The organism is Neobacillus niacini (genome assembly GCF_030817695.1).
Lineage (GTDB): Bacteria > Bacillota > Bacilli > Bacillales > Cytobacillaceae > Neobacillus > Neobacillus niacini_F.
In genome coordinates this window covers 646,886-762,228 of record NZ_JAUSZQ010000003.1, presented here as the reverse complement: position 1 = coordinate 762,228, position 115,343 = coordinate 646,886, and the positions used below count along the sequence as shown (strand labels likewise).

Sequence of the window (115,343 nt, the reverse complement as noted above, 5' to 3'; positions counted from 1 at the left end):
AATCCATCAAGCTTTTCTTTGACAAAACGAGCTTCTTGGACGCAAAGCGGGAAGAGACATTGATGCATTTCTCCAACCAGGTGACAAAAGTAATTGGGCTGGTATTATTTATAATTTATGTACTTAGCCATTTCTTCAACCTGACAAGATTCTTCACTGGTTCGGTAGTGGTGGCAAGTGCCTTGGCATTAATTCTTCAGCATATCATTCGTGATTACATAATGGGGCTAACCTACTTGTTTGAGCGCCAGATCCATCACGGAGATTTTGTCATCATCAATGGGAACCGTCAGGGAAAAATTGAAGAAATCAGTATGCGCTACCTAAAAATCCGCCAGTATGACGGATATCTCTATACGGTCTCCTATAGCAGCATTAAGGAACTACAAAACGGGAACCGGGGAATGCGCCGGGTTATTGAAAGCCTTGTCCTCAACTATAAGCAAAATCCAGACGATGCCTTCAGGGTAATGGAGGAAGTGGCACGGACATGCAACGAGAAATACGGTGAATACCTGTTGAAGGATGAGAACGGAGTTCCCTTAGAGAGTTTCAAATTCAACCATATCACCGAACTGAACGTGGATTTTAGTGGTCACCGGTATTCAATATCGGGTCTTGTGAAGGAAGAGGACTTCGTGGAAGCGGGCAAAAAGGTTCGCTATGAACTGGCAATGGCTGCCTACAAAAACGACTTGATGATGGCAGAGAGCCTAAGCACAATCCGATAACATTAAAAAATGGTCTGTCCAAAAAGTCGGTTATACGACTTTTTGGACAGACCCTTTGTTGCTCTTTTCTATGCTTGTAGCGGAGCGCTTTCTTTATGCTGTTCTAACTGCTGGACTTGAAATAACTTATAATAATGGCCCTGTTTTACCATTAACTCATCATGTTTGCCTACTTCGACAATTTTGCCATGTTCGATTAAGACAATTCGATCAGCATGGGTGATGGTGGATAAACGGTGGGCTACCACAAAGGTCGTCCGGTCCTTCGCCAGCTTATCAAGGGCTTCTTGAATCAAGTGTTCACTTTCTAAATCAAGAGCAGAAGTTGCTTCATCTAATATCAGAATCGGCGGATTTCTTAAAAACACACGGGCGATGGCCACTCTTTGCTTTTGACCACCTGAAAGCTTTACTCCCCTTTCACCGACCTTTGTATCATATCCATTTGCCAGATTCACGATAAAATCGTGTGCATTGGCCGCTTTCGCAGCTTGATAGACTTCTTCATCTGTTGCCCCGGGTTTCCCCAATAATATATTGTTCTTAACAGAGTCACTAAATAAGATATTGTCCTGAAAAACGACCCCTATTTTGTCTCGCAAGGATTGGACCTGGAAGTGGCGGATATCCACTCCGTCTAAAAGTATTTTCCCTTCCGTAATATCATAGAAACGAGGAATCAGGCTGACAAGCGTCGACTTGCCACCTCCACTCATCCCAACAAGGGCAATCGTCTCACCTTTTTTTACATCAAGATTGATGTTTTTCAAAATCATTTCCTCAGATTCATTGTAAGTAAATTGGACATGATCAAATGTAATATCCCCCTTCACATCCTTGCACTCAACGGCATTAGGAGCGTCAACAATATCATATTTTTCATCAAGGAATTCAAATACCCGGTCCATAGAGGCAAATGACTGCGTGAGAGTTGTAGAAGAATTCACAAGTCTTCTTAACGGATTGTACAATTTATCAATATAAGCAAAAAACGCCATCATCGTTCCTAGCGATAAATCTCCTTGGATAACAAGGTAGGCTGAGTAGCCGATAACAAGCAAAGGCGCGATATCGGTAATCGTGTTAACAGCTGCAAACGCCTTTGCATTCCAGCTGGTGTGCTCTAACGCTTTATCTAAGAAGTTTTTATTTTGTTTATCAAACTGTGTCTGCTCAAACTCTTCGATTGCAAAGCTCTTTATCACGGGCATTCCTTGTACACGTTCATGGAGGTAGCTTTGGACCTCAGCAAGTGCCTGTGAACGAGACTTCGTGAGTTTTCGTAAATTACCAAAAAAGAATTTTATTGAGATCGCATAAAGTGGAAATAACAAAATGGAGACCAACGTTAGACTAATATTCATATAAAACATTATAATAATTGCGATAACAATTGTCGCAATGTCGAGCCACAGATTCATTAAACCGGTGATGACAAATGTTTTTGTCTGCTCAACATCATTAATAACGCGTGATATGACTTCTCCTGACCGAGTATTAGCATAATACTTAAAGCTGAGCTTCTGGATATGTGTATACATTCGGTCACGGATATCGTATAAAATTTTACTTGATGTCCATTGTGCAAAATATTGGCGATAATATTCGATCGGCGGCCTTAAGAATACAAAAACAACAATCATTACCCCCATGATCAGAAGTAATCTTTCTATTTTCTCATCGTTGGCTAAACCACCTTTGCCAATAATATCATCCACTACATACTTAATAAGCATGGGAATGATTAACGGGATAGCAAATTTTACAACCCCGATAATAATGGTCCCAATAATTTGAAGGCGATATGGCTTAACAAATTCGAGATACCTGCGAACACTGCTCAAAGATTGGCCCCCCTTCCTGAATCACCTTGATAAGAACAGGGAAAGATGATGAAGGCAGCTACTATATTGTGTAGGTGCCTTCATCATCTTTCCATGGCGTTGAAGCATTTTCCATTAACGTCTGTAAGTTAAGTAACGCTCATACCAGATATCAATAAAATCAGGCGCAAATGGTCCTTTACGCTGCCGAATCCAATGAATGAGCTTCTCAACATTTCTTTTTAGTATTTGGTCAATCACTTCGGGATATTTCATTTCACGACGGTGGCGTTCATATTCATCTTCATCTAACAAATTAAACGTCATATCAGGGAACACCTTAATATCAAGGTCATAATCAATATATTTAACTGCTTCGCCATCAAAAATAAATGGTGAGCTGAGATTACAATAGTAGTAAATACCATCTTCACGAATCATTCCAATAATATTAAACCAGTATTGTGAATGGAAATAACAAATCGCTGGTTCCCTAGTAATCCATGTTCTTCCATCTGATTCCGTTACAATTGTGCGATCATTCCCGCCAATTACTAAATTTTGGGATCCCTTTAAAACGGTCGTTTCTTCCCAGACGCGATGGATGTGCCCATTGTGTTTATAGCTATGTATTTGTATTGGTTCTCCTTCGATGGGTACGCCCATGATTCTCCCCTTCTTCCTTCCTAAACGCTTTGTAACCTATATTCACGCACCTAAAAGACAAATGGTAACAAATCATTTACTATTTCTTATTATTATAACGGTTGCATAAAGAATTTAAAACAAAAGAGCCATTGATTTCAATGACTCTTTGAAAAAAAGTGCATATTTTTCAACCATTTCTTCATTTTTGACCTAAATGGAAGGTTCCAAGTCAGTTTGACGATACGATTGAATCACTTCTTCTGTTTGTTTTTCAAAAATTTCCTGAATTTCTTTTAGCTCTTTTTTCATTTGATTGATATCAAATTGGACACTTTCTAACTCGGTTTCGTTTTGTATAGCCAGTAGTTGTTGTTCGATTTCTTGACAACGTTCAAGTTCTCCCTGAAGGTATAGTAATTTTTCCATTGTCATCATCTGCTCAGATACTAAACGGTTAAAATGATCCATTTACCACACCGCCTTATTTTTTCTATCTACTATGTATTCTTTAACAATCAGTTTTATCCTTTGACTACTTATGTAGACTCAACAGAACTTTTGTCGAATAACGAAAAGCGGAAGCGCCTTGTTCATGGGCGACAGGCATAAGACGAGCCGGCTAGAAGGTTGCTCTTTAACCTTCTTGACGGATTGGCTTATGACCCCGAGCCCCTAGGCGCTGTAGCTAGACAATATTATTTAACACAGAAAGAAGACGCTCTATCGAATGAGAGCGCCTTCTGCTTACGAATTTATTAGCTTTGACCAAATTGACCAGAATTGCCTTGGCCTTTGTTAGCTTGAGATTGCTGGTTTTGTCTTCTAACCTCAGCAGCATCTGTTTGGCTAGCGAATTCAGTTCCGAATTGACCAGCAGAACCAGTAGCCCCAGCAGAACCTTGACCGCTTTGAGATTGCTGATTTTGTCTTCTTACTTCTGCAGCATCTGTTTGGCTAGCGAATTCAGTGCCAAATTGACCAGCTGAACCTTGACCTTGAGATTGTGCATTTTGTTGTCTAACTTCTTGGATGTTAGTCCCAGCAGAAGTTTTGTTTGGTTGTTGATTGAAGTTGTTTGCCATTTTAATCACCTCCACAAAAATTAAGATACCCAGGAGGTGATGAGACTATCCAAAAAAATTTTAAAAAAAATTATCATTACACTAATAACGAAATGCCGCCATCAACAATAAGTGTTTGCCCCCGAATCATACTTGATTCTTCTGATAAAAGAAACATAACGCAATTGACCATATCATCGATTTCAACCATTCGTCCCGCTGGTGTTTTCTCCCTTGCTTCTTGGAGAAGCTCTTCACGATTGGGGAAATGAGTTAATGCCTCTGTATCGACAGCCCCACCAGAGACGGCATTAACCACGATATTTTTCGGAGCTAATTCTACTGCTAAATATCTTGTTAAGGCCTCTAAGGCTGCTTTAGATACCCCTACTACCGTGTAATTTTCTAAATAACGAATTGATCCTAAAGAACTTATGCTGACAATCTTCCCGCCGCCATTTTTCTCCATTAGTTTAGCTGCTTCTTGAGCACAAAATAATAATGCTTTGCTGTTAATATTTAGGGTCCAATCCCAGTGATTTTCTTCTAGTTCCATTATAGGTCGTTGAACTCCTGAGGCAGCGTTATTAACAAAAATATCCAGCCTGCCAAATTCCTCCTCGATTTGTTGGAACATTGCCTTTATTTTGCTTACATCACCGACATTTGCTTTTACCACTAATACTTTTCTACCTATCGCTTCAATTTCTTCTGCTACTTTAAGTGCTGATGTTTTACTTCTAGCATAATTGATGACGATGTCATATCCTGCTTGAGCCAGCCTTAAGGCTGTGGCTTTTCCTATTCCTCGGCTGCTTCCTGTTATGAGTGCTACTTTTTGTGTCATTTACTCTAATTCCCTTCCAAAACAAGTTATTATCATTTTAGCGTTTTAATGTATAGATGACAATTGATTACAAAACCTAAGGCTATTAAAATGAGAAAGGAAGAAGATTATGTATGTAGGACGGGATATGACAGAACTTTCTATGGTCTCTAAAGCCGAATGGAGGGACAGCGAACTAGCCTTCTTTCACCACTCATTGCAGCAAATAGCACCCTACTTAAATAGTGAAGGTGTAACCATTCACCGTGAAATCATTGAAGAAATTGAAAATCGCGGCGGGATCAAGCGTCAAGAAGCTGATTATACACATGGAACCAAAGTTAGTTATGATTAATGTAAAAAGAACGCCACACAAGGTAACGTGTTCCGTTAACTATCGCAAACATTAAAAATGTAATGCAAAATGACCTTCAAATTGAAAGGTAATTTGAAGGTCTATTTTTGTTGATATAAAGGGATTTCTATCATTACTTGGGAGAAAATTTGGTTTGAAATGTGGTTTAGTTTAGCTCTGTTATAACTGAATGTTGATCTATCGCTGTATATGAAAAATAAACGGAAAACTTCCGGCTAAATTGGAAAATACCCATATTTCCTTAAAAATAAGGGGAGTTTTTCCGATTATCTTAACCAAATCTTTGGATTTTGTCTTATTTAAAGCAGTTAATCGGAATATCTCCGCTTATATCCGTTCTTAAGCTTCCCTTATATACATTAACAGGAAATTCTCCGCCTATTTATTCTTATACCCCACACAAAAATCTAATACCGAGAGGGCGGTAATGCGTTTTTATAGTGCAAAAAGGGTTCATTTTGGTTCGCATTTTCCTGTGAAAATTGACGTTTTGTGATAGGAAACGGACCCTTTTACTCACTTTTCTAACTATATTCTTTATACAGCTTAAGCATTTTATGAAAAGAAACTGGAAAAGCATGCTCTTCTATTTCATCTAAGGTGATAAATTTCCATTCATCATTCTCCAAAAATTCCGCGTCTATTGTGCCTATATATAAACGGATATTCCAGACTAAGTGGGAAAAAATATGTTCTATTTGACCAATATTTTTTTCTAATTTAATATTCATATCAAATGATTCTCTAAATAGGCCGGAAATTTGGGCACGTTCCATTACAAATGGCTGATGAAGTTCAACATTTGGAAATTCCCATAAATTTGCTAGCAGCCCATTTTCAGGACGTTTATGAATTAATATTTTCCCACTTTCATCCTTAACAATAATTGCAGCAAGGTCAACACTTCTTTGTGAGTTCTTTTTCGTTTTAATGGGAAGTTTTGTCTCGACTCCCTCATGAAACGCTTGGCAATGATCTCTTACTGGACAGAGCAAACAAGAAGGGGATGTGGGGGTACAGATTAATGCACCAAGTTCCATTAATGCCTGATTAAATGCAGAGGGTTCATCATGGGAGATCACCTGCCTAACCGCGTTTTCGAAAACCTTCCTAGTTGATGGCTTTGCGATATCCTCCCAAATCAATAGGATTCTTGATAAAACCCTCATCACGTTACCATCTACCGCCGGTTCAGGTACACCATAGGCAATACTTAAGATTGCTCCTGCTGTATAAGGACCAACCCCCTTAAGGGTTGAAATCTCTTTTGGTGTATCTGGTACTTGACCACCGTAGTTAGCGTTCACTTCTTTGACAGCAGAATGTAAATTTCTTACCCGCGAATAATAACCTAGTCCTTCCCACGCTTTTAGAACTTTCTCTTCATTTGCGTTGGCCAGATCTTCTATTGTTGGAAACCATTCGATAAATCGATTAAAATAAGGAATAACCGTATCAACTCTAGTTTGCTGCAACATGATTTCTGAGACCCATACTTTATACGGGTCCTGATCTTTTCTCCATGGCAGGTCGCGTTGTTCGGCTTTAAACCATGAAATTAAATCTTCCTGAAATTTTTTTATTGAGATTTTTTCTATATTTTTCAACTCATTTACCATTAGTAAAGTTCCTCCAGCCTGTTAAACAAAACGAAATAAGGGAATATAATAATAAGCATTTTTTAACGATAAGCCAAATTGTGTGTTTTGACAACAACTTATTAAAGGAGGATTTTTCCTTTTGGATACTGGAACTCATGTTGTTATGGGAATTGCCCTTGGCGGTCTTGCGACTCTTGATCCGGTGGTTGCCAGTAATTCAGCAACTGCTACAAGTGTTTTAATTGCTACTATCGCTGGATCACAAATACCGGATATTGATACCGTGTTAAAGTTGAGAAATAATGCGATTTATATTCGTAATCATCGTGGTGTCACTCACTCGATACCGGCTGTACTCTTATGGCCCCTTATACTTTTAGCGGTGATTTATCCATTCTTTCCAACAGCTAATCTTCTTCACCTATGGGGGTGGACATTTGCAGCGGTTTTCATCCATGTTTTTGTAGATATTTTTAATGCTTATGGGACACAAGCCCTTCGCCCTTTTACATCTAAATGGGTGGCGCTGGGAGTAATCAATACCTTTGATCCCATCATCTTTGGAATTCACGTGGCAGCCATCGTTATTTGGGTTATTGGCGCAGACCCTGGTTATACCTTTTTAGGAATGTTCATCGTTTTAATTGGGTATTATTTACTTCGTTTTTATGCCCAAGCGAAAGTACGGGAAGCCGTAAGAAAAATAATTCCGGATGCGACAGATATTATCACTTCACCAACCATGAAGTTTAACTTCTGGAGAATAGCCGCTATGAATGAAGAGGAGTTCTTTGTGGGAAGGGCAATGGGGACAAATATTGTGATATATGATCGTTTCAAGCGCGTACCGGTTCCCAAAACCCCAGTGCTTGAAGCAGCAAAAAAAGATAGTAATCTTGCTGCCTTTCTATCCTTTTCCCCTGTGTACCGCTGGGAATTAGATGAGTACGATGACCATTATGAAGTTCGATTTATTGATTTAAGGTACCGAAGCAATGGGCATTATCCCTTCGTTGCGGTGGTTCAGTTAGATTTAGAGTTAAACCCAATAAGTTCTTACACCGGCTGGGTGTTCAGCGAAAAGAAATTACGGAAAAAGCTTAGTATTATTCCAAATTAAATCGAAAAGCGGAAGTACCTTGACAAGGAGCCGCAACTAGACACGCTTATGACCCCGGGCACCTAGGCTGCTTGTGAAGACAATAGAAAAGGCGAGTGACTTTGGGTCGCTCGCCTTTTTAATTCATTGTATTTTTGTCTTCGATGAGGAAATCTTTGTATTTTGGGTTTTTGGCCACAAAATCATGGAGTCTCCCGCCATAATTTTCAATCCATTGTCTAACGATTCTTTCCGTCATTTCGCTGCCAAGATAATCTCTTCCTGCTTTTGCTGCGGTGGTTTCGAAATCCTCCCACATTAACTCAACCCATGTTCTTGCTTGATTATAGGAAAGCAATTCGTTTTTTTCTAACAAAAGTTTTGTTAATCTTTCATGATAATCGTTCATACATTCACCTCATTACCAATTTCTTATAACATAACCTACTCCTAAAATTCCAATACTATTAACACGTGATAAGCACTGTTGTGATGACACTTTGCTATTCACGGTTTCTCATTCCCTTTAACTGGAGGTACAGCATGAGAAATAAAGAAACCAATTTCCCTAATCAGAACAACAACAAGCTCGAGGGAGAGCCAAGAGCAAAAGCAGAATATGCTTCTAGAAGAGCCGATGGCACAATCAATACACACCCACAGGAGCGGATGCGTGCTTCTGGTCAGCGTGAAAAAGATACACCTGAGTTTTTGTAGGGCTTAAAACAGCGAGCAAACCAGAGACTTGTTTTCTGGTTTGTTTTATTTATTTGAGTTCTTTTAACATTGAGATAGGTAAAGCTTCTTCTTTTCCATCACCTTTTAGACGGTACCCCCAAGCAAATACACCATTAAGATAGTCTATTTTAAAATATTCCCCTGGGTCACCCTCAAGTTCATAAATTTCTCCTGGCTTGAAATTGGCTGGATCTAATAGATACGCTCGTGCCATAACTGCCTTTCTTTCGAGCACTGCATATTCACTCACCATACCCATTTGCTCTGCTTTTCTCGCTTTCTCTAACAGCTGGGCGATTTCCTGCTTTAATTCTTGCTCCGTCATGGCGCTGTATCGTCTTTCCTGATGCATTTTCCCCACTCCCATTTTCGTTTTTTCTTTTATTTTAGTATAGTTAGTTTTATGAAATTAATAAAGGAGAGATTACAATGAAAACCATCATTGTAACCGGTGCAGGTTCAGGATTAGGGAAGGAATTATCCTTACTATATTCGCAGCAAGGCTATCATGTCCTATTGACTGGAAGATCTGCGGATAAACTTTCTGCTGTAAAAACCGAAATAGAACAAGTAGGCGGTATGTCGAATTACGTTGTGCTTGATGTTCAACAGGAATCTGATATTTTAAAAAAAGTGGAAGAACTAAGTAAAGACCATAATATCTTTGGTTTAATCAATAATGCTGGTGTCGGACATTTTGGTCCTTTTGTTAGAATAGCACAACAAGAAATTAGCGAGATGCTTCATACGAACGTTTTTGGTACCATTTTAATGACAAAAGCTGTATTACCATTACTCCAAGCACAGGGTGAAGGTCTGCTGATGAATATTATTTCAACTGCAGGACTAAGAGGAAAGGTCAATGAAGCGGTTTATGCGGCAAGTAAATTTGCTGTTAGAGGCTTTACTGAGAGTCTGCAAAAGGAATATGAAAATAGCCCAATTAAAGTTAAAGCTGTTTATATGGGTGGGATGGATACTCCTTTTTGGGAAGGAAGCGATCACATAGCAGATTCTTCACACTTTCGTTCAGCTAAAGAGGTAGCCGAAATGATTCTCGAGCAAATTGATCAGAATGAGATTATCATCGAAAGTAAAAAATCATGACCAACAGCGTCATGATTTTTCGATTTCTCTTAAATATTCTTCAATTAATTCCATTGAAAAGCCCTTTCGAAATAAGGCTTGTTTCATTTTTTGTTCGTATTCAAAACCACTATATTTACTATACTTCCGGAGAGCTTTTTCGCCCTGATACCTAATCGCTGCCATTTCCTCATCTTGTGCTTTATCCATATCTGCTTCATTTAGTGCTAAATGAATAACTTCAAAGGGATAACCCTTTCTTAACAGCAATTGTTCCGCTTTTTGCTTAACAATTCGCTCGGATTCCTTTTTACTTTTTTTTATTAATTTTTCAGATACCTTAATGGCTTTTTCAACTTGTTCCTCTTTAGAGTACTGTGCAATAGCCTGTTTAATAAGAACCTCGGTAATTCCTCTCTCTTTTAACTCCATAGTGATTAAGTCTTGGCCTTTATCTGTCGTATTCATTTGAGTCCGTACAAAGGAGAAGGCATATTCCTCATCATTAATGTATTTTTGAGAAGCCAATTTATATAGAACTTCATTAATGATAGGTTCCTCTACTTCCTTTTGTGTAAGATAATCCTTTATTTCCTTTTCTGACCTCATTCTTCTAGCTAAATAATTAACAGCTAGATTATAGGCCTTTCGAATATCGTCTTGATACTGTATTTCTTGGATGGAAAGTTCATCAATCTCCAACCCTTTTTTTAAATGAAACCTTACAAGTACATCACTATCGACACTAAAGGCATATTCTTCGCCCTTACCATAATCCATAAAAATATTAAAGCGATCTTTATTTTTCTGCTGTGTGGTGATTTTCGTAATAACAGCCATATCCGTCACCTCACCCTTACTTTACCATATTTTTTTAACATTTGAGTATCATTCCATTCTGATAAGGTAAAAATGGAGAATGTGCTTAATTTTTTCCATAAGCTTTTTAACGATTAACAAAAATGTTGAAAGGAATGAGCAAATATGGCAGGAAAAAAGAAAAAGGATATGGGCAGAGGGAAATACAGCCTAACTAGTACCCAAGAGGTACTGTATCAGCGTGACTTTAAATTAGCAGATCGTGCCGGCGGTTTTAACGACAGTAAGACAAAACTTTAATATTTTCCATTAATGGACCCCTTTCAAATGGTAAAGCTAATAGAGGGAACTTCTTACGTTCCTTATTGCTAACATGAAAGGGGTTTTTCTAATGGGTCGTGCGCAGGGACATAAAACTCGTGATAAAAACAAAGCATCACTTCCACAGGTTCCTAAAAACATGAAATCAGATGGTTATGATGTGGAATATTCCGCTGAATTTGCTGATCATGCAGACCTTGAAGCAATGGCACGAGCAAATGCAGCCAACCAGCGCGTAAAGCGCAGAAAAAACAAATAACCCTTTTAAAAAATGGGCAGCATTTTTTGCTGCAAAAAAAAGAAGCAGGTTCTTTCCTGCTTCTTTAAAAAATTTATAAGGGGGAAAAATTGATTAAATCATCGTGCCCTATAGAGAGATTTATGCCATTATTAGGCAATAGGACCCGGTAAAACTGATACTAGGTGATTGTGAATGGATCACTATCTCCTTTACAACTACAATATACTCCCCTTAAATTGCAATAACAATGGTTTTCACAGCTTTTTAACATATTAATGGTATAAATATGAATAGTATGTGAACTTTATAAGTTGTTTATATTAAAAATCAACTAAAGCGGTAACAATGAAACGGTTTCTTTCGTTTTTAAGTGTGCAACCATATCGAGCCATTCCTGCGGTTTATTGGAAAGAATGGAGTAATAAGTGGTTAGAAATTCAGCAACCAGGGACGCAGAAATAGAGTTCAGCTCATCGTTCATCGGCATAAAGCAAAAATCGAGTCCTTTTACAGCTTCTCCATTATTTTCCCATGAAGGATGTACATAGTCTAAATCGATTCGTTTATAACCTAAATGTGAAAGAACCTCACGCCGTACATAAGGGTCCATTACCTTCACACCGCCAAACTCGTGACCTACCCGATATGGATCATAAATTTCGGCAAACATACCGAAAAGCTCTTTACCATTATCACCAGCTAGCTTTTGTAAATCCTTTAAGCGGTTCTGTGCTAAGAACCGCCCTAGGCTGAGGCCAGGCATACTAATGATCGTGAAATCTGTCATGGCAATATTCCAATCCGGATAATAACGATACTCGGTTGCTCCTACAACCTCCTCGCCGTTAACAGCAACGAATACGCGAATACCGGGATCCTCTAAAGGCTCTTTCCATAAGTCATACTCTAAGACCTCTTCCGGCGGGAAAATTTCTCCCATTAAATCATGAAGCTTTTTAAAGTTTGGATCTTCAATCGTAGTAATTCGTTTATATTCCATTATTAACACTCTCCCTATGTTTAATTAAATGGATTTTTCCATTCCATTAGTGCTGCATAATTACACGATTCTTCATCTTCAAGGTAATTTTCTACAATACCAATCGGTTTCCGGCCGCAGCGAAGCAAAAAGGTAATAACCGGGTCCTTTAAATCCCCTGTTAGTAATTTATTTACATACTCATCTGGTGTTATGGTGTCAGCGACTTTATGAAACCCGGGCATCCTGCCGCCGCCAAGCAATCGGACCAGCTTTTTCTGGATCACAACATGGTACATGGCTTGCATCATCAATTTTCCTAGACCTAGTTTTCGGAACTTTGGGCGTACACTAATATCTACGATATAGAGTGTATCACCGCTTGGATTATGATTTTTAATGTATCCATGATCCGTAATTTCTTCCCATGTATGCTGCATATGTTTGGGATTAAACTGAACACAAAGGCCTGTAAGAGACCCAGCTAATACTCCATCTACTTCAATACATATGGCACCCTCTTGGAATCTCATCACATGGTTCGATAATTGTTCTTTATTCCACCATAAATCTGAAGGAAATGGCGGTGGAAAACATTCTGACTGTATTTGTATAAGTTCGTCAAAATCATCTTGAGTGTAATTGCGAATAGTCACAGGAACTGGCTTATCTTGGTCAAATACATAGAATTCACTATGATACACTGCAATTCCACCCTTCCACTATTTTTCCCAATCCGGATATAAATCCGTTCTCCGGTCACGCCACGTAGTTACGGACCCTCGTTCTCTAACTTCGTATAATAACTCCAAATCTAGGTCAGCTGTCACAATCATATCGTTGTTCACTTCCCCTTCCACGAGAATACCTTTTGGCGGGAACGGAATATCATTTGGTGTAATAATAACGGCCTGACCGAAATTAGCACGCATAAAATCAACGGTTGGCAGTGCACCGACAGTTCCGGTTAAAACGACATATACCTGATTTTCAATAGCACGAGCATGACTTGTATAACGTACACGATGGAAGCCGTGGCGGTCATCAGTACAAGATGGACAAAAAATCACGTCGGCCCCTTTAGCTTTTGCGATGCGGACGATTTCAGGGAACTCAATGTCATAACAGGTAAGCAGGGCAATTTTCCCTTTGTCTGTTTCAAAGATTTGAAAGCTGTCACCTTTCTCCATGTTCCATTCGTTTACTTCCGTAGGGGTAATATGAAGCTTTGCCTGCTCGCCTATCCTTCCATCTGGGTAAAATAAATGAGCTGTATTAAAAAGCTTGCTGCCTTTTTCAATAACATGTGTACCTGCAATAATGTGCATATTGGTTTGCTTGGCAAAATTCGAGAACAATTCTCGGTATTGTTCAGTGAAACGTGGTAAGTCATTGATTGTCATACGCTGTCCCTGCCCATTTCCAATCGATAGCAGCTGCGTAGTGAAGAATTCAGGGAATAGGACAAACTCTGCTCCAAATTCCTCCGCCGTTTTTATATAATGCTCGCATTGTGCCGCAAATTCTTCAAAGGAATGAATCGTATGTAAGTGATATTGTACAACTGAGACACGTAATTTCATCGTTCTTCCTCCTCTATAAAACTCATATGAGGAAATTATCCAATATTTTGGATAATAAAACAAATAAAAAACCACCATTCGGTGGTTTTCGTTTATTTACCTAGTTTTCCTTCGCCAAGCTCGATTTGTTTGATCACCTGTTCAGGCGATGTACCACCGAAGCTATTACGAACGGCTACTACATGCTCTGGAGATAATACCTTATAAATATCCTCTTCAAATAAGGAACTGAACTCTTGATATTCTTCAAAGCTTAAATCAAGTAAGAACTTTTGGTTTTGAATCGCATATAAAACAATTTTCCCGATAACTTCATGTGCCTCTCTAAATGGCAGACCTTTTCTTACCAAATAGTCCGCAATATCAGTAGCATTAGAAAAATCATTATTAATCGCTTTTCTCATAATATCTTTATTTACCGTCATTGTTTCAATCATTGGCGCTAATAGCATTAGGGAGCCTTCCAATGTTTCAACGGTATCGAACATTCCCTCTTTGTCTTCTTGTAAATCCTTATTGTAAGCTAATGGTAATCCCTTCAGGACTGTTAGTAAACCAATCAAATTACCAAATGTACGGCCAGTCTTTCCTCTTAGCAGTTCAGGAACGTCTGGGTTCTTCTTTTGCGGCATAATGCTGGACCCTGTACAAAAAGAATCATCGAGTTCAACAAATTGAAACTCTTGGCTTGACCAAATCACAAGCTCTTCAGATAGTCTTGAAATATGAGTCATGATGATTGAACCAATTGAGAGGAATTCTAGGATAAAATCCCGGTCGCTGACTGCATCCATGCTGTTCGGATAAACCGTTTCGAAGCCCAGTATTTCTGCAACTCGTTCACGATTAATTGGAAAAGTGGTCCCTGCTAAGGCACCAGAACCAAGCGGCAGCCAGTTAACGCGCTTTAAGCTATCAATCAGTCTCTCTTTATCACGTTCAAACATCCAGAAGTACGCCATCAAATGATGAGCAAATGAGACCGGCTGAGCACGCTGAAGATGTGTATAGCCTGGAATTAACGTGTTAACATTCTCTTTTGCCTGAACAAGAAGTGAACCTTGAACATCCTCAAGTAGTTTAATTAATTCCGTGGTCTTTGTTCGTAAGTATAGATGCATATCTGTTGCTACTTGATCATTTCGACTACGGCCAGTATGAAGCTTGCCGCCAACAGGACCGATTTTTTCAATTAATAATTTTTCAATATTCATATGAATATCTTCATCTTCCACTAAAAACTCAACTTCGTTATTGTCAACCATCTTTTTGATTTCAAGCAGGCCTGCTTTTATTTTTTCCGCATCCTCAAGCGGAATAATGCCGCATTCACCTAGCATTTGGACATGTGCCATACTGCCCGCAATATCCTCTTTGGCAAGCTTTTGGTCAAAGGAAATGGAAGCTGTAAATTCTTCCACTAACTTATTGGTTTCTTTCGTAAAACGTCCGCCCCATAATTTGGACATTGTTTGCCCCTCCTCAAAACTAACAAGTTTGCCCTCGAAAAGGTTTCGAGGGCACCTGGATTATTATTTCATTATCTTTTCTTTATTATTTACTTCAGCATTTACCTTTGTAGGCAGTCCCCAAATTTTGATGAATCCAACAGCCGCATTATGGTCGAAAGCGTCCCCTTTTGAATAAGTTGCCAATTCTTCATTATAAAGACTGTTTGGCGACTTACGACCTACAACTGTATGGTTTCCTTTGTGGAGTTTCACTCGAATCGTACCTGTAACTACCTTTTGCGTTTCATCAATAAAGGCATCAAGAGCTGGCTTAATTGGTGAGTACCAAAGTCCTTCGTAGATGATTTTTGCCATTTGCTGTTCTACTTGGGTTTTGAATTGTGTTACTTCACGTGTTAGAGTTAAAAATTCTAATTCTTTGTGAGCGTTAATTAATATTAATGCAGCTGGATTTTCGTAAACTTCTCTGGATTTGATTCCAACAAGACGATTTTCGATATGATCAATACGGCCAACGCCATGCTTGCCGCCAAGTTCATTCAAAGTTTCGATTAATTGCACCAATGGCACCTTCTCACCATTCAATGCAACAGGAACACCTTGCTCGAATTCAATTTCGATATATTCAGCTTTGTCTGGTGTTAATTCAATTGGTGCAGTCCAATCAAAAGCAGCTTCAGGCGCCTCTGCCCATGGATCTTCTAGGACACCAGCTTCACAAGCACGTCCCCAAATATTTGCGTCAATCGAGAATGGATTTTCTAAATCTACTGGAATTGGAATACCGTGTTCCGCAGCATACTCAATTTCCTCATCACGCGTCATGCCCCATTCACGAACAGGTGCAACAACCTTTAAACTTGGGTTTAATGCTTGAATGGAAACCTCGAAACGAACCTGGTCATTTCCTTTTCCTGTACAGCCATGAGCAACTGCTGTTGCTCCTTCTTTTTCAGCCACTTCTACCAATAATTTCGAAATTAATGGTCGTGAAAGTGCCGATGATAGTGGATATTTTCCTTCATATAAACAATTCGCCTTTAAAGCTGGCAAAATATATTCTTTTGCTAACAGTTCTTTCGCATCAATCATATAGGCTTTAATCGCACCTACGTTCAATGCCTTTTGTTTAATTGCTTCTAGATCTTTACCTTCACCAACATCTAGACCTAGTGCAATGACATCATATCCGTATTTCTCTTGAATCCATTTCACTGAAACGGATGTATCTAAACCACCTGAATAAGCTAAAACGATCTTTTCCTTCGCCATTATATATATCTCCTCGCATGTATGTGAATTAATATTCAATCAATAGAATTATTATACAACATAATTCAAAAAAATCTACTACTTTAGTAAATTTTTTAAAATTGCTTTTTGAGCATGGAGGCGATTCTCCGCTTCATCAAACACCACAGAGTGTGGCCCATCAATAATCTCAGCCGTTACCTCTTCTCCTCGATGTGCCGGTAAACAGTGCAAAAAGATATAATCTTCTTTAGCATGCTGACAAATTTCTGCATTTACTTGATATGCCGCAAGATCCTTCAATCTTTTTTCTGTTTCTGCTTCCAGACCCATACTGGTCCAAACATCTGTTACGACAATATCGGCATTATTTATAGCTTCTATCGGATCATGTGTAATGGTAATTTTGCTTCCAGTTAATTTTGCTGATTCAATCGCTTTTTCTGTAATCTTCCCATTTGGTAAATATCCTGGCGGACTAGCAATGCTGATATGCATTCCAACCTTTGCCGCTCCCTCCATTAATGAATGAGTGACATTATTGTTGCCATCCCCTAAATAACACATTTTTAATCCTGCCAATTTTCCTTTGTGCTCTTGAATGGTTAATAAGTCTGCCATTACTTGTGCTGGATGATGTAAATCTGTTAGAGCATTAATAACAGGTACTGTTGCATGTTCCGACAGTTCTTCAACCGTGCTATGTGCGAATGTCCTGATCATTATGCAATCAATATAACGTGATAAAACTTTAGCTGTATCTGAAACACTTTCACCCCTGCCAAGCTGCATATCTCTTGGACTTAGGAAAATCGCATGGCCTCCTAATTGGAGCATCCCGACCTCAAAGGAAACTCTAGTACGAGTAGAAGCTTTCTCAAAAATCATCCCTAGAACCTTTCCGCTCAAATAAGGATGTGGTTTTCCTTGTTTTTGAAGGCTTTTCAGTTCCTTTGCTTCCTCTAAAAGGTAAAGAATCTCATCTGTATGAAAATCGGACAAGGATAAGAAATCCTTGCCTTTTAATTGTGGCTGCTGTGACACACCCTTCGCGTTCCAGTTAATCACATTTGACATGTTCCACACCGCTCTCTTTGATATTGTAATATTCCGTTACTGTACGTACCTCTGATTGAGTAATAGTTTGAGCCTGAAGGCTGACCATTGCTTCCACTGTATCTAAATGAGTAAATACTGGTACATTGTAGCGGGTCGCTTGTTCACGAATGTAAAAACCAAACTTAATTTTATTTCTACCTTGGTTCGGTATATTGATGACGGCTTGAATCGTATTGTTTTTGAATAGTTCATTTACATCTTCGTTATCCTTAATAACCTTTTCAATTATAAGGCCATTTTCTTGTAGGAATTTTGCTGTCCCTTCCGTTGCAGTTAGCTTATAATTTTCATTTACAAACTGCTGAAGAATCGGAAGGCTGGCTTGTTTTTCCCGATCGGATATCGAGCAGAACAAATAGTTTTCTGTTTCATCGCTTGATGTAGGGAAAGCCTTTTCGAGCGCTTCATGGAAGGTTGCTCCTAAACCTAAAACTTCACCTGTTGATTTCATTTCCGGTCCTAAAACGTGGTCGACTCCCTTTAATTTGCTTCTTGAAAATACAGGTGTCTTAACTGAATAATAATTTGGTTCTGCTAATAAACCAGTTTCATTAGATAGAGAATCTAAGGAGACCCCTAATTGAACCATTACTGCCCACTCAATCATTGGAACGCCTGTAACCTTGCTCATAATTGGAACTGTACGTGAAGAACGTGGATTTACTTCTAGAACAAGGACTTGACCCTGATAAATAACAAATTGGATATTCATTATGCCGACAATTGGTGCCGATGTAGCGATCTTTTCAGCATACTGAATTAATGTTTCCTTTATCTCTTTCGCTAATGAGATTGGTGGGAATACACTAATACTGTCCCCAGAATGTACTCCAGCTCTTTCGATATGTTCAAAAATTCCTGGAACAATGACATTCTTTCCATCACTAATAACATCGACTTCACATTCTAGTCCTGGCACAAAACGATCGACTAATAATGGCCACATTTTCTCCTGCGAGCTATTTTCCTCAAGCTGTAGGATGTAATAGTTCAGTTCTTCCTCCGAAAAAATAGTAAACATCGATTGTCCGCCAATTACATAGGATGGACGAACTAACACGGGATAGCCTAGTTTTGCTGCTGCTTGAAACAATTCATCTTTATGATTTACGGTCTTGCCTACAATATGTGGAATCTTCAAATCTTCTAGCAGCTGATAAAATTCTTCCCGATCCTCAAAGCGGTCGACGTTTTCAACGGTTGTCCCTAGGATCTTTACTCCCTCTTCTTTTAAATCATGTGCTAAATTAATCGCTGTTTGACCACCAAACTGAATTAACACACCTTCGATATTCTCTTTTTCAATCACAGTAAGAACATCTTCTGCCGTTAACGGTTCAAAATAAAGGCTGTCAGCTACTGAGTAATCAGTACTAACTGTCTCAGGATTATTGTTGATGACGACTGCCTCATAGCCCATCTTCTTAATCGCCTTTGCTGCATGTACAGAGCAGTAATCAAATTCGATTCCTTGACCAATACGGATTGGTCCTGAACCAAGAACAAGAATCTTCTTACTGTTTGTAACTTCTACCTCATCCGCTCCAAGCCATGTCGAATAGTAATAAGGGGTAACGGCATCAAATTCTGCAGAACAGGTATCAACCATCTTGTAGCCAGGTTTCCAGTTAAGTTCTTTCCATTTACTTCTTATTTGCTTTTCCTCAATGCTATATATTTGTGAAAGGAGCTTATCGGAAATGTTATGACGCTTTGCTGTTTTTAACAGGGAAAGTGGTACATCATTCCATCCATAAGAAGCTAATTCGACTTCTAAGTCAACGATCGAGCTGATCTTGTATAAAAACCATGAATCAATTTCCGTCAATTCCTTAATTTTTTCAAAAGAAATGCCTCTTCTAAATGCTTCTGCGATCATAAATAGTCTTTGGTCATTTGGTCTTTGAAGTTTTTCAAATAAGACTCCAGTGTCTACACTTTTGTTTGATTCCAGACAAAGTCCAAATATATTTAATTCCATTGAACGGATTGCTTTATTTAGTGCCCCTTCAAAGGTTCGGTCAATTGCCATTACTTCACCAGTTGCTTTCATTTGTGTACCTAATGTACGGTCCGCTTCTGGGAATTTATCAAATGGAAAGCGTGGAAGTTTTACAACAATATAATCAATCGCAGGCTCAAAGGACGCAAAGGTGTTACCTGTTATTGGGTTCACAATCTCATCGAGATGATACCCAACCGCACATTTAGCCGCCATCCTTGCAATCGGATAACCTGTTGCCTTTGACGCTAAAGCGGAAGAACGGCTTACCCTTGGATTTACTTCAATAATGCAGTACTGATTTGAAACAGGGTTAAGTGCAAACTGGATGTTACAGCCGCCAATAATCTCTAATTCTCGTATTACTTTTAATGAAGAATTTCGAAGCATTTGATATTGCACATCTGTTAATGTTTGTGATGGAGCAACAACAATGGAATCACCTGTATGAACCCCAACAGGGTCCATATTTTCCATATTACAAACAATGATACATGTGTCATTGGCGTCTCTTATCACTTCATATTCAATTTCCTTCCAGCCTTTAATACTTCTTTCAACTAGGACCTGATGAATCGGGCTTGCTGCTAATCCCTTCTTTAGAACATTTTCAAGTTCTTCCCCATTATGGGCAAAGCCGCCGCCGTGTCCACCTAGTGTATATGCCGGTCGGATGATAACTGGAAAACCTATTTCATTGACGAACGATACTCCCTCCTCGTACGTATGAATAATTGCTGATTCTGGGATTGGCTCGTCAATTTGTATCATTAAACTGCGGAACCGATCACGGTCCTCGCCATTTTTTATCGATTCTACAGAGGTTCCTAACAACTCTACATTGTATTTTTGTAGAATACCTTTTTCATAGAGTTCTACCGTTAGATTCAAACCAGTTTGACCACCTAAAGTTCCAATAATTCCATCAGGCTTTTCTTTTTGGATAATTTTTTCTATGGTTTCAACATTTAATGGTTCGATATATACTTTATCGGCAACTGTTTCGTCCGTCATAATCGTTGCTGGGTTACTATTGATTAATACTACCTGTATTCCCTCTTCTTTAAGAGCGATACAGGCTTGTGTTCCTGCATAATCAAATTCAGCTGCCTGCCCGATTACAATGGGACCTGATCCAATTACTAATACTTTTTTTAGGTTTTTATTTAATGGCATAACGTTTATCTCCCACGGAATTTATCTGGTATACAAAATTTTCAAGGATGTATTCGGTGTCACTAGGTCCTGGATGTGCTTCCGGGTGAAATTGCACGGTTTGGATCGGAAAGCGTCGATGCTTTAACCCTTCAATGGATTTATCATTAACATTTCGGTACGTGATTTGGAATACCTGAGTGTCAATACTTTCATCGACCACCACATATCCATGATTTTGAGCAGTAATTTTCACTTTACCTGTTGCTAGTTCTTTAACAGGATGATTGCCTCCGCGGTGTCCGTAAGCGAGTTTTTCTGTTTTTGCTCCATAAGCAAGGGCAATTAATTGATGACCCAGGCAGATACCTAGAGTTGGATAATGTTCTGTAATCTTTTTGATTTCTGGAAACCATTGTTTCAGTGCCATTGGATCTCCAGGCCCGTTACTTAATAACACTCCGTCTGGATTTAAAGATTTAATTTTTTCAAAAGAGGTATTAAAAGGGACGATTGTAACCGAACACTTTTCATCCAGTAACGCATTGAGTATTGATTTCTTATATCCAAAATCAATCAGGACAACGTGAGGTCCTTCATTATTAAAATATTGAATGTTTTTCGTTGAGACTTTCTCTACCCAAAGTGGAGTAGATTTGTTTTCAACAAAAGTTTCAGTTTTAGACTTACTTAGATATCCTTTTACCGTTCCACGGCTTCGAATCGTTTTAACCAGTAATCTTGTATCCACTCCAGCAATTCCAGGAACGCCGGCCTGTATTAATTTTTCCGAAAACTTATTTATAGATTGGTAATGACTTGGTGTTTCACATAAATCACCAATCACCACTCCTGCTAAGGAAGGGGAAATGCATTCATCGTCCATCGCATTGATTCCATAGTTTCCGATAATGGGATAACAGAACGTGATAAGCTGCCCAGCATAGGAAGGATCTGTAATGATCTCCTGATAGCCAGTCATACTTGTATTAAAAACAACTTCTCCGATTGAGTCCTTGTTCGCACCTATTAGTATTCCTTCAAAAACCTCTCCAGTTTCCAAAGTAAGATATCCCTTTTCCAAAATCCTCACTCGCCTTTCTCTATACTTTGGAAAGTCTTTTCCAATGCTTTGGTGAATTGGTTGATTTCTTCTTTAGTTACCGTTAATGGCGGAAGCAGCCTAACAACATTTGGCCCCGCTGTTAAAATCAACAGTTGATTTTCGATTGCTTTTTGAACAATTTGAGGAGCCTTATCTCCGACAACCATCCCTTTTAAGAGACCTTTTCCTCTAATATCCTCTATAAAAGTATACTTTTCTTTAAACTTCGTTAACTGTTCATCAAAGTACACTGAAATTTCATTAACATGATTTAGTAAATTACTTTCAATGATATGAGATATCGTTGCAACCCCTGCTGCAGTTGCTAATGGATTGCCGCCAAACGTACTTCCATGTGTACCAGGCTCGAATGCTTTTGCTGCCTTTTCTTTAGCAATGATTGCACCTATTGGGAACCCAGAGCCAAGACCTTTTGCGATACTAATAACATCCGGTTCTATACCGTATTGTTCATATGCGAACAGTGTGCCGGTCCTGCCGATTCCTGTTTGAATTTCATCAACCATTAAAAGGATGTCTTTCTCATCGCAGATTTCTGCGATTTTCTTGACCCATTCGTGATTAGCTGGAATGACTCCACCTTCGCCCTGGACGAGTTCCAATAAAATGGCTGCTGGCTGGAGTGTTTTTAACTGCTCTAGTGCTTCAATATCATTAAATGGCAGATAACTAAAGCCTTTGACAAGCGGTGCAAATCCATTCTGGATTTTTTCCTGTCCTGTTGCCGATAACGTCGCTAACGTTCTTCCATGAAAAGATTGTTGAAAGGTAATGACTCCAAATGAATCTGTTCCTTTTACCTTATGTGCATATCTTCTTGCCATCTTAATCGCTGCCTCATTTGCTTCCGCCCCACTGTTGCAAAAGAAAACTTGGTCGCCACAGCTATTTGCTGTGAGAAGTGCAGCCAGTTCCTGCTGATTAGGAATATTATAAAGGTTTGAACAGTGCCAAAGATTTTGAAGCTGCTCCTCAAGTTTTTCTTTCACCACATCCGGTACATGCCCTAAATTACAAGTGGCAATGCCTGAAGTAAAATCTAAATATTTTTCCCCTTGATCATCCCATACATAGCTTCCTTTCCCCTTTACCAACGTAATGGGAAAGCGGCTATAGGTTGCCATTACCGGCGAAATTGGGGTTACAGAAGTGTTGGTGGTCATTAGGCAATCTCCTCGTCTAAAACAATTTTTGTTCCAATATTTTTGCCGTTCACGTATTCTACTAAGCTATTTTTTTCAAATCCATCGATAATACCGACCATCGGTATTTTATGAACTAATCCATCAATGGCTGCTTTGACCTTTGGAATCATCCCGCCATAAATGGTTTTATTTTCAATCAGTTCTTCTACTTCGGCTTTTGTAACCATATCTAGTTTGAACTTTTCACCATTTTTTTCCACTAAAATTCCCGGTATATCACTGATAAAGCAAAGGTTTGCTTCCAGCGCCTTGGCGACCGCACTGGCGGCAACATCTCCATTAATATTGTAGCGCTGTCCATTTTCGCCAATCCCGATTGGTGAAACGACAGGTATATGTCCTTGTTTTACAATACTTTCGATGACCGTGGTATTCACTTCAACCACTTCGCCTACAAAACCTAAACTTTCATCTGTAGTCGGAACAGCTTTTAACAAGCATCCATCCACTCCACTAACACCAAATGAACTGCCGCCTGCCTCAATGATGTTCCGTACTACTTGTTTATTCACCGTTCCGCTTAGCACCATTTCTACAATATCTAATACCTCGTGATTGGTTACTCTTAAACCATTTACAAAGGAGGTTTCTACATGTAAGTTATTTAACAATTTATTGATAAGCGGACCTCCGCCATGGACAATAATCGGCGTCCAATCTCCGTTTTGATGGAGGGAAATCACATCTTCATAGAATGTCTTTGGCAGATTTTCTAACACACTTCCGCCACACTTAATGACTATATAATTCATTTTTTTCCCCTCACTTAGGTGCGGTAGGATGCGTTGATTTTTACATAATCATAAGTTAAATCGCAGCCCCAAGCCGTTGCATTATCATCACCTTGATTTAATTCAACAAGAATACTAACGGTTTCCAGTTGTAGGTACTCTTTTACCTCTTCTTCAACAAATGGACAAGGTAAGCCATTTTCAAATACTTTGTAAGGACCAATAGCTACTTTCAATTTATTAGGTTCAACAGGAATTCCTGAATAACCTATTGCTGTAACGATTCTTCCCCAGTTCGGGTCAGTACCATAGATGGCTGTTTTTACAAGATTTGAAGATATAATCGACTTCCCAACTGCTCTTGCAGCTTCATGGCTGTAAGCGCCGTTTACTTGAACTTCAACAAGCTTTGTTGCCCCTTCGCCATCTCTGGCAATCTTCTTCGCAAGCTCTTCACTTACTAGCTTTAAACCTGCTTTGAATAGATCCCAATCTGGGTGGTCTTTGGTTAGCTGGTCATTACCTGCTAATCCGTTTGCCATGACTAAAACCATATCATTCGTACTTGTATCGCCATCAACTGTGATCATATTGAAGGTTTGATTCGTTATATCTTTTAAGGCTGCGTGTAAATCCTCATGGGCAATATTAGCGTCTGTTGTGATAAATCCAAGCATGGTTGCCATGTTCGGATGAATCATCCCAGATCCTTTTGCTGCACCGCCAATGCTGACTGTCTTTCCATCTATTTTTATTTGAACAGCAACCTGCTTAATGCAAGTATCCGTTGTTAATATCGCTTGTTTGAAATTTTGCTCATCTTTAAATTCTGGATTAAGGATTTGTTTAATCCCCGTTGTTACTTTATCCATTGGCAGAAGTTCTCCGATAACACCAGTGGATGTAACAGCAACCAGGTGCTCCTCGATACCTAATTCGTTTGCAAATCCTTTTTGCATTTGAAATGCATCTAGTATTCCCTGTTCCCCTGTGCAAGCATTGGCATTTCCAGAGTTGACGATTACCGCCTGGATTTTATTTTCTTTCGCAATGCTCTCTTGAGTAACTAAAAGGGGGGCTGCTTGAAAAATATTCGTTGTATATACGCCAGCAGTTGTGGCTGGAACTTCCGATACAATATATCCAAGGTCAAGTCGCTTTCTTTTTATCCCGCAATGCATGCCGCCTGCCGTGAATCCCTGCGGTAAAGTAACACTTCCTTCTTTTAGTACAACGATTTCTTTATTTGACACTACTGGCAACAAATTAATTCCCCCTCTATTATAGGTAACCCATTAAATATTATGGATACATTGGTATGCTATTAAGCCCCGTCCTGACATCCCAATCGTTCATTATGTTTGCATTTTGAATGGCCTGCCCTGCGGCACCTTTAACCAAATTATCGATTACTGAAATGATTGTAAGTCGATTCGTTCGTGGATCAACATGTAAGCCAATATCGCAGTAGTTGCTGCCACTTACCTCTTTTGTAGAAGGATATGTCCCTGTTGGCCGTACCCTTACAAAAGGATGATTTTCATAAAATTTCTTGTATAGATCGTGAATTGTATTAGTTGAAATTTTTTCAGTTACGTTCACGTATGCAGTAATCATGATTCCCCGCGACATCGGTACTAAATGCGTTGTAAACGTGACGGTGATTGGATTACCTGTTTCATCCGTTAGAACTTGTTCTATCTCCGGAATATGTTGATGGGCACCAAGTTTATAGGCTTTGAGATTTTCATTTATTTCAGCATAATGGGATGTTAATGAAAGTCCCCTGCCAGCACCAGAAACCCCTGATTTGGCGTCAATAATAATAGATTGTGAATCAGCTAGATTTGCCTTCAAAATTGGCAGCAAACCGAGGCTAGTTGCAGTTGGATAGCAGCCTGGATTAGCAATTAGTGCTGCACCTTTAATTTCTTCTGCATAAATCTCACTTAATCCATAAACTGCCTGACTTAAATATTTTTCCTCAGGTGCTGAATGTTTATACCATGTTTCATATTCAGTTTGCGACCTAAGCCGGAAATCTCCTGAAAGATCGATTACTTTTATTCCATTATCCACAAGTACTGGGGCCAGTTTACTGCTGACGCCAGATGGTGTGGCTAAAAATACAATGTCATTTTCTTTTGCTAATCTATCCGCATTAAAGCTTTCAAGTGGTTGATTAATAATTTCAGTTAGGTGTGGGTAGGATTCGCTAAAGCCGTTACCCGCTTGAGAGTTGGAAACAACCGAACCAATCTCTAAATATGGATGATTGTTCATAAGCCTGATTAACTCAATTGCTCCATATCCCGTTCCACCAATTATCGCAGCTCTCATTTTTCCAACTCCTACGTCTTATATAATGAATCATTATACATACTAAGTAATATTTATTCAACAAAAAAATCGCCTAATTTTCAGTTTTTATCGATTTTTTTTAGTGTAATTTTTGAAAACGTTTTCATTTATTGGTGTATAATCATACGATTTTTATGCATTTTCTATGCATATCATATATTATACAAATTAGGTACCTATTACAGAAACCGGCCAATTTATTATTAGCCGGTTTCTTGTTTAGTATAGATTTGATAGTTATTTCTTCCTTTTTCCTTTGCACTATATAAGGCTCGGTCTGCATTTTTAAATAGTGTTTTTTCATCTAAATCATAATGGTTATATAAAGAAATTCCAATATATTACTGTTAAAATAAAAAAAGCTCACCCAAAATAATTAATGGGTGAGCCTTAATCATTAGTTTTTTTGACCTGTGTAGATATGAATTGCGTCCCTTAGGAACACTGCAGTCCCTGGTTGTTCTTTATCATAATAAGCTGTAAATCTTTCGTCGTCTACATACATTTGTGCTAGACCTGCATGAGCTTCCTTGCTGTAATCCTTCCAATAATAAGTGAGCCATTGCTTGTGAAGATGTGCTGCTTTTTGTGCTAATTCACCTGCAGGGTCTCCTGTTTTAAATGCTTCAGCTAGTGTAGTATGGATTTGTTCCGCTAATGCTGTTACCTCTTGATATTGCTCCTCTGTCATGTTCATTACTTTTGCATTGGAAGCCTCAACACTTTCCTTGCCATATTTATCACGAATCTCTTTTCCGTATTTTTTCTCGTTATCTTCAATCATCTTCTTCTTAAAACCTTCAAATTTCTCTTTATTTGACATGGTGATTCTCCCTTCCGTAAGTGCTATCGTTTTATTGACATTGGCAATTAATATATCTAGCTGCTCTCTTTTTTCGAGGAGTTTTTCACGATGCTCCCGCAGTGCTTTAGCCCCATCGAAGGAAGGCGCCGTTACAATCCCCTTAATGCTGTCTAAACCGACTCCTAACTCTCTGTAGAATAGGATTTGCTGAAGTGTGTTTACTTCCTCCTGTCCATAGATCCGATATCCTGATGAATTAATTCTTGCCGGCTTAAGAATTCCAATTTCATCATAATATCTGAGTGTTCGAGTGCTGACACCTGCGAGACTAGCTAGTTTTTGTATTGTATATTCCATGTGATCATCTCCTCATAAACAACGATACACCTTTACGCAACGTTAAGGTCAATAACTAGTTTTCCTATTTTATAAAAAATAAGAGGCATTCCTCTAATGTGTTTCAACACCTGAGGAATGCCTGCATATCATTTATCTATTTCTGTTAAATCAGCTTCAACCGGGCTTTTTTTAATTATTTGAACCAGCCTTTTTCTTTGGATTGTTTGATGGCTTCGATACGGTTTTTGACGTCTAGTTTGTCTAGGATAGTTGAAATGTAGTTGCGGACGGTTCCTGTTTTGATGCTGAGTTGTTCTGCGATTTCTTGTGTGTTTTTGCCGTCTGCGACCAGTTCTAATACTTCTTTTTCACGGTCGGTTAGTGGATTTTCTTCGGAGTATACATCATCCATCAGTTCTGGAGCGTATATGCGTTTTCCTTCCATAACGCGCCGGATGGAGCTGGCCAGCTCTTCACTGGGACTGTCTTTCAATAAATAGCCTCGAACTCCAGCTTTTAAGGCACGTTGAAAATACCCTGTCCGGGCAAAGGTTGTTAAGATTATGACTTTACAATCTAACCCTTTTATTTCTTCTGCCGCTTCAAGTCCGGTTTTACCTGGCATTTCAATATCCATAATGCAAATATCCGGCTCGTGCTTTCGTACCAAAGCTACTGCTTCATCCCCATTTGAAGCCTTGCCAACCACTTCCATATCCTCTTCTAAATTAAGAAGTGACCCGAAGGCGCCCAACAGCATTTGCTGGTCTTCTGCTATTACAATTTTAATCATTTTTACGCCTCCTCCTTGTCAGACGGTTTTACGTCATTAGGCACTCTGATTATTAAAGTTGTGCCCTCTTTTGTTTGAAGCTCTAAGCTGCCATTAATAAATTCAAGGCGTTCTTTCATTCCTAAAAGACCGCTTCCCCTCGTGTCTTTGTCTCCATCGCTTTTAAATACACCATTATCATGGATGGTCATCACCAATTCCTTCCATGATTGTTCAATGGAAATGGAGCAAGAGCTGGCACCACTATGTTTGACTACATTATTTACAGCCTCTTTCATACACATGCTCAATATGTTCTCCGTTAATAACGGAACATTTTTTATTGAAAAATCTTGGTTTCCCTCATAGTTAATTTCGGCTGCCTTCAGAATTTGTTTCACACGTACAATCTCATCCTTTAATCGGATTCCCCTCATGGATGACACCATTTTTCTTACTTCGCTTAACGCCGTTCTTGCAGTTTGCTGGACATCCTTTAACTCATTACGTGCCTGATCCGGATCTTTTGTAATTAATCTCCTCGCTAAATCACTTTTTAAACCAATGAGCGATAGCTTTTGCCCTAATGTATCGTGAAGGTCACGGGCTATTCTCTGGCGCTCCTCGAGCTTAACTAGTTCTGAAATTCGCTTATTGGCGTCTTCTAATTTCTCTTCAAGCTGCCCCATTTCTTTTTTATTATGAATATTAAAAGGCAGCAAAATAACACTTATCCAAATGATAATGACAAAAGGCAATTGCTTAAGAAAAAGTTCATCCATCTGCACAATACTGAAATTAATAGAGGCGGATGTACTTATCAAATGAATAAAATATAAGGTTAGAAACGTGACACGGTCTTTAATATTACCGATAAAATAGGAGAGAAAGAAAGCAAAATACACATAGCTGAAAAGACTCGTAGATGTAATTGAAATGCCTATTAAGATGAAGGTCCAAAGATAAACCGGCCATCCTTTAGCAAAGAATGCAATCCGATAGAAGATGAAAAAGAGTATAGTTAGGATAATTCCAACAATAATTTTAATAGGTGAGGCTGTTTGAAAAATAAAATAAAATGGTAATATGCAAAGAATGGTCCATATATATGGTGATATACCGCTATTTTTCTGGAATGTCATATACCTTTTGATCATGAAGGAACCTCATTTTCCACTTTTAATAATAATTTACCTCAATTTTACCACAATTCCCCTCTATCTTCATTTACTACTATTTATTCCGCCATTACCCCCAAATAGAACAGTAAAAAACGACAAGCCCCTAAAAAGGGCTTGCCGAAATTAAGCTTTCTCAGGTCGAAGTATCTCTTTCTGTTTTTTTAATAGGACCTTAACCTCTTTAAAACCAACAAACTTTTTGCCTTTCTCATCCCATAGTCGGAATTTGAGTGAGCTTAAGCTGGTTGCTAACGTGATCGTTGGCACATTTTGCAACGGCAGTGTGTTATTATGTGCCTCTTCCAGCTTATAGTTAGGAACTCTCGGGCTTAAATGGTGGACATGATGGTAGCCAATATTCCCCGTCAGCCATTGTAAAACTTTTGGAAGCTTATAAAAGGAACTGCCTTCAACCGCTGCTTTTACGTATTCCCAATGCTGGTCTTCCTCAAAATAGGAATCCTCGAAAGTATGCTGTACATAAAACAACCAGATTCCCAAAGAACCTGAAATTAGGAAGATTGGAGCTTGGACTAATAGGAATGGCTCCCATCCAATTGTCAAACAAAGTAACGCTGTCAAAGCAGCAATTCCTGCATTGGTTATATAGGTATTCATACGTTCATTGAACCGGGCACCTTTTCGATTAAAGCGATTTTTAAGCAGGAAGACGTAAATCGGACCGAGTCCAAACATAACGAGTGGATTCCGATATAAACGGTATTTTAATCTTTCCCACGGTGAAGCAACTAAGTATTCATCCACTGTCAGCACCCAAATATCTCCCGTTCCCCTTTTATCCAAGTTGCTGCTAGTTGCATGGTGAACAGAATGATCGTGCTGCCATTGATGATAGGGAAATACCGTCAATATACCGGTTATCGTGCCAAGAATCATATTTGCCTTTCGATTTTTAAAAAAGGAGTGATGGCAGCAATCATGAAAAATAATGAATGTTCTCACCAAAAAACCCGCTGCAAGGACAGCTATCCCCAAAGTTAATATGTATGAAATGGTAAGACTTTGATAAGCAAGAATCCACAGTAAAAAGAAAGGTACCAGGGTATTGATCATCTGCCAAATGCTTGCCGGTAGGTTTGATTGTTCATAAGGTGCCACTTGCTTTCGTAAATTCTTTTGGTTATGTTCCATCATCACTTTATTCCCTTCTTTCATTTTTTATCAAAAGTATAGCCCTAGTAAAACAACTTTTTGTAGATATAGCTGTCATATGCAAAACATGATAAATGTCATATTCCCCCTATTACGCAAGAGAGGAGAAGCTCATCTCCTCGAGCCTCTCCTCCCCTTTTGGGCAATTTTATTTTCTGCTTTCATCGAGAATATTAACCCTAATTTTTAAAATTTCACTATTTCATTCATGGTTTGTCCCAACTTTTGCATACCGTCCTTTTACCAGATTGTTTTACTCAATCTGGTTATTTTTTTATGTTAAAATGATGAAAAATGGGAAAGGGGGAAATGATTATTTTTATTAAAGAAAAGGTGAAAAGTCTTCCCTCGACCCCTGGGGTCTATTTAATGAAAGATTCTCGCGGCTCTATTATTTATGTCGGCAAGGCAAAAAATTTAAAAAGACGTGTTCGGTCCTATTTCCAACAATCAAAAGCACATCCGCAAAAGATTATTAAACTGGTCAGCAATATTCGAGATTTTGATATTCTGCTTACCGATACCGAATTTGAAGCATTTATGCTGGAATGTAAATTAATTCGCGAGATAAAACCTCTATTTAATAAAATGATGAAAAGCCCCCAATCCTACTCCTACATTGCGATTGATAAGGCCACGAAGTACCCTGACATTGTGATTACAAATCATCGGGATGAACAGGACGGGAAACTTTATTTTGGTCCCTTTCCTAGCAAAGCTAGAGTCGAATCTGCGATATTGGGCATGAAGGAGGCCTATAAAATACTTTGCAGCAATCCTAAGCGGCAGAATTCGCTGTGCTTTAACCATTCTATTGGGTTATGCATCGGGATGTGCGGCGGTGGAACGGCTTTACAGGAATACTATGCCATAATCGAAGATATCATTGCTTTACTAAATGGTGAGAACAAATTAATCCTTGATCGTATAAAAAAGGAAATGGCTGAAGCCGCAGCCGATTTCGACTTTGAGGCTGCTGCTAGATATAGAGGTAGGATTGATGCCATTCAGTTTCTGCTTCGAAAAGAAAAGGTCATCGAGTTTACGGAGGAAAATAAAAATCTGGTTGTCATAGAAAATTTAAGCAAGGATTCCTTCAAGCTCTTTCTCATAAAACGAAACGAAATTCTTTTCAGTAAAATCATTACTCTTGGTAGTGCAGAGGCTAATCAGCTCAGCAACCTCATCATCACAACTTTTAACAATACTGCTTTTCCTAAGGTAAGCCATGTAAAAAAAGATGAATTTGATGAAGCTCAAATTATTTATAACTATTTAAAAAGCAGCCATTGCCGCTATAAGAAGATTCCCGATAAATGGATACACAACCACTTAGATAAGGACATTGAAAATGCAGTAACAAAATTAATTTATAAAAAACAAAAGATCACAAATTAGCCCTCGATTGTCTCCATTAGACACGAGGGCCATTTAATATGCCAAACGATAAATTAAAAATCGCTCATTGGCATTATTTTCATATAAATCAGGAAGTTGAATTTCTTTTATTAATTCAAATAAGGTGTGGTTTTCTAAATAGTAGATATAATCCTCAGATGGATAATATAAAATCACATCTACTTCGCGTTTGAATTCTTCTACCGAAACCAAAATATTATTAATGATTTTCCAAAAAATCGGTATCGTAAATGGGTTAAAAAAGTAAAAACGATTATCAAGAGAACTAATTTCATATTTTTCTGCTAAACAGCATTGAAATTGAATCTCACCTTTATTTTTAGCTTTTATTAAATAATTCGCTTTGTTCTCCAGCGCTTCTTCGTATAGCTTTTCGTTCATCTCAACTCCTGTAACAGATGAATGAAATAGGTAATGAATAAAGAAGTTGAGTCTTCCTTTTCCACAGCCAAAATCAACGATATGATCGCGGCTGGTTAATTCATATTCTGCGAATAATTTTTCAAGTGCCGGGTAAGGAGTTGGCTCGTAGCGGTGATAGTGAAAGGACTTGTTAAATCCCCTTTGAGTTCCTTCCGTCTCGATATTCAGCAATTCATCGTAATTCGTTTCTTTCATTTACTTCTCCTGCCTGCCCTCTCATTTATATGCGGTAGGGTCGATAAAAAAGTTATAGCCTAAATAGACTACCATCCCAATTGCTGTTGTTAAAAATCCCCAGCCAAGTGTTACTTGCTCGATGACTAGATAGTTATTACATAATTGCACAGGTGACCAAATATATAGCCATCCTAAGCCTATAAAAAGAACCGTAAAACTAGTAATAATGGAATTTTTTCCGAAAGGATTTAGTTTTCTCCAACTGTCTCTTAAAGAAAGTCCAGCTAAAAATGGTAAACTGATAAATTTAAATCCTTCTACAAGGTGAGAAGTTAATGCTTCATCCATTGTCCGCGGTAACATCCAGTATACCATGATAACAACAAATAACGTAATTCCTGGAACCCCATTGCTGTTCCACTTTTCAAAAAATCCTGGAAAACGTTTTTGGAAAAAACGAGCCATTAACATTCCTGCAATAACCAGCATCGGCATTTGCATATGCATATGAATAACCATAACTGATTCCATAAAATTTGCGACTGGAGGAGCAACTAGGAAAATCCATAATAGCAAACCATAAAATGATTGATTCACAGCTTACTGCTCCCCTCTTTCTAGAATGTTACTAACCTTTTGAGCAGCTTCGTTGATTTTTTTATAGTCCATTACATCAATCAAACTGCCTTTTTTATTCACTAAATAAAAGGCAGAATTATGAGCAAAATTTCCGTTATCATCGCGAATTACAATGACACCAAATGCCTTTAACAATGAATCTAACTCAGTCTGATTAGGGATTCTAGCCATCCGCCAGGTTTCACCATCACTATTAAAATAGTCTTTGTACTTGTTTAATACAGCCGGTGTATCTCTTTGGGGATCGAAGCTTATGCTTAAAAAGACAATTTCTTCTCCTTTCACGCCACGCGGGAGTTTATCGTAAACTTGCTTCATGTTATATTCCAATTCAGGGCAAACGGTGGTGCAGGATGTATAGAGAAATGTAATAAATACATATTTATCTTCAAATTCAGAGATTGAATATTTTCGTCCCATGCTGTCCTCAAGGGTAACATCAGGGAATTTAGGTTGATTATCTTTAAGCTGCTGCACTCTGGCAGTTTCGGCAGTAAAGGCAGTGAAGCCATCGGTTCCGAAGTAAAACAATCCAAGGCCAAAAATTATAACAAGAAAAAATGAGATTTTCGTATACCTATTATGATTGATCATCATGATCACTTCCAAATTTTTATTAGAATAAAGAGATAGCCCAATATCTTGGAGCTATCTCTTTTTTACATATTACCAAGTCTTAAAAGGTGGTGATCCTGGCGGTGCGTTTACGATAAATTCTGTTAACGGAATTACATATGCCATTGCTACTACGATAAGCATGACTACAATCCAAATGCCCCAGCGTTCTGTGATATATGGAGTTTTTGTTGCGTTATCTTCTTCTTCAGCAATTGGGAATTCTATTTCCCCTTTTGGTGCAAAGAACATCATATTGAATACGGCATACACTTGAAGAATAACCCCAATGATTAACAGTGTTCCCCCTACTGCTAAACACATTAAGTATGGGTCCCAGCCCAAAGCTGTGGCATGGTCGCCATAAGTTGTATAAGAAGTTCTTCTTGGTGAACCTAGAAGCCCAACGTAGTGCATAGCACCTGCCATAAAAATCATACCGACTGTCCAAATCCATGTTTGGATAATACCTAATCGGTTAATTTGCGGCGTTAATACGCGGTTTGAAATAAAAGGAACTAACCAGTAACTGATTCCAAAGAATGTCATAACCACTGACATACCTAATGTTAAGTGGAAATGCCCAACAATCCACATTGTATTATGAACAACTTGGTCTAATTGGTTTGTACTTTGTGCAATACCACCAGCTCCAGCTGGAATAAAGGCAACCATGGCAATAAACGGTGCTAGGAACCTGACATCGCCCCAAGGCATTTTTTTCCACCAGCCGATTAACCCTTTACCTCCTTTTCTTCTAGCCGTGCGCTCAAATACTGCAAATAGTGCAAATGCTGTCATTAAAGATGGGAATCCTATTGCTAAACTCATAAATACGTGCATGAATTTAACTATTTCATTTATACCTGGGTCAATGATTTGGTGATGGAAACCACCAGTGATGTTCATGATGACTAAAGCGATAATAACTACACGTGTTAGTAAATCACTCCAGCGCTTTCCGCCGATCACTTTTGGTACCACTACGTACCATGCAGAAACTGCTGTTAAATACCAGATGTTAACCAAAGTGTGTCCAAAAGCCCAGAATAGTGTACGAGCGACCATAACATTGATCGTGTCGACCCAGCCAAATACCCATGGAATAATCATAAATAATACTTCAACTGCTACGAACATTAGAGCGAAAAATAATAGAACGAAAACACCAGTTGCAAAGTAAGAAAGGATCGGAACGTGTTGCCCTTTATGACTTTTTCTCCAAGTCGCTACTTGGATAAATGCTCCAATACAGCATAACCAAACACCTACTACGATTAATGCTAAACCAATATAAAATACAGGGTGTGCAGCCATCGGCGGATAAAAGGTGTACATAACCGAAGCTTCATTCATTAAGATTGGAATAACGGCTAATACAAATCCTACAAGCTTTACGAAGAATCCAGTCCAAGCGAGCTTTCTTACTTTTGGAAGAAGCCCCCCTAAATTATGAGAAAGTGCTGCATAAAAGTATCCAATGGTGAAGAATGCTGTTAACACGAGGATTAGCAATAATCCATGCGCAGTCAATACTTGATAATAATTAAACCAAGTAGGTAACTCTAACAATCCTGCTCGATTTAATCCTTGTAATAATCCTAAAAATCCACCAACTAATAATGCGATAAATGCTACAGCTATATATGATTTCGATATTTTTGCATCCTCTGGGTAATATCCCAGCATCTTGTCTGTTTTATCTTTAAAACCTACTTTTATATCTGCTTCCATTTTCATCTGCTATCCCCCCTTATTTAACCGTAATCGTTGTACTCATTAATTGGTGACCGGCACCGCAATATTCATTACAGATAACTAGATAACTGCCCGGCTTATCAAATGTTTGGGTGATTTTTTGAATATGCCCTGGCATTACCATTGCATTTATATTTGTTCCAGCCACTTCAAATCCGTGAACAACATCCTTTGAAGTCATAATAAACGTAACTTTTGCCCCAGCAGGTATTTCAATGTTATTAGGAGTAAAACCAAAGGCTTGTAAGGTCATAACGACTTTATATTCATTTTCACCAATTTTTTTAACACCTGGGTTATCAAATGGTGCAGTTTCATCAACCTTCTGTGGATCAATGGTTTCCATATTACTTGGTGGTCCCATTTCTAGTGCAAAAGCTTGGTAACCTGTGATTAACATGAATCCCATGATGATACCAAAACTTATCGTAAGCCATATTTTTTCATCGAGATGCATTTTCATCTCTCTTTTCCCCCTTTATATTCTGGCCATATAAAGACCGTATAGAATGATATACGTAGCAACAATCACGACTCCCACAACTGTTACAGAAATCCATGTTCCTTTTAGCGGTGCTTCGTGTTCCTCTTTTTTACCTTTATGAGTTACCTTTGCAGCTGCCATCGAAAAATCAACCCCCTTAATTTGTTCTTACCTTTATAATAATTGCGACTGATTCTCAATGTAGTGAACTGAATCACGGGCGCAGTTATTTTTATAAAAAAAAACTGTCCCTTAAGTTGCACTTGTATGCAACTCAAGGGACAGTTCATTTTTTGATTCCTAAACGGTAACAATAACCATTAGCAAAAAAAGAATCGTTATATAATTTACGGAATATAAAAAAACCACGTGTGCCCACTTTAAATCGTCCTTAGTGAAAAATCCGCCGATACTTACAGCTAACCAGCCTAAATTAAATAGAGTGGCAAGTACAATAAAGGCTGTACCTAGAGAGGTTAAGAAAAATGGTAAAGGCAGCAAACAGGCTACATAGACGACTATTTGCACTTTGGTTACAGCAAACCCGCGTACCACTGGAAGCATCGCTACACCCGCAGCGCTATATTCTTTACATTTCTTCATCGCAATGGCAAAAGTATGCGGCATTTGAAAAACAAATAGGATTAGAAACAAGATAATCGGGACGATATTGGCGCTAGATTCAATGGCTGCCCAGCCTATTAACGGAGTTACAGCACCGGATACACTCCCTATTAACGTATTAAACGTATATCTCCGTTTTGACCACATGGTATATAAAAAAACATACGTAAACCAACCGACGAATCCATAAATGGCGGCTTCAATGGTCGTAAAAAGTAAAAGGGTGAAACCGAGTATGGTAAAAACAATCCCCAATATTAACACAATATTTAATGGAATATTCCCTGTTACGGTGGGGCGATTTTTTGTTCTCTCCATTATCGTATCTATATCTACATCATACCAATTATTTAGGATAAGTGCTCCGCCCATGACCAATGTACTGCCGATTATTGTCAGCAAGAATAATTCCCAGTAATTCACAAAAGCTTTATTAGAAAAATGAAGCGCTAACCAGAACCCTGAAAAGACGGGCAGGACATTAGCTGCCAAAACACCTGCCTTTAAGAGTGCTTTTAAATCTTTGATTAATATAGTAGCACTTAATAAAGGTGTTTTCCTATTGTTAATAGAAGGTATTTCGTTTTTATTCATTTACTATACCTCCCCGCACAAATTCCATCACCTTATTAAAGCACACTTTGATAACCTTTTACATGATTTGAATCACTTTTAAGGTTTACAATTACCATCCACGACCTGCACCGCCGCCGCCTGAAGAACCTCCTCCCCCTCCTCTAGGGCCTCCTCCTCCTCCTCTTCCCATGGAGATAATAGAAAGCAGAAGATAAGTGAGTGTTCCTCCAAAAAACTTAAAATCTAGAAACACAACAGCAACGATAATAATGATTAATAACCAGGCGGGAAATCCTCCCCCTTCATTAGCTGGTGATTTTTGAGCTTGCCCTTCAGGGGTAGACTGCCCTCCGTCTTTCCCATATTCCGCTAATACTTCATTCGCAAGGACCTTATACGTTTCAATTATGGCTTTGTTTGGCTGACCATTTTGAAGATAGGGAATGGCATTTTGATCAAGAATCCGTCCTGCTTTTCCGTCAGGTATCCTTCCTTCCAACCCATAGCCCACTTCGATTCTAATTAAACGATCGGTTACGGCAATAACCAGGAGAACTCCATTGTCTTGGGTTTCATTTCCTATCCCATATTTCCTAAAGGCTTCGTTCGCAAATTCCTCCATTGTGTGCTCACCAATGGTGTCCACCGTCAAGACAGAAATTTGTGCGGTTGTTTGATCTTCTATCGTTCTTCCTAACCTTCTTATTTCTGCTATTTCAGCCTCAGTTAGTACCTTAGCAAAATCTTGTACATAAATATCGCCAATCGGAGCCGGCATTTTTATATTCTCAGCAGATGCTCCACTTTGAAGCAAGAAGAAAAGTAATAAAAGAAGGCTGAAGAACGTTTTCGGTTTCATTCCCCATTTCCTCCAAAGTCAACCTTTGGAGCTCCTGCTGCTTTTGGATCGGCGTTGAAATACTCTTTTTCATCGAAACCTGTTATTCCCGCAATAATGGCACCTGGAAATTGCTTAACCCTTTTGTTATAAACTGCCACCTGATCATTGTAATCTTTCCTAGCAACTGAAATTCGATTTTCAGTTCCAGACAGTTCATCCATTAATTGGGTAAATTGCTGATCTGCTTTTAAATTTGGATAATTTTCAACGACGACTAGTAATCGACTTAATGCACCACTTAACTCAGCGTTAGCTGTAGCTTCTTCCTCTACCGTTTTTGCTCCTGCTAATCTTGCACGAGCATCCGAAATGGATGCAATCACTTCTTTTTCGTGTGAAGCATATCCTTTCACGGTATTTACTAGGTTCGGTATTAAATCCAGTCTCCGTTGCAGTTGATTTTCAATTTGTGCATAGGATTGGTCCACATTTTCTTGAAGGGAAACAAAGTTGTTGTAGCTCGACATCAACATAACACCGACTAAAACAAACGCCGCTATAATAATTCCAATTACTACTAAACCTTTTTTCATGTTGAACACACTCCTTTCTACTATTAATTCTCACTTTATTTTCATAATTTGAAAAGCTGTGAGGATTAATTAGCAGTCCGCACAGCTTTCTGTTGCTATTCTCTACTCTGATTTAATTCATCGATTAGTTGTTTCGTTCTTTTGGCATTTCCTTCTGCAAAGTTTTCAAGGCGTTCCTTTAGTTCGTCGTCATCGTGAATCCGTTCAGCCGTAATCAAATAAGTCCGCATTAGATCCTCTTCGATTTCAATGGAATTCTCAAGGATTTCCTCGATGTTCTTTTTCTCGTCTTCATTTTTTCCTTTAAAAATATTTGCAGTCAATGGATACTGCCTCCTTCAGGGTTAGGTAACTAGGCAATAATAATATTCCCGTTTACCATCATCTTGAAACGAAAAGTTTTATTGCATTCTCCCTGCTTGTCTTCTCTCCACTACTTCCTCACTAATCATATTGTACATAAAAAAAGGAATAGACCGTCTAATATCGAATTAATCGGATAGAATGGATTTTGTACATAGCCATTTAGGAGGAGTGAAGAATAATGCCAGTAAATGTTTATCTTATATTTAATGGCAACACCCGTGAAGCAGTAGAATTTTATGCGAAAGTATTTAAAACTGAAGCACCGCAAATTATGACCTTTGGTGATCAACCGCAGCATCCTGATTACCCTATGCCAGAGGAAGCAAAAAATTTAGTCATGCATTCTCGACTGAACATCGATGGAAGTACTGTTATGTTCTCTGACAATTTCCCTGGATCACCATTTATCGAAGGTAACAACGTAACTTTGGCATTGGTAAGTAAAAATTTGGATGATATCCAATCTTGGTATGATCAATTAAAAGACGGCGGAAGAGTTACAATGGAACTTCAAGAAACCTTCTGGGCTAAACTCTATGGCCAAGTAACAGATAAATTCGGAATCCACTGGCAGATTAGCCACGACAGTGGAGAATATGGAAATTAATTTACACACAAAAAGGATACAGCCTGTAAGGACTGTATCCTTTTTGCGTTTAAGTTTAGACCATGAGAACCCAATTATTTCAAGTTTCTGCTTAAGAATGCTTTTGTCCGTTCGTTCTGAGGATTTGCAAATAATTCTGAAGGGTGCCCCGTTTCAATAATTTCGCCGTTATCCATGAAAATAACCCGGTTTGCCACTTCCCTGGCAAAGCCCATTTCGTGTGTAACAACGATCATCGTCATCTGCTCTTTTGCTAATGCCTTTATGACCTCAAGAACCTCTCCCGTCAATTCAGGATCTAATGCTGAAGTAGGTTCATCAAATAATAGAATTTCAGGATTCATCATCAAAGCTCTAGCAATCGCGACCCTTTGTTTTTGACCGCCCGATAGATTTGCTGGGAATACATTTGCGTGATCTGTCAGACCAATTTTCCTTAAAAGCTCTGTGCTTCTTTGCTGAATGGATGCAACTGGCTCGTTCTTTACTAATTTAGGAGGCAGTTCTAGATTCTCCTTAACCGTCAGGTGTGGAAATAGATTAAAATGCTGAAAGACCATCCCCATTTTCGAAGTAATCTTTTTGATTTCCTGCGGTTTTGCGTAGACGCCATCCTTTACAAATGAATCACCCGAAATCGTGATGCTTCCGGCATTAATTTCCTCCAAGTGAACCAAACTGCGCAGCATCGTACTTTTCCCCGATCCGGACGGGCCGATTACCGCTATTACATCGTTTTTATTCACATCAAATGTTATCTGTTTTAGGACATCCAGCTTGCCAAACGATTTCTTCAGGTTGGATATTTCAATGATTGCCACAATTACCAATCCTTCTTATTCAAATTTATATCTTCTTTCAATCCCTTTAAAAATAAAGGTGAGAACGAGTGTCATAATGAGATATATCAAACCAGCTACGAAAAACGGAACAATCGTAAAGTCACGGTTTACAGCAGTTTGAGCATAATGCAGCAGCTCAGGAACGGCAACTGCATAGAGCAGGGCAGTGTCTTTAACGAGTGTTACTGATTCATTCGCTATAGCCGGTAATGTGACCCGAACCATTTGCGGTAAAATAATCCTTGTTGTTGTCTGCCATTTACTTAAACCAAGAACCTTAGAAGCCTCATATTGTCCTTTATCAATGGCTAAAAGACCGCCGCGGAAAATTTCAGCGAAGTACGCCGCATAGTTTAATACAAATCCTATACATGCTGCCACGAATCGATCAAAAACTAAATATTCTCCGACCACTGGCAGCATTGGGAGCCCGAAACAAATCAATAATAATTGCAGTAATAGCGGGGTACCCCTCATTACGTAAATATAGCCCTCTGCAAGTAAGGATAAAGGCTTTAAACTGCTTTTTACAGCAAGGGTCAGCAGAAAACCAAGTGGCACGGAGACGATAATCGCAATGAAAAACAAAAGAACGGTCATCTGTGCCCCTTCTAGCATAGGTATAAGAATAGATGTGAAATATTCTAAAGACATGGTAATTCCTCCAAAAACAAAACAGGGTTCCCATTAGGAAATCCTGTTTGCCTTATATTCATTCTTATTTTAGTACTTTATCTTCACCAAACCAAGTTTTTGAGATTTCTGCAGCTGTTCCGTCCTCATTCATTTCATCAAGTGCCTTTTGGAGCTTTTCAAGTAACTCTTCATTTCCTTTTTTAACACCAATTCCGTATTCTTCAGGAGCAAGTGACTCTTCAAGTACCTTAAATGTTTCTGCCTCTTTCGTCATGTAATAATTGATAACAATTTCATCAATGACTACTGCGTCCAAACGACCACTCTTTAAGTCTGTTAAAGCCTGTACATTATCAGCAAATTCAGTTACTGTCTTTACTTTTTCTTTAATCGGTGAAGCGTTCAGTGCGTCAGAAGCTGAAGATAGTGATTGCAATCCAACTACTTTACCTTCTAAATCATCAAGTTTCGTGAGCTCTGAATCAGCTAGAGTAACAATTACCTGTGCATTCTTTAAATATGGTTTTGTGAATAGGACCTTTTCTTTCCGTTCATCGGTAATCGTGTATCCATTCCAAATAAGGTCAATTCTTCCACTGCTAAGCTCTGCTTCTTTTGTTTTCCAGTCGATTGGCTGGAAAGTAACTTCTGTTCCCATCTTTTCTGCTGCTGCTTTAGCGTAATCAATATCAAAACCTACGATATTGTTATCCTCATCACGGAATCCCATTGGCGCAAATTTATCATCGATTCCAATAACAAGCTTATCTTCCTCTTTACTTGTTGATGTTGAACACCCAGTAAAAATGACAAGTGCTGCAGCTACCATTAGGATCATCGTAACTAATCGTTTTTTCATTTGTATATACCCCTTTTATATAATTTAATTTCACTTTAGTACGTTACCATATTATCATACTACAACATTATAACACTATAATATTATCTATTTCAACATAATAATAAATAGGAGCCTATTTTTTAAAAATAGACCCCCCTCGTTAATATTTTCCAAATCATATGATCTTGCCCTTGCCCCCAATAATCTCTTAGTAAATAATTAGGTTCACCATATTTCTTTTTCCAGATAGTTTGAGCATTTTTGAAACCGCTATCGAGACAGAATTCTACGATTCCCCGAGCTTTTAAGGTATGAATCAATTCAGCTAGCAGCTTGTTCCCGATCCCCTGTCTTTGATGATCAGGGTGTACAAATACCGTTCCTACTTCAACCAGATTCCCCAGTTTCCCATTCGTACAGTCTTGAATCAGTTTACTAGCGGGACCGTATTCTATGGTTCCGATAATTTTATTTTCAGCCAAAGCTATTAAAAAATACCTTTTCTCACCCTTGCTATCCATATCCAATTGCAAATACCTTTTCTTACTATTAATCTCAGCTTCAATATCGCCAATTAACCCCGCTAGTCCTTCTCTTTCAAAGGTATCGGTAATGACAATCCTAAAAAATGTATGCAGCTCTGCCATATCATCGGTTCTAGGTCTCCTTATCTCGACTTTTTGCATCCGAAAGCCTCCTGCATCACGTTGACATATTTTTTTGAACACGGATTTTATTTACCACAAAAAGTCTAGGTATTGATCGTTTCTTCCCCAATTTCTGCTTCTCTTCCAAACAGTCTGGCATAGACACCATTGCTATTTTCGAGTAAATCCGCGTGTCCGCCTTGTTCGGCAATTTTTCCATTTTCTAAAACAATAATCTTGTCTGCAGAGAGAACTGTAGAAAGTCGGTGAGAGATAATAAGAATGGTTTGTTTCTTACCGGATTTCAAAACCGACTCATTGATTTTCGTTTCCGTAATAGGATCGAGGGCAGAACTTGCTTCATCAAGAATAAGAATTGGCGCATTTTTAATAATCGCTCTAGCCAGCGATAAGCGCTGCTTTTGTCCTCCAGAAAGTAGGCTTCCTCGTTCTCCGACTTTTGTATTCAAACCTTCTGGCAGACTTTCCACTAGTTCATCCAGACCGCTGTCATGCAAGGCTTTCAGTAATTCTTCATCCGTGGCATCCGGCTTACCAATTCTTAAGTTATCCGCCAAAGAACCGTTCCGTAATTGAACATCCTGGGTCACAATTGCCATTTGTGACCGCAGCCACGCTGTATCCCATTCAGTAATGTTTCTTCCATCCACTTCAATCTGACCACTTTTTGTTTCATATAACCTAAAAAGCAAATCCACGATGGTAGATTTTCCTGAACCACTTGGGCCAACCAAAGCTACTTTTTCACCTGCTTGAATATCAAACGTAACACCTGATAGAACGTTTTCTTCTTTTTCTGGATAAGCAAACGTTACGTCTTTCAATCTAATACTGCCGCTTGCCCTTTCACCTCGAATGCCTTCCTTGATTTCAGCTTCCGCGGGCAGGTACGAGAGAAGAATATCTGAACGGTCCAGCGCCGGACCTGTTCTTCTAACAGAAAGCCAGTTACGCAGCAATCGCTGCATTTCGTTGGCAGCAATGGTAACTAATCCTCCTGCCGTCAGCATTTGTCCGCTTGTCAAATTATCGTTCCAAATTAATAATGTACTAATTAAGTAGACAATTCCCAAGGCGAAGCCATTATAGCTGGAAATGACCACCACAGACTGCATCCTAGCCTTTAATTCTTTAATTGAATGCTTTACGAAAGAGTTTCGGATGGCAATAACACTTTCCACTTCATTTTCAGAGACTCCCATTACTCGTGATAAATGGATTCCCGTAACGGATTCTCTCAGTCTTTCAAGGTACCTAGAAGCCTCTTGTCTCGCGTCAGCAGAGGCAGCTCTCGTCCGGACCCCGACATAGTTGGAGGTCCAATAAAAGATCACACCTAGAACCACACTGGTAATCATCAAATAAGGATGAATCCAAAGGAGTACCAGGCTATAAATGAAAACCCCCTGAACGCTTACCATGAAGGTGGAACCTTCCCAGGCAAGAAAATTGTGGAGCGTATCCGGGTCATCCGAGACTCTTGCCAGCAGTTCACCAGATGAATTGTTATGGTAAAAAGAGTATGGCAGGATCTGCAAATGACTAAACAGACGCAGCTTTTGCCAATTGGTTACTGTCTTTGCTGTTTGATGGCAAAAATATTCATCAATGACCATCATGACTAAATCAAATATCGCAGAAAAAATTAATAACCACATTAATCCCCACAGCCAGGAGTGGTTTTCATTCGGAATGATTGTATCCACAAGCCAGCTAAGCGCTAATGTTGGGATTAAAGCTGAAAAAACCTGACTAATCGCAATAACAACTGAATCGGCAATGACCCACTTTTTATATGGCCTTAAAAATGCCAAAACCCTGCGGCCATCACGATTTTTATTTTGATGGGAGACAGTGTCTACACTCATCCAATCATCTCCTTTTCCAGCTCACTATATTGGGCTTTGTATAATTCATAATACTGCCCTCTTAATGCCAGCAGTTCTTCGTGTGTTCCTTCTTCCGCAACCATGCCCTGGTCTAAAAGGAGGATTTTATCTGCATTCCTGACCGTGATAAGCCGGTGGGCAATGGTGATGGTCGTTCTGCCAGGAATTAATTGTTCCAGAGCTTCCTGAACCTTTTCTTCCGTTTCACCATCTAAGGAGGATGTGGCTTCATCAAAGATTAATACTGGCGGCTGGCGCAGGATGGCTCTAGCAAGTGCGACCCTTTGCCTTTGACCCCCGGATAGCTTTAATCCTCTCTCGCCGACCACTGTTTCGTACTTATCTTCCAAGGACTGTATTAATTGTGTTAACCCCGCAGCTTCTACTGCTCTATCTAATTCTTCTTGAGTTGCATCCTTTTTTCCATATAAAAGATTATTGCGAAGCGTACTGTTTAATAGAAACGTTTCCTGAGAAACAACTCCTACCTGCTGCCTAAAGCTGTTTCGGTTGTAGTCAAAGAGATTCTTTCCATCTATAAGAACAGACCCTTTCTCAGGTTCATATAAACCAAGGAGAATTTGTATCAGTGTACTCTTCCCTCCTCCGCTTGTACCCACAATACCAATGTGATTCCCTTGTTCCATTGAGAGCGAAACGCCTTTAAGAATTTTTTTATCGCTTCCTGGATAAGTGAACCAGATGTTATCTAAGTTTATATTTCCCTCTATCACACCAAAGGATGGCAGATGTTCTTCATGTTCTTCCGGTAAATCAAAATATTCATAGATTCTCTGTAGAGCCGGAATGGCCTGTTGGATGGTTAAAGCGTTTTCAGCCAACGAGCGGACTGGCAAAAACATGATGGGAATAAAGTTAAGGCATGCAATCAAGGTTCCAATCGTAAGATTGCCTTTCCAGATGGAAAATCCCCCGATTAACATAACAACACCGGGAGTTGCGATATTGAATAAATTCCCTAGCCGCCAATTGACCTTTCCAATTAACGCTGCACGAATGGAGTAGTTTTTCCATTCTGTCTGTTTTCTGCTGGGTTTCAATTTCCTTTTTTTGCGTTTGAAATGTCCTTACAAGCCTAGTACTTTCAATACTTTCCTGTAAATGCTGATACATATCTGCGCTCATATCTCTTTGTACAGCGCTCATTTTTCTCATTGTTTTTCCGAGCTTAAATGAAGGAAAAATATAAATAGCAAATACAACAAACATTACAATTGCAGCTGGCCAATACAAAGCAAATACCGCTGAAAATGCAGCAACTGCACCGATTACCTGCTGTAAAATTCGTGGAACCACCGTATTATTTAAGTTTTGAATAGATTCGACATCATGAGTTAACCGGTATAACATATCTCCTCTTGGTGTCGTTGTAAAAAAAGACATCGGTGTCCGATGAAGCTTTTTAAAAGCTCGAATCTGCATATCAGTTATTAAATCGAGACCGATTTTCACCTGTACAAACTCCTGCAAGGTTTCAAACAAGGACTTACCTAGGAAAGCGACTAGAACCCCTGCCACAATCCATAGCAAAAAAGTTGTATCCCGTGCTCCAATTACCTCATCTACTAATTTCCCAGCCAATATAGGAGGCAAAATCGTGAATGCTCCGCCAATTAATGAAAAAGTAAGAGCAAACAGCAATTTCCTCCAATATGGTTTAAAATGACCCAATGTTGTTTTTAATAAATTCATAATTTTCCCCCTCACCGAGATATTATTTTATTACAAATTTTAGAAATTTTCATTACTATTTAAAAAAATTTTTTCTAAATAATATTTCATCTTATACCGCCGCAAAAAAGGTAACAGCCCTTGGGTTGTTACCTTTTTTGTGTATGATATTTTAATGATCTCGGTGGACAATATAATTTAATAAATGCCTTAGAAAAGCAGTATTTCGCGGAACCTCTTGCAGGGTTTCCATGGCCAGGCAATAATGTTCCCACATTGCCTTTTTAGCACCATCTAATCCTAAAATTGATACAAAGGTAGAATTATTATTTTCTGCATCTTTTCCGATTGATTTTCCAAGAGTATTTAAATCGCCTTCAACATCCAGCAAGTCATCTTTAATTTGAAAAGCGATTCCGGTATGATAGGCGTATTTTTTCAACGCCTGCATTTCCAAGTCTTTTGCGTTTGCAAGAATAGCAGGCATAATGAGAGCAGCTTCAAAGGCGATTCCGGTTTTATAAAAACACAACATATTCAATTGATCCAGTGTTAATGGTTTACCTCGCGAGCCTAAGTCCATCGCCTGCCCTTTACACATTTCTGCCGTCATTTGTGCAGAATATTGAATCAAGCTAAGCACCGTTTTCGAATCAAAATCGTTAAGCGATGCTTGTTCTTCAATGGCCTTCTGGGTAAGAAAAAGTCCCGTTAATTCGGCGATTGCATTGTTGTAAACCATGTGGAGAGTGGAACGCCCTCTGCGGAGAGAAGCATTATCTTGGGATGGCAGATCATCAAAGATTAAGGACGCAGTATGCATAAATTCCAATGATCGTAACAACGGAACAATGGCTGACTGACTTAATCCGTATTCGTTTATACCCATAATCCACGTAATGATAGGCCTCAGCCGTTTTCCATCGCCTTCAAGACTATAGTTTGCTGCATCGGTAATCGGTTCTTTCAACAAAGGTGTACTTTCATCTTTAGGGATAGGTAAAAGGTCGTTGATTTGTTCTCGTACACTTTCAATACTCTCTTGAAATTCTTCTTGTTCTTTACGTTCATTTTTAAGATTGGTAATCATATAATCCCGGAGAAGTTTATCAAAAAAATCAACATCATCCGCTTTGCTGACCATTTTTTGAATTACTGCATTAAATTTGAGATTCCCAGAAGCAAATAATTCCATTACTTCATCGTACTTTTTTGTACCCACACGTTCTTTAAATCTTTTTAATCCATTTATTGCACGATTTAAAATGACTTCACGTGCCTTTTTATCTGAATGATAAACATGATGAATTAAATTGGAAATGACACTCCAATATAGTTCAAATGGATTTATAAGGTCCACACGCTTTTTATGATATTTAAAATAATACGTATAGGGTGTTACTGCACCATTTTCCAAGTCTTCAAACATATCTGCAAAGTCATCCGCAAGTTGGTTGTAGATACCATAATAAAAGGTTCGATTGTCAAAGCCCTCATCTTCATCGGCTGTAATGACGGAGCGGACAATTAATCGTGATGAGGCAGATTTTAGAATAACGGGAATATACAGCTCTTCATTACTGTATTTTTCATTTAATAGATCCTTTTTACGGTCCACTTCCTGTGATTGAAAAAATACATACGATTGTTCAAAAAATGATTTTATTGTCTCCGGCCGCTGCTCCGCTTTAATATATTCAAATCCTTCTCGAAGCTCCGAATGAATAAACGTGATCAAATCTTTGTTCTTTTCATCCCAATTACCGCCCAATTTTGGCACTGCTCCAGTAGTAAGTGTGGTACGAATTAAATTGGAATATTGTTTTTTCTCTTTAGGGGATAAGACTTTGGAATCTAGAAGGTCATCAATGAATGGATAGGTCAAACCATAGGCATAGCCTAACCGAATGGCTCTATCAAGTCTTTGAGCACGTACTTCAGGCTGGGTTTTATCACCCATTTCTTCAATCTCGTGCATAATGACTCCAGCTATAATTTTAATTAGCTTACGCTGGGCATGATTCGCATCCATCCCTTGAGGAATATGATTAGCTACCGTCTTTAGTTTGTTCATTACCCAGATAATCGTCAATTCAATGGATTCCTGCTGGGCCCATCTGTACAACCAAGCCATGGAGAAAAGCTCATTCCTATTTTCACGTTTTTCTCTGGGTTGAGTAAGATTGTTTTTTAAACTGTTAACTACACTTTGAATCCTTGTCTGTGTCTCATTTGAATCCAGTGCTTTTCCTAAATCACGCATATAAATATAAGAAATGCTCCTATCCAAGTAATTATCCAATTTCCCTGTATAATCCAGCCATTGAAGATAACTATGATACTCAAAGGAAGTCGGCTTTCTCTTTCTGTGAGAAAGAAAAGTTACTAATGAATGATGGTGAATATGGTTGTGCTTCCAGGATTGTATATCTCTCGTTAGAGTAGAAACATAGCTTTTTTGCATAACTTGCTGATATAATGATTTAAAATAATCACTTGCCTTTTGCTCAGCCATACCATAGCATGTATTTTTATTTATTAATAAAGCTTCATTCATTCGACATTACCTCTGCTTCATGTTACTTAGTATGTATGTTATATGATACTATCAAAATTAATACTTATTATACTATTTTATATTCTATCTTTCCGAAAATTATATATTTCTTTTATTTACAAAATTTGCTAACGAAAAAAATTCCCTTAGGTTTCAACTTAAGGGAATTTTTTTATTAGTGCTATCATTTTACGTTCCGCAAAAGGTTCGGTAAGGCTGGGTTGAATTAGCTGGCAGCATACAATACTCCTCTTGCTCTGGGGTGTGTGCATAAGGGTTGGCGAGCACATTAAGCAGCCGTTCCATTACGCTGTAGTCTCCATTTTCTTCTGCTGCTTCAAGAGCTTCTTCAACCCGATGGTTCCGCGGAATCACAGCAGGATTACTATTCCTCATTAATTGAATGGAGGCTTCCTTCGATTCCTCCTGCCTCCCTAATCTTGCCTTCCACCGATCAAGCCACTGAGTGAATTCTGTTTTCCCTTGCAGAATGGTTTCTTCCGGTTTCTCCAAAGTTAATGCTCTGAAAGTGTTGGTATAATCTGCACCATGCTTCCGCATTAAATCTAAAAGATCTTTAATAAGGGATTTATCTTGTTCCTCCTCATTAAATAATCCTAATTTTGCTCTCATTCCTTCGAGCCAATTCGTTTCAAAAAGGTGAGCAAAGTCGGAGAGCTTATCTTGTGCAAGTGTAACTGCCTCCTCCTGATTCTCATGCAACAGCGGTAACAGCGCTTCAGCTAACCGTGCTAAATTCCAGACACCAATATTTGGTTGATTACCATAAGCATACCGACCTTCTCTATCAATAGAACTAAACACAGTAGCAGGGTCATAGGTATCCATGAAGGCACAAGGACCATAATCGATGGTTTCTCCACTAATCGTCATGTTGTCAGTGTTCATCACCCCGTGAATAAAGCCAACCAACTGCCATTTCGTAATCAACATCGCTTGACGTTTAATCACTTCCTGAAGGAATGTAAGGTATTTGTTCCCGTCGTCTTCAATTTTAGGATAATGGCGTTTTATTGCATAGTCTGCCAGCGTCCTTAGTTCCTCTTCGCTTCCCCATCTTGCTGCATATTGAAAGGTTCCTACACGGAGATGACTAGCAGCCACACGAGTTAAAATAGCACCGGGCAAATAGGATTCGCGGGCTATTTCTTCACCAGTTGTTACCACCGCTAAACTGCGAGTGGTAGGAATACCTAAACCATGCATGGCTTCCGAGATAATATATTCACGCAGCATTGGTCCAAGTGCAGCTCGGCCATCACCTCCACGTGAGTAGGGAGTTCTTCCTGAACCCTTAAGCTGAATATCAAATCGTTCACCGGTTGGTGTGATCTGTTCTCCGAGAAGTACAGCCCGCCCGTCGCCTAACATTGTAAAATGTCCAAATTGATGTCCGGCATAAGCTTGAGCAAGTGGTGAAGCCCCATCAGGTATTTTGTTACCCGCAAACAGTGCCGCCCCATCTTCACTATGTAACGCTTCTCCGTTCAAACCTAGTGCTGCTGCCAATGGTTTATTAAAAACAGCTATTTTTGGTGAACGTACGGGTGTTGGGTTCTGTGCGGTAAAAAAAGTTTTCGGCAAACGAGTATAACTATTTTCAAAATTCCATCCTGTTTCACTTAATTCCTGTGTCATCGTATCCTCTTTTCTTTTTTTAATTTCTATTTAGTTTATCCTCTAACCTTATTATAGTATCCTGCCACAAATCCATTAATAATTTTTTGTAAATAGAAGTGGTGTATTGGGACTTGATATGTTGACCGTCAAATTATAGGATTAATCTACAAGTAAATATCTCAAAAGAAAGGGTGATTAATATATTGGAGAAAAAAATCGGGGTTATTGATATTGGATCAAACACGATTAGATTGGTGATTTATGAATGGACCCAATCAAGAAGAAATTTCAGGGAAATACAGAATATAAAAGTAACAGCCAGATTACGCTCCTACTTGAATAGTAGTCAATCACTAAGCGATGAAGGCATAAACTTATTAATCGATACTCTTCAAAGCTTTCAGACGATGATACGTCATTATGAATTAGCGGAAGTTATTTGTGTAGCTACCGCTGCGATTAGACAATCAGCAAATAGGGAAGAGATTCTGCGAATACTTCATGAGAAGACAAGCTTTTCCATTAATCTGTTGAGTGAATATGAAGAAGCATATTATGGTTATCTATCTGTGATTCATTCTACAAATATAAAAGAAGGAATCACAATTGATATGGGAGGCGCAAGCACTGAAATTACATATTTCCATGATAGTAAGCTTGTACATTATCATAGTTTCCCATTTGGTTCATTGTCTTTAAAGCTTCAGTTTGTTGCAGGAAGTATCCCAACTGCAAAAGAACGTGAACAAATCCGCCAGTTCCTCCTGCCTTACTTCCAGAGTCTTCCATGGTTACGTGGTAAACATATTCCGGTTATTGCTATGGGCGGTAGTGCTCGAAATGCAGCTAGGATTCATCAGAATTTTATCAAATATCCCCTAACTGGGCTGCATCAGTATGAAATGAATAAATTGGAGCTTTTAGAGATAAAGGAGAATCTGGAGGATTTATCTTTTACGGATTTGCAAAAGGTAGAAGGACTTTCCAAGGAGCGCTCAACTACGATTTTGCCTGCTTTCGAATTATTCGATATTTTGTTTAACATTAGTGGTGCAACAAAATTTGTTTTTAGTTTGAAAGGATTAAGAGAAGGTATCCTTTATCAAAAGATGAACGATGAAAATGACGATTCCCTTCCATTAGCAGAGGCAAGTATGAAGGAGCTTATCCAAGAATTCCGTATTGCTCCTCCAACTGTAAATCAATTAATAAAATTAGCAGGTTTATTCTATTCGCAAGCAGCTTCGATCGTTGGAGAAGGAACTTATTTTAATGAGGATGATTTTGAATTATTAATGAGAGGTGCACAAACCTTCCACTTGGGACGATATGGTGAAGAAGATTCTAGCAGTGCAGCCTTTTATGTGTTAGCAAATCGAACGATAATGGGACTCTCACATAGAGAACGAGTGAAATTAGCCTTAGTGGCTTCTTATAAAGGAAAGGGCACTTTTCAAAAATATTTACAACCAGTAAAGAATTGGTTTTCGAAAGAGGAACAAAGAAAGTTGTGTATTATAGGCGCCATTTTAAAATTAGCTAAAAGTCTGGATTCAACCCAGAAAAACGTTGTAGAAGATTTTGTTATAACTGCTGATGGAAATAGTTGGAACATCAACATTCAATGTCAGAAATACTTTAAATTTGAGGAATACCAATTTGAAAAACAGAAAAAACATTTAGAGAAGTTATTAAAAATCTCAATAATTTCCCGCTTTCATTTAATCTAATCGTCTCCTTAATTTACATAAAATTTACACAATATTAATTTTTCCTTAACTATATTTTGGTATTTTTAAATGTAATGTAATTTTTGGCACTGTAAAAAGGAGCTGTAATCAAAGTGGAAACATCGAGTAAAGAGACTAACTTAGAAGACCATTCTTATTATAATAATCGAGAATTAAGCTGGTTAGATTTCAATTACAGGGTTTTGGAAGAGGCTATGGATCGACGCAATGCATTACTTGAGAGATACAAATTTTTGGCTATATTCAGCTCTAACTTAGATGAATTTTTCATGGTACGGGTTGCAGGGCTGCTTGACCAAATAAAGGCCGGCTTCAACAGACCAGAAAATAAGGCTGGATTAACTCCAAGTGAACAGCTCGCTGCAATTTCTAAGATCACTCATCAGCTAATTGCGAAACAAGATCAAACCTACTTACATGAGCTTACCCCTCAATTGGCAAAAGAAAAAGTGAAAATATTGTCTATAGTAGAATTACATGTTGGTGATTTATTTTTCTTAGAAAATCTTTTTGATGAGCAGCTTTTCCCCGTTTTGACACCTATGGCGATTGATGCTTATCGTCCATTTCCCGCGTTATTAAATAGGTCGCTAAACTTAGCAATTGTTATTGGAGAAAAGAATAATGCGCAACCTAGTTTCGACAAAATGGCCATTGTCCAAGTTCCTTCTACTATAAAGCGATACATTGAGCTCCCATCTAAAAAAGGGGAAAGATTTTTTGTTCTCCTTGAAGAAGTAATTTCTCACTTTATACATAAATTATTTATTGGTTTTCAAGTCATTTCAGTAACACCATTCCGTATCACAAGAAATGCTGATTTAACCATTCATGAAGATGAAGCCGAGGACTTATTGCTAGAGATTGAAGAAGAGCTTAAAAAGCGTAAGTGGGGATCAACGGTTAGATTAGAGGTCCAGAGCGATTCCCACGACAAGCGGGTAATTGACTTTTTAATGGAGGAATTAGAAATCCATCATAATGATGTGTATTTTGCAAAAGCACCCCTTGATTTGACGTTTCTATTTTCTTTTTATAAAACCGTTCAGGAAACTCACGAACACTTAGCGGAGGCTACATATATTCCACAGCCTCCTCGAGATTTAATAGAAGAGAAAGATATCTTTGTCAAAGCTCTTGAACATGATGTTTTCTTCCATCATCCATACGAATCTTTTGTGCCCATTGTCGATTTTATTTCACAGGCTGCAGATGATCCGGACGTCTTAGCTATAAAGCAGACACTTTACCGGGTAAGCGGTAATTCTCCTATTATAAAAAGTCTAGAAAGGGCTGCTGAAAACGGGAAACAAGTAACAGTCCTTGTAGAGTTAAAAGCTAGATTTGATGAAAAGAATAATGTCCAGTGGGCAAAGGAGTTAGAAAAAGCAGGTTGTCACGTCATTTATGGTATGACCCATTTAAAAATCCATAGTAAAATTACACTTGTTGTCCGGCGTAAAAAAGGAAAAATTGAAAGGTTTGTTCATTTAGGGACAGGCAATTATAATGACGCCACCGCCAGGATCTATACGGATATGGGTATCATAACTACTGATGAAAAAATTGGGATCGATGCCACAAACTTTTTTAATTACCTTAGTGGTCATATGGAAAAACCACATTACGAACATTTAATTGTTTCCCCCTTTGACATAAGGGATAAATTCTTTGAACTGATTGATCAGGAAATTTCTTATCATAAGCAATTTGGAAATGGATATATCATTGCAAAAATGAATTCTCTTACTGATAAAAAGATCATTATGAAATTTTATGAGGCGTCCAATGCAGGGGTTAAGATTGACCTAATCGTACGAGGAGTTTGTTGTTTGCGTCCGGGAGTTAAAAATGTAAGTGAAAACATTAGAGTTAGAAGTATAGTCGGCACTTTTTTAGAGCATACCCGAATCTATGGCTTTCATCATAATGGGGACAAAAAGGTATTTTTATCTTCCGCTGATTTGATGACACGAAACATGGAAAATCGTGTTGAAATTTTATTTCCAATATTGAACAACGAAATAAAACAGAGAATTTATAAATCCATTGAACTTATGCTGGCAGACAATGTAAAAGCGCGTGAACAAGAGGCTTCAGGTCATTATCACTATGTACAAAGAAAAGAAGATGAAATCGAAGTTAATAGTCAACATTTGTTATGTGAAATGGCTTATCATGCAAGGAAATCTGAAATACATGAAAACAAATCAGTACACGATCTAAAACAAAAAATAGTAAGGTTTGGCAGTTTATCAATAACTGGCTTAAAGAAACTATATAAATCAAAATCTTAATAGTACGAATAGAGCCAGACTCTTAGAGGTCTGGCTCTCCCTCATTTTAAAGAAAATTTTTGTCGTACTGTATATACTTAATGCACTTTTTCAGTTAATTGTTTTACTTTTTGATGGTTTTCCTTAATAGAGATTACTCCAATTAAACCAATTATGGAAAAGATAACTGGAGTAATAAAACCGTAGTAGTATCCAGCACCAATAGTGCCTGAAGTAATCTGAACGTGATCTAATACCATACCAAAAATACTCGGGAGCAGGACGGCACTCAGAAATCCACCCGTATTTGCAAACCCAGAAACAAGACCCGATTCTTTTATAGGAAAGGTTTGACGAACAACAGCAAAAGTTAAGGCACTTGCTCCATAGCCAAAACCAATAATAAAGAAAAGCAAAATTAGCATGAGAAGCGGAGGATTCCCATTAAATAAAAGAAAAGTGGCCCAGCACAATAAAATAATCATATGAATCACAACATAAGGACGTTTAATGGTTTCCAGACGGCTTGATATCCAACTAGATAACGGAGCTCCGATTAATGCTCCGACAAGACCAATCATAATGAGCTGACTCGCATCTGACCGTGTCATTCCATACATATTCATCCCATAAGGCACTGCCCATGATCCAATAAATCCTACATAGGCTCCAACAATACCAAAGTGACACAGAAATAAAGCCCATGCCTGTCGATTGGAAACTAACCTTCGTAGTAGAATCAACGTTTTTTCAGGATGAAGCTCTTTTATGACAGAAACCGATTCGTTTACAAAGATTTGTTTTGGTTTTTTTATCAGAACAAAATAAAGAAGTATGCCACACAAACATAATAGTATTCCAGCTGAAAAAAATGCCGCTCTCCAACCAAGTAAGTCAATCAATAGGGAGAAAGGGACCGTCGCCAAGAGAAAACCTAGGCTTCCTGTCATTCCCGCAATCCCAATCAATCGGACGAATTCCTTTACTTTAAACCATTGCCCCAATATTAACACCATATTTACCCAGATAGTCGCATCCCCTGTCCCCGTAAGGATTCTGGCAAAAAACAAGACAGATTCATGCGTACCTAGACTATAAATAATCGTACCTAAACCAGTAAGGAACGCCCCTATAATGAGAAAAAAGTTAGGACCATAACGGTCAGCTAATATTCCCATCGGAACTTGTAAACCAGTATATACAAAAAATTGAATACTTGTAAGTAACCCAATCGTCGAGGCAGTCACATTAAAATCTCTCATCACTTGGTCTGTAATCAATCCCGGAGCAGTTCGTTGACTGGCCATTAGAAAGTAAGTAAACAATACAGAAACAAATACAATCCATCTAAATTTGCTACTTTGTTTATCCAATGATTTTTCTCCTATTGGCTTTTACTTCTATATATATGGATATTTTATAAAGTATCATTGTCATTTACAGGGATTGCAGGCCTGAAATAGAAAAAGGAAACGCCCATATGATCAGGGTTGTTGCCTTTTTTAGAATGGTTTACTTATTAAAATGCTTTAGACTAACGCAAGACCCGAGAAGCAGTAGAAAATTGAGACGGATTAAATGAAGCAATTTTCACAACATCACCTGTTTGCGGTGCATGTATATATTGTCCGCCTCCGATATAAATACCGACATGATAGGCAGGAGAACCTCTGAATACTAAATCTCCTGGCTGTAGTTGATTCATTGATACCCTTGTTCCTACATTTTGCTGAGCGCTCGACGTCCTCGGAAGACTAATGCCCACAGAACGATATACATATGAAACAAATCCAGAACAATCAAATCCGCTTGGCGTTGATCCACCCCATACATACGGAACACCCAAATATTGTTTAGCGTTGGCAATAACCGCATCTGCACTTGCTGAGCTTACTGCATTTGCAGCAACGGCAGCAGGTGCTGATGGTACTGATACTGGTACTGGTACTTGTGCTACTGCTGGTGCAGATGTTGTCGTGGTGGTTACCAAAGATTGTTGCTCCCACTGTTGTCGAGCTTGTTCTGCAGCCTGCTGGGCTATTAAAGCCTGTTGTTCAGCCGCTTGTTGAGCCAGTTGAGCCTGTAATATGCCCTGTGCATCAGCTAAATCTTTTTGAATTTGCTCTTTATCTTTTTCAATCTGTTGTTGTTCAGCGACTAATTCTACTTGACTCTGTTTTAATTGGTTAATTTGAGTATGTAATTGTTCCTTTGCTTCTATTAAGGCTTGTTCTTTTTGATTTAAACCGTTTAGTAGTTCGGTATCACTTTCGATAAACTGCGAAATGGCTGTAAAACGATTAAAAAATTCAGAAACGCTGCCAGAAGAAAGCAAAAGTTCTGCATAGGTAATGACAGATTGATTTCCCTTTAATTGAATGCTTTTAAGGCGTTCTGAATAAACCCCTTTATGATTTTCTAAAGCAGCCTCAGCTTTGACAATTTCAGTTTCAGTTTCTTCAATTTTTCCTTGTTGATTTACAATTTTTTCATTCAGTTCTCGACTTTTCTCCATTGCTAAAATAATGGAGTTGTCCAATTGTTGAATCTTTGTTTCAAAGTTATTAATTTGTTCCTTGGTGGCGTCGATTTGTCCGTTTGTTATTGGATTTGCATAAGTAGGTGTTACTTGTATTGTAGCAGCAAGGATGGAAGCGGTTACTAGATATTTTATGTATTTTTTTAACATCACAGAATCTCCTCTTGTAAGGTAACATTTATTTAAATTGTTAATATATTACTAGTTTATAGTCTAAGAGGGCTAAAAAACAATGATATAGTCGGAAATGTAATTAAATTGTAATTTATTGTTGAATAATCTATTAAAATAGTCAGCTCCTGGTTAATATAGGCAGAATGTAGGTATTTTTGTCGTTAGGTGTTAAGGGTTAAAAAAGAATAAAAAAAGAAAGGCTGGTCATTCCGCCTTCCTTCATCCTTTATGTAACCACCACTACTAAACCTTTTTATGTTAAATAATTACAAATAACACAAAATTGACTTTTCAATCCAATAGGTAAATACAGTATCGGGACTCTGTTTTTCAACCTTTTTCATTTCTAAATACATGTCGATTCCATCCGAAACATCATGCCATAAATCCGTAAATACAAAATCATAGTGACCCGGAGTAATGTGAGTTTGTGCGTATTCAAAAGCATCGGCCGTGATAATCTTCTCATCCGTTCTAAATTTATTTCTTATTCTCAATAAACACTTTACTTCTCAAAATGTTTTTTCAACTCCATAAAGTCAATTCTAGAAGTTAAAGATCCAATTTTGGTTGTCGCTTGAGCACCAACACGATTGGCAAATTGAAGATACTCCGTTAATTCCGTCTTACCTGCTGGCATTCCCTTTTCGTGAAAGCAATACAAAAGTCCGGCCATAAAAGCGTCTCCTGCACCCGTTGTATCGATTGTATCTACCTTTGGAGCGGGGCTGAAAACTGTGGTTCCATTCATCACTGCACAGGCACCTTTTCCTCCCATCGTGATGAATAGGTAAGGAATGTCCCATTTTAATATTTTTTCTAATCCAGCCTCGAGTGAATTTGTTTCCATTAAAAAATTCAACTCATCTTCAGCCAACTTGACGATAGTAGCATGTTTAAGGAACGAAACCACTGTTCTACGGCAATGGCCCTCGCTTTCCCACCGTTTTAAACGAAGATTGGCATCAAAGGCGATTAGATTGGAAAATTCATTAGCATATTCGAGTGCGGCCTTGGTTGTCTCTTTAGATTTTTGTTGAAAAAGGGTACCCGAACCAAAATAAAAAATTCTTGTCTTTTCAAATACATCGCTTCTTAATTCGTCTTCTCTTAAAATTTCTTCCGGAGTATGGTTTATATAGGAATGGAAGTTTCGCTCGCCACTTTCTGTCAGATGTACGTAAACCCCACACATTCTTTTCGTATCAGAACGAACAGAAAACGCAAGATTGACTCCTTCCTTTTTTAATTTTTGTTCCACAAATTGGCCGTTTGAATCTGTCCCTAATTTACACAAATAATAAGCAGGCAGCCCCAGTCTGCTGGTTCCAACCGCCAGGTTAACAGTAGCGCCACCCAGCAACTGCCGGAATTTTGTATTGGTACTATCAGTTGAAATATAATCAACAAAAGCCTCTCCTAGTGAAATAACTCCTTGTTTTTCCAAAAATGTCCTCCTTCTGGAAAGTATAAAATCCATTATAAACTATTATTAACTTACTTCTGGTGAAGCATAATGAAAATCCCTTAAACTCTAAGTCTGAGGGATTAATAAAAGCACTTCACTATACATATAAGTCAGCTGAAAATTTCTTGCAGGCATCTAAAAAACTTAGTTAAGTTTATTTTAGAGTCAAATAAATTATTATCGCATTTTTATACCATTTTTCAGCTAGGGTTAGCTATATTAAAGGAGACTTAAGAAATCCGGCTCATTCATTGGGCCGGATTTTTTTCAAATTTAACTTACCTTTTGATTTATTAATTGCATAATACTGCGGATAAAAAACATTAGAATAAAGGTGCTAATAAATGTGTGCATCCATGTCCATGTATGGTATTCAATTAAATCGGTATATCTTTCAAGTAGAACCTCAATGACTGTTAAAGCAGAGGTGAACAATAAACAATATAGAAAAATGCCTTTAAAGCTGGAGTTATACGTTTTTTGATATAAGTAAATACAAACAACGGGAAAGAGAAGATATTCATACAGAAGGCTCGAAGTGAAATAGTTATCTAAAAACCTTATTGGATATTCAAGCATGTTTTCTTCTACAACAAGAACGCCAATTAACGTTGAAAGATAAGCATTCAATAAAAAAATTAAAATCCAGTCTTTGATGAAGGGCTTTCTTAAACTGAATATTAATAGGGTAATTCCAACTAGTAACAATGCCCACAAAATGATTCTTTCCATAAAAAATCCGCCTTATAGTGTTAATTTCTCCTTTTATTATTACCAAATCTACAAATACATCTCAGTATTCAACAAAATTCGAGCAGCATCCCCTAATCAAACGTTTGATTAAATGTCCAAGAACCCTTTTGAAAAAAGAACCTTGGATAGTCTTGAAGAGAAATTATTGTCGAGGAAATAGTGACGGTTTTCGCTAATCATCTGCAGGAATCGTGAAAATAACTTTTTTCAACATAAAAATGTATTACACAAACGTTTGATTAGATTCGGTATGATTCTTTCACATAGCAGCTTTTTATCTCAAAAGCAGGGAGAAAATTGTCAATAATTAAACAACCAAAACAGCCCCATCTCGATTGAGAGGGGCTTTAAAAGTTTTATTTTGTGTTCATTAAGCAGTGAGTTCACGAATCGTATCAAGCGAGCGATTTAAGAAATCTTGCAACTTCTGTAGGAATGACTGCCCCTCTTCCGATTGCAAAAATGTTGAGACTTTTTCTGCGGTCACACTTAACTGTTCTTTTACTTGATTCCAATCAATATCCATCGCCTTCAGTTGGTTGAAGAAGTCTACTAACATATCTAACTCTGCATCTGTTAATGTAATCCCCAGCTCTGCGGCCACTTGTTCAATTAACGCACGCAAGTCAGCTTCTGTTTTCGGTTCATTCTTGGCGATTTCATCCTTGACTTTTCCCATGAGAGAAGCAGCATTGTCCGCTCCAATCGAGTCACCAAGCTGTGCGGTTTTCACCATTTCTTCATTCGCCACTTTTTTGATTTCTTCCGGAATTTCTTTATTCGTTGTTGCCTCATAAGCTTTCATAATGCCTGTCAAAGCAGCTGTACCTGATACTTCAAACGGAGCAGAAATCTGTATGGTTGCATCCTTTACACCGGCTGTAGTCAAGGCATTGATATACATTTCATCCGTAACCCATGTAATATTGTTTGTCTGAACCTCTAAACCAGAATCCTTGGCACCCATCGTAATACTCGCTGATGAAATCGCACGAGAACCAATTTGTGACTTAGGAATAAACTCCCCTAAATAATCATGCTCTTCTTTATTGGACACCGTAATCATTTGTGCGTTTTCCGGTACCTCTAACTCTGCTAACATATCTTTTTCTTGCTGTTCCGTTAGGTTTTCTCCTAATGAAACAATAACATCTCCTTCTACTGCATCAGCAAAGCTGATAGAAGGAATAGAGATAAGCATTGTTATTATAAGCAACATTGCAAGTATTTTTCGTTTCATAAAAGGACCTCCTATTATACATGTAACCATTCTAAAAAAAATGGTTCATGTTTAGCCAATAGATCAAATTGGCTTTGCATTATCTTAACATAGGGGCTTGGGATTTCATTATAAGAATGGATAACATTTATGCTATTTCTATTAAGATTCTTTCAAGCTAGATAATAATGTTACAGCCTTTAGTTAAACCACAAATTAGTTTAATAAATATGACTAGTAGATTGCGCCCAACAAGAACGTTAGTTCGATAAAAACACGACTATAGTAACTGGTTAATTATATTCTGAATTGTTAAACTATTATCAACTCCCTAGAATACACAGAAAACTAATTCTGTCAGGAGGGATACAAATGAAGCAAAGATTACATTTAATTCCGTATCAAGTGAATGCAGTGGTCGAAGTGGTGTCTGAGGTGCCAAAAGGTATTGAGCTTATTTCGGCTCCAAAAATTTGGGAGAAATCGAAGGGTAAGGGAATCACGGTTGCGATATTGGACACAGGCTGCGATTTTACCCATCCTGATTTAAGTGAGCGGGTTATCGGCGGACGGAATTTCACGGATGATGATAATGGAAATCCTGATGTATACACTGACTATAATGGTCATGGAACTCATGTGGCTGGCACGATAGCTGCCACCCAAAACAATAACGGAGTAATTGGTGTTGCACCAGAAGCAAGTTTATTGATTTTAAAGGTGCTTGATAAAAATGGATCAGGACAATACGAATGGATTATAAATGGAATTAACTATGCAGTTGAACAAAAGGTGGATATCATCTCCATGAGCCTCGGCGGTTCTGAGGATGTATCTGAGTTGCATCAGGCGATTCAAAACGCCGTTGATAATCAAATTCTGGTCGTTTGTGCTGCTGGTAATGAAGGAGATGGACAGGATTCTTCAGATGAATTCTCCTTTCCTGGCAGCTATAATGAAGTCATCAGTGTCGGAGCGATTAATCTAGAGCGTGGTTCTTCTGAATTTTCAAATTCGAATAATGAAGTCGACTTAGTAGCTCCGGGCGAGGAAATCCTTTCAACGTATTTAAACGGATCTTATGCAAAACTAACTGGTACTTCGATGGCAACTCCGCATATATCCGGTGCACTTGCGCTCATAAAAGATATTGCCAACAAAAACTTTGAACGAAATCTGACAGAGCCTGAGCTATATGCACAATTAATAAAGAGAACGGTTCCTCTAGGAAACTCGCCAAAACTCGAAGGCAACGGATTGCTGTTCTTAACTGTAGATGACTACTTATCGGATGTGCTCAACGATAAATTATCAGGCCAAGTGCTAAAAATATAACGTAATAGGACATCCAAGAATTATAGATTGAAAGAAGGGCAGCCATTCGGCTGCCTTTTGTATTTTTATACTTTGTCAGAATTGTGGTCATAATAGGTATAATTAATTATTTTAATTTTCTAAATTATAAAATAAAATATCGGTATAATATGGAAAAGGTGGCGATGAAATTGAAAGCGCTTAAATCAATTGTTATCTGGGGATTAATTGCAGCCCTTGGAGCAGCAGGTTTTGCAGTAATGGCCTTAAATAGCGGCGAGAGCATTAATGCAATTTGGCTTTTAACAGCAGCTATTTGTGTTTATGCAATTTCCTACCGTTTTTACAGCAAGTTTATTGCGAATAAGGTGTTCCAGCTTGATGACAAACGTAAAACACCTGCAGAAATACATAACGATGGAAAAGACTATGTGCCAACAAATAAATGGGTGCTATTTGGACATCACTTTGCTGCCATTGCCGGTGCAGGACCATTAGTGGGTCCAATTCTTGCAGCGCAAATGGGTTATTTACCTGGAACTCTGTGGATTGTAGTCGGTGTTGTTTTAGCTGGTGCTGTTCAGGATTTTATTATTCTATTTGGATCTATGCGCCGAAATGGTAAGTCCCTCGGTGAAATGATTAAGGACGAAATGGGGCGTGTAACAGGTCTTATTTCAATGGTTGGTATATTAGGAATTATGGTTATTTTATTAGCTGTTTTAGCATTGGTAGTTGTGAAAGCCCTAGTGGGAAGTCCATGGGGAATGTTTACAATCGCCGCTACCATTCCAATTGCTATTTTTATGGGAATTTATATGCGTTATATTCGTCCTGGGCGTGTCGGAGAAGCTTCTCTAATTGGAATTGTATTATTACTTCTTTCACTATTTTTCGGACAAACAGTTGCGGAAAATCCAACGTTAGCAGCTATGTTTACCTTTAAAGGTGAAACGATTGCCATTATGATGATTATTTATGGTTTTGTTGCATCTGTATTACCTGTATGGCTTCTTCTTGCACCACGTGATTATTTGAGTACATTTTTAAAAGTAGGGACCATCTTGGCACTAGCATTAGGAATCATTATTGTTGCACCGAATCTTGAAATGCCTGGAGTTACAAAATTCATTGATGGTACAGGTCCAGTTTTTGCAGGAAATCTCTTCCCGTTCTTATTTATTACAATTGCCTGTGGATCTGTTTCTGGTTTCCATGCTTTGGTTTCCTCAGGTACAACTCCTAAAATGATTGAACGTGAATCACACGCCCGTCCAATCGGTTATGGAGCAATGCTTACAGAATCTTTTGTTGCAGTGATGGCAATGATTGCTGCCTGTGTATTGACACCTGGTATTTACTTTGCCATTAACAGTCCACCTGCCTTAATAGGTACGGATGTTGTCCAAGCTGCTGCTACGGTTTCCAGCTGGGGCTTTACCATAACTCCTGATGATTTAAAAACACTCTCAACCGACGTTGGGGAGCAAACGATTCTTTCAAGAACTGGCGGTGCACCGACGCTTGCAATTGGTATGGCTGTCATATTTTCAAATGTAATTGGAGGAAAGGCGCTAATGGCATTTTGGTACCATTTCGCAATCCTATTTGAGGCACTGTTCATTTTAACTACGATTGATGCAGGAACACGTGTGGGACGATTTATGATTCAAGATCTTATCGGTACTGCTTATAAGCCGTTTGCGAGAACGGATGCGTTAATTCCAAATATTATTGCAACGGCTTTATGTGTATTGTCTTGGGGTTACTTTTTATATCAAGGTGTAATTGACCCGCTTGGAGGAATTAATACTCTATGGCCGCTGTTCGGTATTGCAAACCAAATGTTGGCTGCTATTGCCCTCCTGCTCGGTACGACGATTCTCTATAAAATGGGCAAAAAAGCGTATGTTTGGGTAACACTGCTTCCGACAACATGGCTGCTAATTGTCACTTTAACTGCAGGCTGGCAAAAATTATTTCATGAAAATCCAAAAATCGGCTTCCTTGCCCATGCCAATATATTTAAAGAGGCATATAACGATGGGAAAGTACTAGCACCCGCTACCTCACCCGCACAAATGAAACAAATTCTAATAAATGATTATGTTGATGCTACGATATGTGCTATTTTTATGGTGGTTGTCATCGTCGTATTAATTTCTGCGATTAAGATTTGGTTTAAAATTATTAAAAATCACAATTTGCCATTGCATGAGACACCACCCGTGCCTCGTGACGGAGGAGATTTGAAAAATTATGCTTAAAAAATTTAAGAAAATCATTTCATACAGAAAGCAATTCCTTAGTCTTCTTGTCGGTGTTCCAAGCTATGAAACATACGTCGAGCATATGAAAAAGCACCATCCCAGCGATTCTGTGAAATCTAGAAAAGAATTTTTCTGTGAAGCACAGGAAGCCCGTTACAACGCCAAAGGCGGTAAAGTCTCAAGATGCTGTTAACGAAAAAAGAACAAAGAAAGTAAAATTTTCACCATCTTTGTTCTTTTTAATGACTTCACTATGTTCGCCTGTTTTTTAATAGAATTTACTTGGATTACAAGAAGGTAAGAACCTGACAGTAAACTTCAGGTTTTATGATAACTTAAAGGTCTTTCCTCACAATCACATTTCATATTTAATCTTTTCTTATGCCGAAATATGCATGTTTAGTAGATTCATATCTTGGGGTAATATCACAAAAATACAATTAAATTGACGAAATTCCCGAATATTGTAGAAAAATTAATTAAAAAGTACTATACGATTATGAATGAAATAGTTCTTTCTTTTCGGCAACATTACTTTTTAACAGATCCATTGAAAAAAGAAGTGCAGGAATCGCACTTCTTTTTTTTCTTACCTGCTTCTATTTGTTTTTAAGATTACCTAAGCAACCACCAGTGTATTGGGATAATCTCGTCACAACCGCATGGTGTGAGTCCCTAAAAATCAAGAGGGTGCTTTTTTCTACTGTCTACTTGACATGCGTATATCCATAATTATTGGAAGAGAGAGACTCTTTTCATAAATTTTTTAAAATCGTCATTTGAATGGTTTTCGTAGCTTTGCCAATGGCACCGCCATCATTTTTAAAGATAGTTGATTTGTTTTCGTCTGATGGCTCAATGTGGATGGTCAATTTGTTTTCTCCTTCTTTAAGCACAATATTATAGGAAAAGGTCATGTCTTCTTTTATTGTTACTGGCTCGCCATTAATAGTGAGAACTCCATCTTTAATGGCGTTCCCCTGAAGGGTGATGCTGTCCGCTGTGACGGATTGCCCATCCGTATGAGAAGTCACGACCACTGGCATATCAATCCAACGAAGGATTTTATCTTGAACCACCATTTGGTTACCGCCTTGATTGGTTACGATTATAGAAAGGTCAGTTCCCGTTGCTCCGTAACCATAGTAACTTACGTCATCATCATTTAGGTTCAATGGAGTGTGGTCTGCTAAACCTTCTTGCTCCCAAGAGCCATTTTTGACGTATTTGTAAGTAAGTACTTCCCCTTCCTGTGCTTCGATTGTATACTCATAATCATTTGTGACGGCGCCGCCGCGTGTCATCTCCCAAGCACCCGTATTCCAGCCGTTTTTCGTTCCTGGCATGGTAATGTTGATTCCTTGTGGAGTGTACGCCGGTGCGTTGACTTTAAACGTTACCTTTACTGTTATAAGTTCAGGCGTCACGGCAACAGCGTTTGATGTAACGACATTCCCGGCCTGATCATACAGGTGCACTTCGTAGGAATATAGCTTTCCATTCGAGACATTGATATCTTTGTAGGATTGCTTGGTTGGATCAAACAACATATCGATGATCGCACCATCGCGGACTAAAGCAATCATATAGGGATCGTTCACACCTTCCAGCTTCCATGAAAGATTGACCTGTCCCGATTCCTGCACTGGCTGATCTAACGTTACTTTATCAGCCGGATCAATCCTATCTTCCCCTTTTGTAAAACGTACCTCCTGGGTTTCACTCGTGACCCAGTTTCGGCCAAGGTCAGTTGAAAAAGCAAATCGATATTCATAGTTACCTTCTTTATATGGTAGGAAATTTCCACTAAAGACATTTGAAGTTTCCTGTTGATTGATATAGGACACCTTATAGGTAGTCCAGTTTTCATTACCAGGTTGCTTTACTTCGAGCTTTGCCTGTAAGCCTTCCATCTGATCTGCTTCCGTTTCACCTTGTACAAAGATAGCAGCGGTGACTGTTTGTGGCTTCGAAAGGTCGATAATCCCCGTTTCAAGTGATGATACGTTCGTAATCTGGTAATTTCCATCTATTAACTCAACATGTGGAATAACGGCATTCTCTGTTGCTGTTTTATCAGAAGGATTCCCGTTTTTATCAAGTGCTGCCACGGCAAAATAATAGTTGCGGCCATTGTCTAAACCATCGATGGTGACCGTATTCGCAGACGTATCCATTACTTTTTTATAAAATGCTCCAGAAATAGTAGTTTGATAAATGGCATACTTTGCTGAATCACCTTCCCACTTTAAAGTGGCCGAGTGGCTCCCTTCTTCGACGGTTAATCCCGTGACGGCAGCCGGACGTTTCAGATTTTGCCCCTTATCAGACACAAGCATGCGCCCGCTCATCGCTGGGATCGTGACAGTAAGCTTTCCGTTCTTCGTTACCACTGTGTACTTGTTATCAAGCTGATCGGTAAATTTTACACCATTGATTAATAAATCTTCTATATCAAGTGCAACCGTCTTTTCTTCATTGCCTCTGTTTGTTAATATAACAGCGAAGTTCTTTTTGTCTGAACGGGAGAAAGCAAGCACATCGCCTTTTGCATAAAGATGGTTTAAATCACCGTAACTGAAAAGGTCATGATAGGTATTTCTTACTTTTCCAATTGATTGATAATGTTTTACAAGATCGGTGTCCTCGTTACCCCAAGGATAAGTTCTGCGGTCATCGGGGTCCTTCGACCCTGTAACACCCGCTTCATCGCCGTAATAAACAGTCGGCGCACCAGCATAACCCATTTGCAGGGTTGCGGCAAGCTTTAGGCGTTGAATTCCGAGTTGATGGTTGTAATTTTTATCGTACTCTGCACGTTCAAAGGAGTCGGTTCCATTACCTAACACAAACGCTGCGCGCGGGGTATCGTGCGAGCCCATTAAGTTCATCAGGGAGTAAAATGCTTCTTTCGGATAATCTTCATATACCGCATTCAACTGATTTTCTGCCCCTTCGGAATTTCCATTTTTTAGGTAATCGATAAGAGCACCGCGGAATCGGTAATTCATAACGGAATCATATAAGTCGCCAAGGAAATATTCAGAAGCATCATCCCAGATTTCACCTAGAATCAGCGGTTCATCTTTCTTTCCGGTCTTAAGCTCATTACGGAATTCGCGCCAAAATTCTGGATCGACCTCGTTCGCAACATCTAAACGCCAGCCTGTTGCACCCCGATCCAACCACGATTTGGCAACAGAATCGTCATCATACATCATGTAGTTAGCAAACTGCTTATTATTTAACTCTGATGGATAGTCCACCACTTCTCCAGGAATCGATTTGATTTCTGGCAATGAATCAAAGCCCCACCATGCCTGGTATTTATAAACACCATCAACCTTCACATTTTCAATGGTAAACCAGTTGTGGAAACCGTATGGGCTAAAGGTTTGTCCTTCTGCCTTTAATTTTTCTTCCACTTGTTTCTTTGCCTCTTCTTCTATAACTCCTTTATTGACAAGGTCATAAATCGCTGACCAGTATTCATAAGCACCAACCGTTTCATATTTTCCATAACGGTCAAAATAGATGGAATCGTCACCGACATGGTTAAACACGCCATCTAAAATTAAATGCATTTTCCGTTTCTTTAATTCTTTTGTGAAAGCCTCAAATTCTTTTGGAGAACCAAACATTGGATCGATTTCCTTGTAGTCTGTCGCATCGTACTTATGGTTCGATGATGCATAAGCGATTGGGTTTAGATAAAGTGTGTTGACCCCTAAAGATTGAATGTAATCCAGTTTCTTTTGAACTCCAGCAATGTCACCACCGAAGAAATCGTTGGACCAAATTTCATCTCCAGTATAGCCTTCGGAAATAGCTTCACGAGGGTTGTCCGGAAGTTCGCTCCATTCTTGATGTTCAATTGGCTCATCACCGCGTGCCGTATCTTTGGCATCGTCATTTTTTTTATTTCCATTGAAAAAGCGATCCGGAAAAATCTGATACACGACCGCTTCCTTCATCCAATCTGGCGTTTTGTACGCTGGATCAAAAACCGTTAATTGGAATAGAGAAGCATTGGCATCAGAAGTTGTCCCTTTTCCACCTTCAGTAATATCTTCACCGTATTCCTTCTGAGATTCTCCGTCACGTGCAATAAATTTATATCCATAAACGCCCTTTTCTTCCGGCTTTATATCAGCTTCCCAAAACTCTACTGATGCAGCATTTAGCTCAACCCATCCGGCATATTCCATTTCCACCATGATGGTATTACCAGTGTTGTAGTTTTTTAGCTGAACCTTTGCAGCGGTTAAATCGCCTTTCTTCGCTTGGAGTCGAATCTTGACCGTATCCCCTGCCTTTACTGCCCCAAATGGTGACCTGTAAGCTGGACCCCAAGTGTCGTGAAACAGCTTATCTCCTTGGACATTGCCATCTGGCAAACCAGGATCATAATCGGTGTACACTTCCTTTGTATCATGGTTATAGAAGAATGTAACCATCGTGTCTTTTACTACATTCAGAACAAAGTTATTGGCTGGATACGCCGGAGCAGACCAGTTGTTCCCAAGAACAAGCTTAAATTCATGCTTTCCTGTCGGCACTTGTGCTGAATAGGTGTAAATGTTGTCGAGGTCTTCATCCTTTAAAATAGCAGTTGATTCACCTGGCGCCCATTCTCCACCAGCGTTCAGCTCAGGCTGGATATCTCCCACAATCCTTGGTTTCTGGTCGTCTGGCAGCTCTACAGGAACAGAAACTTTGTGGGTAACATCATCATAAATAAACGTGACTTGTTTTTCCTGATCAAGAGACAGCTTATAATTATCGCCGCCAGGAACCCCGTTTACTCCATAGTTTTCATCCCATGAACCATTAATCGCAATTTTATATTCATAGTTTCCTGCAGGAAGCGTGCCTGTCAGCTTGTACTTTCCATTTTCCTGAAGGGTCATTCTTGTTGAGGCATCAGCCGGATTCCATTCACCTGATCCGCCAAGTTCATCCTGTAGATTCCCCACTAGCGTTACCACACGTTCTGCCGCGTTTGATTCAATTGGATTAATAAATCCAAGAGCAATCGTTTGCGCAAATAAAACAAAAATAGTTATGAAACTTATAATCTTTCTCGATTTACCCTTCATGCATTTAACTCCCTTTTAAAATGTTTTTGAGCAAGCGTTTGCACAAAAAATTGTGAACGCTCCCTTAGAATGTATTATCTCATTATCTGTATTTTCCAAAGAATAGGACATTTCTACTCATTAAGAGGTTTGGTTATGGGTCTTTATGCTTGTTTTTGGTAAAAATAAGCAATTCCAATTAAAATAGCAAAAGCCCCTATTAAAATTAGGGGCTTTCGTGGATTTTACTTGTTTTTTAGATGGCAGCATGATGATCTTTCAATTAATTTATGAGGAATGATGATGCGCTTTATTGGTTCGTTACTGTTTTCAATCCTTTGAATCAAGTTCTTTGATGCTTGATAGCCAAGATCAAATATATTGATGTCAACAGATGTTAACGGGGGCTTCACCATTTCTGAAAGAAGTACGTTATTAAAGCTAACAATGGAGATATCCTCTGGAACGCTGATTCCTAACTCATCTAGTGTATTCAAGACACCTAAAGCCATAAAGTCGTCAACTACCACGAGGGCAGTAGGTGGATTTTCTAGTGACATGAGCTCTTTAACAGCTTCTTGACCGCCTTCACGTAAAAATTCTTCATGAATAATATATTCATTTTTCAATTCAATACCAGCATTTCGTAATGCCCGTTCATAACCAAGTAACCGCTCTACCGTTACCACAAGCTCAAGACATCCACCGATAAAAGCAATTTGATGATGGCCCTGCATGATTAAATGTTCGGTAGCTTCTTGCATGGCACGAAAATTATCGTTATCAACATGGGTAATTTCTTCTACATTTTTATAAGGTTTACCAATAAGGACAAATGGAAAATTTCTTTTTAGTAAATAGGAGATAATTTTATCCTCCACCTTAGATTTTAGTAGAATCATCCCATCTACTCTTTTTCCCTGAACCATTTCAACCACTGCTTCAAGTGTTTCCTTTTCTGATTTTCCAGTTGTCATATGCAAAGCGTATTTTTTTTCATGAGCCCCTTCACTAATTCCTTGTAATACGGTTGGGAAAAAGGGATTCTGAAATACGACATCTCCTGAACTCGGCATGACAAGCCCAATGGTTTGTGTCGATTGGCTCGCAAGACTTCTTGCATTTAAGTTTGGATGGTACCCAAGCTTTCCCATTGCTTCATTTACTTTACGCTTTGTTGCTTCACTTATTCTCGGACTATCGGCAATCACTCTTGAGACTGTTGACGGAGCAACATTCGCAAGCTTTGCAACATCCTTAATTGTAACCGCTATGTCTAACACCCCTCTCGTAGGGAGTTTTATGGAATTCTCATATACTATTATATAACGATAATGACCCAATCGGAAATTGTAAGACACTCTCCCGCAAAGAATTAGCCTTTTGTACCGCCTGCAGTTAAACCAGATAAAAAATAACGCTGGAATGACAAGAAAAGAATCGCTATTGGAACAGCAATTAAAACGGCCCCTGCAGCAAAAGTGGTAAATTCAGCTCCGATTTTGGTAAATTGCCAAATAATCCAAAACAAAAGAGCCCAATTTTTAAAACGTAATTGGGCTCTTAGCTATTTTTACACAAAATGTGAAGTTGTTTTCATTGGTGACAGGCACCAAGATATTATAGAAAATCTTTTTTTAGAAATTTTTCACAAGCTTAATCTCATCATTTTTTGAGATGAATCCATTAATGCTTTCGAACTTTTTGTCTATTTTTAAATGATCTTGGTTCTCTATTTCATATTTCATAAAAGAACAACAAAAGAGCTTACGTGCTATTCTTCCTTTTTCACCAATTAAGTTAAACCACCCTTGTCCAACATAAAAAGGGTTCGTGAGCAATCTATCAACAATAATTGATATTCGGTCATTTTCTTCATTTGTTTCAAATTCTGTTCTTGAGGAAAGAGCCAATACAAAATAGTTTTTAAACTTATCTAATTCAAGTAATTCAAGATGGTACCTTTCATGGTGCTTTATATTAAATTCCTTTAGAACCGTTTTAATACTTTTGTCAACATCTATTTCATATTTACCTGCGTCTTTCCAAGTCGTTATACGCGAGTCAAAAATAGACAGTGTCATGATATAATGTGAAGCATAATTTTTTGGATCAAATGATTCTTTACCATTTAGCTTTTCATCGACCGGTGCAACAATAAATTTTTTATAGTCAGCAAAAAACTTTTCGTTCATACGGCATACCTTCTTTCATAAATTGATTGGGCTGGATGAATAAATGATTCTGATCCTTTTTTGTCTGCAGCTGCCTGAGTTAAGGGAAGGTTTTCCTAGTGGAAAGAATCCATTGTGTATTACCGTTTCATAATTGTAGGTTTTTTGTTCTTTGAAAAACTAGTTGTTATATATATTCATTTTTAAACATTAAAATCCTGCTTTTTCTTTCATGAAACTACATATTTCACTTTTTTTAATCAAAAAGTCCTATTCCTAAATACAACCTGTGTCCATTACTAAAATAGTATTTTAATGGTCTATAACAAACTACTATATTATACTTATTGAAAGAGCTAAGGGAGCGAAAATCGATGAATATTGAAATGGATACTGAATCAAAACAGTGGATACAGTCGAAGGGCAGTCAATTGACCGTAAAAACGCTTGAGGTGAAGGCTTGTTGTGCTCCAGGTGTCCAGGAGCTGGTTGCAGTCCCTGGAAAACCTAAAACGTTAAACCAATTTAATAAGGTTATAATCGATAATTTATCCATCTATGTACAAAAAAGTATTAGAAGCAAGGAAAAACTAATACTCAAATTATCTGGTTTCGGTTTCTTTAAATCTATTTCTGCAAAGCTTCAATGAGGAACTCTAAAAAAACAGCACCCATTCATATAGTCGAATGGGTGCTTGTTATGTTATTTATGCTACTTCTTTCTCCGATTGTTCCACTAATATATGTTGTGGAATCTTCCAAAGCTTAATCCATTTGTTTATTGAAGCTACCATAATTACTATACCAAGAATGAGCATGATAATGGATAGAATACCGTTTAATACGTTGAAACCAGGATTATCTGCATTGAAGTAAACATTTTTAATCATCCAGTAGCCAGCAGTCATTACAGTTACAAATAGGTAAGCAAGCGGGATTAGACATGTCAGCATGTACCAGCGTTTTTCGGCAATCTTAAGGATTACTGTTGCTCCGATAATGAGTCCAATAGAAGCCATTAATTGGTTCGATACACCAAATAGTGCCCAAACGGAACTGATGTCCCCTGAGAAAAGAAGATATCCCCAGACGAAGCAGGCTAATGCACTGGCAAAGATATTTGCTCCGAGTGAATCTGTACGTTTTAATGGTTTAATAAAGTCTCCAAGGAAATCTTGAATTAGATAACGAGCAACCCTCGTTCCTGAATCAATCGCAGTTAAGATAAAGACAGCTTCAAATAGAATGACAAATTGATAGAAATAAGATGCTAATTTTGCGAAAAATGGAACTGCTGTGAAGATGTATGTCATCCCTACAGCGAGGGTAACGGCCCCGCCTGTTCTTCCTTCAAGATCCATTCCCACCTTTTCCTCGAGTTCGTTAAGCTCAACGGTTTCCATTCCAAGTGTTGCGAATTTCTCTGGAGTTGAATTGATTGCAAAATAATCCCCCGGCTGTAGAGAGATAGCAGCAATTAAAGCCATAATTGCCACTAAGCATTCAACAAGCATTGCCCCAAAAGCTACACCTTTAATGTCGCCCCAGCGGCTGACCATTTTCGGTGTTGTACCAGAACCAACGAATGCGTGGAATCCTGAAATGGCTCCGCAAGCAATTGTAATCGAAATAAACGGCCAAACTGGACCAGCAACAACAGGACCGCCGCCATTAATAAACTCTGTAAATGCAGGAAATTGAACTTCTGGGTTTACAATGAATACCCCAACGATCAACGCTGCGAATACCCCTATCTTCATAAATGTACTTAAATAATCACGTGGTGCCAGTAATAACCAGACTGGTAATGCTGCTGCAAAAAATGCATAGATTGGCAGTATAAGAGCAAGCGTACTTTTTTCAAGTGTTAACAAATCACCTAACCATGTACCTTGAATGTTTGGTCCCCAAACAATTGCTGCCATGATTAGAATAAAACCAACAGTTGTAGCTAATTTTAAATTGCCGGTCTTTTTATGATATAATCCAACACCCATTGCAATCGGAATGGTGATTCCAACTGCGAATGTTCCCCATGGGTTTCTTTCTAGTGCGCCCAACACAACCATTGACAAACCCGCCATAGTAATGGTGATAATGAATAACATCGCTAATCCTGTACAGAATCCTGCTACAGGACCGAGTTCTTCCTTTGCAACCTCTGATAAAGATTTTCCTTCTCTGCGCATGGATGCAAAGAGAACGACCATATCGTGGACAGCTCCACCTATTACGGCGCCAATTAACAGCCAAAGTAGTCCTGGTAAATAACCGAATTGCGCTGCCAGGATTGGACCAACTAAAGGACCTGCTGCAGCAATCGCCGCGAAATGGTGTCCAAATACAACCCATTTATTTGTAGGTACATAATCTTGTCCATCTTCTAATTTCTGAGCAGGTGTCGGCTTTGAATCATTAAGCTTCAAAACTTTTGCCGCCATAAATGTCCCATATAAACGATAAACGATTAAGAGGATACATATTGAACCAATTACAATTGAAATCGCATTCATTATTTACTCCCCCTCCATTTCTTCTAATTAATTATCTTAATCTTACAAAATGAAAACGTTTTTATTTTATTTTCAAGATAACTTGCAAGAATGGAAAGGTGAATTGCAAATACCGACAGATGAAATACACAAATGGCCATATGAAAAACAGAAAATTTAAAATCCTAAAATATGCCTTAAACCTTTTACATAGGTCCGGCTCACTGGTACTTTTGAGCCGTTCTTCATGATTAAATTATAGGTAGAGTTAAACCAAGGCTCTATTTCTACGATAAAATCGATGTTTACAATAAAACTGCGGTGGACACGAAGAAATTTGGTGTTCGTTAACTTCTTCTCTAGTACAACGAGCGTCTCACTTACTTTGTGCTTTTGGTCCATCGTTTCGATCGTGCACTTACCCTCACTGGATTCTAAATAAACAATGTCATCTATCGTTAATAAAATAATTCTCTCATCGACTAGGACAGCAATTTTTCCATTTTGGCTGTTTTTCATAGAGGAAATGGGAAAATCCTGATCCCCCATTTTTTGCATCCTTTTAATTTTTTCCAGTGTTTTTCCGATTCGTTCTTCATCAAAGGGCTTTAATATATAATCCACCGCATTTAATTCAAATGCCTTTAATGCAAACTCATCGTAAGCTGTAGCAAAAACAATCGCTGGGGCTGGTTTAAGTTTTTCTAATTTCTTCGCTAAATCCAGTCCGCTATCTTCATCCAGTTCAATATCTAAAAAGACGAGATCTGGTTTTAGTTCAATAATATCTGCGATGGCCTCCTCGACATTATCACTTTCACCTAAGGCAATCACCTGTTTGCTGCGAGCCAGCAAGTATTTTAATTCATCTCTTGCTAATGGTTCATCATCCACTATGTAAGCTTTAAACACTTTGATCAACAACTCCTTTATTGTCGAGCGGAATGGAAATGGTTACTGTTGTTCCATGATCCACTTTACTTTTTAACGTTAGACAGGCTTTACCATTATAAATTCCTTTAAGACGTTCATTTATATTAAAAATTGCTGTACCATTTCCTTTTTTAGAAATTACAGTTTGTTTACCTAACACTTGTATCCTCTCCTCGGGAATGCCTTTTCCATTATCCTCAACAATTATTTGCAATTGATTATTTTCAGAAAAAATCCGGATGGTGATTCTCCCTTCAGATTTACTTCGAGGAAAGCCATAATGAATCGCATTTTCTACCAATGGCTGCAGGGTAAACGGCGGAATCAGTACCTTTTCGAGACCTTGTTCAATTTGAAAATCTACGATGTACTTATTTGGAAAACGGGTCTGTTCCAAAGATAGGTAAGCCCTGACATTTGCCAATTCGTTCTCCAACGGGAGAAGCATCTGCCTGGCTCCCTGGAGATTTCCGCGAAAAAATGAACTGAGCTCTAACAGTAATTTACGAGCTTTATCTGCATCTGTACGGCAAAGTGCTGAGATCGTATTGATACTGTTAAATAAAAAATGGGGATGGATTTGTGCCTGTAAAGCTTTAATCTCTGCATCTTTTAATAGCTTCGTCTGTCTTTCTGCTTCTGCAAGCTCCAGCTGTGTAGAAAAGAGATTAGCAAGTCCTTCTGCTAATTCCTGCTGGACTTTATCTAATTTTTCAGGCTCGGTATAGTACATTTTTAATGTACCAACGATTTTATTTTTAACCTTTAATGGCAGTACAATGGCTGCTTCTAATGGACAACTTTTATAAACACAGAGAATTTCTTTCTTCGACCTTGCTATTGAAATCCTTCCGCCTTCGAGTACTTTTTTTGTCAAACCCGTCTCTGGCTTTGACTTAGGAATATGGTGATCCGAGGCCGCGCCGACATGGGCTAAGACTTGATGGTCATCGGTAATGGAAACGGCATCGGCATCGGTTAGTTTTAGCATAATTTCCGCTATTTCCCTGCAGGAATTGATGTTTAAGCCTTGTCGAAAATAAGGAAGAGTTTGATCAGCAATAAGAAATGCCTGGTTGGTTTGATTTGCACGGGTAAGTTCTTTATCACGTTTTATTGCTTTTATAATGAACATAAACAGCAATGTACCTAATCCACTTCCGAATATCATCGGAAAGCTAATGAATTGTACAAGACTCCACGCTTGTTCAATCGGTTTAGCCATAACAAGAATGAGTAACATCTGTACGGATTCCATTATCATTCCTATCATGACAGCAAATCCAGCAGTGATTTGTTTCCCCATCTGTTTTCTTTTTTGTCCAAAGTAACCTGCTATAATTCCAGCTAGAATAGTAGAAATTCCACACGAGAAAGCGGTAAAACCGCCAAGGGTGTAACGATGAACTCCAGCAACCAGTCCTGCACCAACACCCACTATCGGACCACCAAGCAAGCCTCCAATGACTACCCCCATCACTCTTGTATTTGCCAGTGCACTCTCGTGTTCTAGTTCAGAAAGCCACGTCGCTCTATTAATAGAATTATAATGAACTTCAACTCCTGTATAATTACTAATAATTCCGAATGCACCAAATAGTAAAATAAGCAGGATTCTCTCATTTGTGTTGTGCTTAGCTTGAATAATATGACGAAATGATTTCATTTGCGAAAGTAAATAAGCAACAATGACAATGATACCGACTTTCTCAAGCATTAATGCTGTTAAATTGAGCATTTTCACCCATCCTTTATTTTTTTGCACTAAAACATGGTGCAGGCAGAACATCGTGCCTTCCACCTTTTATTGAATCCTATTAAATTAGGAATAATAATTGATTTTATTTTAACATTAAATGGATGCCTGCCACGTGACTGGATTTGAAAGATTTTTTTAAAATTGTAATGGTAAATTTGTAAAAAAATCTAAAACACCAGAGTCTAATTTTTATACCAATAAGGTCATTTTACACAAAAAAACATCTACAGTTTTATGCAGATGCAATAAATTTCTTTAATTATTTACTAATAAATTAAAATAGGTATTTTTTGGGGAGATAAGAAAAAATAAAAAGATTATCTGGAGATGTAACATGTGAAGGTATTTACTATATAGCGGATACTGGCTATGCTCGGACTTTTTAGTATTTAGCAAACAGTGTTAATACATTAGCCAAAATATATTTTTACACTCCCTTCTTTTTGGGCAGTTGCCAAACAGTTTTGGATAAAATCCTGGATTTGTTTTAAATCCCAATCTCTTTCTGATAGGGAATTACCATATAATTGATTGTAGGTATTTAAAGCTTTTTCAATTTGTTTAATTGAAAAGGTGGAACTTCTGCCTGATCCACTAACTCCTGCATAGAATTTATTTGCGTCTAGTAAACTGTAAAGAATGGTAGAATTATAATTCCCCATGCTAAAACGAGCGTAAGCAATTTCGTCTCCTGTATTATTGAATCCTGATATATCGTGACCCATTAGTGATCCTCCTTCAAAAAATTTACATACCTGAAATAATTAGTATTAGGAAACTTATATGTTTACATGGATTACCACTCCCTTCAGGTTGGGTTGTTATCTATTAATCTATTAGGAATAAGTAGGTATTAAGGCAGAAACACGTGAAGATTCAATATGGAGGTTGTTCAAAAAGATCATGATAATTTGAATGTAGCTTTTATTATTGAAGGTTTTCATATAAACATTAGTTTGATGGGAGATTGACGGAGGACAGAAACACCAAAATTCGAAAGTGTAATTTTTAAATTGTCATTATTTTGATTTTGGTACATCCTATTAGATAGAATAATATCACATTACAACTCAGATAAATTTAGTCCCTTCAAAAGCTTTTCTACAATTTTGTGACATTAGTAAGTCATTAAGGTCTGACCAAAAATGACCATTTTAGCGGTGTTTTTTACTAAAGCTTTGTTAAAGTTTGATGTTGATTTACTGTGTTTGAAAAATAAACGGAAAAATTCCGGCTAAATTGAAAATACCCATATTTCCTTAAAAATAAGGGGAGTTTTTCCGTTTATATGATCCAAATCTTTAGATTTTGTCTTATTTAGAGCAGTTAACCGGAATATCTCCGCTTATATCTGCTTCTTAAGCTTCCTCTATATACATTAACCGGAAATTCTCCGCCTATGAATTCTCATACCTTTCACGAAAATCAACAAGCCTTTACTAAAGCAAAAAATTGGCGGGAATGAGTTCGGTATAATACCGCCTTCACACCAGCCAATTTAGGACTCTCCTACTGTTCCCCCATGCAGACAAGATACTTTGACTCAAAGTTATCAAGCAATGCACGCACTTCATCTGTTGACTCTGTGTTCATCAGTTGATTTCTTAATTCACCCGCCCCTCGAAATCCTTTGACATATATCTTAAAAAAGCGATGAAGAGTCTTAAACGAACGGAGCGTTACTTTTGAATATTTATCGTGGAGATCCAGATGCAGCCTTAAGAGATCAAGCAATTCCTTACTGCTATGATCTTTCGGTTCTTTTTCAAAGGCAAATGGATTATGGAAAATACCACGCCCAATCATTACCCCATCAACACCATATTGGCGGGCGAGCTTCAAGCCAGTTTGACGGTCAGGAATATCCCCATTGATTGTCAAAAGTGTATCTGGTGCCACCTGGTCACGAAGTTTCTTAATCTCCGGAATCAGTTCCCAATGAGCAGCTACTTTGCTCATTTCATTCCTTGTACGCAGATGGATGGAAAGATTTACAATGTCTTGTTTCAATATGTGTGTCAGCCAATCCTGCCATTCGTCTACCTCTGTGAAACCAAGCCTTGTCTTTACACTTACGGGTAATCCTCCTGCTTTTGCTGCTTGTATTAAATCTGCCGCAACTTCTGGACGAAGGATTAAGCCGCTTCCCTTCCCATTCTGTGTCACATTAGGTACAGGACAGCCCATGTTGATATCTATACCCCGGAAGCCTAGTTCCGCCATACCTGTACTCATTTGCCGAAAGTATTCAGGCTTATCCCCCCATATATGCGCTACAATTGGCTGTTCATCCTCTGTAAAAGTCAAACGCCCGCGGACACTTTGGATTCCCTCTGGGTGACAATAACTATCCGAGTTTGTAAACTCTGTAAAAAACACATCAGGTTTGGCTGCTTCACTCACGACATGGCGAAAAACAACATCCGTCACATCTTCCATTGGTGCCAGTATAAAAAACGGTCGTGGTAAATCACGCCAAAAATTATCTATCATGTTCAAATTCAATCCTCTCAAATTAGTTACCAGGCTAAACCATTATCCCAAAATTAAAAAGCAACATGGTCCCTGCATACGGATTGGAAAATTATTTTCACGAAATCGGGTTTGTATCATATATGTTACACGGTATTAACAAAGGTTAAACAGGAAAAACACCAAAGACCCCGAAATCGCAAAAAGTACTTTTTAACGAAATCGGGGTCGAACTATTAACTTGCAAGAGACCAGTTCCTGGATGGTGCCTGGTCACCCGATCCGTTGAAATAACCCATACTTAACCTTAAACCTCTCAATAATTTTCATCCAGCTGCTGCTAAACACCCATAAGAAAAAGACGTTACAGACGGCGTGTGCGAGGTCAAAGTAAAAGCTTGAGCTGTAATAGAGCAAAATCGCTGGCCAGTTTAGGTCTTGCATGACGCCGACAACGAACCAGAGATTCATAATCCAGCCAAAGGCAATGCCGACGATGAAGCCGTAAATACATCGGCCAATCTTACTTTGCATGATCCACGTTTTGCTAAGGAAACCGGCCGTTAAGCCAATCATACCCCAGGCGTACATTTGCCATGGAGTCCATGGGCCGTGACCGAGAAAGAGGTTGGAGACGATCGCTGCCAAAGCCCCAATCACGAATCCGCTTTGCGGTCCTAATACAATCGCGGAAATTATAATGACAAAAGTGGTCGGTTGCACGCTTGGAATCGAGGCAAATGGTACCCGGCTGACGGCGGCAATTGCCGCTAAAATCGCGACCACGACTAACTCCCTACTCAATACTTTTTTCTGTGAAAAACTAATCATAAAAGGAAAAAAAGAGGCAGCCATAATGAGCAGGCTTAAGGCAAGAAAGTGTTGAGTGTTAAATAATGGAAAGCCGACGAGCAGAACAAAAATAACGATCGCGATTCCAATTAAGATAGGTTTTGAACGCGCCATATCCGTCTCGCCTCCTCAAAGGTCACAACGGGGTAAGCATTGCTGTTACGAGTAGCACGGTTCAACACCGTCGTATAGTACGTATTTTCATGGAAGAAGTCCCTTGTGTTTTCCGTTACCGTAATTTGCCCTTGGAACAGCATACTGCATCTAGTCGCATAGGTGGCCGCAAACTCAATATCATGCGTGACCATCACAACGGTCAGACCTTCCTCTACTAAAGTGGAGACAAAATCCCCAAATGCAATCTTCGACTCAGGGTCCATTCCTTTTGTAGGTTCATCAATCAGCAATATCGTAGGTTCGACAAGCAAGCTGCCGATTAAAGCGGCTTTCTGAAGTTCTCCCCCACTTAGGTCATACGGATGGCGATTGAGTAAGTGACTGATCTGAAATTTTTCCAATAGCTCTTGGATCCGCGCTTCCGAAGAGCCGATTCCATACTGCATCGCTAAGGAATCAAACTCCTTTTTAATTGTATCATGGATGAAAAAGAGCTTCGGGTTTTGCGGTAGGTAGCTTACTTTTTGCAGGTCCCACTTTTTCACCTTTTTCCCGTTGAATTTCATCGTTCCATGCTGGGCTTTTAAAATACCGCCAATCACCTTTAAAAGCGTAGATTTTCCTGTGCCGTTTGCACCGACAACCGCCAGCCATTCGCCGTCATATATGGTTAAATCTAAATTGTACAATACAGGCGGCGTATGTTTTGCATATTGGTAATCGACTTCTTGTAATTCAAGGATTGGCTGTTTGGCTGTCTCCTTTACCGTAGAAGGTTCTTCCCATTCAACCTTAAGTCCTTGCAGCCACTGTCTAGTTTCTTTTACATTAAGCGGAATATCTTCTGCCTTACCATCTGGCTGAAAATCTAAATACAATAACGCAGAGCCCGGTAAAAAGTTCCGCATTGTTTCATGAATTCCTAGCTCACGAACCATTTCCCTCGGGGGCATGTCATGCAGCAGTTTGCCATTTTCGAGCAAGATGACTCGGCTCGCAACGGGAAATAGTTCCTCTAACCGATGCTCGACAATAACAATGGTAAGGCCAAATTCATCGTTCAACCGTTGGAGCATATGAATGAATTCTTTCGCAGCAATCGGGTCGAGCTGAGCAGTCGGCTCATCTAGCAACAAAACAGTCGGCTCGAGCAGCAACACCGCAGCTAAGTTGATTATCTGCTTTTGGCCTCCAGACAGTTCGTCCGTTTTTTTATTCAGCAAATGGTTTAAACCGAAGAAATTTACCATTTCCGCTATCTTTTTGCGCATTTGTTCTGTCGTAAACCCCAGGTTTTCCATTCCGAAAATAAGTTCTTCCATCACATTGTCCATCGCGATTTGGTTTTCCGGATCCTGAAAGACCATACCGATTTCTTTCGCTCTTACAATTGGGTCCAGTTCCTCCAGTGGTTTTCCTTGAAAGGAGAGGGAACCTTCTTTTTTCCCATGGGGAGCAATTTCCGGTTTAAACAAGCGAAGCAGGGTAGATTTGCCGCTTCCGGACGGTCCACAGAGGACAACGAATTCTCCCTGCTGCACTTCGATGTTAATCTCTTTTAATGCGTTTGTCGTTGCGTTAGGATAAGCGAAACTTAAGCTTTGCGTCGCAAGTATTTCCACTTAACCATCTCCTTTCCTTCCGTCCAAATCGGAAAACCAATGAATATAAGAAACAGGAAGAAATACAGCCATTCCCGCCCCTGCAGCCAAACGGTTTCAAGGATGGGCAGCAGTGTTAACACCCCATCCCCAAGCCACCAGCCAAACAAGACAAGGGAACCTGCCAACACAAGAAAAACTAACGCAACCCAGTCTCTTTTTTTCATATAAAAGGGTTGGTATTTACTCCGCCTCCCAAGACCGTACCCCCTTGCAGTCATCGAATCGGCAGTTTGAATTGACTCCTCTAATGACCAGGTAAGAAGGGTTTGCAGGAGCAGCATTCCGTTTTCGGCGCGCTTTTTGAGCGAACCGCTTGTTACCGACAATCCCTTTACCCTCTGCACATCGCCAATTTCAATAAGCCGTTTCCTTAAGAGCGGGACAAATCGCATCGACAGCATAATCAGCAGCGCCCATTGAGGAAGAATTTTTGAAAACAGAAAGACGAATTTATCAGGTGTGATGACCATATTAAAGGTCAAAAATAAGGTTAGGATGCACACAAGCGTTAAGGCAATTATCACTCCTTGCCATACTGCCTCTAACACCACTTGCTTTTCAAAAAGATAAAAAAGAATGTAATTGCCGCGCTGATTAAAGAACGGTGTTAAAATAAGCGAGAGCACCCCCATCACGATTATCATCGTCCGCCATTTTTTTAGCTCCTGACCCCCATCAAGCAAAAAATGAATGAAAAGAATCAAAAGTACCGCCACACCTAAAAACACCGGGTGCTGGTAAAGCATAATTCCCGCTAGTGCAATGATGTAATAAAGTAAAAGAATCATAGGATGAAACGATTGAAATCCTCGTACCATATACTTCAACTCAATCCTCTAGTTGTCTATTTCGTATAGTCCTTCGTATACCGCAGCAGAATCGCTTGCCCTGGCTGTACCCCGTACACCCCAGCGCTTCTGTCTAGGGCTTTTCCATCGACGAATATTTCCCAGCCACTAAGCGGGCCGTGGTCAAATTCATATAAATTATCAATCCCTTGTATATAAGCTGTTGCCCCCGAACCAGTGACACTTATTTGAATACCCCGTTCCTTGACAGTCCTTTGGGTAACAGAAAGGACCGTGTCTCCACCATGCATTTCCACCGTCGTAACAGGTACAATGGTTCCTTTTACCTCAGGAGCAGTAATTGTAATCGTGACCGTTTGTTTCGGTTTTGTTGGTTCCGGTGCAGGTTGGGCCGGTTCTGGAGCAGGCTTCGGTTGGGCTGGCGATTCTTGTTGTTTTGCTTCATCTACTGATAGTTTTGACGGTTCCTGTTGCGAACTAGCAGTACTTGGTTTGGTTTGAGATGGTGTGGCCACTTTTGAATCGGCGGGTTTGGCAATCTCTTTTGTTTCCTTCTGAGCAACAGCTGCTTCCTTATTCGAATCCACTGTGTTTTCAGAGACGGCTTCCTTTTCAGCCGATGACTCCTCCTCCCCATCTACATCTGCCGTCTCATCCGTCTTATCCTCACTCACAGCATCCTCTTTCGCCAGCTTCTCAGACTGTTTGACATCGTCTCCCGCCTTTGGTGCGACAACCTCATCTTTTTCACAGCCAATGACTAAAAAGAAAAATATCAGCATTATCGTCGGTAGTATCCATCGCTTCATACTTTGACCCTCCCTACTCATTACAATGAATGAGGGTAATCCAGCAATGAAGCTGAATTACCCTAATTTTACTTATGATACTTTTTTACGATTTAAATAGAAAAGAATCAACCCCACAAGTAATAAACCAAGTCCGAAAACCATTAAGTTGGCTGTATTGGTTGCCGTATTCGGCAGTTTTTTCCCTTTGGCAGAATCGGATGGCACTCCTGTATCATCCGTAGATTCTACAGTTTGTCCATTTTTATCTGGAGTTGGCTCCACTGGCTGGTTTGGTTCTACCGGCTGGTTTGGCTTCACTGGTTGTCCTCCTGGATTATTAACCAGCTCATACTGGTAAACTAATTCGCCATTATTTACAAAGCTTTGATACGCTGTTAGCGCCAATAATGCTTGTTGTGTGGCCATTTCACTCGATTCACCAGCTTGTAAATGACTAAAGCCGCCATCATTTTGTTTAAATTTCAGCAAATGCTGCACAAGATTTCCGCCAGCTTTGGTGAAATTCTCTCCTGTAGGATCAACACCAACAGAAGCAAGACCTACGATCGCTTGGGAAATTGATTCACTGGCATCTCCACCATTCGAATCTATGTTATATCCGCCTGTCTCTCCTTGTGCATTTGATAAGTAGGTCACCGCTCTGTCGATTGCCGCTTGGACATCCGCTTGCTCACGGTAGGGCGCTAACGCTGTCAAGACCATTCCGGTAATGTCTGGACTCGGAATCGAACCGATGAAGCTCCAGCCTCCCCCTGCTTGCTCACGTGATAGAATCGCACTTACTTGCTGTTCTCTAAAGCCTGCGGGTGTATCATACTGTCCGCTATCAACAGCGAGTAAAGCGTAGATATTCATATTAATCGATGAATTTTGTAAACTAGCATGATTGACCAATGATTCTACTAGATTATACCCCTCAATCGATGTCGCATCTGTACCCGCAGCTGACAATCCAATAATGATTTTTTCTAAATCAAACACATTGCGGAAGTTTCCGTCTACTTCCTTCACTTTTTCCTTCACACCCGTTACATACGAAGCTGGGATTGCCCTATTTGTATTGGCTAATCCCCATACCCACCATTCGTTTCCGTAGGAGAATGTGATATTTTTTGTATCAATGTAGGACAAGATATCACTAATGTTATCTTCGATGGCTTCATTTGTAATCGGGTTCCTATCATTTGGAGCAGTTGGGTCTTCTGGCTTATTTGGTTCAGCAGGCTGTTCTGGTTCACTTGGCTCAGCCGGCTCATCCGTAGGTGGTACATAGGTTTGAACAGTTAACTGAACATGGTCGTTTGGCTGAACAGTATGAGCGACAATACTAGTAGTTAAAGCATTATCATTCACTCCCACACTCCACCAATCAGCATTAGGGACTAACTCTGTATTTCCGACATTATTGATATAAGTAAAATAAGTATCATCAACTGTCGCTTGCACGGAAATTCCATGTTGTGCGGACGCCTGGATTAAGGCATCATAGGCACTGGCACCCTTTATTAAGGTAACATCTGTTTCCGGAATCACTTCTTCCCCATTTTTACCAACCGCAGATACTTTTGTGGTTACAGTTGGATTTGGCCATTCTGTGATTGCAAATAGCAGGTGCTCGCCATTAGCTACTTGATGAGACGAAATACCAGTTGAAGCAGATACTCCATTAATATTAAAAGACCAATAAGCGGTTCCTGATGGAGATATTCCTCCAATACTATTAATAAATACACCATACTCACCGTGGGTTGTATCAATTTCTTTTTCCGTTTTCTCTCCGGCTTCTAGCAAGACATCATAAGCCGTTTCTCCTTCTTCAAAACTAACAGCGGTTAAAGGTAAAACAACTTCACCTTTTTCATTAATGGCTTTAATTGTTACCGCCTTATCTAGTGTCGCGGCATGGGCGTATGGTTGGATAAATGCTAGATTACTAAGGATAAGTAAAAATACAGCAAATAAGGCAGCCCAACGCTTTGTGAACACAATATTGTTCATACAAACTCTCCCCTTATATATTTTTTTACAAAAAAAAACACCCCTATTTGCTAGAGCTGTGTACATATGTATGATCCTGCTTTTATTATGTATAAATACATGAAGTCAGAAACGTTCGTACACTCCCTATCCGCGTAGGTCGAATGACATCAAAAATAGGCAGGTCTCCTGGCTCATGATCAACACTTTCTATCCCCTTCCCATCCTTTAGACAGTGGCAATTGATAGAAAGCTCCCATACACAGTGGCGGGACCGCGCCGGATTTTCACCGGCTTCCCTTTTTGAATTTACATTTGGTAGAGTAGTAAATTCAACCTATTCTTTCCGTATTCAATTATCTTTAGAATAGATAAAGTGAAGAACATTGTCAATATAAGCCGAATGGACGGAAGGCGCCATTTGCCTCATTTCACTGTCCTCGTCTCATCAGCATTCTTTTCCAAAGTTATCAAGCAACGCACGGACTTCATCTGTTGATTTCGTGTTCATCAATTGATTTCTTAAGTCAGCCGCTCCAGGGAATCCTTTAACATAAATTTTGAAAAAGCGATGCAGCCCTGTGATTGAACGTGGCACTAGTTCTGCATATTGATCTTGAAGATCAAGCTGGAGTCTTAAAAGGTCAAGGTATTCTTTACTGCTATGCTCTTTTGGCTCTTTTTCAAATGCAAAAGGATTTTTAAAAATACCTCGCCCGATCATAACGCCATCAATACCATATTGTTCAGCAAGCTGCAACCCAGTTTGACGGTCAGGAATGTCTCCATTGATTGTCAAAAGTGTATCTGGTGCCACCTGGTCACGAAGTTTCTTAATCTCCGGAATCAGTTCCCAATGAGCAGCTACTTTGCTCATTTCATTCCTTGTACGCAGATGGATGGAAAGATTTACAATGTCTTGTTTCAATATGTGTGTCAGCCAGTCCTGCCATTCGTCTACCTCTGTGAAACCAAGCCTTGTCTTCACACTTACGGGCAATCCTCCTGCTTTTGCTGCTTGTATTAAATCTGCCGCAACATCTGGACGAAGGATTAAGCCGCTTCCCTTCCCATTCTGTGTCACATTAGGTACAGGACAGCCCATATTGATATCTATACCCCGAAAGCCTAATTCCGCCATACCAATACTCATTTGCCGAAAGTATTCAGGCTTATCCCCCCATATATGCGCTACAATTGGCTGTTCATCCTCTGTAAAAGTCAAACGCCCGCGGACACTTTGGATCCCCTCTGGGTGACAATAACTATCAGAGTTTGTAAACTCTGTAAAAAACACATCAGGTCTGGCTGCTTCACTCACGACATGACGAAAAACAACATCCGTTACATCTTCCATCGGTGCCAGTATAAAAAAAGGTCGTGGTAAATCACGCCAAAAATTATCTATCATGTTAAATTTCAAATCCTCTCGTATTGGTTAGAAGGCCAACTCCTTATCCCAAAATTAAAAAGCAGAATGTCCCTGCTTCTTATACACTTATACCATGTTTAAGCACTTTTTATCAAACTGATTGGATATAACTTCACAATCTCTGTACAACGAAAATATCTCCTGCTAAAAACTACCCCATCAACTAGTATTCCACTGTTCGAGTTAATAGTAAGTTTTGCTTAAAAAAGACTGAAAAGAAAATTGGAAGAGCACTGGACTGACATGGGTTTAGGAGGAAAAAGACCCCGAAATCGCAAGGTGTTTTTTGCGAATTCAGGGTCAGTTTATTTTGGGGTTACACGTATAACAATTAGTGATAGGCGGGAAAATGTGTCAGTCCCTTTTCATTCTAATTATCTTTGGGCTAACTTCTAAATACGCATTAATGCGCCATTAGGTTTTGGTAACTCTTGATCCGTTATCTGATTCATTTTACAAAAATGCTCAAAAAATTGTTGTGCCAGCTCTCGTTCCTTTGGATCACTTTTCAACGAAACGATATCAAGCAAAATTTGAGCCAACCATGAATTTTCAAAATAACGGTATTTACCTGTATTCCATGTGATTTTTTGGGGGGATTTTTCATTTACATAATATTCCCAGAAAAGCATCTGATCCGATTCCTGTTCTGTGAGTTGGAGTCTGTATTTTGAATGAGCAGGAATATTCCCATCTTCACAAAGCTTACCGATAAAATCCTCATTCACCATATAGACACCTAAGATACGTCTGTCTTTTTCAGGCATGCTGGAATCTATTGCTGTTAACAGGACAGCGCTATTTTGGTGCAAGCGGATGGGTTTGTTTGGCTTCCCCTTGTTGTTACCACTTTTTATTACGCCTGAAAAAACCTTCCACTCTGAAAAAGAACTATTCTGTTCTTCTGTGTCACACCAAAAAACCATTTGTGATTCGGTATGAAGTTTATGATTTTTCATAAGTTTTTCATGTTCCAAGCGAAGTTCCTGGTTTTTTCGTTGTAGTTGTTTTTCCTCTTCCTTCTTCCATTCTTCCTTCTTTTGTTCCATTTCCTTTTTTTGTATAATTTTTTCAAGTGAATTAGCATCACTTTTATCATGCAGTTTTAGGTGCTTTCCAAATACATCAGGGAAAACAAACTTTTTACTTTCCGATGCGAAATGTATTTCAATACTAGAATCATTATGTTTAACTATACTCCCCATGCCAAAACGCTCGTGTGTAACTTTCTTATTGATTAGATTCAATATTCTAGGCCTCCTTGTAGAATAAAAACTCGGTTACTGTTAGATAGTAAATTGATAATTTTATTCAACTAACTTACCTTTAAAGCTCACACAATTGTTTGAATTCTCTTCGGTAAAAAAAATGGATATTAAAAAAACGTATCCATAATTCTATCTGCAAAAAAATACAGCAGAATACGGAATACGATTAAAACAATTGTAAGACTTATTATAACATTTTTTATAAAATATTACAAATTTCTTGTTGACAACATATTTTACTGTAATGTAAAATTGAATTTTATTCTCTGTACTTACTTGAAACAGTTATGAAATATAGGCGCTGTGACTTCATTGACTTTCCGTGTCGATCTTAGTTAAAAATTCCTTATCAACCCAAAGGAAACCGTACTTCAACTTCAAGTTATTTTAACAACGTTGTCTGGAGGAATTCTTTTGTACGCTGCTCTTTCGGATGATTAAAGAATTCATTTGGCCGATTCCTTTCGATAATTCTCCCATCGTCCATGAGGACAATCCAATCAGCAACCTCACGAGCGAAGCCCATTTCATGGGTAACCACTACCATCGTCATTCCTTCATCGGCTAACGCCTTCATGGTTAGCAATACCTCACCAACAAGCTGCGGATCAAGGGCAGATGTCGGTTCATCAAAAAGCATGATATCCGGCTTCATGGCCAGTGACCTGGCGATTGCCACACGCTGCTTTTGACCGCCTGACAATTTGCTAGGATAAACATTCGCCTTATCAAGAAGACCAACCTTTTGGAGCAACTCCTTTGCTTCGGCAATGACCTGGTCTTTTGGGATTTTCTTTACCATGGTTGGTGCTTCAATAACATTTTCAAGGACGGTTTTATGTGGGAATAGATTAAAGTGCTGGAAAACCATCCCCACCGTTTGCCGGACATTGTTAATATCGTGGGTTTCCGGGCTAATCTCTTCCCCTCTGATTGAAATTCTCCCACTTTCCCTTTTTTCTAAAAAGTTAAGGCAGCGCAGCAGCGTACTTTTACCAGAGCCGGATGCTCCGACCAAGCAGACAACTTCACTTTCATACACCGACATATTAATATCTTTTAATACATGTAAACTCCCATAAGATTTATGTAATTTTTCTATTTTTATCATTTCTCGTACATTCACTTTATCGTCCTCCTATCGGTCACTAATTGCCAATCTCTTTTCGAACAAGCTCACCAGCATGGTTAATACGGCAACAAGTACTAGATAATAAACGGCTACTATTAATAAGTAGGTCATTTCATCGAAATTATTGGAACCCAGCGTCGTCGCAACATTGAACAGTTCATTCATGGAAATAAAGGCTGCCAGAGATGAATCCTTAAGTCCAATAATAAATTGGTTTCCAAGGGGAGGCAGTGCCCTCTTGAAGGCCTGTGGAAGAATGATACGGCGCATTGCTAGTATCCTTGTCATGCCGAGAGAGCGTGCCGCTTCCATTTGCCCTTTATCAATGGACTGAATCGTCCCCCGGAAAATTTCTGCAATATAGGCACCGTTATGGAAGGCGAGTGCAAGAGCCGCTGCCCAAAAGTCAGGAATGAGGAAAATTCCGCTGAAGCCAAAATACAGAATGAAAATCTGGACAATGAGTGGAGTTCCCCTTACAAGGAATACATACGCATTTGATATATAGCCCAATATTTTAATCCTTGAAATTTTTAAAAGAGCAAAAAATAATCCGAATAAAATCCCAATTAAAATGGAGACAACCGTAAGTTTTAATGTCAACAGCGCTGCATCTATGAAAAGGTTTTTGCTGCTGATAAACGTATGTAAAAAGTGCGAAAAACTAGGCAAAATAACTACATCCTTTCTTTCTATTGATCAATCTATTATTCTGGTTTTTTCGTAATATCCTCACCAAAATACTCTTGACTGATTCGGGATAGTGTTCCATCATTCCGAAGTCTTTGAAGTGCGTCATTAACTCTCTTGAGCAGGATTGGATTATCCTTCGGAATAACAATTGCCTGCTCGCTTCGCTCGATTAACTGCTGACCCTGAATTTTAAATCCTTCCTTTTTTGCACTTTTACCAGTGACAAAATCGGTAATAACAGCGTCATGCCGGCCAATACTTAGCGCTTTTAATGCCGTAATATCACTGTCGTACATTTTAATATTGCTGGTATACTTTTTGGCTGTATCCGCATAGGTAGATCCCTTTGCTACGGCAACTTCTTTTCCTTTTAAGTCATCTACTGTTTTAATCTTGCTGTCAGGTCTAGTGAAGATCTGTGGACCTGAGTAATAGTAGGGTGTGGAAAAAGTAACGTGTTTGGCGCGTTGGGGGTTAATGGTATGGCTGGCGACGGCTGCGTCTGCCCGTCCCGTTTTAATGCCCTCGATGAGTCCTTTAAATTTCATCCTCTTCTGGACTGGTTCAAGACCCAGTTCTTTTCCGACTGCGTTTCCTACTTCAATATCGAAACCAGTCATCGATAAATCATCATTGCTAACATAGCTAAAGGGCTTAAATTCTCCTGAAGCCGCAAAAATAAATTTCTCCTTATCTATCAGCTTTGTTCCATCTGGCAGCTGATCCTTTTGGATACATCCAGTCAGCATCCCCATCAGAAACAAGCACGATAGAATCATTATGTATCGCTTTTCCATGCTTGATTTTCTCCTCTCTCGTTCAAGCTATATCGTTACTATCACAGTATTTATGAAAAGGACTGCTTTTCTGCTTTTTAAGCACAAGAAGCAGTCCCCTTGTTTCATTCACGAAGCTCGAAAGTTCTGCAAGCTGTTTCTTCCACAGAATCAGCCTGTCTGCTGCCGTGTGGACCTATGACATAAATAGAGTCAGCCACACATTGGTCGCCATCTGCCCAATACTTGCAGTTTTTAACATTACATTTCACATCCAAGTTCATTTTGTGCCACCCCCTCAAAAGGTTTTCTTATTTAATACCCCCTTCAAAGTTGGTTAAAACATGATTTTTCGACCAATGCCTGTCACTGCCAATGTCGCCTCATCATTTCTCAACAAGTGTGGCGAGTGTATTTTGGCAACACAATAAGATGTTGGTGAGTTTACCTTGTTGCTTAAGGTCCACCATCAAAATAATTCCATTTTAAAAGGAAGTCTTGTCCTAAGGTATCCAGTCGAAGTATAATAAGCGGAGATTTTCCTGTTAAATGTATATCGAGCTCTTTTTATGGGTATATAAGCGGAGGTTTTCCGTTTATTCAGAGCAATATCCCCCATTTTCATGTTTTTCGATTCGATAGGCGGAATTTCTCCGTCTATTTAACCCATTTTTTAGTAGTGTTCAGTCATTAAGCGAAATATCTCCGTCTATTTATCAGATGGCGTGCTTGAATCGAATTATATTTTTCATAAAAATAACTTCAAGATAGAAAAAGCATTATAAATCTAGTAAGATATCCACATGTGACATTAGATAAGGGGTTAAAAAAATGAGTGTATTAAACGTACAAAATTTAAGTCACGGTTTCGGTGATCGTGCGATTTTTAATAATGTGTCTTTTCGACTTTTAAAAGGAGAGCATGTTGGACTAGTTGGGGCAAATGGTGAGGGTAAGTCTACTTTCATGAATATTGTTACTGGGAAGCTGCAACCCGACGAGGGGAAAGTGGAGTGGTCACGAAAAGTTCGTGTAGGTTATTTAGATCAGCATGCTGTCCTTCAAAAAGGTACTACGATGCGTGAGGCTTTGAGTACTGCTTTTCAATATCTTTTTGATGCTGAAGCAGAAATCAATGAACTTTATGCAAAAATGGGTGACGAAGGTGCTGATATCGATGCATTACTTGCCGAAGTTGGAGAGCTACAAGAAACTTTAGATAGTAATGATTTCTATCAAATTAATTCAAAAGTTGAGGAAGTTGCTCGTGGTCTAGGATTAGACGATGTTGGACTCGATCGAGATGTAGATGATCTTAGCGGCGGGCAGCGTACGAAAGTTTTGCTAGCTAAGCTTCTGCTAGAAAAGCCTGAAATCCTTTTACTAGACGAGCCTACGAACTACTTGGATGAACAGCATATCGAATGGTTGAAGCGTTATTTACAGGAATATGAAAATGCATTTATCTTGATTTCGCATGATATTCCATTCTTGAACAATGTTGTTAACCTGATCTATCACATGGAAAACCAAGAGTTGAATCGCTATGTTGGTGACTATGATAACTTCCTAAATATTTATGAAATGAAGAAGCAGCAGCTAGAGTCTGCTTACAAACGTCAACAACAAGAAATTGCGAATTTGAAGGATTTCGTTGCTCGTAACAAGGCAAGTGTTGCGACTCGTAATATGGCGATGTCTCGTCAAAAGAAACTCGACAAAATGGAAATTATCGAATTGGGGAAAGAGAAGCCGAAACCAGAGTTTAACTTTAAAGAAGCTCGTTCATCTAGTCGTTGGATTTTCGAGACTGAAGATCTTGTTATAGGTTACAATGAACCACTTTCTCGCCCTCTGAATTTGAAGATGGAACGCGGACAAAAAATTGCATTCGTAGGTGCAAACGGTATTGGTAAGTCCACTCTTCTAAAAAGTATTCTTGGGTTGATTGATCCCATTTCAGGTAAAGTGGAACGTGGTGAGTATCAATACGTCGGTTACTTTGAGCAGGAAGTGAAACAGTCCAACTACAACACTTGTATTGAAGAGATTTGGAGCGAGTTCCCAAGTATGAATCAAGCTGAAGTCCGAGCTGCTCTTGCAAAATGTGGATTAACGACGAAACATATTGAAAGTAAAGTCGAAGTCCTTTCTGGTGGCGAAAAAGCCAAAGTTCGATTGTGTAAAATTATTAACACTGAAACGAATCTATTAATTCTAGACGAACCTACCAATCACTTGGATGTCGACGCAAAAGAAGAATTGAAGCGTGCTTTAAAGGCATATCGCGGAAGTATCTTGATGGTATCCCACGAACCTGATTTCTATCGTGAAATTGCGACTGAAATTTGGAATTGTGAGGATTGGACTACGAAAGTGTTTTAAATAAAGAGTAAGGGGTGCCCAATGAATTAAAATCCACTTGGGCACCCCTTTTTATTAACCATCCAAAATTTTATAAAAAATATACTTTTAGATTTCTTAAAAAAGCTCTTCCAAACTAAAGTTAGAATGAGCTTCTATCTATTTCAATATTAATTTTGCAACAGCTTCAACATGCGTTGAGTGTATGTGACAACACTCACATGAGGTGCTGGTGAGAACCTCTGTCTTAATGTAATTGCTTTATAAAACTGGAGCATATTGCTCTTGTTCTGATGCCTTCCAAACAGCAATAATAAATTCCGAGTCATCTGGCGTGACCCATTCAGATTTAGCTTGGTTCAAGTTATCCCAATTATACTACTCTAAAACAGTCGAGTTACTATGGTCGAGTTCATGATCTAGCCGGATTCCATAAGAGGATTTAACAATATTTAATAACCTAACAGGTATTTCCTCAAGTTCTTTTTCCTGTAAATACTCATATGCGGCAAAAGATTTGGAGCTACCTTTTTCATAATCTGGAGGCATTTCCTCCTCTAATGTATACTGGAAAACAAACTTTTTGTTACCTTTTATATCGCACAGTCTCTCAATTTTATTATTCAATGTTAAAACCTTTTTAAGTGCCGCTACTGTTTGGGTTTCTCCTTTTTTATTGAGTTCAGTTATATCGAAATCATGTATGCAAGTATATTCTATCCCAATATTATTAAGAACGTTTAAAACTACATACATAGTGCCTTTTCCTGCACAGTTCACCACAGATGTTCTATTATATATCCTTTCTAAGTCTCCATTACTAACCAATTTTTCTCCAATTAGTTTTAAAGCAATTACCTCGGTGTCACCTTCAACCAAAATAACATTATTAGCAAAAAATATTTCATTTACATATGGATTAAATCGTAATAACGCCTGAAATTTATCTTTTTCATGACTTGGTAATCCGTAAATATCAGAATCCACCTGACTTACAATTACATTCTTCTCTTCATTTAATGAAAGCTTAGCAAGTGCAAGTTTGTTAGAAAGATGGTTTGCAGGTAGTCTGTATAGCCATTATCTTTCCCGTTTTTCTGTGAAAACCAACGACCGTTAATTCAGTTTCCTTGGGATTTTCTTTTCCCCACAGGTGCCACATCCACTTTTGGTTTATGTGTATACTTGGCATATCAGCACCAATAACACCTTATTTATTTTCATTCCCAAAAATATTGTTACCTAAATTCACAGCTTTTCGGTTCCAGTCAATTTCTTCAAAGTCGCTTGTTTAGATTACCCAATAAAAAAAGTGCCAGGCACCTCATCGGAATCTTTCCTTTTAGGTCCTTGACACAAATTTTTTAAAAAGCTCTAATCGCCTACTCCCAATTATCTATTCCACTTTATCTATTAGGAACGTTGCTATTTCTGGGAAAATGGAGAGTAATACGATAAAAAGTACCATAATTACCGCATAGGGAATAACTCCTTTTACAATTTCTCCGATGGTATTGGTTCGGTCTATTCCCTTTAATACAAAAAGGTTTAGTCCGACAGGCGGTGAGATTAGAGCCAGCTCCATGTTGATAACCATGATAATCGCAAACCAGATTGGATCAAATCCTAGCGCTACAACGATTGGATATAGGATTGGTAGAGTAATAACCAAAATCGAAATGGTCTCTAAGAACATACCCAATATCAATAAAGCGATATTTATTAATATAAAGATAATCCATGGAGAAATGTCTTGCTCTGTCGCATAGTTGGTTATCGTTTGCGGAATTTGTAAGATTGTCATGATGTAACCAAGTAGCATAGCGCCGACTATAATCATTAAAATCATCGCATTCGTTTTAACAGTTGAGAATATAATCGTTTTAATATTCTTTAGATTTAAATTGCGGTAGACAAATGCTGAGATCGCCAGACTAACTACAACCCCTACCGCAGCTGCTTCAGTTGGAGTGAAAATACCACTATAGATTCCACCAATAACAATAATGGGCAGTAATAATCCCCAAATTGCAGTTTTGGTAGCTTCCATCCGTTCCTTCCAGGTTGCAGGTGTTTCCCTGATATGTCTTGTTTGATATGAAGCAAAGATCATAAATACAATTGTTAAGATAATACCAGGCACAATACCCGCAACAAATAATTTACCAATTGACTCTCCCGTTACAGAACCATAAATAATCATTGGAACACTTGGAGGAATTAATATTCCTAATGTTCCACCTGCAGCGAGTAATCCCAATACATACCTTTTATTGTACCCACGTTTTACCATTTCCGGTAAAGCAACTGAACCAACGGTTACAGCTGTTGCAACACTTGACCCTGAAATGGCAGCAAATATCGCACAACAAAAGAGAGTTGCAATGGCCAGACCACCAGGGAAATGTCTAAACCAACGGCTGGCCATTTCATAAAGGTCGCGACCCACACCACTAACAAGTAAGATTTGACTCATCAACACATACATCGGCAACGAGGTTAAGGAAAAATCATCAAGAGACTTATAGGAAATAATCGGAACTTGTGCAAAAGCAAAGGTTCCACCATTAAAAAAGTACATTCCTGCAATGGCTAGCAAAGCGAGAGCAAAAGCTACTGGTACTCCGAGTAACAAAAGACTCCCCAGTCCACCAAGGAAAAAGATATTCATAGGTGTTCCCCTCCTTTATGGACTCCACCATCAATAATTTGCATAATAAACGCTATGCACAGTAATACCCCGCCTATCGGAAGTAAGGCTTCTGGAATGTACATCGGAATTCTCAATAATGATGCTGAAGTAATCCCTAGCTCCATTGTTTTCATGACGTGATGGAAACCATAGAAAGTAAAAATAATACTAAATACTAAACCTAAAGCGTTCGACAAGTAAGCAAGAACGGTTTTAATTTGATCATTAACATTATTAATCAATAAATCTACGGTTATATGAGAATAGGTTCGCACTGCATAGGCACTTCCCAAAAAACAGCTTCCAATAATGGCATAAATGGAAAACTCAGTTACCCAAATCGTCGGCTGATTAAAAAACTCTCTTGAGACAATCTCATAGAAAATCATAAACGTCGTTAGAATAATGAAGAATCCTGCTAGATACGCTCCTATATTAATAACTTGATCGGCTATCCTGTAAAGTGCCTTCATGTTGCTCCTCCTTATTCCTTATCAACCATTTTTAGCAATTCTTTACCTAAATCTCCACCTGTTTTATGGAAAGCATCCCAAGCTGGTTTGGCTGCCTCTTTCCATACTGAAATATCTTCCTCCGGAACAACGTATACTTCCATCCCTTTTTCTTCTAATTGTTTTGCCGTTCTCTCGTCTTCAGCCTGTGCTTGCTGGCGTATCCATTCTTCTGTTTCTTTAGCCTCTTCAGTTAATAATGCCTGCGTTTTTTCAGGTAAACGATTCCAAAAATCCAAGTTAACAGCTAAAAGGAATTCTAGGTAAGAGTAATTATTGATTGTTAAATACTTGGCTACTTCATCGTATTTACGTTGTAGCATCGCTGTTGTACCAGAGGTAGCGCCATCTACTGTGTTACGTTGAAGTGCCATATATACTTCACCGCCACCCATGAATACAGGTGATGCACCGTATGCTTTAATCATTTCGGAAGGAATATCTCCAATACTGCGAATCTTTAATCCTTTAAAATCTTCAGGTGATTTTAATGGACGTTTGTTATTAGCAAATTGTGCAAATCCATAGTCAGCAAACAATAATACCTTTGCCCCTTTTTCTTCCATTGCTACTCTTAATTTATCTCCAAATTCACCATTAATGGCTTCTCCTGCTTTTTCATAATTAGTAAACACATAAGGGACGTCAAAAATACCCATTGCCGGAACGGTGCTTGCCCATAATGTAGCGGAATTGACCCCCATCTCAACTCCACCTGTTAAGATGGATTGGTTCATGTCTTTATCACTAAGTAATTGACCAGCAGGATATACTTGAACATTAACTGCCCCATTAGACTTTTCCGTTACATCCTTTGCAAATTGTTCAATTCCTTTAGAAATGTGATGGTCCTGTGGTAAATTGTAGGCTAATCTTATTGTTGTCTTTTCATATCCATCACTACTTCCGCTAGCATTACTCTCTTGATTTTTTGCTGTGTTGCTGGTATTACAAGCTGATAATAATAGTGTCGTTCCCATTACAACAGTCATTGTTTTAATCCATTTTTTCATCCTAATTTCCCCCTTAGTGCTTTCTTTCAACATGTCTATTTCTCCCTAATGGTTTTTTTGAAGAAATACTAGCTGCGTAGTCAGTAGCATTAAGCAATTTTTCAAAATTTAAACCGGTATCTAACCATTTCAAAAATTCGAACACCAGCCTGATAGGTAGAATATGCATTTGCTAATCCTAATCCTCTATTATCATGTAAATGGATTGTTACAGGTGTATCCCCGGCAATATCTAAAGTTTTTCTATAGTCTTTCGACATGATTGGGTGTCGCAATTCCAATCGTGTCAGCAATTCCGATCCGGTCTGGTCCCGCCGATTTCACCCGTTTGACGTGATTTAAGACCTGTTTCTCAGACAATTCACCCTCATATGGACATCCATAACTTTCGGCAATGTAAAAGCAGGTTTTAATGCCATCCTGTCTAGCATGTGCTACGAGTGCTTCGAAATATAAAAAGTTTCCATTGAATAAAATGCAATATTTTTTTGGTTAAAAAAATCCCCTGTTATGCCTTTCAGGTTAGGTCGTTGTGTTTCCTCTATTTAGTTTTGGCATGCTTTTACTTTGTGAAGATGACCCGTCAGTTCCCGATTTGTAATCGGCTTCAGTAATTCGGTGCAAGCTAGAAGTTGCCCGAAATCAATTCCCGTATCAATGCCCATTTCATGCATCATGAAAACAATATCCTCTGTTGCCGCATTACCAGCTGCACCAGGCGCAAATGGGCACCCGCCAAGACCGCCGATAGAAGCATCAAAACGAGTGACCCCCGCTTCTAATGCAGACATTACATTTGCCAGCGCCATACCATAGGTATCGTGAAAATGAGCAGAAATACTAGACTTTGTTTTTAATGAAATGACAGCTTGAAATAAATCGAAAACCTGCTTTGGATTCGCTCTGCCAATGGTATCGGCAATTACAATTTCATCTGCCCCGAGCATTTCTGCCTCCTCGACCATTTTAAGAACCAAGTCAGCTTCTACTTTTCCTTCAAATGGGCACCAAAAAGCAGTTGCAATACTATAGCGGATAAAAATATCATTTGCTTTTGCTTTTTCGATTACCGGTGCGAAATTTTTAATAGATTGCTCTCGGCTCATTTTTACATTTTTTAAATTAAAGCTGTCACTCGCCCCTACTACAAGTGATAGTGCATCGACTCCGCCTTCAATTGCCCTTTCATACCCCTTCTCATTAGGAATCAACGCCATATATTGAACGGAAGGGATTTTTTCTATTCCGTTTAGCACTTCCTTTGCATCCTTCATTTGCGGCACATATTTCGGATGGACGAAAGAAACAGCTTCCATCCGTTTGATTCCGGTTTTACTAAGTGCATTGATTAGCTCTATTTTCTTTTCAGTCGGGATAAAATTAGATTCATTCTGAATCCCGTCTCTTGGTCCGACTTCTATTATCTCTACTTTATCCGGAAAATTCATAAGACATCCCCTCTACTAAATTAGGAAATTCCAAGTTTTATAAATCGGCTGGGATAGTGTTTCCCTTAAATAACCCCTTTTGCTTTTAAATCCTTTATTTGCGCTTCAGTCAGACCTAGATTCCCGCCCAGAACATCCTCAGTGTGCTGCCCCAATTCTGGACCTGCCCACACGATTTCACCAGGTGTTTCACTCAACTTTGGCACAATTCCAGGCATCTTCAACATTCCAAGACCATCAACGGCTACTTCTTGAATCATTTTCCTTGCTTGATAATGCGGGTCATTTACTATATCCTCCACAGAATAAATGGACCCCGCCGGGACCCCAGCTTTATCTAAACATTCCTTTACCACCTCGAATGGCAGACTTTTAGTCCATTCTTCGATAAGACCGTCTAAGAATTCAGCATGTTCAGATCGTTTGGCATTGTTTTCAAAACGCTGATCCTCGGCAATGTCCTCCCGTCCCATTGCATACATAAGCCTTTTAAAAATGGCATCTCCATTCGCACCAATTACGATATACGTACCATCCGAACAAACATATGTATTCGATGGTGTAATTCCCGGCAGCATACTTCCCGATCTTTCCCGAATCAACCCTGCCCGGTCATATTCGGGAAGAACACTTTCCATTAAACTAAACACCGATTCATATAGGGCAACGTCAATTACCTGTCCCTCACCTGTACCATGCACATCACGATGGTAAACAGCCATTAATGCACCTATCACTGCATAAAGTGATGACAAGGAGTCTCCAATACTTACACCTACTCGTACCGGCGGGCGATCTGGATATCCCGTGATATAGCGAAGACCCCCCATCGCTTCCCCAATCGATCCGAAACCCGGTTTATCTTTGTACGGGCCATCTTGCCCATATCCGGACACCCGAATCATAACCAGACCTGGGTTGATTTTTTTTAATTCCTCGTATCCGAGACCCCACTTTTCCAATGTCCCCGGGCGAAAGTTCTCTATTAAAATATCAATTTCTTTCACCAGACCGCGAATCAACTCTTGTCCTTCATGGTGCTTCAGGTCAATTGTAATGCACTTTTTATTTCTGGATTGAACATACCACCATAAACTTGTGCCGTTTTCTATAACCCGCCATGATCGGATTGGATCACCCTTAGCTGGAGGTTCAACTTTTATAACCTCTGCACCAAATTCCGCTAATAACCTAGCGGCAAATGGACCTGCAATTAGCTGTCCCATTTCAAGCACTTTTAAACCTTCTAATGCTTTTTTTCCCATTTATGTTCATCTCCTATAAACTAAAGCAGATTCTGCTTATAAAGTGATACTAGTGCCAATAAATCATGCTCAATGTGATTTTGCATTTCTTTTGCGGCTTTATCCCCATTCCGTTCTTTAAGTGCTGAAAGGATACGAGCATGTTCTTCGATACGACTATCATCTCGCATTCCACCTTTAACACTACTGTTCCTGAAATAGGTAACTTTATCCCGAAGCATATTTGTTAATGAAATCAGCTGACGATTACCGGATGACTCCAGGATAATCTCATGAAATTGGATACTCAATTCCACTACATGATTTTTATCCTCTTTTATCCATGCTGTTTTGGTTTCTTTAACGATGTTTTCAAGCATTTCTAATTTTGAAGATTCAATGTTTTGAGCGGATAATTTAGCTGCGAGCGATTCCATTTGTTGCCGGACTTGATAAATATCAATCATGTCGGATAATGAGGGATTGAACACATTTATTGCATTCCCTTTTTGCACAAGCAATTCATCTTGAATAAGCATTTTTAGAGCTTCCCGCACCGGACCGCGGCTGACACCGAATTCTTCTGCAAGTCTCACTTCTACTAATCGTTCACCAAGAGCATAATAACCTTCCAATAAGCGCTTTTTTAATAATTGATAAATCTGGGCATTTAATGTCTCTTTCACAAGCGATAACAATGAAAGCGCCCTCCTTTCTGAACAAAAAACTATGTAAACGCTTTCTTATGGTGTTTATAATTTTAAAATAAACTATGTTGACTGTCAACCGTTAACATTTAGTATTTTTTGTGTTTTCTGAATTTTATTTTTTCTAATAAATTGTCTACAAAAATTCAGAAAAGCTCCAATGATTCCGAACTCAAAAGATAAAAACCCTTTCTTTAATAGTGAAAGGGAATCAAGTCTCTTATTATGAACAAAAGACACGAAGGAATTCTTTTATTAAGTGCTTGTCAAAACATTGTATTATTGTTTTTAAAATCTTCTGGAGCTGATATTTTTTGAACAACATCCCAATGTTCAACGAACTACCCATTTTTGATTTTGAAGACATCCATGTGCGCTTTTCCATAACGATTTTCGCGGTTTCTGACACCAGTGATTGAATGGATCACTACCTTATCATCTTCTTCAATAACCGATTTAATTTCAGTATATAAACTTGCATACTTAGGTTTTAATAAAATGGATGAAAAGTGTCTAATAAACCCTTCTTTTAAATCGGGGACATTAAACCAAAAAGAAAAAGCCCAGCAATAAATGCTAGGTCTACACAATTTTCTCCACCTATACCATTTTATTTTCCTCTAAAATAGGATCTATAAACCCGAATTCGATTTTGCCATCAAAAGCTCCCTTTAATTCCTTTTTATCCACAAAAGCTCCATTAGTCTTGGCAATATACTCCGATGCTTTTAACCGGTCCTTCATGTCAGCATTTTGATCCCTCATAAATTCCGTCCAAACGCTTTGTTTCCGTTAGTGGCCCATGTTGGTCTTTTAATTCGTCTTTTAATTTTAGAAGTAGTTGCTTGGCCTCTGAGTATTGTTTTTGTTGGATATGAGACTTCACTTCATCAATTTGTTGATTCCAATTTCGAATAATTTCTACCAGTTTTTTTTCTTTCGAAACCGACAATTCCCCAGGGGGCGGATTTTAAGAGCATGATCGTATTTTTTCACTGCTTTTTCCCACTGGCCATCTAGAGCATAGGTTTGAGCATTTTTGACATAACTGGCTGCCTTCTCGTTTTGTTGAGTTTCGTAGTGATAAATAGCCAATACACTCCCCGATCCCAAAAGTAACACTACAAACGGAAGCAAAAACGGCCAATAATATTTTTCCTTCTCCCTTTGAAGGTGAGGCATATCAGACTTAATATTAGGGTCGGTGACCACCGATATCGATGGGTTTAACTGGGTTCCACAATGAGAACAAAATTGATCGGTTTCATGAAGTTCCCTACCACATTTCCGACAAAACAAGTATCTCCCCCCTTTTTTTCATGTAATAAATAATTTTGAGGAGTTTTTCTTTGTTTTTTTATAAAATTCTCAAAATTGAAGAAACAACATAAATCAAGGGACTTTAAAAATAAAATAAGCCCCAGGTATGATTACCTGAGGGACTGTTTTTACACACGGCCACATCTATATTTATTCTTTCAAGACTAGTAGTGAACAGCACTCCACATGTGCCGTCTGCGGGAACATATCTACTGGCTGAATATACTTCACTTCGTATTTAGCACTTAACATTTGAATATCCTTGGCCAATGTGGACGGATTGCATGAGATGTAAATAAGTTTTTCGGGTGCTGTTTGTAATATGGTTTGGATTAATTGTCCGTCGAGACCGGTTCTTGGTGGATCAACCACAATCACATCAGGCTTCCAGCCCTTTTTCACCCATTTAGGAAGTACCTCTTCTGCTTTACCTGGTACATATTTTGTATCGGTATACCCGTGGCGTTTAGCATTTTTCTTTGCGTCTTCTATCGATTCCGGAATTACATCCATTCCACGAACTTCAGCTGCCTGGTCTGCTAACCATAAACCAATTGTTCCTACGCCACAATAAGCATCTACTATTTTCTCTTTACCAGTCAGCGCCGCTGCCTTTTTCACTTCATTATAAAGCTTAATGGTCTGAACAGGATTTAACTGAAAGAAAGTCCTTGCGGATAACTCAAATTGCAAGTCTCCCAATGTTTCTTGGATAAACTCTTCTCCTGCTAAAGGCAAAGTTTCTTCTCCAAAAATAAGCGACGTTTTTTGTTCATTAATGTTTTGAACGATGGATTTTACATTCGGAAGTCGTTTTTGGATTTCCTCGATAATCTGTTCTTTCTTTGGTAACTCTTTTTGATTTGTGATGAGCACAATCTGGAGCTCGCCACTTTGCACTCCTACGCGGGTAACAATTGTACGAACAATCCCTTTACGAGTTTTTTCATTATAGATTGTAATTTTCAACTCTTCGAGAATCTTTTTAACAGCATTTACGGCTTCATTCGTTTGTGAATGCTGAACTGCACAATGTTCAATATTAATTAGTTGGTGAGAGTTTAAGCCATACAATCCTGCTAAAACCTTTCCGTCTCTACCAGCCAGTTGAAAACTACTTTTATTCCGATATCCCCATGGGTCTTCCATTCCAATCGTTTCTCGGATATCAAGTTTATCCACTGTAAGCCGGGTATGGCGTTCAAGCGATTGAATGACAATATCCCGCTTTTCTTTTAATTGCTGGCTATATTTTAAATGCTGCAGCTGACAGCCGCCGCATTCCTCATAGACTGGACAAGGAGGCTGAACACGATGCGGTGATTTAATACGAATCTTCTTTATTTTTGCCTCCGCAAATTTAGGGTTAATTTTTGTCGCCTCGACCACTACCTCTTCCCCAGGAAGTGCACCTGGCACAAAAACTACCTGCTTTTTAAAATAACCAACACCTTCACCATTAATGCCAAGTCGTTTGATGGTTAAGGGAAAGGTCTGGTTTAATTGTATTTTAATTGATTGATCTGTTTTCATTTCGTTCACTCCAAATTCCGGTTCCTGTTTGATTTCACCGTATTATAGCATTATTAACAGAGAAAAGCCGAATTCTTCACGAATCCAGCTTTTTTCTCATTATTTTCTCCAGAAACTCGGTATGATCTTAGAAAGACCTTTCTTTTCTGGTTTGAATTCATCCAGGCTCTTAAATTTATAACCTTTCTTTTTCAAATCCTTAATCACTTTTTCAAGCGCATCGGCATTATCCTTTGAAACTGTGTGCAGAAGCAACACACTTCCAGGGTGGATTTGTCTCATAATGTTATCGTATGAATATTGCCAGCCTCTCTGTGCGTTGGTATCCCAGTCCACAAAAGCCAATGACCAGAAAACATGCGTATAGCCTTCTTCCTTCGCAATTTGCATCGTTCTCTCACTAAAAACGCCTCTTGGCGGGCGCAAATACTTCATTTTCTTTTGACCGGTTAACTCTTTGGTCTTGTCCTTCACTTTTTGAAGTTCTTCACGAATCCGCTCATCACTGATTTGTGTCATATTGGGATGATGCCAAGAATGATTGCCAATGATATGACCTTCATCCACCATGCGCTTCGTCAATTCAGGCTGCGATAATAAATAGTGCCCCGTCACAAAAAAAGTCGCCGGAACTTTTTCCTTTTTTAATACATCCAATACTTTAGCGGTATACCCTGCTTCATAACCATTATCAAAGGTTAGATATAATATCTTTGAATTTGGATCACCCTTATAGAAAGCACCGTACTTTTCAAGTACTTTCTCATACTCAGCACCAGCATCGGGCGGCTGTTCATCCACAGCTTTTTTAAAACCCCAATGGATCGGCTTATTAGGAACGTAGCCATACGTAACCTGAGGTACCATTAACAGCAGCAAACTAAGGATGCATATTAATTTTTTCATCCATGTTCCCCCTATTTTGTTTTTTATAGTGTTTGTTTGTAAGTGGGAAACATGATTAGTATTTTAAGGAAAAAGAGTTGGATGGTGGTAAACACGACCTTTATTTGTTCCTGTATGAGGGAATTTTAAAGCGGACAACAGATAAGTAGCCGCTCTTGCAGAAGGAAGATGGAGGAATTCCACTAATTCATGGTTTGTAATAGTGGGTTTGATAAGTAGAAAATAATCATTTATGGCTTTAATAAAAGGATCTCTCGCTCTCATTTGACAAGACAAACATTCCCAATATCGACCTTTATATAGCATTGGAATAGCTAAACATTTTGGGCACTGAACACCGGTTATTTCACTTATATGAACTCCGTATTTTTGCAAAATATTAGGTAGCAACGGGGTATGTTTATTTTTTAATAATTTACTCAGTCTCCCTACTGTTTTATCATCAAATACATCTTTGGTATAGAACTTGTCATTTTCCTCAATTTTATGCAAAAGATTCTCTGCACGGGTAACCCTTTTCTCTCCGTCTATATATCCTGGACTTATGATTATCTTTGATGATGTATTCGCAATACAGACTAAGTGTTGAATCGGAATTACTGGAAATTTATTTTTCTCAAAGAAGTATTTAAGCAGTATGTTATGGTTTTTTGCTTGGATGAGGGGATTTTGGAAGATTTCATTTTCAGTCGATCCATTTAAAGTTCGAATTAATTGATGTTTTTCAAATAGAAGTGTGCCTGCGTAGTTCTTTGACTCAATGAGCAAACCAGATTTAGTAGATATCAAAAGGGAATCGATTTGGAAAAAGTTTTTTCCGATTGGCAGCCTCAACCCTTGAAAGATATGATGCCTTTTTGCAGGAAGGGAATGTAAAAAGTAATCAACTGTCTTTTCTCCTCGATAACCAGCAGCTAACTTTTTAAGATTTCCTTCAACCTCGAGAAATCTCGGATGATTTTTATCTAATCTCGCGACCAATGCCTCATGTTTTTCTAAATTATTCGATTTGGTTAGTTCTAACTCAAACACATTATCCCTCCTACATCATTTGGGATATTAATTTCTGTAAAAGTAGGTAAAATTCCTTTAATTAAGTCAACTCGTTCAATATATCTACACATTTTAACAAGCTGAGTTTTAAATATCTACACAGTTTGGTATTATATCTACACAAATTGAAATTTATCTACACAAATTCTAATTTTATCTACACATTAATCGTATTTATCTACAAATTGGTAGATTTGCTAAACTTATAACGAATATAACCACTAACTCAAGCAGTAATATATCTACACGAATTCTAATTTTATCTACACAGATTAATGCAATATCTACACACTTTCTCCTGATATCTTTACAAATCTAAATATATCTACACATATCCCGAATATATCTACAAATTGACCATTCCACACATAAAAAAGAGCAGGCCCACTGCATGAGCCTGCTCCCAAAACCTTAATTAAACACCTTATCCTTAAACTGTGCCAATTTCTCCAACGAAGACTTATCCACATCTGCATGCAAACTGTTTCCGTGCGAATCCATTGTTACGACAGCTGTGAAGCCTTCCACGCGCAGGTGCCACATTGCTTCAGGGATACCAAATTGCATAAGGTCGACACCTTCAACCCCCTTGATACAATCTGCATAGTATTGTGCAGCGCCGCCGATTGCGTTCAGATAGACGCCGCCATGCTCTTTAAGTGCAGCCAGCGTGCGAGGACCCATTCCGCCTTTACCGATTACCGCGCGAATACCAAACTTCTTCATAATATCACCTTGGTAAGGCTCCTCACGAATACTTGTGGTTGGGCCGGCAGCTTTAACATGCCAAACTCCATCTTTATCCTTCAACATAACCGGGCCACAGTGGTAAATGACTTGTCCATTTAAATCCACTGGTGAATCGTGATCAGACAGGTATTTATGAATCGCGTCACGACCGGTGTACATCATACCGTTAATTTGAACAACATCGCCAACCTTTAATTCGCGAATTTGTTCTTCGGTAATTGGTGCTTGAAGGGTAATAACGTCATTAGAGCGTGCAGCTGCAGTTTCTTTTTCAGCTTCAGTCTCCTCAAAATCAATGAAATCACCTTCTTGATACATCCACTCGTTAATTTCACCTGACACAGGATCAACGCTAACACCTAAGCGGCGGAATGCCCAACAATTGTAAGCTACAGAAACATAGAAGCTTGCAGGAATTCGGTTCATTACTCCCACTTTACAACCTAACAGCGTTGCTTCTCCTCCGAAGCCCATCGTACCGATACCCAATTTATTAGCATTTTCTAATACATACTCTTCTAGAGCGCGCAAATCTTCGTTTGGATTAACATCATCCAACGATCGGAATAACTGTTCTTTTGCTAAATCGTAGCCAGATGAACGGTCACCGCCGATACCTACTCCAATGAAACCAGCACTGCATCCTTGTCCTTGTGCTTGGTAAACGGAGTGCATAATACACTTACGGATACCATCAAGGTCGCGTCCTGCTCTTCCTAGTCCTTCTAATTCACATGGAAGACTGTACTGGATGTTTTTATTTTCACAGCCGCCGCCTTTTAAAATCAGGCGAACGTCGATATAATCTTTTTCCCATTGATCAAATTTCATAACCGGTAATCCGGCACCAAGGTTGTCGCCGCTGTTTTCACCTGTTAATGAATCAACAGAGTTTGGACGCAGCTTACCTTCTTTTGTTGCGATGACAATCGCATTTTTAATCGCCTCTTTTATTTCTAATTGGTTTACCCCAACAGGCGTTTTAATTTTAAAAGTTGGTAATCCGGTATCCTGACAAATAGGTGAAACTTGATCATCTGCCATTTTAATATTATTGGTAATTGTGGCGAGGCTCATTGCTGCGCTCGTACCCGCATTTTCCTTCTCCTTTGCCGCTTTAACTGCACGGCGTACATCCTTTGGCAGCTTTGTAGAAGTTTCAACCACTAACTTGTACATGCTTTCCTGAAATTTCTCAATATTCACCTAAAATACCCCTTTCCCCATGTCCGATTCGCAATCTATTTAAAAATTACAACTATTTGACGATTATTATTATACTCCTCTAATCAAATCTTTTAAAGGTAAAGGTTTTCAAAAAAATAGAGCCTGTAATTAAACAGACTCTGGTGCTTCACGATGATTGAATTCTTTACATTTTGATTCTAGTTCATCAATCATTTTGATTAAGTTGTCAATATCATCAAGATCCGTATCCTCCGGATCGATTGCGTCTAGTACATCTAGAAACATGTTTAAACGCTGTTTTAAAAAACTAACTTGTGAATTTTTATCATTTGTCGGACTGCCCAAATTTACTTCTCCCCCTTCTATGTCAATTATCTTACACTTTCACCAGCACTTTTTCAAAAAAGAACCCCTACGACCTTAGTAGGAGTTCTTTCTCCATTATCATCTTGGTTTTTCTGAGGCAGCAAAACCAAATGAAACATGGTCCTGAACCGGTATCCATGCTCCGATTCCTTGTGAGGTAACATTTTTAACAACAATTACTTTTTTACTTCCCTTAAGCATTAAATATACTTCTCCGTAGGTAACTTTCCCTTTTTCATTCACTGCTGGTGCGTATGCATATAAGTATCCTAAGCGGTTGACAGGTATATTGTAGACATGATCGTTTTTCGTGCCTGCCCCGATAATCGTATCAAATGCAAGTGGTAAACGTGTTTTTTCCATCGCTTTTAAAAGCATCATTTTTTTAACATCTTCTGCATTTTCTATTTTTGCTGTTAATCCGCCGCGGATGATTTTTTGTGCTTCCTGAACATAATGAATCTGGTAAGGTACATTTCCGCCTCGATTATCATAGTAGTTTGTATTAATTTTTTGATATTCCCAGTTCGGTGCGGTTTCTGTTGATTCATAATTTAATGGCCATTGACCTAGGTATACAATTGCTCGGTAACCAAGGGCAAAGGGTGTACTATTAATGCTAGACTCATTCAGCATACGGATTAAATCTGGATTTTCAATTTTTACCTTAGCAGAGTTAATTAGCTGCTTCGTTAATTCACTAGGCTGCAAAGTTGGCAGATCCTGAGTGGAATTGGGATACGTATTTTCCTTCGTAATATTACGAACTGAAGAAGGAATCTGATAGTTTGCAGGTTCTTTTTTAGCATTTTTGTTTTCAGCAGAAGCTGTTGGCAGGATAGCTAACAGTAGTAACAGTGTCACCATTGCAGGAAACCATTTTTTCACAATGAAAAACTCCTTTCACAATATAGCAGTAATAAGTCTGCTCATAGTGTTTTCGGAGTTGAAAAGTTTTATCCATTTCCACGAAATATTTCAATATTTCTCCTAATATGTACTTTCTATCAGTCGATTCATTAATTTTTCAAAATACGGAAAACACAGTTGTACAAAGGGACCGATGGTAAACGTAATAATGATGGTCCCAATACCAATAGGTCCTTGGAGCAAAAGCGCTGGAAATAAAGCAACAAGTTCCCCAATTGTCTTCGCTGTCATTAAATTAACTCGAAAACGTTCTCTAATGGCCATCATAAAAGAATCAATTGGACTAGAAGGAAACTTTGCCTGCAAATAAATCGCCGCACCCAGCCCTATAATGAAAATACCAAGTATTAAAGTAACGACTTTCAGCATTAATCCGTATACTGCAAACGACCCAAATATTAAATACATCCATAAATCAACCAAAGACCCAATTAAGATGATGGTTAATAGCGATAATAGCTCAGGTCTTCTTTTTACCAATAATGAATTTACCAACACTAACACTGCACCTTCGATGATAATCCAGCTGCCTATCGTCAAACCTATCCATTCAGTAAGTGCAACATTTAGCGCATCCCAAGCCCCAGCCCCAAGCTCTGCTCTAATAGTTAAACACACTCCAAAAGTCATAATGGATAAACCTGCAAAAAAGAAAAGAATCCGATAAAATAATGCCATATGTAACTCCTTAAAAAATAGTAATCAGAACATTTACAAAATTCAATTAATCAATTATACTATACTTAACCTTTAAAGAAGGAGGGCAGTAATCAATCGACGACCATTTACTTTAAGGAGGTTGGGATTCCACTCATATATGAAATTCGACACTCGTGTTTTTCTCTTATAAATTAAACATGAAGGTTGGTGATTGATGGTCCCAAGTAACGCGATTGGTTTTACCCCGCAAACGGATAATGTTTAAATATTATAGCACAGTAAAAGGATTTACCCTTACATCGAAATGAATAATTAATAAAAGACTCTGCGCCCTCGGGCACAGAGTCTTTTTACGTTATAGATAAATAATCCCTCCGATACGATAGTTCCCTCTTTATGTGCTATTTAACGGGATTAAAGAATATTATTCTTGCAAATGCTTTATTTTCCCGATAGCATCGAATGGATTAAATTATTTAACAAACGAGGAATCTTCTATGAATAAAAGTTCCCATCGATTATGGATATTAGTTACAATTGTCGCCATTTCTGGTTTCTCACAAGGAATGCTGCTCCCATTAATCGCAGTTATTTTTGAGAAAGGCGGGGTTTCCTCTTCTCTTAATGGACTAAATGCCACCGCACTCTATATTGGAATTCTTCTGATCTCTCCTTTTATGGAAGCACCGCTCCGAAAATATGGGTATAAACCAACGATTATCCTAGGCGGTGGACTTGTGATTCTGGCATTGGCATTGTTTCCGTTGTGGAAGTCCTTTTGGTTTTGGTTCGGCTTACGAGCACTCATTGGGATAGGTGACCATGCCTTACATTTTGCCACACAAACCTGGATTACCTCATCCTCTCCATCCGAGAAAAGAGGGCGGAACGTTTCATTGTATGGATTATTTTTCGGAATTGGATTTGCGAGTGGGCCATTAATGACTCCTCTAGTTGACGTAAATGAAGCATTGCCATTTATCGTTTCCTCTATCTTATGTTTAATTGGCTGGGTATTCATATTTACGCTTAAAAACGAGTATCCTGAACAAGAACTTGGGATCAATTCATTTTTCAACACCATTAAACGCTTCAAAAAGACCATGAAATATGGCTGGATAGCCTTCCTTCCAACTTTCTGCTATGGTTTCTTGGAATCTTCCTTAAACGGCAGCTTTCCAGTGTATGCTTTACGAAGTGATATCGACGTAGCGAGTGTTTCCTTGGTGTTAACCGCCTTTGCCATTGGAAGCGTCATCACCCAGCTGCCATTAGGAGTCCTAAGCGACCAGTATGGGAGAAGAAATATCTTGATGATCGTGTTGCTTCTCGGATTCTTAAGCTTTTCAGCTGCAAGTATCTTTGAACATTCCTTTATCGGGTTATTCATCTCTGTACTTTTATCAGGAATGGTAGTGGGATCGACATTTTCTCTTGGAATCAGTTATATGACGGATTTAGTGCCTAAGAATTTGTTGGCGACCGGAAATTTATTATGTGGAATCTTTTTTAGCTTAGGCAGTTTAAGCGGCCCGATTATTGGCGGTCTTTTCATTCAATTTTTCGAAAATATAAGCTTCTTTTATATTATAAGTACCATGCTGTTAATCTTATCAATCGTCATTTATATATTTGGGAAAAAGACATATTCCATGGCTGAGCAGCATCACTCTTAACCTTTATTTTTGGAGCATTTATCTATATTAAACATATACTATATGATAAAATAGAATTAAATTAATCTAATAATTGTTTTTGTAAGACTGCTGTCATCTTAATTGATGACAGCTTTCGTGTTTTTTAGGGGTAATGATTTTGATTATTTTTCTCAATTAGGGGGAGGGAATTGAAAATGAGTGCAGATGCTAAGAGATTATCAAAGGTAATACCCAAAGTAGGTATTATAGAAAAAATTAAACCTCATGTTGAATTAATAGCTGCTGGTTTAAGCGGTGTTTTCATTGCTGCTGGATGGATTTCAGATAAGATGAATGATCAGGTGGCTTCTATCATCTTTTATTTATTAGCCTTTGTTATTGGGGGCTTTGCCAAGGCCAAGGAAGGTATTGAAGCAACGTATGAAAACAAACAGTTAAATGTAGAAATGCTGATGATTTTTGCAGCGATTGGGTCTGCGATTATCGGTTACTGGACGGAAGGTGCCATTCTAATCTTTATTTTTGCTGTTAGTGGTGCCCTAGAAACTTATACGATGAACAAGAGTCATAAGGAGATTTCTTCACTAATGAAGCTTCAGCCTGAGGAAGCACTTCTTATTAACAATGGTGTGGAAAGGCGTGTACCTGTTTCAGAGCTGAAAGTCGGCGACCAAATTCTTGTTAAGCCTGGGGAAAGAATTCCTTCCGATGGCGTCATTAAAAAAGGACATACCAATATTGATGAAGCTGCTATTACAGGTGAATCAATGCCCGTCTCAAAAGGACTAGAGACGGAAGTGTTTGCTGGGACAGTGAATTTAACAGGCGCTATTACTGTTCAAACAACAAAAGCTAGTAATGAAACACTTTTTCACAAGATCATTGAGCTCGTACAATCTGCTCAAAGTGAAAAATCTCCATCACAACTGTTTATCGAAAAGTTTGAAGGTACCTATGTAAAAACTGTATTAGCTGCTGTTTTATTGATGATGTTCCTGCCCTATTTCTTACTGGATTGGACCTGGAATGAATCTTTTTATCGGGCAATGATTTTATTAGTGGTTGCTTCCCCATGTGCGCTGGTTGCTTCCATTATGCCTGCAACATTGTCAGCCATTTCAAATGGTGCAAAGCGCGGGATTTTAGTAAAAGGCGGCGTACATTTGGAGAATCTAAGCCACTTGAAAGCCATTGCCTTTGACAAAACTGGTACGCTGACGAAAGGGAAACCTGAAGTTACCGAAATTATTATCCATGAAGACTTTGAGGAAGCTGAGCTATTACGGAAAGCAGCTTCCATTGAAAATCAATCCAATCATCCTCTTGCACAATCAATTGTTAAATATGTAAAAGCCAATTTTAACACCGACCTTCTTCAGCCAGAAAATCTTGAAGATGTTTCGGGCTGGGGTGTAAAAGCAGAAATTAATGGTGAGCAGTGGAAAATAGGTAAAGCTGATTTTGTTGGCAGAGAAGCTGCTTTAACATTTGCGGACGGCAAAGCTGCTCACCTGGCAAGTCAGGGGAATACACTTGTATTTGTACAAGTAAACAATTGTTTAGCGGCAATGATTGCTTTAAAAGATGTGGTTAGACAAGAAACGAAGATGGCCATCGATCATTTAAAGAATCAAGGTATCTTCACGGTTATGCTTACAGGAGACAGTGAGAAAACGGCAAATGTGATTGCAGAAGAAAGTCATGTGGATCAGTTCTTTGCAGAATGTCTGCCTGAAGAAAAAGTCGAGCAGCTAAAAAAGCTGAAGGAAAAGTACGGAACCATCGCGATGGTTGGTGACGGCATTAATGATGCCCCGGCTTTAGCGATTGCAAATGTTGGCATTGCCATGGGAGAAGGCTCGGATGTGGCACTTGAAACTGCGGATGTGGTCCTCATGAAAAACGATTTACCAAGGATTGCCGAAGCGATTCATCTTTCGCAACGGATGAATAAAATTATTAAACAAAATGTAATCTTTTCCATCACGGTGATTATGATCTTAATTTCATCTAACTTTTTTCAATTGTTGGATTTGCCCTTTGGTGTAATCGGACATGAAGGCAGTACCATTCTTGTGATTCTTAACAGTTTAAGACTTCTCAAAAATTAAAGAACCGGGCTTTTAGCCCGGTTCTATTTAATGGTATCCATTGCTTCCGTTTGCAGATCCTGAAGTTTTATTTCCTTTACTGCCTTTACCCTTTTGTTTTGTACCGCCATCTTTTTTTGTATGTTTAGTCATGGTGAGACCCCCCTATTTGTTTTCTGTTCCCCACCTATATTGTTTGCAATAAAGCATTTTTCATAAAGAAAAATTTTAACAGTTGGATTTACTCTTTTCACTATAAAAAGCATTTATCTCGCCGCCGAGAATGATAATAAACCCAGAAATGTACAACCAAATGAGTAAGACAATAATGGCGCCAATACTCCCATAGGTCAGTGAAAAGTTGTTAAATTTACTTACGTAAAAAGATAAAGCATAGGATGAAAGGATCCAGCCCACGGTTGCGAAACCTGCTCCTGGGAATGCACTTCTGCAGCGTAATTTAACATTGGGAGCAATCCAATACAATCCAGTAAAAATAATAAATAATATTAGCGCACTGACGACTAATCGCAACATTTCCCAAAGACGGAGGAATTCCAGCTTAAAACCTAAATAAGAGAAAAGAAAAGTTCCAATTTCCCTTCCGAATATCGGAAGTAATACAGCTACGATAAAAACAAAAATCATGCCTATCGTCAGCAAGATGGCCATACCTCTAGAAACAATAAAAGAACGGCTTTCATCAACATTGTATGCCTTGTTAAAGGCCCTTACCAAGGCATGAATTCCATTAGATGCAGACCAAATCGTTCCAATTACCCCAAAGGAAAGTAATCCTCCATTGCGATTATTCATCACATGGTTAACATTTTTTTCAATTAAATCCATTGTCTGCGGGGGGGCAAACTCTCTAATACTCCCTAAGATATCGGGGTATGGAATGGGCAGATAAGGCAGTAACGTAAAAATGAAAATAAGAAGTGGAAACAGTGATAGTAGAAAAAAATAGGCGAGTTGAGCGGATAAACCTGGTATATCATCTTCTTCAATCCGGTGCCATAACAGCCTCACCAAGGATTTGCGGACATTCGCTGTCTTCTCCATTTTCTTACCTCTCCTTAAAACAAATTCCTTTCATATTCCTACTTGTCTGCTGAGTCTTCTTCCACATTAACCTCTTTTAATAAATCTTCGACGACTGTTGAATCTTCATGTTTTGAGAATGTACTTTTCGTTTCCTTTACCACTTCTTTTACTTGGGGTGTTAACTCACGGAGTTCGTCCACTTTACAGGTAATATAAGAAATGTCCTCGCTAACCTGTTCAATTGTGTTTCTAATTTTTTCAGCGGTCTCTTTAACATTTTCCGTGATTTCTTCAGGATGACGGACAACATATGATACCTGCTCGTACGCTTTTCTCACATTTACCTTCATATCCTGCCGTGTTTTTTTATCTAATAAACTAAGAGCTCCACCTGCTAAGGCACCGTAGAACATGCCTTTCAAGAATAAATTTTTACCCATTTTTTTAACCTCTCCTTCCAACTTGTTTTGATTACTATGTAAAAAATACCAATATACCCCACTTTATATTTTGCTTTAACCTTGCAGCCAAATGCAAGAGTTCAACATATTTTTATCCTATTATGGTATTACCCATCAATAGAAGCAATGAAACAAGTTTAGATTGACATCTGCCAATGAAAATGGAAAGATAAAGTTACGAATACTGAAAGGGTGACGGAATGAATTTATCAGAGAAAACAGTTGAAAATGTAGAGTATATGATTGAACAAATAAAAGAAAAATTAAAGGTATTAAATCTCGGAGCCATTAAACCATCACACTTTGATGAAGAAATGTACGAAGAACTAAAAGAAATTTATGAGATGGTGATGAAAAAACCTTCCTTTAGCCCTAACGAAATGCAAGCTTTGGTGGAGGAATTAGGAAACCTTCGCAAAAATAAATAAAACAGATCTCGAGGGATCTGTTTTTTTATTTTTACTGTTCAGTTAAAATAATCGGACCATTCTTGGTGATAGCAATGGTGTGCTCATATTGAGCAGAATATTTACCATCAATCGTCCTGGCTGTCCAGCCATTACTATCCATTTTTGTTTGATACATGCCAATATTAACCATTGGCTCAATAGTAAATACCATACCTTCTTTTATTCTAGGTCCTTTTCCAGGCAGCCCGTAATGTGGTACATCGGGTTTTTCATGA

111 protein-coding genes, 1 pseudogene and 1 riboswitch (2 of these 113 running past the window's edge) are annotated in these 115,343 nt (G+C 38.7%); of the genes and pseudogenes, 19 read left to right on the top strand and 93 right to left on the bottom strand.

Features of this window, described 5'->3' with window-relative positions; genetic code table 11:
* Positions 1 to 731, top strand: the 3' portion of a protein-coding gene (locus tag QFZ28_RS27215; RefSeq protein WP_307197740.1) for a mechanosensitive ion channel family protein. 61 nt of this gene lie to the left of the window's left edge; the window shows 731 of its 792 coding nt (coding positions 62–792); its start codon lies beyond the left edge, outside the window; the stop codon is at positions 729 to 731.
* Positions 732 to 799: 68 nt separating this feature from the next.
* Here QFZ28_RS27215 and QFZ28_RS27210 read toward each other — a convergent pair whose 3' ends face one another.
* From QFZ28_RS27210 to fabL, 5 genes are all read right to left on the bottom strand, one after another.
* Positions 800 to 2,575 (bottom strand): ABC transporter ATP-binding protein, encoded by a 1,776-nt coding sequence (locus QFZ28_RS27210; protein ID WP_307197739.1) that lies wholly within the window; start codon positions 2,573 to 2,575, stop codon positions 800 to 802.
* A gap of 114 nt (positions 2,576 to 2,689) precedes the next feature.
* On the bottom strand, positions 2,690 to 3,220 hold the full coding sequence (ntdP, locus tag QFZ28_RS27205) for a nucleoside tri-diphosphate phosphatase (RefSeq protein ID WP_179602571.1): 531 nt from the start codon (positions 3,218 to 3,220) through the stop codon (positions 2,690 to 2,692).
* Between the two features lie 192 nt (positions 3,221 to 3,412).
* On the bottom strand, positions 3,413 to 3,670 hold the full coding sequence (locus QFZ28_RS27200; RefSeq protein WP_307197738.1) for a YgaB family protein: 258 nt from the start codon (positions 3,668 to 3,670) through the stop codon (positions 3,413 to 3,415).
* 287 nt (positions 3,671 to 3,957) lie between these two features.
* The gene (locus tag QFZ28_RS27195; protein WP_307197737.1) at positions 3,958 to 4,284 is read right to left on the bottom strand and encodes a gamma-type small acid-soluble spore protein; all 327 of its coding nucleotides are present in this window, start codon (positions 4,282 to 4,284) and stop codon (positions 3,958 to 3,960) included.
* A 76-nt stretch (positions 4,285 to 4,360) separates the two neighbouring features.
* Positions 4,361 to 5,110: an enoyl-[acyl-carrier-protein] reductase FabL gene (fabL, locus tag QFZ28_RS27190; RefSeq protein ID WP_307197736.1), complete on the bottom strand. Its 750-nt coding sequence runs from the start codon at positions 5,108 to 5,110 to the stop codon at positions 4,361 to 4,363.
* 109 nt (positions 5,111 to 5,219) lie between these two features.
* Here fabL and QFZ28_RS27185 point away from each other — a divergent pair, with 109 nt between their 5' ends.
* The gene (locus tag QFZ28_RS27185; protein ID WP_306077253.1) at positions 5,220 to 5,444 is read left to right on the top strand and encodes a hypothetical protein; all 225 of its coding nucleotides are present in this window, start codon (positions 5,220 to 5,222) and stop codon (positions 5,442 to 5,444) included.
* Positions 5,445 to 5,989: 545 nt separating this feature from the next.
* Here the strand turns inward: QFZ28_RS27185 and mutY are convergent.
* A complete protein-coding gene (gene mutY / locus QFZ28_RS27180; protein ID WP_307197735.1) occupies positions 5,990 to 7,084 on the bottom strand; it encodes an A/G-specific adenine glycosylase in 1,095 nt (364 codons plus the stop codon).
* Between the two features lie 121 nt (positions 7,085 to 7,205).
* Here mutY and QFZ28_RS27175 point away from each other — a divergent pair, with 121 nt between their 5' ends.
* Positions 7,206 to 8,186, top strand: a complete 981-nt coding sequence (locus tag QFZ28_RS27175; RefSeq protein WP_307197734.1) for a metal-dependent hydrolase — start codon at positions 7,206 to 7,208, stop codon at positions 8,184 to 8,186.
* 118 nt (positions 8,187 to 8,304) lie between these two features.
* On the opposite strand, the gene QFZ28_RS27170 is transcribed toward QFZ28_RS27175, so the two are convergent.
* Entirely contained in the window at positions 8,305 to 8,574 is a 270-nt protein-coding gene (locus tag QFZ28_RS27170) for a YfhJ family protein (RefSeq protein ID WP_307197733.1), read from the bottom strand.
* A gap of 134 nt (positions 8,575 to 8,708) precedes the next feature.
* Here QFZ28_RS27170 and QFZ28_RS27165 point away from each other — a divergent pair, with 134 nt between their 5' ends.
* Complete coding sequence (locus QFZ28_RS27165; RefSeq protein ID WP_179602579.1) at positions 8,709 to 8,882, top strand: small, acid-soluble spore protein K; 174 nt, start codon at positions 8,709 to 8,711, stop codon at positions 8,880 to 8,882.
* Positions 8,883 to 8,931: 49 nt separating this feature from the next.
* On the opposite strand, the gene QFZ28_RS27160 is transcribed toward QFZ28_RS27165, so the two are convergent.
* Entirely contained in the window at positions 8,932 to 9,255 is a 324-nt protein-coding gene (locus QFZ28_RS27160) for a YfhH family protein (RefSeq protein WP_307197732.1), read from the bottom strand.
* Between the two features lie 77 nt (positions 9,256 to 9,332).
* On the opposite strand from QFZ28_RS27160, the gene QFZ28_RS27155 reads away from it, so the two are divergent.
* Complete coding sequence (locus QFZ28_RS27155) at positions 9,333 to 10,010, top strand: SDR family NAD(P)-dependent oxidoreductase (protein WP_307197731.1); 678 nt, start codon at positions 9,333 to 9,335, stop codon at positions 10,008 to 10,010.
* 9 nt (positions 10,011 to 10,019) lie between these two features.
* On the opposite strand, the gene recX is transcribed toward QFZ28_RS27155, so the two are convergent.
* Positions 10,020 to 10,829, bottom strand: coding sequence for a recombination regulator RecX (gene recX, locus QFZ28_RS27150; RefSeq protein WP_307197730.1), 810 nt, complete (start codon positions 10,827 to 10,829; stop codon positions 10,020 to 10,022).
* 144 nt (positions 10,830 to 10,973) lie between these two features.
* Here recX and QFZ28_RS27145 point away from each other — a divergent pair, with 144 nt between their 5' ends.
* Positions 10,974 to 11,108, top strand: coding sequence for a YfhE family protein (locus tag QFZ28_RS27145; protein WP_082799616.1), 135 nt, complete (start codon positions 10,974 to 10,976; stop codon positions 11,106 to 11,108).
* A 91-nt stretch (positions 11,109 to 11,199) separates the two neighbouring features.
* Positions 11,200 to 11,388: a YfhD family protein gene (locus QFZ28_RS27140; RefSeq protein WP_063254529.1), complete on the top strand. Its 189-nt coding sequence runs from the start codon at positions 11,200 to 11,202 to the stop codon at positions 11,386 to 11,388.
* A gap of 313 nt (positions 11,389 to 11,701) precedes the next feature.
* Here the strand turns inward: QFZ28_RS27140 and QFZ28_RS27135 are convergent, their stop codons facing one another.
* The 17 genes from QFZ28_RS27135 to QFZ28_RS27060 form a co-directional block, all read right to left on the bottom strand.
* Positions 11,702 to 12,370, bottom strand: a complete 669-nt coding sequence (locus QFZ28_RS27135; RefSeq protein WP_307197729.1) for a GNAT family N-acetyltransferase — start codon at positions 12,368 to 12,370, stop codon at positions 11,702 to 11,704.
* 20 nt (positions 12,371 to 12,390) lie between these two features.
* Complete coding sequence (locus QFZ28_RS27130; protein WP_307197728.1) at positions 12,391 to 13,053, bottom strand: GNAT family N-acetyltransferase; 663 nt, start codon at positions 13,051 to 13,053, stop codon at positions 12,391 to 12,393.
* 18 nt (positions 13,054 to 13,071) lie between these two features.
* Complete coding sequence (locus QFZ28_RS27125; RefSeq protein ID WP_307197727.1) at positions 13,072 to 13,932, bottom strand: carbon-nitrogen hydrolase family protein; 861 nt, start codon at positions 13,930 to 13,932, stop codon at positions 13,072 to 13,074.
* 92 nt (positions 13,933 to 14,024) lie between these two features.
* A complete protein-coding gene (argH, locus tag QFZ28_RS27120) occupies positions 14,025 to 15,401 on the bottom strand; it encodes an argininosuccinate lyase (protein ID WP_307197726.1) in 1,377 nt (458 codons plus the stop codon).
* A gap of 63 nt (positions 15,402 to 15,464) precedes the next feature.
* On the bottom strand, positions 15,465 to 16,676 hold the full coding sequence (locus QFZ28_RS27115; protein WP_307197725.1) for an argininosuccinate synthase: 1,212 nt from the start codon (positions 16,674 to 16,676) through the stop codon (positions 15,465 to 15,467).
* Positions 16,677 to 16,754: 78 nt separating this feature from the next.
* Positions 16,755 to 17,732: an ornithine carbamoyltransferase gene (argF, locus tag QFZ28_RS27110; protein ID WP_307197724.1), complete on the bottom strand. Its 978-nt coding sequence runs from the start codon at positions 17,730 to 17,732 to the stop codon at positions 16,755 to 16,757.
* Positions 17,716 to 20,952 carry a carbamoyl-phosphate synthase (glutamine-hydrolyzing) large subunit gene (gene carB / locus QFZ28_RS27105; protein ID WP_307197723.1) on the bottom strand — a complete coding sequence of 1,079 codons (3,237 nt, stop codon included), beginning with the start codon at positions 20,950 to 20,952 and terminating at the stop codon, positions 17,716 to 17,718. Before carB ends, argF begins: the two co-directional genes overlap by 17 nt.
* Positions 20,939 to 22,015 (bottom strand): carbamoyl phosphate synthase small subunit, encoded by a 1,077-nt coding sequence (locus QFZ28_RS27100; protein WP_307197780.1) that lies wholly within the window; start codon positions 22,013 to 22,015, stop codon positions 20,939 to 20,941. The genes carB and QFZ28_RS27100 overlap by 14 nt, the downstream gene beginning before the upstream one ends.
* Before the next feature lie 5 nt (positions 22,016 to 22,020).
* The gene (locus tag QFZ28_RS27095; protein ID WP_307197722.1) at positions 22,021 to 23,220 is read right to left on the bottom strand and encodes an acetylornithine transaminase; all 1,200 of its coding nucleotides are present in this window, start codon (positions 23,218 to 23,220) and stop codon (positions 22,021 to 22,023) included.
* On the bottom strand, positions 23,220 to 24,014 hold the full coding sequence (gene argB, locus QFZ28_RS27090; RefSeq protein ID WP_307197721.1) for an acetylglutamate kinase: 795 nt from the start codon (positions 24,012 to 24,014) through the stop codon (positions 23,220 to 23,222). The genes QFZ28_RS27095 and argB overlap by 1 nt, the downstream gene beginning before the upstream one ends.
* Before the next feature lie 14 nt (positions 24,015 to 24,028).
* Complete coding sequence (argJ, locus tag QFZ28_RS27085) at positions 24,029 to 25,255, bottom strand: bifunctional ornithine acetyltransferase/N-acetylglutamate synthase (protein ID WP_307197779.1); 1,227 nt, start codon at positions 25,253 to 25,255, stop codon at positions 24,029 to 24,031.
* A 40-nt stretch (positions 25,256 to 25,295) separates the two neighbouring features.
* Positions 25,296 to 26,333, bottom strand: a complete 1,038-nt coding sequence (argC, locus tag QFZ28_RS27080; protein WP_307197720.1) for an N-acetyl-gamma-glutamyl-phosphate reductase — start codon at positions 26,331 to 26,333, stop codon at positions 25,296 to 25,298.
* 224 nt (positions 26,334 to 26,557) lie between these two features.
* The gene (locus QFZ28_RS29905) at positions 26,558 to 26,686 is read right to left on the bottom strand and encodes a hypothetical protein (RefSeq protein ID WP_373428173.1); all 129 of its coding nucleotides are present in this window, start codon (positions 26,684 to 26,686) and stop codon (positions 26,558 to 26,560) included.
* A 65-nt stretch (positions 26,687 to 26,751) separates the two neighbouring features.
* The gene (locus QFZ28_RS27075; protein WP_307197719.1) at positions 26,752 to 27,516 is read right to left on the bottom strand and encodes a MerR family transcriptional regulator; all 765 of its coding nucleotides are present in this window, start codon (positions 27,514 to 27,516) and stop codon (positions 26,752 to 26,754) included.
* Positions 27,517 to 27,691: 175 nt separating this feature from the next.
* Positions 27,692 to 28,291, bottom strand: a complete 600-nt coding sequence (locus QFZ28_RS27070; protein WP_307197718.1) for a response regulator transcription factor — start codon at positions 28,289 to 28,291, stop codon at positions 27,692 to 27,694.
* A gap of 2 nt (positions 28,292 to 28,293) precedes the next feature.
* Complete coding sequence (locus tag QFZ28_RS27065; protein ID WP_307197717.1) at positions 28,294 to 29,427, bottom strand: sensor histidine kinase; 1,134 nt, start codon at positions 29,425 to 29,427, stop codon at positions 28,294 to 28,296.
* A 147-nt stretch (positions 29,428 to 29,574) separates the two neighbouring features.
* Positions 29,575 to 30,606 (bottom strand): fatty acid desaturase, encoded by a 1,032-nt coding sequence (locus tag QFZ28_RS27060; protein ID WP_307197778.1) that lies wholly within the window; start codon positions 30,604 to 30,606, stop codon positions 29,575 to 29,577.
* 327 nt (positions 30,607 to 30,933) lie between these two features.
* On the opposite strand from QFZ28_RS27060, the gene QFZ28_RS27055 reads away from it, so the two are divergent.
* Positions 30,934 to 32,022: a GIY-YIG nuclease family protein gene (locus tag QFZ28_RS27055; protein ID WP_307197716.1), complete on the top strand. Its 1,089-nt coding sequence runs from the start codon at positions 30,934 to 30,936 to the stop codon at positions 32,020 to 32,022.
* A gap of 33 nt (positions 32,023 to 32,055) precedes the next feature.
* Here QFZ28_RS27055 and QFZ28_RS27050 read toward each other — a convergent pair whose 3' ends face one another.
* The 10 genes from QFZ28_RS27050 to QFZ28_RS27005 form a co-directional block, all read right to left on the bottom strand.
* Positions 32,056 to 32,661, bottom strand: a complete 606-nt coding sequence (locus QFZ28_RS27050) for a methyltransferase (RefSeq protein ID WP_307197715.1) — start codon at positions 32,659 to 32,661, stop codon at positions 32,056 to 32,058.
* A gap of 21 nt (positions 32,662 to 32,682) precedes the next feature.
* Positions 32,683 to 33,240 carry a hypothetical protein gene (locus QFZ28_RS27045; protein ID WP_307197714.1) on the bottom strand — a complete coding sequence of 186 codons (558 nt, stop codon included), beginning with the start codon at positions 33,238 to 33,240 and terminating at the stop codon, positions 32,683 to 32,685.
* Positions 33,241 to 33,243: 3 nt separating this feature from the next.
* A complete protein-coding gene (locus QFZ28_RS27040) occupies positions 33,244 to 33,873 on the bottom strand; it encodes an SCO family protein (RefSeq protein WP_373428172.1) in 630 nt (209 codons plus the stop codon).
* A 75-nt stretch (positions 33,874 to 33,948) separates the two neighbouring features.
* Positions 33,949 to 35,631 carry a cbb3-type cytochrome c oxidase subunit I gene (locus QFZ28_RS27035; RefSeq protein WP_307197777.1) on the bottom strand — a complete coding sequence of 561 codons (1,683 nt, stop codon included), beginning with the start codon at positions 35,629 to 35,631 and terminating at the stop codon, positions 33,949 to 33,951.
* 19 nt (positions 35,632 to 35,650) lie between these two features.
* Positions 35,651 to 36,118: a cytochrome c oxidase subunit II gene (locus QFZ28_RS27030; RefSeq protein WP_307197712.1), complete on the bottom strand. Its 468-nt coding sequence runs from the start codon at positions 36,116 to 36,118 to the stop codon at positions 35,651 to 35,653.
* Between the two features lie 15 nt (positions 36,119 to 36,133).
* Positions 36,134 to 36,280, bottom strand: a complete 147-nt coding sequence (locus QFZ28_RS27025; protein ID WP_307197711.1) for a cytochrome c oxidase subunit 2A — start codon at positions 36,278 to 36,280, stop codon at positions 36,134 to 36,136.
* 159 nt (positions 36,281 to 36,439) lie between these two features.
* Complete coding sequence (gene cyoE / locus QFZ28_RS27020) at positions 36,440 to 37,357, bottom strand: heme o synthase (protein WP_307197710.1); 918 nt, start codon at positions 37,355 to 37,357, stop codon at positions 36,440 to 36,442.
* A gap of 91 nt (positions 37,358 to 37,448) precedes the next feature.
* A complete protein-coding gene (locus tag QFZ28_RS27015) occupies positions 37,449 to 38,198 on the bottom strand; it encodes a TPM domain-containing protein (protein ID WP_307197709.1) in 750 nt (249 codons plus the stop codon).
* A complete protein-coding gene (locus QFZ28_RS27010; protein ID WP_307197708.1) occupies positions 38,195 to 38,773 on the bottom strand; it encodes a LemA family protein in 579 nt (192 codons plus the stop codon). Before QFZ28_RS27010 ends, QFZ28_RS27015 begins: the two co-directional genes overlap by 4 nt.
* Positions 38,774 to 38,868: 95 nt before the next feature.
* Positions 38,869 to 39,096: a hypothetical protein gene (locus QFZ28_RS27005; RefSeq protein ID WP_307197707.1), complete on the bottom strand. Its 228-nt coding sequence runs from the start codon at positions 39,094 to 39,096 to the stop codon at positions 38,869 to 38,871.
* A gap of 221 nt (positions 39,097 to 39,317) precedes the next feature.
* On the opposite strand from QFZ28_RS27005, the gene QFZ28_RS27000 reads away from it, so the two are divergent.
* A complete protein-coding gene (locus QFZ28_RS27000) occupies positions 39,318 to 39,746 on the top strand; it encodes a VOC family protein (RefSeq protein ID WP_307197706.1) in 429 nt (142 codons plus the stop codon).
* Between the two features lie 74 nt (positions 39,747 to 39,820).
* Here the strand turns inward: QFZ28_RS27000 and QFZ28_RS26995 are convergent, their stop codons facing one another.
* The 9 genes from QFZ28_RS26995 to QFZ28_RS26955 form a co-directional block, all read right to left on the bottom strand.
* Complete coding sequence (locus tag QFZ28_RS26995; protein WP_307197776.1) at positions 39,821 to 40,567, bottom strand: amino acid ABC transporter ATP-binding protein; 747 nt, start codon at positions 40,565 to 40,567, stop codon at positions 39,821 to 39,823.
* A gap of 15 nt (positions 40,568 to 40,582) precedes the next feature.
* The gene (locus QFZ28_RS26990; protein ID WP_307197705.1) at positions 40,583 to 41,242 is read right to left on the bottom strand and encodes an amino acid ABC transporter permease; all 660 of its coding nucleotides are present in this window, start codon (positions 41,240 to 41,242) and stop codon (positions 40,583 to 40,585) included.
* A gap of 64 nt (positions 41,243 to 41,306) precedes the next feature.
* On the bottom strand, positions 41,307 to 42,083 hold the full coding sequence (locus tag QFZ28_RS26985) for an amino acid ABC transporter substrate-binding protein (RefSeq protein ID WP_307197704.1): 777 nt from the start codon (positions 42,081 to 42,083) through the stop codon (positions 41,307 to 41,309).
* Between the two features lie 122 nt (positions 42,084 to 42,205).
* A complete protein-coding gene (locus tag QFZ28_RS26980; RefSeq protein ID WP_307197703.1) occupies positions 42,206 to 42,751 on the bottom strand; it encodes a GNAT family N-acetyltransferase in 546 nt (181 codons plus the stop codon).
* Between the two features lie 65 nt (positions 42,752 to 42,816).
* Positions 42,817 to 44,601: an ABC transporter ATP-binding protein gene (locus QFZ28_RS26975; protein WP_307197702.1), complete on the bottom strand. Its 1,785-nt coding sequence runs from the start codon at positions 44,599 to 44,601 to the stop codon at positions 42,817 to 42,819.
* Positions 44,598 to 45,566 carry an ABC transporter ATP-binding protein gene (locus QFZ28_RS26970; RefSeq protein ID WP_307197701.1) on the bottom strand — a complete coding sequence of 323 codons (969 nt, stop codon included), beginning with the start codon at positions 45,564 to 45,566 and terminating at the stop codon, positions 44,598 to 44,600. Before QFZ28_RS26970 ends, QFZ28_RS26975 begins: the two co-directional genes overlap by 4 nt.
* Complete coding sequence (locus tag QFZ28_RS26965; RefSeq protein ID WP_307197700.1) at positions 45,499 to 46,335, bottom strand: ABC transporter ATP-binding protein; 837 nt, start codon at positions 46,333 to 46,335, stop codon at positions 45,499 to 45,501. Before QFZ28_RS26965 ends, QFZ28_RS26970 begins: the two co-directional genes overlap by 68 nt.
* Positions 46,336 to 46,486: 151 nt before the next feature.
* The gene (locus tag QFZ28_RS26960; RefSeq protein WP_307197699.1) at positions 46,487 to 48,871 is read right to left on the bottom strand and encodes a polyprenyl synthetase family protein; all 2,385 of its coding nucleotides are present in this window, start codon (positions 48,869 to 48,871) and stop codon (positions 46,487 to 46,489) included.
* Between the two features lie 189 nt (positions 48,872 to 49,060).
* Positions 49,061 to 50,530: a protein adenylyltransferase SelO gene (locus tag QFZ28_RS26955; protein ID WP_307197698.1), complete on the bottom strand. Its 1,470-nt coding sequence runs from the start codon at positions 50,528 to 50,530 to the stop codon at positions 49,061 to 49,063.
* A 185-nt stretch (positions 50,531 to 50,715) separates the two neighbouring features.
* Here QFZ28_RS26955 and QFZ28_RS26950 point away from each other — a divergent pair, with 185 nt between their 5' ends.
* Both QFZ28_RS26950 and QFZ28_RS26945 read left to right on the top strand, forming a co-directional pair.
* Positions 50,716 to 52,242 carry a Ppx/GppA family phosphatase gene (locus QFZ28_RS26950; protein WP_307197697.1) on the top strand — a complete coding sequence of 509 codons (1,527 nt, stop codon included), beginning with the start codon at positions 50,716 to 50,718 and terminating at the stop codon, positions 52,240 to 52,242.
* A gap of 107 nt (positions 52,243 to 52,349) precedes the next feature.
* Positions 52,350 to 54,560, top strand: a complete 2,211-nt coding sequence (locus QFZ28_RS26945) for an RNA degradosome polyphosphate kinase (RefSeq protein WP_307197775.1) — start codon at positions 52,350 to 52,352, stop codon at positions 54,558 to 54,560.
* A 77-nt stretch (positions 54,561 to 54,637) separates the two neighbouring features.
* Here the strand turns inward: QFZ28_RS26945 and QFZ28_RS26940 are convergent, their stop codons facing one another.
* The 6 genes from QFZ28_RS26940 to QFZ28_RS26915 all read right to left on the bottom strand — a co-directional run bounded on the left by QFZ28_RS26940 (position 54,638) and on the right by QFZ28_RS26915 (position 60,713).
* Positions 54,638 to 55,912 carry an MFS transporter gene (locus tag QFZ28_RS26940; protein WP_307197696.1) on the bottom strand — a complete coding sequence of 425 codons (1,275 nt, stop codon included), beginning with the start codon at positions 55,910 to 55,912 and terminating at the stop codon, positions 54,638 to 54,640.
* A gap of 161 nt (positions 55,913 to 56,073) precedes the next feature.
* Complete coding sequence (locus tag QFZ28_RS26935) at positions 56,074 to 57,228, bottom strand: C40 family peptidase (RefSeq protein ID WP_307197695.1); 1,155 nt, start codon at positions 57,226 to 57,228, stop codon at positions 56,074 to 56,076.
* Positions 57,229 to 57,518: 290 nt separating this feature from the next.
* Positions 57,519 to 57,749, bottom strand: coding sequence for a hypothetical protein (locus tag QFZ28_RS26930; RefSeq protein ID WP_307197694.1), 231 nt, complete (start codon positions 57,747 to 57,749; stop codon positions 57,519 to 57,521).
* Between the two features lie 8 nt (positions 57,750 to 57,757).
* Complete coding sequence (locus QFZ28_RS26925; RefSeq protein WP_307197693.1) at positions 57,758 to 58,699, bottom strand: carbohydrate kinase family protein; 942 nt, start codon at positions 58,697 to 58,699, stop codon at positions 57,758 to 57,760.
* 294 nt (positions 58,700 to 58,993) lie between these two features.
* Positions 58,994 to 59,452 (bottom strand): CBO0543 family protein, encoded by a 459-nt coding sequence (locus tag QFZ28_RS26920; RefSeq protein ID WP_307197692.1) that lies wholly within the window; start codon positions 59,450 to 59,452, stop codon positions 58,994 to 58,996.
* A 391-nt stretch (positions 59,453 to 59,843) separates the two neighbouring features.
* On the bottom strand, positions 59,844 to 60,713 hold the full coding sequence (locus QFZ28_RS26915; RefSeq protein WP_307197691.1) for a DUF1002 domain-containing protein: 870 nt from the start codon (positions 60,711 to 60,713) through the stop codon (positions 59,844 to 59,846).
* 351 nt (positions 60,714 to 61,064) lie between these two features.
* Here QFZ28_RS26915 and QFZ28_RS26910 point away from each other — a divergent pair, with 351 nt between their 5' ends.
* The 3 genes from QFZ28_RS26910 to QFZ28_RS26900 all read left to right on the top strand — a co-directional run bounded on the left by QFZ28_RS26910 (position 61,065) and on the right by QFZ28_RS26900 (position 64,469).
* Positions 61,065 to 62,027: a S8 family peptidase gene (locus QFZ28_RS26910; RefSeq protein WP_307197690.1), complete on the top strand. Its 963-nt coding sequence runs from the start codon at positions 61,065 to 61,067 to the stop codon at positions 62,025 to 62,027.
* Positions 62,028 to 62,197: 170 nt separating this feature from the next.
* Positions 62,198 to 64,273, top strand: a complete 2,076-nt coding sequence (locus QFZ28_RS26905) for a carbon starvation CstA family protein (RefSeq protein ID WP_307197689.1) — start codon at positions 62,198 to 62,200, stop codon at positions 64,271 to 64,273.
* Positions 64,266 to 64,469: a YbdD/YjiX family protein gene (locus QFZ28_RS26900; RefSeq protein ID WP_307197688.1), complete on the top strand. Its 204-nt coding sequence runs from the start codon at positions 64,266 to 64,268 to the stop codon at positions 64,467 to 64,469. The genes QFZ28_RS26905 and QFZ28_RS26900 overlap by 8 nt, the downstream gene beginning before the upstream one ends.
* Positions 64,470 to 65,031: 562 nt before the next feature.
* Here the strand turns inward: QFZ28_RS26900 and QFZ28_RS26895 are convergent.
* The 4 genes and pseudogenes from QFZ28_RS26895 to QFZ28_RS26880 form a co-directional block, all read right to left on the bottom strand.
* Positions 65,032 to 69,375: an alpha-amylase family glycosyl hydrolase gene (locus tag QFZ28_RS26895; protein ID WP_307197687.1), complete on the bottom strand. Its 4,344-nt coding sequence runs from the start codon at positions 69,373 to 69,375 to the stop codon at positions 65,032 to 65,034.
* Positions 69,376 to 69,599: 224 nt separating this feature from the next.
* Entirely contained in the window at positions 69,600 to 70,628 is a 1,029-nt protein-coding gene (locus QFZ28_RS26890) for a LacI family DNA-binding transcriptional regulator (RefSeq protein ID WP_307197774.1), read from the bottom strand.
* Between the two features lie 101 nt (positions 70,629 to 70,729).
* Positions 70,730 to 70,858: pseudogene (locus QFZ28_RS26885) on the bottom strand (sugar ABC transporter permease); the annotation flags it as partial.
* 133 nt (positions 70,859 to 70,991) lie between these two features.
* Positions 70,992 to 71,549: a hypothetical protein gene (locus QFZ28_RS26880; RefSeq protein ID WP_307197686.1), complete on the bottom strand. Its 558-nt coding sequence runs from the start codon at positions 71,547 to 71,549 to the stop codon at positions 70,992 to 70,994.
* A gap of 353 nt (positions 71,550 to 71,902) precedes the next feature.
* On the opposite strand from QFZ28_RS26880, the gene QFZ28_RS26875 reads away from it, so the two are divergent.
* The gene (locus QFZ28_RS26875) at positions 71,903 to 72,178 is read left to right on the top strand and encodes a CC/Se motif family (seleno)protein (RefSeq protein WP_307197685.1); all 276 of its coding nucleotides are present in this window, start codon (positions 71,903 to 71,905) and stop codon (positions 72,176 to 72,178) included.
* Between the two features lie 57 nt (positions 72,179 to 72,235).
* On the opposite strand, the gene QFZ28_RS26870 is transcribed toward QFZ28_RS26875, so the two are convergent.
* The 16 genes from QFZ28_RS26870 to QFZ28_RS26795 form a co-directional block, all read right to left on the bottom strand.
* Positions 72,236 to 74,041 carry a carbon starvation CstA family protein gene (locus QFZ28_RS26870; protein ID WP_307197684.1) on the bottom strand — a complete coding sequence of 602 codons (1,806 nt, stop codon included), beginning with the start codon at positions 74,039 to 74,041 and terminating at the stop codon, positions 72,236 to 72,238.
* Positions 74,042 to 74,197: 156 nt separating this feature from the next.
* Positions 74,198 to 74,932 (bottom strand): LytR/AlgR family response regulator transcription factor, encoded by a 735-nt coding sequence (locus QFZ28_RS26865; protein ID WP_307197683.1) that lies wholly within the window; start codon positions 74,930 to 74,932, stop codon positions 74,198 to 74,200.
* Entirely contained in the window at positions 74,925 to 76,691 is a 1,767-nt protein-coding gene (locus tag QFZ28_RS26860; RefSeq protein ID WP_307197682.1) for a sensor histidine kinase, read from the bottom strand. The genes QFZ28_RS26865 and QFZ28_RS26860 overlap by 8 nt, the downstream gene beginning before the upstream one ends.
* Before the next feature lie 431 nt (positions 76,692 to 77,122).
* Positions 77,123 to 77,437, bottom strand: a complete 315-nt coding sequence (locus QFZ28_RS26855; protein ID WP_307197681.1) for a hypothetical protein — start codon at positions 77,435 to 77,437, stop codon at positions 77,123 to 77,125.
* A gap of 784 nt (positions 77,438 to 78,221) precedes the next feature.
* On the bottom strand, positions 78,222 to 79,205 hold the full coding sequence (locus QFZ28_RS26850) for a tRNA dihydrouridine synthase (RefSeq protein WP_307197773.1): 984 nt from the start codon (positions 79,203 to 79,205) through the stop codon (positions 78,222 to 78,224).
* 252 nt (positions 79,206 to 79,457) lie between these two features.
* Positions 79,458 to 80,150 (bottom strand): ECF transporter S component, encoded by a 693-nt coding sequence (locus tag QFZ28_RS26845; RefSeq protein WP_307197680.1) that lies wholly within the window; start codon positions 80,148 to 80,150, stop codon positions 79,458 to 79,460.
* Positions 80,126 to 81,775, bottom strand: a complete 1,650-nt coding sequence (locus QFZ28_RS26840; RefSeq protein WP_307197679.1) for an ABC transporter ATP-binding protein — start codon at positions 81,773 to 81,775, stop codon at positions 80,126 to 80,128. The genes QFZ28_RS26845 and QFZ28_RS26840 overlap by 25 nt, the downstream gene beginning before the upstream one ends.
* Positions 81,748 to 82,605 carry an energy-coupling factor transporter transmembrane component T gene (locus QFZ28_RS26835; protein ID WP_307197678.1) on the bottom strand — a complete coding sequence of 286 codons (858 nt, stop codon included), beginning with the start codon at positions 82,603 to 82,605 and terminating at the stop codon, positions 81,748 to 81,750. The genes QFZ28_RS26840 and QFZ28_RS26835 overlap by 28 nt, the downstream gene beginning before the upstream one ends.
* A 56-nt stretch (positions 82,606 to 82,661) precedes the next feature.
* Positions 82,662 to 83,435, bottom strand: coding sequence for a DUF4430 domain-containing protein (locus tag QFZ28_RS26830; RefSeq protein WP_307197677.1), 774 nt, complete (start codon positions 83,433 to 83,435; stop codon positions 82,662 to 82,664).
* A gap of 72 nt (positions 83,436 to 83,507) precedes the next feature.
* Complete coding sequence (locus QFZ28_RS26825; RefSeq protein ID WP_307197676.1) at positions 83,508 to 85,436, bottom strand: DUF4430 domain-containing protein; 1,929 nt, start codon at positions 85,434 to 85,436, stop codon at positions 83,508 to 83,510.
* A 141-nt stretch (positions 85,437 to 85,577) separates the two neighbouring features.
* Positions 85,578 to 85,771, bottom strand: a riboswitch (cobalamin riboswitch).
* 92 nt (positions 85,772 to 85,863) lie between these two features.
* Positions 85,864 to 86,826, bottom strand: coding sequence for a tRNA dihydrouridine synthase (locus QFZ28_RS26820; protein ID WP_307197675.1), 963 nt, complete (start codon positions 86,824 to 86,826; stop codon positions 85,864 to 85,866).
* Positions 86,827 to 87,239: 413 nt separating this feature from the next.
* Positions 87,240 to 88,094, bottom strand: coding sequence for a malate synthase (locus QFZ28_RS26815; RefSeq protein WP_307197674.1), 855 nt, complete (start codon positions 88,092 to 88,094; stop codon positions 87,240 to 87,242).
* A 403-nt stretch (positions 88,095 to 88,497) separates the two neighbouring features.
* Positions 88,498 to 89,226 carry an amino acid ABC transporter ATP-binding protein gene (locus tag QFZ28_RS26810; protein WP_373428171.1) on the bottom strand — a complete coding sequence of 243 codons (729 nt, stop codon included), beginning with the start codon at positions 89,224 to 89,226 and terminating at the stop codon, positions 88,498 to 88,500.
* 27 nt (positions 89,227 to 89,253) lie between these two features.
* On the bottom strand, positions 89,254 to 89,919 hold the full coding sequence (locus QFZ28_RS26805; protein WP_307197672.1) for an amino acid ABC transporter permease: 666 nt from the start codon (positions 89,917 to 89,919) through the stop codon (positions 89,254 to 89,256).
* A gap of 35 nt (positions 89,920 to 89,954) precedes the next feature.
* A complete protein-coding gene (locus QFZ28_RS26800; RefSeq protein ID WP_307197671.1) occupies positions 89,955 to 90,737 on the bottom strand; it encodes a transporter substrate-binding domain-containing protein in 783 nt (260 codons plus the stop codon).
* Between the two features lie 104 nt (positions 90,738 to 90,841).
* Positions 90,842 to 91,000 (bottom strand): DUF1540 domain-containing protein, encoded by a 159-nt coding sequence (locus tag QFZ28_RS26795; protein WP_307197670.1) that lies wholly within the window; start codon positions 90,998 to 91,000, stop codon positions 90,842 to 90,844.
* Positions 91,001 to 91,547: 547 nt separating this feature from the next.
* Here QFZ28_RS26795 and QFZ28_RS26790 point away from each other — a divergent pair.
* The gene (locus tag QFZ28_RS26790) at positions 91,548 to 93,101 is read left to right on the top strand and encodes an ABC-F family ATP-binding cassette domain-containing protein (RefSeq protein ID WP_307197669.1); all 1,554 of its coding nucleotides are present in this window, start codon (positions 91,548 to 91,550) and stop codon (positions 93,099 to 93,101) included.
* A gap of 357 nt (positions 93,102 to 93,458) precedes the next feature.
* On the opposite strand, the gene QFZ28_RS26785 is transcribed toward QFZ28_RS26790, so the two are convergent.
* The 19 genes from QFZ28_RS26785 to QFZ28_RS26695 all read right to left on the bottom strand — a co-directional run bounded on the left by QFZ28_RS26785 (position 93,459) and on the right by QFZ28_RS26695 (position 109,420).
* Positions 93,459 to 94,067 (bottom strand): ATP-dependent endonuclease, encoded by a 609-nt coding sequence (locus QFZ28_RS26785; RefSeq protein WP_307197668.1) that lies wholly within the window; start codon positions 94,065 to 94,067, stop codon positions 93,459 to 93,461.
* A gap of 409 nt (positions 94,068 to 94,476) precedes the next feature.
* On the bottom strand, positions 94,477 to 95,751 hold the full coding sequence (locus QFZ28_RS26780) for a TRAP transporter large permease (RefSeq protein WP_307197667.1): 1,275 nt from the start codon (positions 95,749 to 95,751) through the stop codon (positions 94,477 to 94,479).
* Complete coding sequence (locus tag QFZ28_RS26775; protein WP_307197666.1) at positions 95,748 to 96,245, bottom strand: TRAP transporter small permease; 498 nt, start codon at positions 96,243 to 96,245, stop codon at positions 95,748 to 95,750. The genes QFZ28_RS26780 and QFZ28_RS26775 overlap by 4 nt, the downstream gene beginning before the upstream one ends.
* A gap of 11 nt (positions 96,246 to 96,256) precedes the next feature.
* Entirely contained in the window at positions 96,257 to 97,297 is a 1,041-nt protein-coding gene (locus tag QFZ28_RS26770; RefSeq protein WP_307197665.1) for a TRAP transporter substrate-binding protein, read from the bottom strand.
* A 101-nt stretch (positions 97,298 to 97,398) separates the two neighbouring features.
* Entirely contained in the window at positions 97,399 to 97,557 is a 159-nt protein-coding gene (locus tag QFZ28_RS26765; RefSeq protein WP_307197664.1) for a hypothetical protein, read from the bottom strand.
* Positions 97,541 to 97,693: a hypothetical protein gene (locus QFZ28_RS26760; RefSeq protein ID WP_307197772.1), complete on the bottom strand. Its 153-nt coding sequence runs from the start codon at positions 97,691 to 97,693 to the stop codon at positions 97,541 to 97,543. Before QFZ28_RS26760 ends, QFZ28_RS26765 begins: the two co-directional genes overlap by 17 nt.
* A gap of 149 nt (positions 97,694 to 97,842) precedes the next feature.
* Complete coding sequence (locus QFZ28_RS26755) at positions 97,843 to 98,745, bottom strand: hydroxymethylglutaryl-CoA lyase (RefSeq protein ID WP_307197663.1); 903 nt, start codon at positions 98,743 to 98,745, stop codon at positions 97,843 to 97,845.
* A 65-nt stretch (positions 98,746 to 98,810) separates the two neighbouring features.
* Positions 98,811 to 100,010, bottom strand: a complete 1,200-nt coding sequence (locus tag QFZ28_RS26750) for a CaiB/BaiF CoA transferase family protein (protein ID WP_307197662.1) — start codon at positions 100,008 to 100,010, stop codon at positions 98,811 to 98,813.
* Between the two features lie 20 nt (positions 100,011 to 100,030).
* A complete protein-coding gene (locus QFZ28_RS26745) occupies positions 100,031 to 100,687 on the bottom strand; it encodes a GntR family transcriptional regulator (protein WP_307197661.1) in 657 nt (218 codons plus the stop codon).
* Between the two features lie 350 nt (positions 100,688 to 101,037).
* Entirely contained in the window at positions 101,038 to 101,286 is a 249-nt protein-coding gene (locus tag QFZ28_RS26740) for a hypothetical protein (RefSeq protein ID WP_307197660.1), read from the bottom strand.
* A gap of 10 nt (positions 101,287 to 101,296) precedes the next feature.
* Positions 101,297 to 101,461, bottom strand: coding sequence for a hypothetical protein (locus tag QFZ28_RS26735; RefSeq protein WP_307197659.1), 165 nt, complete (start codon positions 101,459 to 101,461; stop codon positions 101,297 to 101,299).
* Positions 101,462 to 101,617: 156 nt separating this feature from the next.
* Positions 101,618 to 101,995, bottom strand: a complete 378-nt coding sequence (locus tag QFZ28_RS26730) for a zinc ribbon domain-containing protein (RefSeq protein WP_307197658.1) — start codon at positions 101,993 to 101,995, stop codon at positions 101,618 to 101,620.
* Positions 101,996 to 102,166: 171 nt separating this feature from the next.
* Positions 102,167 to 103,549 carry a 23S rRNA (uracil(1939)-C(5))-methyltransferase RlmD gene (gene rlmD / locus QFZ28_RS26725; RefSeq protein ID WP_307197657.1) on the bottom strand — a complete coding sequence of 461 codons (1,383 nt, stop codon included), beginning with the start codon at positions 103,547 to 103,549 and terminating at the stop codon, positions 102,167 to 102,169.
* Between the two features lie 99 nt (positions 103,550 to 103,648).
* Positions 103,649 to 104,416 (bottom strand): delta-lactam-biosynthetic de-N-acetylase, encoded by a 768-nt coding sequence (gene pdaA, locus QFZ28_RS26720; RefSeq protein ID WP_307197771.1) that lies wholly within the window; start codon positions 104,414 to 104,416, stop codon positions 103,649 to 103,651.
* Between the two features lie 102 nt (positions 104,417 to 104,518).
* Positions 104,519 to 105,487 (bottom strand): nuclease-related domain-containing protein, encoded by a 969-nt coding sequence (locus tag QFZ28_RS26715; RefSeq protein ID WP_307197656.1) that lies wholly within the window; start codon positions 105,485 to 105,487, stop codon positions 104,519 to 104,521.
* A gap of 432 nt (positions 105,488 to 105,919) precedes the next feature.
* On the bottom strand, positions 105,920 to 107,464 hold the full coding sequence (locus tag QFZ28_RS26710; protein ID WP_307197655.1) for a fumarate hydratase: 1,545 nt from the start codon (positions 107,462 to 107,464) through the stop codon (positions 105,920 to 105,922).
* A 129-nt stretch (positions 107,465 to 107,593) separates the two neighbouring features.
* Positions 107,594 to 107,791: an SE1561 family protein gene (locus QFZ28_RS26705; RefSeq protein WP_307197654.1), complete on the bottom strand. Its 198-nt coding sequence runs from the start codon at positions 107,789 to 107,791 to the stop codon at positions 107,594 to 107,596.
* A gap of 99 nt (positions 107,792 to 107,890) precedes the next feature.
* Positions 107,891 to 108,700: a YfkD famly protein gene (locus QFZ28_RS26700; protein ID WP_307197653.1), complete on the bottom strand. Its 810-nt coding sequence runs from the start codon at positions 108,698 to 108,700 to the stop codon at positions 107,891 to 107,893.
* Positions 108,701 to 108,802: 102 nt separating this feature from the next.
* Entirely contained in the window at positions 108,803 to 109,420 is a 618-nt protein-coding gene (locus QFZ28_RS26695; RefSeq protein ID WP_307197652.1) for a YczE/YyaS/YitT family protein, read from the bottom strand.
* A 434-nt stretch (positions 109,421 to 109,854) separates the two neighbouring features.
* Between QFZ28_RS26695 and QFZ28_RS26690 the strand changes: the two genes are divergently transcribed.
* The gene (locus QFZ28_RS26690) at positions 109,855 to 111,078 is read left to right on the top strand and encodes an MFS transporter (protein ID WP_307197770.1); all 1,224 of its coding nucleotides are present in this window, start codon (positions 109,855 to 109,857) and stop codon (positions 111,076 to 111,078) included.
* 176 nt (positions 111,079 to 111,254) lie between these two features.
* The gene (locus QFZ28_RS26685; RefSeq protein WP_307197651.1) at positions 111,255 to 113,171 is read left to right on the top strand and encodes a heavy metal translocating P-type ATPase; all 1,917 of its coding nucleotides are present in this window, start codon (positions 111,255 to 111,257) and stop codon (positions 113,169 to 113,171) included.
* Positions 113,172 to 113,378: 207 nt separating this feature from the next.
* Here the strand turns inward: QFZ28_RS26685 and QFZ28_RS26680 are convergent, their stop codons facing one another.
* A complete protein-coding gene (locus tag QFZ28_RS26680; RefSeq protein WP_307197650.1) occupies positions 113,379 to 114,215 on the bottom strand; it encodes a YihY/virulence factor BrkB family protein in 837 nt (278 codons plus the stop codon).
* Positions 114,216 to 114,253: 38 nt separating this feature from the next.
* Positions 114,254 to 114,637 (bottom strand): YtxH domain-containing protein, encoded by a 384-nt coding sequence (locus QFZ28_RS26675; protein WP_307197649.1) that lies wholly within the window; start codon positions 114,635 to 114,637, stop codon positions 114,254 to 114,256.
* Between the two features lie 221 nt (positions 114,638 to 114,858).
* Here QFZ28_RS26675 and QFZ28_RS26670 point away from each other — a divergent pair, with 221 nt between their 5' ends.
* The gene (locus QFZ28_RS26670) at positions 114,859 to 115,086 is read left to right on the top strand and encodes a DUF1128 domain-containing protein (RefSeq protein WP_307197648.1); all 228 of its coding nucleotides are present in this window, start codon (positions 114,859 to 114,861) and stop codon (positions 115,084 to 115,086) included.
* Between the two features lie 31 nt (positions 115,087 to 115,117).
* Here QFZ28_RS26670 and map read toward each other — a convergent pair whose 3' ends face one another.
* A protein-coding gene (gene map / locus QFZ28_RS26665) for a type I methionyl aminopeptidase (protein ID WP_307197647.1) crosses the window boundary here: on the bottom strand, positions 115,118 to 115,343 show its 3' portion. It continues 521 nt past the right edge of the window; 226 of the gene's 747 nt are visible here — the last part of the coding sequence; its start codon lies off the right edge, out of view; its stop codon occupies positions 115,118 to 115,120.

Coding starts and splice junctions, on each gene's coding strand:
- QFZ28_RS26820 (WP_307197675.1), bottom strand. CDS start 86,826: ATGATAGATAATTTTTGGCGTGATTTACCACGACCTTTTTTTATACTG.
- QFZ28_RS26965 (WP_307197700.1), bottom strand. CDS start 46,335: ATGAATTTATTAAAAACAACATTGGGTCATTTTAAACCATATTGGAGG.
- QFZ28_RS26985 (WP_307197704.1), bottom strand. CDS start 42,083: ATGAAAAAACGATTAGTTACGATGATCCTAATGGTAGCTGCAGCACTT.
- QFZ28_RS26755 (WP_307197663.1), bottom strand. CDS start 98,745: ATGAATTTTCCGGATAAAGTAGAGATAATAGAAGTCGGACCAAGAGAC.
- QFZ28_RS27060 (WP_307197778.1), bottom strand. CDS start 30,606: ATGATGGAACATAACCAAAAGAATTTACGAAAGCAAGTGGCACCTTAT.
- QFZ28_RS26915 (WP_307197691.1), bottom strand. CDS start 60,713: ATGAAACGAAAAATACTTGCAATGTTGCTTATAATAACAATGCTTATC.
- QFZ28_RS26920 (WP_307197692.1), bottom strand. CDS start 59,452: ATGGAAAGAATCATTTTGTGGGCATTGTTACTAGTTGGAATTACCCTA.
- QFZ28_RS27055 (WP_307197716.1), top strand. CDS start 30,934: ATGATTATTTTTATTAAAGAAAAGGTGAAAAGTCTTCCCTCGACCCCT.
- QFZ28_RS27125 (WP_307197727.1), bottom strand. CDS start 13,932: ATGAAATTACGTGTCTCAGTTGTACAATATCACTTACATACGATTCAT.
- recX (WP_307197730.1), bottom strand. CDS start 10,829: ATGGCTGTTATTACGAAAATCACCACACAGCAGAAAAATAAAGATCGC.
- QFZ28_RS26775 (WP_307197666.1), bottom strand. CDS start 96,245: ATGAAGGCACTTTACAGGATAGCCGATCAAGTTATTAATATAGGAGCG.
- QFZ28_RS26910 (WP_307197690.1), top strand. CDS start 61,065: ATGAAGCAAAGATTACATTTAATTCCGTATCAAGTGAATGCAGTGGTC.
- QFZ28_RS26830 (WP_307197677.1), bottom strand. CDS start 83,435: ATGAAGCGATGGATACTACCGACGATAATGCTGATATTTTTCTTTTTA.
- QFZ28_RS27115 (WP_307197725.1), bottom strand. CDS start 16,676: ATGGCGAAGGAAAAGATCGTTTTAGCTTATTCAGGTGGTTTAGATACA.
- QFZ28_RS26860 (WP_307197682.1), bottom strand. CDS start 76,691: ATGCTCAATTTAACAGCATTAATGCTTGAGAAAGTCGGTATCATTGTC.
- argC (WP_307197720.1), bottom strand. CDS start 26,333: ATGAGAGCTGCGATAATTGGTGGAACGGGATATGGAGCAATTGAGTTA.
- QFZ28_RS26845 (WP_307197680.1), bottom strand. CDS start 80,150: ATGGCGCGTTCAAAACCTATCTTAATTGGAATCGCGATCGTTATTTTT.
- QFZ28_RS26685 (WP_307197651.1), top strand. CDS start 111,255: ATGAGTGCAGATGCTAAGAGATTATCAAAGGTAATACCCAAAGTAGGT.
- QFZ28_RS26955 (WP_307197698.1), bottom strand. CDS start 50,530: ATGACACAGGAATTAAGTGAAACAGGATGGAATTTTGAAAATAGTTAT.
- QFZ28_RS27025 (WP_307197711.1), bottom strand. CDS start 36,280: ATGGCAGCTGCAAAGGTAACTCATAAAGGTAAAAAAGAGGAACACGAA.
- argB (WP_307197721.1), bottom strand. CDS start 24,014: ATGAATTATATAGTCATTAAGTGTGGCGGAAGTGTGTTAGAAAATCTG.
- QFZ28_RS27195 (WP_307197737.1), bottom strand. CDS start 4,284: ATGGCAAACAACTTCAATCAACAACCAAACAAAACTTCTGCTGGGACT.
- QFZ28_RS26825 (WP_307197676.1), bottom strand. CDS start 85,436: ATGAACAATATTGTGTTCACAAAGCGTTGGGCTGCCTTATTTGCTGTA.
- QFZ28_RS27000 (WP_307197706.1), top strand. CDS start 39,318: ATGCCAGTAAATGTTTATCTTATATTTAATGGCAACACCCGTGAAGCA.
- QFZ28_RS26990 (WP_307197705.1), bottom strand. CDS start 41,242: ATGTCTTTAGAATATTTCACATCTATTCTTATACCTATGCTAGAAGGG.
- QFZ28_RS27185 (WP_306077253.1), top strand. CDS start 5,220: ATGTATGTAGGACGGGATATGACAGAACTTTCTATGGTCTCTAAAGCC.
- QFZ28_RS26670 (WP_307197648.1), top strand. CDS start 114,859: ATGAATTTATCAGAGAAAACAGTTGAAAATGTAGAGTATATGATTGAA.
- QFZ28_RS27015 (WP_307197709.1), bottom strand. CDS start 38,198: ATGAAACCGAAAACGTTCTTCAGCCTTCTTTTATTACTTTTCTTCTTG.
- QFZ28_RS26810 (WP_373428171.1), bottom strand. CDS start 89,226: ATGATAAAAATAGAAAAATTACATAAATCTTATGGGAGTTTACATGTA.
- QFZ28_RS26850 (WP_307197773.1), bottom strand. CDS start 79,205: ATGATAGATAATTTTTGGCGTGATTTACCACGACCGTTTTTTATACTG.
- rlmD (WP_307197657.1), bottom strand. CDS start 103,549: ATGAAAACAGATCAATCAATTAAAATACAATTAAACCAGACCTTTCCC.
- QFZ28_RS27170 (WP_307197733.1), bottom strand. CDS start 8,574: ATGAACGATTATCATGAAAGATTAACAAAACTTTTGTTAGAAAAAAAC.
- QFZ28_RS26980 (WP_307197703.1), bottom strand. CDS start 42,751: ATGCAAAAAGTCGAGATAAGGAGACCTAGAACCGATGATATGGCAGAG.
- QFZ28_RS26695 (WP_307197652.1), bottom strand. CDS start 109,420: ATGGCATTATTTTATCGGATTCTTTTCTTTTTTGCAGGTTTATCCATT.
- QFZ28_RS27160 (WP_307197732.1), bottom strand. CDS start 9,255: ATGCATCAGGAAAGACGATACAGCGCCATGACGGAGCAAGAATTAAAG.
- QFZ28_RS26970 (WP_307197701.1), bottom strand. CDS start 45,566: ATGTTAATCGGGGGATTTTCCATCTGGAAAGGCAATCTTACGATTGGA.
- QFZ28_RS26960 (WP_307197699.1), bottom strand. CDS start 48,871: ATGAATGAAGCTTTATTAATAAATAAAAATACATGCTATGGTATGGCT.
- QFZ28_RS26800 (WP_307197671.1), bottom strand. CDS start 90,737: ATGGAAAAGCGATACATAATGATTCTATCGTGCTTGTTTCTGATGGGG.
- QFZ28_RS27010 (WP_307197708.1), bottom strand. CDS start 38,773: ATGAAAAAAGGTTTAGTAGTAATTGGAATTATTATAGCGGCGTTTGTT.
- pdaA (WP_307197771.1), bottom strand. CDS start 104,416: ATGGTACCTCAGGTTACGTATGGCTACGTTCCTAATAAGCCGATCCAT.
- QFZ28_RS26975 (WP_307197702.1), bottom strand. CDS start 44,601: ATGAGTGTAGACACTGTCTCCCATCAAAATAAAAATCGTGATGGCCGC.
- QFZ28_RS27070 (WP_307197718.1), bottom strand. CDS start 28,291: ATGATTAAAATTGTAATAGCAGAAGACCAGCAAATGCTGTTGGGCGCC.
- QFZ28_RS27135 (WP_307197729.1), bottom strand. CDS start 12,370: ATGGAATATAAACGAATTACTACGATTGAAGATCCAAACTTTAAAAAG.
- QFZ28_RS26765 (WP_307197664.1), bottom strand. CDS start 97,557: ATGTCGAAAGACTATAGAAAAACTTTAGATATTGCCGGGGATACACCT.
- QFZ28_RS26680 (WP_307197650.1), bottom strand. CDS start 114,215: ATGGAGAAGACAGCGAATGTCCGCAAATCCTTGGTGAGGCTGTTATGG.
- argH (WP_307197726.1), bottom strand. CDS start 15,401: ATGTCCAAATTATGGGGCGGACGTTTTACGAAAGAAACCAATAAGTTA.
- QFZ28_RS26735 (WP_307197659.1), bottom strand. CDS start 101,461: ATGAGGGATCAAAATGCTGACATGAAGGACCGGTTAAAAGCATCGGAG.
- QFZ28_RS27145 (WP_082799616.1), top strand. CDS start 10,974: ATGGCAGGAAAAAAGAAAAAGGATATGGGCAGAGGGAAATACAGCCTA.
- QFZ28_RS26780 (WP_307197667.1), bottom strand. CDS start 95,751: ATGAATATCTTTTTCCTTGGTGGACTGGGGAGTCTTTTGTTACTCGGA.
- QFZ28_RS26880 (WP_307197686.1), bottom strand. CDS start 71,549: ATGAACGAAAAGTTTTTTGCTGACTATAAAAAATTTATTGTTGCACCG.
- mutY (WP_307197735.1), bottom strand. CDS start 7,084: ATGGTAAATGAGTTGAAAAATATAGAAAAAATCTCAATAAAAAAATTT.
- QFZ28_RS26790 (WP_307197669.1), top strand. CDS start 91,548: ATGAGTGTATTAAACGTACAAAATTTAAGTCACGGTTTCGGTGATCGT.
- QFZ28_RS26895 (WP_307197687.1), bottom strand. CDS start 69,375: ATGAAGGGTAAATCGAGAAAGATTATAAGTTTCATAACTATTTTTGTT.
- QFZ28_RS27095 (WP_307197722.1), bottom strand. CDS start 23,220: ATGACCACCAACACTTCTGTAACCCCAATTTCGCCGGTAATGGCAACC.
- QFZ28_RS26875 (WP_307197685.1), top strand. CDS start 71,903: ATGAATATTGAAATGGATACTGAATCAAAACAGTGGATACAGTCGAAG.
- QFZ28_RS27030 (WP_307197712.1), bottom strand. CDS start 36,118: ATGAAAATGCATCTCGATGAAAAAATATGGCTTACGATAAGTTTTGGT.
- QFZ28_RS27200 (WP_307197738.1), bottom strand. CDS start 3,670: ATGGATCATTTTAACCGTTTAGTATCTGAGCAGATGATGACAATGGAA.
- argF (WP_307197724.1), bottom strand. CDS start 17,732: ATGTCAAATGTGATTAACTGGAACGCGAAGGGTGTGTCACAGCAGCCA.
- QFZ28_RS26855 (WP_307197681.1), bottom strand. CDS start 77,437: ATGGGTCACGATATATCAGGATTCAATAATACAGGAGACGAAATTGCT.
- QFZ28_RS27140 (WP_063254529.1), top strand. CDS start 11,200: ATGGGTCGTGCGCAGGGACATAAAACTCGTGATAAAAACAAAGCATCA.
- QFZ28_RS27165 (WP_179602579.1), top strand. CDS start 8,709: ATGAGAAATAAAGAAACCAATTTCCCTAATCAGAACAACAACAAGCTC.
- QFZ28_RS26935 (WP_307197695.1), bottom strand. CDS start 57,228: ATGTTAAAAAAATACATAAAATATCTAGTAACCGCTTCCATCCTTGCT.
- QFZ28_RS27035 (WP_307197777.1), bottom strand. CDS start 35,631: ATGGAAGCAGATATAAAAGTAGGTTTTAAAGATAAAACAGACAAGATG.
- QFZ28_RS27050 (WP_307197715.1), bottom strand. CDS start 32,661: ATGAAAGAAACGAATTACGATGAATTGCTGAATATCGAGACGGAAGGA.
- QFZ28_RS26900 (WP_307197688.1), top strand. CDS start 64,266: ATGCTTAAAAAATTTAAGAAAATCATTTCATACAGAAAGCAATTCCTT.
- QFZ28_RS26795 (WP_307197670.1), bottom strand. CDS start 91,000: ATGAACTTGGATGTGAAATGTAATGTTAAAAACTGCAAGTATTGGGCA.
- QFZ28_RS26675 (WP_307197649.1), bottom strand. CDS start 114,637: ATGGGTAAAAATTTATTCTTGAAAGGCATGTTCTACGGTGCCTTAGCA.
- QFZ28_RS27065 (WP_307197717.1), bottom strand. CDS start 29,427: ATGATCAAAAGGTATATGACATTCCAGAAAAATAGCGGTATATCACCA.
- carB (WP_307197723.1), bottom strand. CDS start 20,952: ATGCCATTAAATAAAAACCTAAAAAAAGTATTAGTAATTGGATCAGGT.
- QFZ28_RS27155 (WP_307197731.1), top strand. CDS start 9,333: ATGAAAACCATCATTGTAACCGGTGCAGGTTCAGGATTAGGGAAGGAA.
- fabL (WP_307197736.1), bottom strand. CDS start 5,110: ATGACACAAAAAGTAGCACTCATAACAGGAAGCAGCCGAGGAATAGGA.
- ntdP (WP_179602571.1), bottom strand. CDS start 3,220: ATGGGCGTACCCATCGAAGGAGAACCAATACAAATACATAGCTATAAA.
- QFZ28_RS26835 (WP_307197678.1), bottom strand. CDS start 82,605: ATGATTCTTTTACTTTATTACATCATTGCACTAGCGGGAATTATGCTT.
- QFZ28_RS27075 (WP_307197719.1), bottom strand. CDS start 27,516: ATGGAATATACAATACAAAAACTAGCTAGTCTCGCAGGTGTCAGCACT.
- QFZ28_RS26770 (WP_307197665.1), bottom strand. CDS start 97,297: ATGAAAAAATGGATTAAAACAATGACTGTTGTAATGGGAACGACACTA.
- QFZ28_RS26750 (WP_307197662.1), bottom strand. CDS start 100,010: ATGGGAAAAAAAGCATTAGAAGGTTTAAAAGTGCTTGAAATGGGACAG.
- QFZ28_RS26870 (WP_307197684.1), bottom strand. CDS start 74,041: ATGAATGCGATTTCAATTGTAATTGGTTCAATATGTATCCTCTTAATC.
- cyoE (WP_307197710.1), bottom strand. CDS start 37,357: ATGAATAAAAACGAAATACCTTCTATTAACAATAGGAAAACACCTTTA.